Source organism: Microcella sp. (assembly GCF_025808395.1).
GTDB lineage: Bacteria > Actinomycetota > Actinomycetes > Actinomycetales > Microbacteriaceae > Microcella.
On record NZ_CP075524.1, the window covers coordinates 1479765 to 1595107 of the forward strand.

The 115343-nt window shown below is 66.3% G+C and carries 104 protein-coding genes, 2 pseudogenes and 1 riboswitch (2 of these 107 cut by a window edge); of the genes and pseudogenes, 47 read left to right on the forward strand and 59 right to left on the reverse strand.

All coding sequences use genetic code 11. The features are described from left to right. From KIT89_RS07235 to manA, 4 genes are all read right to left on the reverse strand, one after another. Positions 1-80, reverse strand: partial view of a glycosyltransferase gene (locus tag KIT89_RS07235; RefSeq protein ID WP_297599702.1) — the beginning only. It extends 2872 nt beyond the left edge of the window; only the first 80 of its 2952 coding nucleotides appear in the window; its start codon is at positions 78-80; its stop codon lies off the left edge, out of view. Between the two features lie 82 nt (positions 81-162). After that, positions 163-483, reverse strand: a complete 321-nt coding sequence (locus KIT89_RS07240; protein WP_297599705.1) for a WhiB family transcriptional regulator — start codon at positions 481-483, stop codon at positions 163-165. A 136-nt stretch (positions 484-619) separates the two neighbouring features. Continuing rightward, positions 620-1606 (reverse strand): UDP-glucose 4-epimerase GalE, encoded by a 987-nt coding sequence (gene galE, locus KIT89_RS07245; protein ID WP_297599708.1) that lies wholly within the window; start codon positions 1604-1606, stop codon positions 620-622. Continuing rightward, a complete protein-coding gene (manA, locus tag KIT89_RS07250; RefSeq protein ID WP_297599710.1) occupies positions 1603-2769 on the reverse strand; it encodes a mannose-6-phosphate isomerase, class I in 1167 nt (388 codons plus the stop codon). The genes galE and manA overlap by 4 nt, the downstream gene beginning before the upstream one ends. A gap of 109 nt (positions 2770-2878) precedes the next feature. Here manA and KIT89_RS07255 point away from each other — a divergent pair, with 109 nt between their 5' ends. Then, a complete protein-coding gene (locus KIT89_RS07255) occupies positions 2879-5572 on the forward strand; it encodes a S8 family serine peptidase (protein ID WP_297599713.1) in 2694 nt (897 codons plus the stop codon). Positions 5573-5737: 165 nt separating this feature from the next. Further along, the gene (locus KIT89_RS07260; RefSeq protein WP_297599716.1) at positions 5738-6916 is read left to right on the forward strand and encodes an acyl-CoA dehydrogenase family protein; all 1179 of its coding nucleotides are present in this window, start codon (positions 5738-5740) and stop codon (positions 6914-6916) included. 12 nt (positions 6917-6928) lie between these two features. Here KIT89_RS07260 and KIT89_RS07265 read toward each other — a convergent pair whose 3' ends face one another. Next, complete coding sequence (locus KIT89_RS07265; RefSeq protein WP_297599718.1) at positions 6929-7447, reverse strand: hypothetical protein; 519 nt, start codon at positions 7445-7447, stop codon at positions 6929-6931. 101 nt (positions 7448-7548) lie between these two features. On the opposite strand from KIT89_RS07265, the gene KIT89_RS07270 reads away from it, so the two are divergent. Beyond that, positions 7549-8862: an O-antigen ligase gene (locus tag KIT89_RS07270; protein WP_297599721.1), complete on the forward strand. Its 1314-nt coding sequence runs from the start codon at positions 7549-7551 to the stop codon at positions 8860-8862. Beyond that, the gene (locus KIT89_RS07275) at positions 8859-10109 is read left to right on the forward strand and encodes an O-antigen ligase (RefSeq protein ID WP_297599724.1); all 1251 of its coding nucleotides are present in this window, start codon (positions 8859-8861) and stop codon (positions 10107-10109) included. Before KIT89_RS07270 ends, KIT89_RS07275 begins: the two co-directional genes overlap by 4 nt. A 24-nt stretch (positions 10110-10133) precedes the next feature. Here the strand turns inward: KIT89_RS07275 and KIT89_RS07280 are convergent, their stop codons facing one another. Together KIT89_RS07280 and KIT89_RS07285 are read right to left on the reverse strand one after the other, a co-directional pair. After that, entirely contained in the window at positions 10134-10724 is a 591-nt protein-coding gene (locus tag KIT89_RS07280) for a hypothetical protein (RefSeq protein ID WP_297599727.1), read from the reverse strand. Between the two features lie 56 nt (positions 10725-10780). Beyond that, positions 10781-11980: a polysaccharide biosynthesis protein gene (locus KIT89_RS07285; RefSeq protein ID WP_297599729.1), complete on the reverse strand. Its 1200-nt coding sequence runs from the start codon at positions 11978-11980 to the stop codon at positions 10781-10783. Positions 11981-12177: 197 nt separating this feature from the next. On the opposite strand from KIT89_RS07285, the gene KIT89_RS07290 reads away from it, so the two are divergent. Genes KIT89_RS07290 through KIT89_RS07300 form a run of 3 tightly spaced genes read left to right on the forward strand, consistent with a single transcriptional unit; the run spans position 12178 to position 14846 of the window. Then, positions 12178-12789, forward strand: coding sequence for an acyltransferase (locus tag KIT89_RS07290; RefSeq protein WP_297599732.1), 612 nt, complete (start codon positions 12178-12180; stop codon positions 12787-12789). Further along, positions 12790-13866 (forward strand): DegT/DnrJ/EryC1/StrS aminotransferase family protein, encoded by a 1077-nt coding sequence (locus tag KIT89_RS07295; protein WP_297599734.1) that lies wholly within the window; start codon positions 12790-12792, stop codon positions 13864-13866. It begins immediately after the preceding gene. Continuing rightward, the gene (locus KIT89_RS07300) at positions 13863-14846 is read left to right on the forward strand and encodes a Gfo/Idh/MocA family oxidoreductase (protein ID WP_297599736.1); all 984 of its coding nucleotides are present in this window, start codon (positions 13863-13865) and stop codon (positions 14844-14846) included. The genes KIT89_RS07295 and KIT89_RS07300 overlap by 4 nt, the downstream gene beginning before the upstream one ends. A 5-nt stretch (positions 14847-14851) precedes the next feature. On the opposite strand, the gene KIT89_RS07305 is transcribed toward KIT89_RS07300, so the two are convergent. Together KIT89_RS07305 and KIT89_RS07310 are read right to left on the reverse strand one after the other, a co-directional pair. Further along, entirely contained in the window at positions 14852-15973 is a 1122-nt protein-coding gene (locus KIT89_RS07305) for a TDP-N-acetylfucosamine:lipid II N-acetylfucosaminyltransferase (RefSeq protein ID WP_297599739.1), read from the reverse strand. Positions 15974-16012: 39 nt separating this feature from the next. Further along, positions 16013-17155 (reverse strand): DegT/DnrJ/EryC1/StrS aminotransferase family protein, encoded by a 1143-nt coding sequence (locus tag KIT89_RS07310; protein WP_297599742.1) that lies wholly within the window; start codon positions 17153-17155, stop codon positions 16013-16015. Between the two features lie 79 nt (positions 17156-17234). Between KIT89_RS07310 and KIT89_RS07315 the strand changes: the two genes are divergently transcribed. After that, positions 17235-17756, forward strand: a complete 522-nt coding sequence (locus KIT89_RS07315) for a DapH/DapD/GlmU-related protein (RefSeq protein ID WP_297599744.1) — start codon at positions 17235-17237, stop codon at positions 17754-17756. A 109-nt stretch (positions 17757-17865) separates the two neighbouring features. Here KIT89_RS07315 and KIT89_RS07320 read toward each other — a convergent pair whose 3' ends face one another. From KIT89_RS07320 to KIT89_RS07355, 8 genes are all read right to left on the reverse strand, one after another. Beyond that, positions 17866-20382, reverse strand: a complete 2517-nt coding sequence (locus tag KIT89_RS07320; protein WP_297599746.1) for a hypothetical protein — start codon at positions 20380-20382, stop codon at positions 17866-17868. Positions 20383-20790: 408 nt separating this feature from the next. Further along, positions 20791-22557: an ABC transporter ATP-binding protein gene (locus tag KIT89_RS07325; protein WP_297599748.1), complete on the reverse strand. Its 1767-nt coding sequence runs from the start codon at positions 22555-22557 to the stop codon at positions 20791-20793. Between the two features lie 117 nt (positions 22558-22674). Further along, the gene (locus KIT89_RS07330; protein ID WP_297599751.1) at positions 22675-23871 is read right to left on the reverse strand and encodes a glycosyltransferase; all 1197 of its coding nucleotides are present in this window, start codon (positions 23869-23871) and stop codon (positions 22675-22677) included. A gap of 34 nt (positions 23872-23905) precedes the next feature. Further along, positions 23906-24676, reverse strand: a complete 771-nt coding sequence (locus KIT89_RS07335; RefSeq protein WP_297599754.1) for an AglZ/HisF2 family acetamidino modification protein — start codon at positions 24674-24676, stop codon at positions 23906-23908. Continuing rightward, positions 24673-25281, reverse strand: a complete 609-nt coding sequence (gene hisH / locus KIT89_RS07340) for an imidazole glycerol phosphate synthase subunit HisH (RefSeq protein ID WP_297599757.1) — start codon at positions 25279-25281, stop codon at positions 24673-24675. Before hisH ends, KIT89_RS07335 begins: the two co-directional genes overlap by 4 nt. Continuing rightward, entirely contained in the window at positions 25278-26483 is a 1206-nt protein-coding gene (locus KIT89_RS07345) for an N-acetyl sugar amidotransferase (protein WP_297599760.1), read from the reverse strand. Before KIT89_RS07345 ends, hisH begins: the two co-directional genes overlap by 4 nt. Positions 26484-26635: 152 nt before the next feature. Continuing rightward, on the reverse strand, positions 26636-27730 hold the full coding sequence (locus KIT89_RS07350; protein ID WP_297599763.1) for a glycosyltransferase: 1095 nt from the start codon (positions 27728-27730) through the stop codon (positions 26636-26638). A 59-nt stretch (positions 27731-27789) separates the two neighbouring features. After that, positions 27790-28944: an N-acetyl sugar amidotransferase gene (locus tag KIT89_RS07355; RefSeq protein ID WP_367275860.1), complete on the reverse strand. Its 1155-nt coding sequence runs from the start codon at positions 28942-28944 to the stop codon at positions 27790-27792. Positions 28945-29354: 410 nt separating this feature from the next. On the opposite strand from KIT89_RS07355, the gene KIT89_RS07360 reads away from it, so the two are divergent. Genes KIT89_RS07360 through KIT89_RS07370 form a run of 3 tightly spaced genes read left to right on the forward strand, consistent with a single transcriptional unit; the run spans position 29355 to position 32927 of the window. Beyond that, positions 29355-30440: a hypothetical protein gene (locus KIT89_RS07360; protein ID WP_297599766.1), complete on the forward strand. Its 1086-nt coding sequence runs from the start codon at positions 29355-29357 to the stop codon at positions 30438-30440. Further along, complete coding sequence (locus tag KIT89_RS07365; RefSeq protein WP_297599768.1) at positions 30440-31594, forward strand: glycosyltransferase; 1155 nt, start codon at positions 30440-30442, stop codon at positions 31592-31594. Before KIT89_RS07360 ends, KIT89_RS07365 begins: the two co-directional genes overlap by 1 nt. 34 nt (positions 31595-31628) lie before the next feature. Continuing rightward, positions 31629-32927 (forward strand): nucleotide sugar dehydrogenase, encoded by a 1299-nt coding sequence (locus KIT89_RS07370; protein ID WP_297599771.1) that lies wholly within the window; start codon positions 31629-31631, stop codon positions 32925-32927. Here the strand turns inward: KIT89_RS07370 and KIT89_RS07375 are convergent. Next, positions 32924-34069: a glycosyltransferase gene (locus KIT89_RS07375; RefSeq protein ID WP_297599774.1), complete on the reverse strand. Its 1146-nt coding sequence runs from the start codon at positions 34067-34069 to the stop codon at positions 32924-32926. The two genes, KIT89_RS07370 and KIT89_RS07375, sit on opposite strands and share 4 nt — an antisense overlap. Positions 34070-34221: 152 nt before the next feature. On the opposite strand from KIT89_RS07375, the gene KIT89_RS07380 reads away from it, so the two are divergent. Continuing rightward, a complete protein-coding gene (locus KIT89_RS07380) occupies positions 34222-36045 on the forward strand; it encodes a hypothetical protein (RefSeq protein WP_297599776.1) in 1824 nt (607 codons plus the stop codon). Positions 36046-36076: 31 nt separating this feature from the next. Here the strand turns inward: KIT89_RS07380 and KIT89_RS07385 are convergent, their stop codons facing one another. The 7 genes from KIT89_RS07385 to KIT89_RS07415 all read right to left on the reverse strand — a co-directional run bounded on the left by KIT89_RS07385 (position 36077) and on the right by KIT89_RS07415 (position 43375). Then, positions 36077-37639 (reverse strand): DUF2142 domain-containing protein, encoded by a 1563-nt coding sequence (locus KIT89_RS07385; protein ID WP_297599779.1) that lies wholly within the window; start codon positions 37637-37639, stop codon positions 36077-36079. Beyond that, on the reverse strand, positions 37629-37973 hold the full coding sequence (locus KIT89_RS07390; RefSeq protein WP_297599782.1) for a DUF2304 domain-containing protein: 345 nt from the start codon (positions 37971-37973) through the stop codon (positions 37629-37631). The genes KIT89_RS07385 and KIT89_RS07390 overlap by 11 nt, the downstream gene beginning before the upstream one ends. Continuing rightward, positions 37970-38701, reverse strand: coding sequence for a glycosyltransferase family 2 protein (locus tag KIT89_RS07395; protein WP_297599784.1), 732 nt, complete (start codon positions 38699-38701; stop codon positions 37970-37972). Before KIT89_RS07395 ends, KIT89_RS07390 begins: the two co-directional genes overlap by 4 nt. A 175-nt stretch (positions 38702-38876) precedes the next feature. Continuing rightward, positions 38877-39227, reverse strand: a complete 351-nt coding sequence (locus KIT89_RS07400; protein WP_297599786.1) for a DUF2200 domain-containing protein — start codon at positions 39225-39227, stop codon at positions 38877-38879. Between the two features lie 31 nt (positions 39228-39258). Then, positions 39259-40791 (reverse strand): DUF2142 domain-containing protein, encoded by a 1533-nt coding sequence (locus KIT89_RS07405; RefSeq protein WP_297599788.1) that lies wholly within the window; start codon positions 40789-40791, stop codon positions 39259-39261. Between the two features lie 173 nt (positions 40792-40964). Then, entirely contained in the window at positions 40965-42323 is a 1359-nt protein-coding gene (locus KIT89_RS07410; RefSeq protein ID WP_297599790.1) for a glycosyltransferase family 4 protein, read from the reverse strand. Next, positions 42320-43375: a glycosyltransferase family 2 protein gene (locus KIT89_RS07415; protein WP_297599793.1), complete on the reverse strand. Its 1056-nt coding sequence runs from the start codon at positions 43373-43375 to the stop codon at positions 42320-42322. Before KIT89_RS07415 ends, KIT89_RS07410 begins: the two co-directional genes overlap by 4 nt. Before the next feature lie 74 nt (positions 43376-43449). Here KIT89_RS07415 and KIT89_RS07420 point away from each other — a divergent pair, with 74 nt between their 5' ends. Genes KIT89_RS07420 through KIT89_RS07430 form a run of 3 tightly spaced genes read left to right on the forward strand, consistent with a single transcriptional unit; the run spans position 43450 to position 46148 of the window. After that, the gene (locus KIT89_RS07420; RefSeq protein ID WP_297599796.1) at positions 43450-44337 is read left to right on the forward strand and encodes a glycosyltransferase family 2 protein; all 888 of its coding nucleotides are present in this window, start codon (positions 43450-43452) and stop codon (positions 44335-44337) included. Positions 44338-44379: 42 nt separating this feature from the next. After that, the gene (locus KIT89_RS07425) at positions 44380-44916 is read left to right on the forward strand and encodes a dTDP-4-dehydrorhamnose 3,5-epimerase family protein (RefSeq protein WP_297599798.1); all 537 of its coding nucleotides are present in this window, start codon (positions 44380-44382) and stop codon (positions 44914-44916) included. An 8-nt stretch (positions 44917-44924) separates the two neighbouring features. Next, positions 44925-46148 (forward strand): glycosyltransferase, encoded by a 1224-nt coding sequence (locus tag KIT89_RS07430; protein ID WP_297599801.1) that lies wholly within the window; start codon positions 44925-44927, stop codon positions 46146-46148. Here KIT89_RS07430 and KIT89_RS07435 read toward each other — a convergent pair. The 11 genes and pseudogenes from KIT89_RS07435 to KIT89_RS07485 all read right to left on the reverse strand — a co-directional run bounded on the left by KIT89_RS07435 (position 46087) and on the right by KIT89_RS07485 (position 57935). Beyond that, a complete protein-coding gene (locus KIT89_RS07435; protein WP_297599803.1) occupies positions 46087-46917 on the reverse strand; it encodes a hypothetical protein in 831 nt (276 codons plus the stop codon). The genes KIT89_RS07430 and KIT89_RS07435 overlap by 62 nt on opposite strands. Further along, positions 46898-49228: a glycosyltransferase gene (locus KIT89_RS07440; RefSeq protein WP_297599806.1), complete on the reverse strand. Its 2331-nt coding sequence runs from the start codon at positions 49226-49228 to the stop codon at positions 46898-46900. Before KIT89_RS07440 ends, KIT89_RS07435 begins: the two co-directional genes overlap by 20 nt. Position 49229: 1 nt before the next feature. Continuing rightward, positions 49230-49493: a hypothetical protein gene (locus tag KIT89_RS07445; RefSeq protein ID WP_297599809.1), complete on the reverse strand. Its 264-nt coding sequence runs from the start codon at positions 49491-49493 to the stop codon at positions 49230-49232. Between the two features lie 85 nt (positions 49494-49578). After that, positions 49579-50268, reverse strand: a pseudogene (locus KIT89_RS07450) (ABC transporter ATP-binding protein); the annotation flags it as partial. Further along, positions 50268-51188: an ABC transporter permease gene (locus KIT89_RS07455; protein WP_297599811.1), complete on the reverse strand. Its 921-nt coding sequence runs from the start codon at positions 51186-51188 to the stop codon at positions 50268-50270. The pseudogene KIT89_RS07450 and the gene KIT89_RS07455, both read right to left, overlap by 1 nt. A gap of 26 nt (positions 51189-51214) precedes the next feature. Beyond that, on the reverse strand, positions 51215-52609 hold the full coding sequence (locus KIT89_RS07460) for a glycosyltransferase family 1 protein (RefSeq protein WP_297599814.1): 1395 nt from the start codon (positions 52607-52609) through the stop codon (positions 51215-51217). Beyond that, on the reverse strand, positions 52606-54381 hold the full coding sequence (locus KIT89_RS07465; RefSeq protein ID WP_297599816.1) for a glycosyltransferase: 1776 nt from the start codon (positions 54379-54381) through the stop codon (positions 52606-52608). Before KIT89_RS07465 ends, KIT89_RS07460 begins: the two co-directional genes overlap by 4 nt. Then, positions 54378-55358, reverse strand: coding sequence for a GDP-mannose 4,6-dehydratase (locus KIT89_RS07470; RefSeq protein ID WP_297599819.1), 981 nt, complete (start codon positions 55356-55358; stop codon positions 54378-54380). The genes KIT89_RS07465 and KIT89_RS07470 overlap by 4 nt, the downstream gene beginning before the upstream one ends. Then, entirely contained in the window at positions 55358-56347 is a 990-nt protein-coding gene (locus KIT89_RS07475) for a GDP-mannose 4,6-dehydratase (protein ID WP_297599822.1), read from the reverse strand. The genes KIT89_RS07470 and KIT89_RS07475 overlap by 1 nt, the downstream gene beginning before the upstream one ends. 110 nt (positions 56348-56457) lie before the next feature. Continuing rightward, on the reverse strand, positions 56458-57321 hold the full coding sequence (rfbA, locus tag KIT89_RS07480; protein ID WP_297603933.1) for a glucose-1-phosphate thymidylyltransferase RfbA: 864 nt from the start codon (positions 57319-57321) through the stop codon (positions 56458-56460). Beyond that, positions 57318-57935: a dTDP-4-dehydrorhamnose 3,5-epimerase family protein gene (locus KIT89_RS07485; RefSeq protein WP_297599825.1), complete on the reverse strand. Its 618-nt coding sequence runs from the start codon at positions 57933-57935 to the stop codon at positions 57318-57320. The genes rfbA and KIT89_RS07485 overlap by 4 nt, the downstream gene beginning before the upstream one ends. 71 nt (positions 57936-58006) lie before the next feature. On the opposite strand from KIT89_RS07485, the gene KIT89_RS07490 reads away from it, so the two are divergent. The 4 genes from KIT89_RS07490 to KIT89_RS07505 are packed head-to-tail and all read left to right on the forward strand — an operon-like array spanning position 58007 to position 62267. Continuing rightward, positions 58007-59230 carry a glycosyltransferase family 1 protein gene (locus KIT89_RS07490; RefSeq protein ID WP_297599827.1) on the forward strand — a complete coding sequence of 408 codons (1224 nt, stop codon included), beginning with the start codon at positions 58007-58009 and terminating at the stop codon, positions 59228-59230. A gap of 9 nt (positions 59231-59239) precedes the next feature. After that, on the forward strand, positions 59240-60235 hold the full coding sequence (gene rfbB / locus KIT89_RS07495) for a dTDP-glucose 4,6-dehydratase (RefSeq protein ID WP_297599830.1): 996 nt from the start codon (positions 59240-59242) through the stop codon (positions 60233-60235). Positions 60236-60261: 26 nt separating this feature from the next. After that, complete coding sequence (gene rfbD / locus KIT89_RS07500; protein WP_297599833.1) at positions 60262-61125, forward strand: dTDP-4-dehydrorhamnose reductase; 864 nt, start codon at positions 60262-60264, stop codon at positions 61123-61125. After that, positions 61122-62267 carry a glycosyltransferase family 1 protein gene (locus KIT89_RS07505; protein WP_297599836.1) on the forward strand — a complete coding sequence of 382 codons (1146 nt, stop codon included), beginning with the start codon at positions 61122-61124 and terminating at the stop codon, positions 62265-62267. The genes rfbD and KIT89_RS07505 overlap by 4 nt, the downstream gene beginning before the upstream one ends. Positions 62268-62542: 275 nt before the next feature. Here KIT89_RS07505 and KIT89_RS07510 read toward each other — a convergent pair whose 3' ends face one another. Together KIT89_RS07510 and purE are read right to left on the reverse strand one after the other, a co-directional pair. After that, positions 62543-63919: an LCP family protein gene (locus tag KIT89_RS07510; protein WP_297599839.1), complete on the reverse strand. Its 1377-nt coding sequence runs from the start codon at positions 63917-63919 to the stop codon at positions 62543-62545. Then, a complete protein-coding gene (gene purE / locus KIT89_RS07515) occupies positions 63916-64455 on the reverse strand; it encodes a 5-(carboxyamino)imidazole ribonucleotide mutase (RefSeq protein ID WP_297599842.1) in 540 nt (179 codons plus the stop codon). The genes KIT89_RS07510 and purE overlap by 4 nt, the downstream gene beginning before the upstream one ends. Positions 64456-64630: 175 nt before the next feature. On the opposite strand from purE, the gene KIT89_RS07520 reads away from it, so the two are divergent. After that, positions 64631-66046: an HNH endonuclease signature motif containing protein gene (locus KIT89_RS07520; RefSeq protein WP_297599845.1), complete on the forward strand. Its 1416-nt coding sequence runs from the start codon at positions 64631-64633 to the stop codon at positions 66044-66046. Positions 66047-66079: 33 nt separating this feature from the next. On the opposite strand, the gene KIT89_RS07525 is transcribed toward KIT89_RS07520, so the two are convergent. Further along, on the reverse strand, positions 66080-67189 hold the full coding sequence (locus tag KIT89_RS07525; RefSeq protein ID WP_297603934.1) for a 5-(carboxyamino)imidazole ribonucleotide synthase: 1110 nt from the start codon (positions 67187-67189) through the stop codon (positions 66080-66082). A gap of 45 nt (positions 67190-67234) precedes the next feature. Here KIT89_RS07525 and KIT89_RS07530 point away from each other — a divergent pair. Then, positions 67235-67585, forward strand: a pseudogene (locus KIT89_RS07530) (GtrA family protein); the annotation flags it as partial. Here the strand turns inward: KIT89_RS07530 and KIT89_RS07535 are convergent. The 3 genes from KIT89_RS07535 to KIT89_RS07545 form a co-directional block, all read right to left on the reverse strand. Beyond that, positions 67580-68950 carry a UDP-glucose/GDP-mannose dehydrogenase family protein gene (locus KIT89_RS07535; RefSeq protein WP_297599848.1) on the reverse strand — a complete coding sequence of 457 codons (1371 nt, stop codon included), beginning with the start codon at positions 68948-68950 and terminating at the stop codon, positions 67580-67582. The pseudogene KIT89_RS07530 and the gene KIT89_RS07535 sit on opposite strands and share 6 nt — an antisense overlap. 181 nt (positions 68951-69131) lie before the next feature. Further along, on the reverse strand, positions 69132-69668 hold the full coding sequence (locus KIT89_RS07540; protein ID WP_297599850.1) for a PH domain-containing protein: 537 nt from the start codon (positions 69666-69668) through the stop codon (positions 69132-69134). A 3-nt stretch (positions 69669-69671) separates the two neighbouring features. Next, positions 69672-70505, reverse strand: coding sequence for a biotin--[acetyl-CoA-carboxylase] ligase (locus KIT89_RS07545; protein ID WP_297599853.1), 834 nt, complete (start codon positions 70503-70505; stop codon positions 69672-69674). A 312-nt stretch (positions 70506-70817) separates the two neighbouring features. On the opposite strand from KIT89_RS07545, the gene KIT89_RS07550 reads away from it, so the two are divergent. The 8 genes from KIT89_RS07550 to KIT89_RS07585 all read left to right on the forward strand — a co-directional run bounded on the left by KIT89_RS07550 (position 70818) and on the right by KIT89_RS07585 (position 78151). Continuing rightward, positions 70818-71882, forward strand: coding sequence for a nucleoside hydrolase (locus tag KIT89_RS07550; RefSeq protein ID WP_297599856.1), 1065 nt, complete (start codon positions 70818-70820; stop codon positions 71880-71882). A 68-nt stretch (positions 71883-71950) separates the two neighbouring features. Then, on the forward strand, positions 71951-72781 hold the full coding sequence (locus KIT89_RS07555; RefSeq protein WP_297599858.1) for an ECF transporter S component: 831 nt from the start codon (positions 71951-71953) through the stop codon (positions 72779-72781). Between the two features lie 19 nt (positions 72782-72800). Continuing rightward, complete coding sequence (locus KIT89_RS07560; protein ID WP_297599860.1) at positions 72801-73577, forward strand: energy-coupling factor transporter transmembrane protein EcfT; 777 nt, start codon at positions 72801-72803, stop codon at positions 73575-73577. Continuing rightward, positions 73574-74425: an energy-coupling factor ABC transporter ATP-binding protein gene (locus tag KIT89_RS07565; protein ID WP_297599862.1), complete on the forward strand. Its 852-nt coding sequence runs from the start codon at positions 73574-73576 to the stop codon at positions 74423-74425. Before KIT89_RS07560 ends, KIT89_RS07565 begins: the two co-directional genes overlap by 4 nt. Continuing rightward, the gene (locus tag KIT89_RS07570) at positions 74422-75249 is read left to right on the forward strand and encodes an energy-coupling factor ABC transporter ATP-binding protein (RefSeq protein WP_297599864.1); all 828 of its coding nucleotides are present in this window, start codon (positions 74422-74424) and stop codon (positions 75247-75249) included. The genes KIT89_RS07565 and KIT89_RS07570 overlap by 4 nt, the downstream gene beginning before the upstream one ends. Beyond that, on the forward strand, positions 75249-76172 hold the full coding sequence (locus KIT89_RS07575; protein ID WP_297599867.1) for a hypothetical protein: 924 nt from the start codon (positions 75249-75251) through the stop codon (positions 76170-76172). Before KIT89_RS07570 ends, KIT89_RS07575 begins: the two co-directional genes overlap by 1 nt. An 87-nt stretch (positions 76173-76259) precedes the next feature. After that, on the forward strand, positions 76260-77873 hold the full coding sequence (locus tag KIT89_RS07580) for an acyl-CoA carboxylase subunit beta (protein ID WP_297599870.1): 1614 nt from the start codon (positions 76260-76262) through the stop codon (positions 77871-77873). Further along, a complete protein-coding gene (locus tag KIT89_RS07585) occupies positions 77870-78151 on the forward strand; it encodes an acyl-CoA carboxylase subunit epsilon (protein ID WP_297599873.1) in 282 nt (93 codons plus the stop codon). Before KIT89_RS07580 ends, KIT89_RS07585 begins: the two co-directional genes overlap by 4 nt. Before the next feature lie 346 nt (positions 78152-78497). On the opposite strand, the gene KIT89_RS07590 is transcribed toward KIT89_RS07585, so the two are convergent. The 4 genes from KIT89_RS07590 to KIT89_RS07605 form a co-directional block, all read right to left on the reverse strand. Next, a complete protein-coding gene (locus KIT89_RS07590; RefSeq protein ID WP_297599875.1) occupies positions 78498-79538 on the reverse strand; it encodes a hypothetical protein in 1041 nt (346 codons plus the stop codon). Beyond that, the gene (locus tag KIT89_RS07595; protein WP_297599877.1) at positions 79535-80800 is read right to left on the reverse strand and encodes an ATP-binding protein; all 1266 of its coding nucleotides are present in this window, start codon (positions 80798-80800) and stop codon (positions 79535-79537) included. The genes KIT89_RS07590 and KIT89_RS07595 overlap by 4 nt, the downstream gene beginning before the upstream one ends. Then, positions 80787-81491 carry a response regulator transcription factor gene (locus tag KIT89_RS07600; protein ID WP_297603935.1) on the reverse strand — a complete coding sequence of 235 codons (705 nt, stop codon included), beginning with the start codon at positions 81489-81491 and terminating at the stop codon, positions 80787-80789. The genes KIT89_RS07595 and KIT89_RS07600 overlap by 14 nt, the downstream gene beginning before the upstream one ends. A 114-nt stretch (positions 81492-81605) precedes the next feature. After that, complete coding sequence (locus KIT89_RS07605; protein WP_297599878.1) at positions 81606-82838, reverse strand: class I SAM-dependent RNA methyltransferase; 1233 nt, start codon at positions 82836-82838, stop codon at positions 81606-81608. Positions 82839-82958: 120 nt separating this feature from the next. Between KIT89_RS07605 and KIT89_RS07610 the strand changes: the two genes are divergently transcribed. Further along, entirely contained in the window at positions 82959-83621 is a 663-nt protein-coding gene (locus tag KIT89_RS07610; protein WP_297599880.1) for a nucleoside triphosphate pyrophosphatase, read from the forward strand. 69 nt (positions 83622-83690) lie between these two features. Continuing rightward, the gene (locus tag KIT89_RS07615) at positions 83691-85466 is read left to right on the forward strand and encodes a biotin carboxylase N-terminal domain-containing protein (protein WP_297599882.1); all 1776 of its coding nucleotides are present in this window, start codon (positions 83691-83693) and stop codon (positions 85464-85466) included. Between the two features lie 10 nt (positions 85467-85476). Here KIT89_RS07615 and KIT89_RS07620 read toward each other — a convergent pair whose 3' ends face one another. Continuing rightward, a complete protein-coding gene (locus KIT89_RS07620) occupies positions 85477-86916 on the reverse strand; it encodes an NAD(P)H-quinone dehydrogenase (RefSeq protein WP_297599884.1) in 1440 nt (479 codons plus the stop codon). 80 nt (positions 86917-86996) lie between these two features. Here KIT89_RS07620 and KIT89_RS07625 point away from each other — a divergent pair, with 80 nt between their 5' ends. The 4 genes from KIT89_RS07625 to KIT89_RS07640 all read left to right on the forward strand — a co-directional run bounded on the left by KIT89_RS07625 (position 86997) and on the right by KIT89_RS07640 (position 91567). After that, positions 86997-87830, forward strand: a complete 834-nt coding sequence (locus KIT89_RS07625; RefSeq protein ID WP_297599885.1) for a purine-nucleoside phosphorylase — start codon at positions 86997-86999, stop codon at positions 87828-87830. Between the two features lie 9 nt (positions 87831-87839). Next, positions 87840-89513 (forward strand): phospho-sugar mutase, encoded by a 1674-nt coding sequence (locus KIT89_RS07630; RefSeq protein WP_297599886.1) that lies wholly within the window; start codon positions 87840-87842, stop codon positions 89511-89513. A 108-nt stretch (positions 89514-89621) separates the two neighbouring features. Then, positions 89622-90941 (forward strand): hypothetical protein, encoded by a 1320-nt coding sequence (locus KIT89_RS07635; RefSeq protein WP_297599888.1) that lies wholly within the window; start codon positions 89622-89624, stop codon positions 90939-90941. Further along, positions 90938-91567 carry a hypothetical protein gene (locus KIT89_RS07640; protein WP_297599890.1) on the forward strand — a complete coding sequence of 210 codons (630 nt, stop codon included), beginning with the start codon at positions 90938-90940 and terminating at the stop codon, positions 91565-91567. The genes KIT89_RS07635 and KIT89_RS07640 overlap by 4 nt, the downstream gene beginning before the upstream one ends. A gap of 42 nt (positions 91568-91609) precedes the next feature. Here the strand turns inward: KIT89_RS07640 and KIT89_RS07645 are convergent, their stop codons facing one another. The 3 genes from KIT89_RS07645 to KIT89_RS07655 are packed head-to-tail and all read right to left on the reverse strand — an operon-like array spanning position 91610 to position 93446. After that, the gene (locus tag KIT89_RS07645) at positions 91610-91882 is read right to left on the reverse strand and encodes a PTS sugar transporter subunit IIB (protein WP_297599892.1); all 273 of its coding nucleotides are present in this window, start codon (positions 91880-91882) and stop codon (positions 91610-91612) included. After that, the gene (locus KIT89_RS07650; RefSeq protein ID WP_297599894.1) at positions 91879-92331 is read right to left on the reverse strand and encodes a PTS sugar transporter subunit IIA; all 453 of its coding nucleotides are present in this window, start codon (positions 92329-92331) and stop codon (positions 91879-91881) included. The genes KIT89_RS07645 and KIT89_RS07650 overlap by 4 nt, the downstream gene beginning before the upstream one ends. Next, entirely contained in the window at positions 92328-93446 is a 1119-nt protein-coding gene (locus KIT89_RS07655) for an adenosine deaminase (RefSeq protein ID WP_297599896.1), read from the reverse strand. Before KIT89_RS07655 ends, KIT89_RS07650 begins: the two co-directional genes overlap by 4 nt. Positions 93447-93573: 127 nt before the next feature. Between KIT89_RS07655 and KIT89_RS07660 the strand changes: the two genes are divergently transcribed. Then, complete coding sequence (locus KIT89_RS07660; RefSeq protein WP_297599898.1) at positions 93574-94521, forward strand: nucleoside hydrolase; 948 nt, start codon at positions 93574-93576, stop codon at positions 94519-94521. Here the strand turns inward: KIT89_RS07660 and KIT89_RS07665 are convergent, their stop codons facing one another. The 7 genes from KIT89_RS07665 to KIT89_RS07695 form a co-directional block, all read right to left on the reverse strand. Further along, complete coding sequence (locus KIT89_RS07665) at positions 94522-95820, reverse strand: thymidine phosphorylase (RefSeq protein ID WP_297599900.1); 1299 nt, start codon at positions 95818-95820, stop codon at positions 94522-94524. It abuts the gene before it with no gap. A gap of 12 nt (positions 95821-95832) precedes the next feature. Beyond that, a complete protein-coding gene (locus tag KIT89_RS07670; protein WP_297599903.1) occupies positions 95833-96243 on the reverse strand; it encodes a cytidine deaminase in 411 nt (136 codons plus the stop codon). Positions 96244-96253: 10 nt separating this feature from the next. Further along, positions 96254-97531: an ABC transporter permease gene (locus KIT89_RS07675; RefSeq protein WP_297603936.1), complete on the reverse strand. Its 1278-nt coding sequence runs from the start codon at positions 97529-97531 to the stop codon at positions 96254-96256. A 5-nt stretch (positions 97532-97536) separates the two neighbouring features. After that, positions 97537-98820 (reverse strand): ABC transporter permease, encoded by a 1284-nt coding sequence (locus KIT89_RS07680; RefSeq protein ID WP_297599905.1) that lies wholly within the window; start codon positions 98818-98820, stop codon positions 97537-97539. Continuing rightward, positions 98817-100331, reverse strand: a complete 1515-nt coding sequence (locus tag KIT89_RS07685) for an ABC transporter ATP-binding protein (RefSeq protein ID WP_297599907.1) — start codon at positions 100329-100331, stop codon at positions 98817-98819. The genes KIT89_RS07680 and KIT89_RS07685 overlap by 4 nt, the downstream gene beginning before the upstream one ends. 233 nt (positions 100332-100564) lie before the next feature. Beyond that, positions 100565-101641 carry a BMP family ABC transporter substrate-binding protein gene (locus KIT89_RS07690; RefSeq protein ID WP_297599910.1) on the reverse strand — a complete coding sequence of 359 codons (1077 nt, stop codon included), beginning with the start codon at positions 101639-101641 and terminating at the stop codon, positions 100565-100567. Positions 101642-101875: 234 nt separating this feature from the next. After that, positions 101876-102997, reverse strand: a complete 1122-nt coding sequence (locus KIT89_RS07695; protein ID WP_297599913.1) for a mannose-1-phosphate guanylyltransferase — start codon at positions 102995-102997, stop codon at positions 101876-101878. Between the two features lie 91 nt (positions 102998-103088). Between KIT89_RS07695 and KIT89_RS07700 the strand changes: the two genes are divergently transcribed. From KIT89_RS07700 to KIT89_RS07745, 10 genes are all read left to right on the forward strand, one after another. After that, positions 103089-104270 (forward strand): glycosyltransferase family 1 protein, encoded by a 1182-nt coding sequence (locus tag KIT89_RS07700; protein ID WP_297599916.1) that lies wholly within the window; start codon positions 103089-103091, stop codon positions 104268-104270. Positions 104271-104442: 172 nt separating this feature from the next. Then, positions 104443-104841, forward strand: a complete 399-nt coding sequence (gene sdhC / locus KIT89_RS07705; protein ID WP_297603937.1) for a succinate dehydrogenase, cytochrome b556 subunit — start codon at positions 104443-104445, stop codon at positions 104839-104841. Positions 104842-104843: 2 nt separating this feature from the next. Further along, the gene (locus KIT89_RS07710) at positions 104844-105302 is read left to right on the forward strand and encodes a succinate dehydrogenase hydrophobic membrane anchor subunit (RefSeq protein ID WP_297599918.1); all 459 of its coding nucleotides are present in this window, start codon (positions 104844-104846) and stop codon (positions 105300-105302) included. 12 nt (positions 105303-105314) lie between these two features. Then, the gene (sdhA, locus tag KIT89_RS07715) at positions 105315-107105 is read left to right on the forward strand and encodes a succinate dehydrogenase flavoprotein subunit (RefSeq protein WP_297599920.1); all 1791 of its coding nucleotides are present in this window, start codon (positions 105315-105317) and stop codon (positions 107103-107105) included. After that, positions 107105-107854, forward strand: a complete 750-nt coding sequence (locus tag KIT89_RS07720; protein WP_297599922.1) for a succinate dehydrogenase iron-sulfur subunit — start codon at positions 107105-107107, stop codon at positions 107852-107854. The genes sdhA and KIT89_RS07720 overlap by 1 nt, the downstream gene beginning before the upstream one ends. Positions 107855-107926: 72 nt before the next feature. Beyond that, positions 107927-108967: a YihY/virulence factor BrkB family protein gene (locus KIT89_RS07725; RefSeq protein ID WP_297599924.1), complete on the forward strand. Its 1041-nt coding sequence runs from the start codon at positions 107927-107929 to the stop codon at positions 108965-108967. A 19-nt stretch (positions 108968-108986) separates the two neighbouring features. Then, complete coding sequence (locus KIT89_RS07730) at positions 108987-109835, forward strand: exodeoxyribonuclease III (RefSeq protein WP_297599926.1); 849 nt, start codon at positions 108987-108989, stop codon at positions 109833-109835. Positions 109836-109870: 35 nt separating this feature from the next. Continuing rightward, positions 109871-110875 carry a tryptophan--tRNA ligase gene (gene trpS / locus KIT89_RS07735; RefSeq protein ID WP_297599927.1) on the forward strand — a complete coding sequence of 335 codons (1005 nt, stop codon included), beginning with the start codon at positions 109871-109873 and terminating at the stop codon, positions 110873-110875. Then, positions 110875-111438 carry a GNAT family N-acetyltransferase gene (locus tag KIT89_RS07740; protein WP_297599928.1) on the forward strand — a complete coding sequence of 188 codons (564 nt, stop codon included), beginning with the start codon at positions 110875-110877 and terminating at the stop codon, positions 111436-111438. Before trpS ends, KIT89_RS07740 begins: the two co-directional genes overlap by 1 nt. After that, positions 111435-112256: an HAD family hydrolase gene (locus tag KIT89_RS07745; protein ID WP_297599930.1), complete on the forward strand. Its 822-nt coding sequence runs from the start codon at positions 111435-111437 to the stop codon at positions 112254-112256. The genes KIT89_RS07740 and KIT89_RS07745 overlap by 4 nt, the downstream gene beginning before the upstream one ends. Before the next feature lie 117 nt (positions 112257-112373). On the opposite strand, the gene KIT89_RS07750 is transcribed toward KIT89_RS07745, so the two are convergent. Beyond that, a complete protein-coding gene (locus KIT89_RS07750) occupies positions 112374-113186 on the reverse strand; it encodes a type IV toxin-antitoxin system AbiEi family antitoxin domain-containing protein (protein ID WP_297599932.1) in 813 nt (270 codons plus the stop codon). A 201-nt stretch (positions 113187-113387) separates the two neighbouring features. Beyond that, entirely contained in the window at positions 113388-114902 is a 1515-nt protein-coding gene (glpK, locus tag KIT89_RS07755) for a glycerol kinase GlpK (protein ID WP_297599934.1), read from the reverse strand. A 144-nt stretch (positions 114903-115046) separates the two neighbouring features. Beyond that, positions 115047-115179: riboswitch (FMN riboswitch) on the forward strand. Between the two features lie 62 nt (positions 115180-115241). Here glpK and ribD point away from each other — a divergent pair. Continuing rightward, a protein-coding gene (gene ribD / locus KIT89_RS07760; RefSeq protein ID WP_297599936.1) for a bifunctional diaminohydroxyphosphoribosylaminopyrimidine deaminase/5-amino-6-(5-phosphoribosylamino)uracil reductase RibD crosses the window boundary here: on the forward strand, positions 115242-115343 show its start. Its footprint extends 939 nt past the window's final position; 102 of the gene's 1041 nt are visible here — the first part of the coding sequence; it begins with the start codon at positions 115242-115244; its stop codon lies beyond the right edge, outside the window.

The window sequence follows — 115343 nt, forward strand, 5'->3', positions numbered from 1 at the left end:
TGGGTGAGGGCATCCAGCGTCTGCTGCAGCACGTCGCCGCCGCGGCGGGCGACGACGATCGCGATGACTCGAGGCTGCACGACTACGACCCTACGGTGAGCGGTGCGCGGCGGCAGTCGCGCGCGCCGAGGCTGACACGATGCGAGCGTTGCGCGAGATCACTCAGGCGCGTCGACGCAGCTTGCGGCGCTCGCGTTCGCTCAGGCCACCCCAGATGCCGAAGCGCTCGTCGTTCTGCAGGGCGTATTCGAGACACTCGGTCTTGACTTCGCACGAGGTGCAGATCTTCTTGGCGTCTCGCGTCGAGCCGCCCTTCTCAGGAAAGAAGGCTTCGGGGTCGGTTTGCGCACACAGCGCGTCGGCCTGCCAAGCGAGAGCGTTGTCGTCGTCGTCGAGGGCCGACCGGCGCCGCACCCCCGGCACGCCCAGGCGCACCGGGTCGACGAACCAATCACCCGGCACACTGTTGCGATATTCGCTCATGGCCCCAACTCCCTCCCCCGCGTGACCCCCGCCCAACGGGATGCCCTAATTACACTCGTGTCATTCGCTCGCGTCAAGTCGCGGATAGTAAAAGGTTCGACCCACTATTCAGAGTTGCGACGCGCCGACAAAACCGCTATCGCGGCGAGGGATTCTCAGCATCGCGAGACTGCGTGCGCGCTCGCCACGCTGACTCCACCATCTCGGCGAGCGTGTGGCGCATCTGCCATCCGAGGTCGCGCGCGGCGAGTTCGCCGCTCGCCACGATGCGCGGCGGGTCGCCCAGCCGCCGTTCGGCAAGCTCGGGCTCGACGCTCACGCCAGTGACCTCGGCAACGGCATCCATGATCTGCCGCACCGAGACGCCGTCGCCCGAGCCGAGGTTGTATGCGGGCTCGATCGGCTCGCCCGCTTCGAGTCGACGTGCAGCTTCGACGTGGGCGAAGGCGAGGTCGGCCACGTGAATGTAGTCGCGCACGCACGTGCCGTCAGGCGTCGGGTAGTCGGTGCCATAGATGCGCGGCTGTCGACCCTCGACGAGTGCGTCGAACACGAGCGGAAACAGATTGTGCGGGCTCGTGTCGCGCACGGCCGCATCGCCCGAGCCGACCACGTTGAAGTAGCGCAGGCTCGTGTGGCGCAGCCCCGCGGCGACACCTTGATCGCGCAACAGCCACTCGCCGATGAGTTTCGACTCGCCGTAGGGCGAGGTGGGGCTCTTCGGTGTGTCTTCGACGACGAGGTCGACGTCGACGGCTCCGTAGACGGCGGCCGACGACGAGAACACGCACTGGCCGACGCCGTGCCGCTGCATCGACTCGAGCAGTGTGATCATGCCCGTCACGTTCTGCTCGTAGGTGTGCAGTGGACGCTGCACGCTGACTCCGGCGTACTTGAAACCTGCGACATGAATGACCCCGGTGACGGCGTGGTTGCTGAGCGCAGCATCCACCGCATGGTTGTCGAGAATTGATGCGCGCACGAACGGCACGCCCTCAGGAACGAAGGCGGCGTGCCCGCTCGAGAGGTCGTCAATGACGACGGGGCTCATGCCCGCCGCGGTGAGAGCGCGCACAACGTGCGCCCCGATGTAACCGGCTCCGCCGGTGACCAGCCACGTCATGCATTCACCGTTGTCGGGTGCTCGCCCGTCGCGATTACGACTCGGCCACCGCCGCGCACGGTGAGAACCGCGTCATCGCAGAACACTGCCTGGCCGCATTCAAGAGCGAGCGAGTCTTGCAGGGTGATGGACCCCTCGAAGCACAGCACAATCGCGCAGCCGCCCGCGTCGACCGTAGCCCGCCCGCCCACGGCAGCCCCATCAACAACGGTGAGTGCAAAGTCGACCACGTCGGGCTCGAAGCGCAGCACTCCTGGCGACAGCACCGTAGGTTCGATGCGCGGCTCAGGCAGCGGTCGTACGTCGAGCACGCTCATGAGTTCGGCGACGTCTACGTGCTTGGGGGTGAGACCCCCGCGCAACACGTTGTCGCTCGCGGCCATCACTTCGATGGCGAGGCCGTGCTGATACGAGTGGATGTTGCCGGTCGGCAGGTAGAGCGCCTCACCCCTGCGCAGCACGACCGTGTGCATGAGCAACGAGAGCGCCACACCAGGGTCGCCGGGGTAGTACCGCGCGAGGCGCCGCACGGTCTCCCAACTCTCAGAGTCTGCGTCGAGCGTCTCGATGCGGTGGGCGAGGTCGACGACAGCATCCACCACGGTGTCAACGCCGTCTCCGCGCTCGATCAGCCATCGCACCACGTCGGGCAATGCCGCAGCGTCGGTCAGACGCTCGAGGAAAGGGGCGAGCTTGGTCGAGCCGGTAGCGTCGCCCGCGCGCTGCAGTTCTTCGCGTGCCGTACCGACCGAGCGGAACCCGGCGAGCGCGATGAACGGGTCGCTCAGGGCGTAGATGAGTTCTGGCTTGTGCAGCTGATCTTTGTAGTTGCGCGTGGGGTCGTCGAGGGCGATGCCGGCGGCGTTCTCGCGAGCGAACCCGTCGCGAGCCTGAGCGATGGTGGGGTGCGCCTGCAGCGAGAGCGGTTCAGCGGCGGCCAGCACTTTGAGCAAGTACGGCAGCTTCTGCCCCCGCGCCGTCAGATAGCTGGCGAGATCGGGTTCGCTGGCTCCCGCCACAATCGATGCCGGTGATGCGGGGTGGTCACCAAACCACAACTCTGCTTCAGGGCCTCCCGACGGCGTCGCACCACGTAGCTCGGCGATCGCGGTCGTCGAACCCCAGGCGTAGGGGCGCGGAGTGTTCTCTATGCGCAGCAACACGGCACGTGCTTTCAGTAGGCGAAGGGTGTGGCGCCACCGTATCAATAGTCGATTGTCGAACACTCGCTCTCGCGCTCGTGACACTGTTTCGGCTACCGTGCATATACACATGAGAATCGGGGGATTCGTGCTGAACTTGCGTGCAATTGGGGTGTCGACCGTGCTCGCCGTTGTGGTGACGGGTCTCGCGGGCGTGCCCGCGGCGGGTACTGCCGAGTCTGAGTCGTCGTACATCGTCGAGTTGGCGCCCGGCGAGACGCCGTTCGCCGTCAGCTCAGATGTCGTCGATGAGAGTGCGATCACCGAGACTTTCGACTCGGTGTTGACTGGGTTCGCGGCAGAATTAACGTCGAGCGAGGTCGAAGACCTGCGGTCAAGCCCCGGCGTCGTCGCGGTGTATGAAGACCAACCGGTGTCGATCAGCGCGACGCAAGCTGATGCTCCGTGGAACCTCTCGCGGCTCGATCAGAGCACTCCCCCTGCAGACAACTTCTATACGTACCCCGACACGGCGGGCAGCGGCACGCGCATCTATGTGGTCGACACCGGAATCTCGCCCAATGCATCGCAATTTGGTTCTCGGCTGTTGCCAGGCATGACGGCCATTCTTGATGGACGGGGCACCGCCGATTGCAACAGCCACGGCACACACGTCGCGGGTATCGCCGCCAGTACCACCTACGGCGTCGCCAAGCTTGCAAACGTGGTTCCGGTGCGCGTCTTCGGCTGTTCAGGCGAGACCTACACCTCAACAGTTCTTACCGGCCTCGATTGGATCTTGGCCAACCACCCCTCCGGCGTTCCGGGTATTGTCAACATGAGCTTGGTGTCGGTAGACCCCGTTGCCCCTGGCACGCCCGACCCCCTCACCAACGCGGTCAACACCATGTCGAACCAGGGCTTCGTCATGGTCGTGGCGGCGGGCAACAGCAATGCTGACGCATGCAACTACACTCCATCGCGTGCCGCAGACGCGCTGACGGTCGCAGCGACAACCTCGACGGATGCCCGCGCGAGCTACTCGAACTTCGGCACGTGCGTCGACCTCTTTGCTCCCGGCTCATCGATCTCGTCACTGCAGTGGAACAACCCGGGCGGCTCGAGTGTCAAGTCGGGCACGTCGATGGCAGCACCGCACGTTGCCGGCATTGTGGCTGTGGGGTGGGGCATGGCACCGTCATCGACAGCCTCCGCCATCGTGACGCAAGTCATCGGCCAGGCGCTGCCCAACCAGGTCACGAGTCAAGGCCCGGGCTCGACTCGCCTGCTTTCCTCGCTCACTGCGCTCAACGGCGGGTCGATCACCTACCCCTCGACCACTGGCGCACTCGCAATACTGAAGGCCTATTTCGCAGGCGGAGGCACTTCTGGACCACTAGGTGCGCCGAGCACCGATTTGCAAACCCTCAGCTGCCCGCAGGGCGCCTCGAACTGTCTGGCGCAATTCGCTGGCGGCCTCATCGTGTGGAGCTCGCAGTTTGGTGCGTTCTCAATGAACGCTCTCGGGGCGGACTACTACCTAAGTTCAGGGGGAGTTGCCGGTTCTCTTGGATTCCCGACTTCGCATTGGGAACCCTTCTCAGCCGGTGGGGTGAGCGGGACGCTGCAGTACTTCCAGAACGGAATGGTGCTGTCATCATCCACGACAGGAACTTTCGCCGTTCTCAACGGCGCCATCCGCAACGCCTGGGGCACTACCGGAGGATCCGGCGGAACCCTGGGATGGCCCACCGGCGACCGCATGCCGAGTGGAACCGGGTTTCAGCAGGCCTTCCAGCGCGGAACAATCTATGAGACCGCGTCAGGCACCGCTGGCGTGCTTTCCGGGGCAATCGCGACGTATTGGACCACGGGGTCCAACGGTCAACGCCTCGGATCCCCCACCTCCCAGCCAGGGCCGTGGTCAGCCGGTGGGGTGAGCGGGACGCTGCAGTACTTCCAGAACGGAATGGTGCTGTCATCATCCACGACAGGAACTTTCGCCGTTCTCAACGGCGCCATCCGCAACGCCTGGGGCACTACCGGAGGATCCGGCGGAACCCTGGGATGGCCCACCGGCGACCGCATGCCGAGTGGAACCGGGTTTCAGCAGGCCTTCCAGCGCGGAACAATCTATGAGACCGCGTCAGGCACCGCTGGCGTGCTTTCCGGGGCAATCGCGACGTATTGGACCACGGGGTCCAACGGTCAACGCCTCGGATCCCCCACCTCCCAGCCAGGGCCGTGGTCAGCCGGTGGGGTGAGCGGGACGCTGCAGTACTTCCAGAACGGAATGGTGCTGTCATCATCCACGACAGGAACTTTCGCCGTTCTCAACGGCGCCATCCGCAACGCCTGGGGCACTACCGGAGGATCCGGCGGAACCCTGGGATGGCCCACCGGCGACCGCATGCCGAGTGGAACCGGGTTTCAGCAGGCCTTCCAGCGCGGAACAATCTATGAGACCGCGTCAGGCACCGCTGGCGTGCTTTCCGGGGCAATCGCGACGTATTGGACCACGGGGTCCAACGGTCAACGCCTCGGATCCCCCACCTCCCAGCCAGGGCCGTGGTCAGCCGGTGGGGTGAGCGGGACGCTGCAGTACTTCCAGAACGGAATGGTGCTGTCATCATCCACGACAGGAACTTTCGCCGTTCTCAACGGCGCCATCCGCAACGCCTGGGGCACTACCGGAGGATCCGGCGGAACCCTGGGATGGCCCACCGGCGACCAAGAATCACGGGCAGACGGGCTGATGCAGCAATTCCAAAGAGGATTCGTATTGCTCCCGTCCGGCGGAGGAACCGCAATAATCGGATCCTGACGAGTGCTCGTGCGCGATAGCCAGGGCGCCATCTGTCAGCTGCGAGTGTACGATCGCAGGACTTGTGGAGTTTGTCACCAAGTCCCCCGCGGCTTGATGGACCTCAGTCGGTTCCTCTATAACAAGTACGTGCAAGCGCAGGGGAAGCTCAAGTAGCCTCACGTCATGACCTTCTCTGCGCTCGCCAGCGACTTCTACGGCTTCGAAGCGCTGCTCGCCGACCATGAGCAAGAGGCACTCGTGCGCTTGCGCACCTTTCTCGAGGCAGACGTCAAGCCGGTGGTGAACGACTACTGGGAGCGCGCAGAGTTTCCGCGCGAGATTCTGCCCGGCCTGCACCAGCAGCAGGTGTTCGGCAACCTGTGGGAAGAAACCAAAGCGGGTGACTACAGCGCCGTCTACGGCGGCTGGACGGCGCTCGAGATGGCCAGGGTCGACGCGAGCGTCGCCACCTACGTGGGGGTTCAGAACGGCCTGGCCATGGGGTCGATCGGCGTCGCAGGCTCGCCCGAGCAGCGCGCCGAATGGCTGCCGAAGTTGAAGAGCGGCGAGATCATCGGCGCCTTCGGGCTCACCGAGCCGCTCTCGGGCAGCGACTCGGCGCAGGGTCTGCGCACCACCGCCACCCGCGACGGCGACGAGTGGGTGCTCAACGGCAGCAAGCGCTGGATCGGCAACGCCACCTTCAGCGACATCACGATCATCTGGGCGAAGAGCACCGAAGACGGTCAGGTGAAGGGCTTCATCGTTCCGACGAGCACGCCCGGCTACAGCGCCACCAAGATCGAGCGCAAGCAGGCGCTGCGCATCGTGCAGAACGCCGACATCACGCTCGAGAACGTGCGCGTGCCCGAATCGCTCCGGCTGCAGAACGCGAACTCGTTTCGCGACACCGCGGCCGTGCTGCGCCTGACGCGTGCCGAAGTGGCTTGGGCAGCCGTCGGCACCTCGATCGGCGCCTACGAGGCCGCCGTCGAGTATGCGAAGACTCGCGAGCAGTTCGGCAAGCCCATCGCGAGCCACCAGCTCGTGCAAGACCTGCTCAGCCGCAGCCTCGGCAACATCACCGCGAGCATCGCCCTGTGCACTCGCGTGTCGCAGATGCTCGACGACGGCGTGCAGCGCGACGAGCACGCCTCACTCGCGAAAGCCTTCGCCACGACGGCCATGCGCGAGACGGTGAGCCTGTGCCGCGAAGCGCTCGGCGGCAACGGCATCGTGCTCGACTACGACGTGGCGCGTTTTCACGCCGACGCCGAAGCGCTCTACAGCTATGAGGGCACGCGCGAGATGAACAGCCTCATCGTCGGCCGGGCCATCACCGGCGTCGGCGCGTTCGTCTAGAGGCGGGCGTGGTCAGGCGTCGTCCCAGCTGAAGTCGACGCGCTCGTTGGGCATCGGCATGCGGAACTTGTCGGGGTTCTCTCGGTCGTAGCCGGGAGTCTTGGCGTTGAGCAGAAACATGCGGTCGGCCGTGATGCGAAACGAGTGCCACACCCCGGCCGGTATCAGCAGCCCGGCCCAACCTTCGCGAATCGACACCAGGTCGTGCAGTTCGAGAACGCCCGATGTGGGGCTGTCGGGCCGACCGTCGAACAGTGCGACGCGCGCTGCGCCTTCCAGCAGCACATAGCGGTCGGTCGTCTGCCGGTGCTCGTACCATTCTTCGCGCTTGCTCGGGTCGTCGTTCGCCACCACGTAGAGGTGCTCGATCGGTTCAGTGAACATGCCCGACCACCGCTCATTGTGCAGTTCGGTGAGGCCGCCATAGGTGTAGCCGACGGTCGGAAACCTCGACACGATCACCCCATCGATGGTGGTCGTGCGATTCTCAGGCCCGTGATCGGGGCCTGGAGCATCCCGCGTCGCGTCCACAGAGCCCCGTTCTCCTGAGCGCACCGTGCGCCCCCGAGCTCTACGGTACAAGCCGCGAGGCCGGGAGGCTCGACGAAGCACGCGCGACTAGGCTGAAAGCTATGTCTTGGCTTCGCGATCCGCGCGTCGCGCTCGCGGCCCTGACCCTCTTCACGCTGCTGGCGGGCGACGCCTGGCGCAACCTGATCAGCTGGTACGGGTGGGGTGCGCTCGTGGTGCTGCTGCTCATCGGCTGGGTGGTGGTCGCTGTGCGTCACCGCATCGACCTGCGCCGCGTGCCCATCGCGCTCGCCACGTTCGTCGCGATCGTGACTCTGTCGATCGGCTGGTCGGCGTACCCGCTCTCGACCGCCTTGGGCGTGGCCGCCACCGTCGCCACGGTCTTCGTCGCGATCGTCATGGCGCACACCGTCGAGCTGTCGCAGCTGGTGCGGGCCCTCGGCGTCGCCCTGCGCTGGATTCTGGGCCTGTCGCTCGTGTTCGAGTTCGTGGTCGCCGCGTTCATCGGCCGACCGGTGCTGCCCCTGTGGGTCGAGTATGACGGCGAGGTGCCGCGCGCCTTCTACTGGTCTCGCGCTCTGCTGTTCGAGGGCGGGCGCATTCAGGGCATTCCTGGCAATGCCAATCTGCTGGCGTTCGCGGCCCTGCTGGGCGTCATCGTGTTCGGCATCCAGTTGGCCGACCGCCGCATCGGCAGGGCGGCCGGCTGGGGCTGGATCACGGTGTCGGTGCTCACGCTCGTGCTCACCGCGTCGGCGACGGTCGTGCTGTGCGCGGTGGGTGCAGCGCTCGCGTGGGCACTCATCATGCTCGCCCGCCGCATGCGGCCCACCCGCCGCTGGATTCTCTATGTGGGCACGACGATCACGACGACGGCTCTGCTGACGGCAGCCTGGCTGCTGCGGTATGACCTGCTCGAGTTGCTGGGGCGCAGCGACGATCTGACGGGTCGCCTCGGCATCTGGGATGCGGTCGAAGGGCTCATCCGTGAACGCCCCGTGTTCGGCTGGGGCTGGGTGGGCTACTGGCCGCCCTGGGAAGAGCCGTTCACCGATCTCGCGATCATCGACGACGTCACCTACCTGCAGGCGCACAACGCCTGGCTCGACGTGATGCTGCAGGTGGGGCTGGTCGGCGTGGTCGTCTTCGCGATTCTGGTCGTCACGACGGGGCTGCGGGCGCTGTCGTGGTCGGTGGATGCTCCGCTCGGCGACTTCGCCCCCACTCCCGCGCTGCGCTTGTTCTCGGGGTTGCTCTTCGTGGTGCTGCTCGTGCACAGCCTGGCCGAGTCGCGACTGCTCATCGAGGCAGGCCTGCTGCTGCTGTGCTTCTTGGCGGTGACGACGCGCTTGCGCGGCGTGACCGTGTCGACCCTCACGAGCCCGCGCGAGGCTGCGTCGGCGGAGTCACGATGATCGCGGCGTCGAGAGCGATTCTCGGCTCGCCCCGCTTCACCAACGCCCTCACCGAGGCGATTATCGGGGTCGCGCTGGCGGCGTTCGCGGTGCGGGCGATGCTCGGCTGGCCGGGCAGCATCGCCGTGCTGTCTGGCCTCGTCGTGCTGGCCGCGCTGAGCCTGGCCGCGCAGCCCGAGCGGGTCGAGTGGCGCGGCGTGCTGCCGATCTCGCTCATCGCGCTCTTCTCGCTCATGACGGTGAGCCTCATCTGGAGCCAGTACACCCTGGCGACGGTGGGGGGCGTCGCCTACGCCCTCGCCTACGGCTTTCTCGGCGTGTACATCGCGCTCGTGCGCGACCTCATTCAGCTGGTGCGCGCCGTCGGCAACGCTCTGCGGGTGATTCTGTCGGTGTCGTTCGTGCTCGAGATTCTCAGCGGGCTCATCTTCGACACCTCGTTCTTGTGGATCGGCATCACGGGCGATCTCGGCGTCGGCGGCCCCGTGCAAGGTCTGGCCGGTTCACGCAACGCCTTCGCCTTTCTCGGCGCCCTCGCCGTGCTGAGCTTCTGGATCGAATACCGCACGCGCTCTGTCTCGCGCGGCGTGACGGCCTTCTCGCTCACGCTCGCGGGGGCCACCATCGTGTTCGCGCAGTCGCCCGTCTCGCTGCTCGTGCTCGCTGCCGTGCTCGTCGTGGGTCTCGCCCTCGTCGTCATCCGTCGGCAAAAGCCGATCGCGCGTCGCGCCACGCAGAGCGTCATGCTCGTGTCGGTGCTGGTACTGGGAGTGCTGTCGTGGCTGTTCCGCGGCCCCATCGTCGGGTTCGTCGGAGCCGCTGCCGACGTCGAGGCTCGCACGAGCGTGTGGTCTGAAGTGGGCGACCTGGTGGCGCAGCAACCTGTGCTCGGCTGGGGTTGGGTGGGCATCTGGCCGACGCGAGTGTTTCCGTTCTCGAGCGTCGACTCGATCAGCGGGCGGGACGCCGCATCGGCCCTCAACGCCTACGCCGACATCTGGTTGCAGTTGGGGCTTGTGGGTCTCATCATGCTGCTCGCGTCGCTGGGGCTTGCCTTCATGCGGGCCTGGCTCGTGGCGACCGACCGCCGTAGCACCGTGTATGTGTGGCCGGCGCTGACGCTCGTGCTGCTTGCGACGGTGAGCATGACCGAGAGCTACCTTCTCTTCGAAGCCGGGCTGTTGCTCTTTGTGACGTCTGCTTTCGCGGCTGCACGCAATCGCTCGTGGCGCGGGCGTTTCGACTGAAAACCACCGCGCTCGACGCGGCTGTCAGCCGAGCGACTGTTCAAGCGAGCTGATGATCTCGAGCACGTCGCTCTCTACGGAGCCCGTGGGGAACTCGATGATCACCCAGCGTTCGCCAAGAAAGATATCGAAAACCACTCTGCCCGCGCCTTCCGTCGCATAGCCGTCCGCCCTCTCCAACGCTTGAGCACCTTGTTTGGCGGCGGATGCTGCGCGAATCTGTTCGACGACGCCGCTGTGCAGTTGAGCGACAGAGACAGAGAACCTGACGGAACTCGTCTGGTTGATCCACCCGCAGGACACACCGGCAAGATCCAGCACCTGTGCCGCAAGTGGCGAAGGCGCGTAATCGGGGTCGGCGCCGACATTGGGGTTGTAGTTGTATAGCGCTTCGAGAGAAAGAACTTGACTGCACTCGAGAGAGAGCGGAATACCAACGACGGACGCTTCGAGAGGCACCGGCGCAGGACCATCCAGGAGTGAGTACACGCTCTCTGTCGACCGGGGTACAGGCGTCGGCACGGCTCTCGATGGGCCTTCAGGTGCGCAGCCCGACACCACAACAACCAGCGCCAGGACCACGGTGAATGAGAGAGTAATCGACGCGCGAACCATGGGCCCATTCTGCCTGGACTTGAGCCCAGTACGAACGAAGAGTCCGCGCGCGGCGGCTAGTCGTGGTTGACCTCCCGGGGCCACCGCATCGCAACGTAACAGGCCTGACAGATAACCGAGACCACTTCGCCGATCGCGAGGCCCCAAGCGCCACCTGCAGCACCTATGACGGCAGATAGAGCGAGAATGGAAGGGATGCCGATCGATGCACCGATTAGCACGCTCGTCATGAACTCGCGCCGGGCACCGAGTCCCACGAGAATCACTCGGCCGAGCGCGGTGCCCAACGCGATTCCGAGAGTGGCGACGCCCAACCCCCATGCTGTTGCCAGATCGATGGCGACAGACGCCCCGAACAGCACTTCCGACAACCACGGCCCGAGCGCAGCGAAACAGGCAAGGCCCAACATGCCGAGAAGCAAGTGCAGAACCAGCGCTACCCTGGCCCGCCGTGCGAACTGTCCCGGGCCATCCTCTACGGCCCATCCCTGAAGCGCATTGCCCAGCGCTGATGCCGAATACTGTCCGATCCTGTAGAGCTTGTCGCCCGAGACGAATTCGGCTGCTTGGTTCACCGGGGCCGCAATACTCACGAAGGTAACTGCAAGAGAGTTATATGTGCCGCCAGCGATTTCTGTCGTCAGTGCAGTGCGGTGTTCCCTGAACACTCGGCGCACGCTTCCTGGCGACGCCGCCAATAGAGAACGGAGGCCGACCGTGCGCAAAGCAAACACTCCGGTCCCGACCAGCGCCGCGACCGTAAGCAAAGTGGGGTACCAGGTCACCTGGCCAAGAGTCACCAAAGCTACTGCTGCGATTGCAGTTGCGACTACGCGTGGCAGGAGCTCATACACAACGATGAGGGTCGCGCGCCCCAAGCCAACCATGTACCACGACGACGATAACCCGCTCAGGGTGAGTGCCAATGCCATCAGTGCCGCGTCGATACGATGAGGCGCGGGAGCAAGTAAGGCGGCAACGGTGCATGCCAGAAGCGCGGCTGGCATGAACAGCAGCAATCGTGGCCGAATGCTGCGCTCGAGCACGAGTGGTCGCGCTGGTCCTTTTTCTAGCGCAACGGCGGTTGGGCCGACTGTGTTGTAACCGAGCGCGACAAATAGAGCAGCGAACGCGCCGACCGACTGCCCGATGGCTATGGCAAGCCACGCGTCAGGACCAGCGATTCGAGCAAGTATCGGCAGGAAGAGAAAGGGTGTGAGCAAGGAGAGTAGTGGCAAACCTGCGAATGCAAGCACGCGCCGACCCAGCTTCACGGCTTGGCCCGCCCACGCATACGGTCGTGAAGATTCTGAGACGATTCGCCATCAGCGGTTCCACATGCACTGATGTTGCTCACGTTCTCAGCCTAACGTTGTGGAGCCCTGCGCGAGTCTCCCCGATTCAAGAGCGATACGATGAAACGCCCACGCCGAACTCCACAATGGGAGCCAGAATGACCGCGTCGCTCGGTTCGATACACGCAACCGCCGATGTCGCTGACAGCGCTTCGATCGCCGGTGGTTCGAAGATCTGGCACTTCGCACAAGTGCGAGAAGACGCGGTGATCGGTGAGAACTGCATCGTAGGCCGCGGTGCCTATGTGGGCACGGGTGTCACGGTAGGCGACAACTGCAAGATTCAGAACTACGCGCTTGTCTACGAGCCCGCGACGCTCGCCAATGGTGTGTTCATCGGGCCGGCTGTGGTGCTCACGAACGACCACTTTCCGCGAGCCATCAATGCCGACGGCACCCCGAAATCTGCCGACGACTGGCACCCCGTCGGCGTTGACATACGTGAAGGTGCATCGATCGGGGCCAGTGCGACGTGCGTCGCGCCGATCGTGATCGGTCGATGGGCGATGGTCGGGTCGGGTGCCGTCGTCGTGAAAGACGTGCCTGACTTCGCCCTCGTGGTGGGTAGCCCTGCCCGACGAATCGGCTGGGTCGGAAAGTCTGGTCAGCCCCTCATGATCGATGCGGATGACCGCAACCTCTACATCTGCCCCGCAACGGGTGAGCGCTACCGACAGACCCACGAGAACCTACTGATTGAGGATGACTAGATGATCCCCGCCGCCAAGCCTGAGATCGGCTATCGCGAACGACGGGCGGTCGATCGCGTCATGCGCTCTGGCATGCTCGCTCAAGGCCCCGAAGTAGCCGCGTTCGAAAAGGAGTTCTCGGCGCACGTCGCCGGTCGCGAGTCGGTGGCGCTCAACTCGGGCACCTCAGCGCTTCATCTCTCGTTGCTCGCCGCCGGCATCGGCGCCGGTGACGAGGTGATCGTGCCCTCGTTCAGTTTCGCCGCCACGGCCAATTCCGTCGCCTTAACGGGTGCAACCCCCGTGTTCGTCGACATCGAGCTCGACCACTTCAACATCGACCCCGCCGCGGTCGAGGCGGCGGTCACGCCTCGCACCGCAGCGATCATGCCGGTTCACCTCTACGGGCACCCCGCGAACCTCAGTTCTCTTGCATCGATCGCCGAGAAGCACAGCGTCTTGCTCTTTGAAGACGCTGCTCAGGCCCACCTTGCGTCGCTCGACGGAGTACCGGTCGGCGCGTGGGGTGTCGCAGCCTCTTTCTCGTTCTACCCCACGAAGAACATGACCTCGGGCGAGGGCGGCATGGTCACGACACCGTCGACCGAGATTGCGCGTGCGGTTCGTGTTCTGCGCAACCAGGGCATGGAGAAGCGATACGAGAACGAGGTCATTGGCTTCAACACTCGCATGACCGACATTCACGCCGCGATCGGCCGCGTGCAGCTCACTCGCCTTCCGTCGTGGACCGCGAAGAGGCAGCAGAATGCTGCATTTCTCTCTGCCCATCTTCGCGGTGTCGTCGCACCAACGGTCGCTGCAGGAGCGACGCACGTCTTTCACCAATACACCATTCGGGTCGTCGACCACGACCGCGATGCTTTCGCGGCTGAACTCGCGAAGCGGGGCGTGGGTAGCGGTGTCTACTACCCGACACCTATCCATCGACTCCCCTCCTTCGCGCAGACACTCGATCTGCCGACCACCGAGGTCGCAGCGAAGCAGGTGCTGTCGTTGCCGGTCTACCCCTCGCTCAAGAGGCGTGAGCTCGAGGCGATCGTCGAGGCCGTCAATGCTGTCGCCCAGGCAGGTTCGTGATGTCGCTTCGTGCCGGTCTTCTCGGCCTCGGAGTCATGGGCAGCAACCATGCGCGCGTGCTCGCCAGCCTGGAGGGAGTTGAGTTCGTCGGCGTGTTCGACCCGGCCGAAAGTGTTCCTGATCGGGTGCACGGTAAACCGGTCGTGCGCGACCTTGACGAGTTTCTCCAACTGGGTCTCGACTACGTCGTGGTCGCAGCACCGACCGTCTTTCACCTCGAAATGGGCACTCGACTCGCCGAGGCGGGGGTGCATGCCCTGATCGAGAAGCCTGTCGCCTCAACATCGCACGATTCACGAATCCTTCGCGATCTGTTCGCCGATAAGGGCCTCATCGGAGGGGTGGGGCACATCGAGCGCTACAACCCCGCCTTGCAGGCGGCTAGGCAGCGGATCGAAGACGGCATGCTCGGTGAGATCTACCAGATCGCCACTCGCCGCCAAGGACCCTTCCCGGGGCGCATCGCAGACGTCGGAGTGATCAAAGATCTCGCGACCCACGACATCGACTTGACCGCGTGGGTGGCGCAGCAACCGTACCTGTCAGTCAACGCCCGTACGACGCACCGCAGCGGTCGTCCACACGAAGACATGGTTCTCGCCGTTGGCACTATGTCGGGCGGCACCATCACGTCTCACATCGTCAACTGGCTCACACCCTTTAAAGAGAGAGTGACGATCATCACCGGAGAGAACGGCGTGCTCGTTGCCGACACGTTGACCGCCAACTTGACCTACTACGACAACGGCAAGATTCAGGTCGACTGGGACCCAGGAGAATTTAGAGGCGTGTCCGAAGGCGACGTGACCCGTTTCGCGCTCGATCGAAAGGAGCCTCTGCTTGCGGAACATGAGGCTTTCCGCGACTCCGTGTTGGCCGGTGAAGCCCGCGGTATTGTGACGTTCTCAGAAGGCGCGGCTGTCGTCGAGATTGCCGAACAGATGCTCTCAGACAGTTTGTCTTGGCGCCTGACTGATTGAATGATCTATCGCGAGTCGATGAGTGTGCGAATGTTGGACTGCACAACGTGGCGGCCCCAGATGTTACTTGCGATGAGCCGATCATGAGATACCTCGGCTGAGCTTCGCCGAGTCTCGGGTAGCCCCGAGCGACGCAACTCATCAAGCGTAGAGAACGGAAGGTCTTTCGACCGGAAATACTCGCCAATCGGATTCCTCCTGTCCAGGTAGACGTGCGCGCCCTGCCAGATAGCGCGTGCGACGTTGCCCAACGCTTGCTGGCGTCGATGCCCCATCACGACAACACTGCACTGCGACACGAGCGCACTGTAGTCGGCGAGCGTCATGAACTCGCGGATCGGAACGAACCGCTCCCCTAACAGTTCACGACCGCCTGCCTCAACGTCGTCGCCATAGCGGGCGTCCCCGTAGCTCAGTGGAACCAGGATCTTGCGACCTTCGCCCTTGACTGCGGCGAGCAACTCAAGGGTCTCCAGATGGTTGTTCTCTGGGCTAGCGGAATTGCCCAGCAGAATCGAGTCGCCGGCAATGTCCGCGGGCGGTAGCCCGTATGTGGATTCCACACTGGCGTAGTTGAGTTGATGGTAACGACCGCGGAACTGTGGGAACCGCCTCTTGAACACCTCGAAGTCGGTGGGAACAGGTGCGGAGAAGACGTCAGCAGCCTCGGCTGCCCCGCGGTATAGACGGCGCAGCCACGGCGTCGCGTAAGCGCGCTCCGCCAGCTGTCGCCAGTCCTTGCTCTTTCGCATCAACCGCGCCGTCCTGGGGCCGAGAAGGCCTGCGGTCGTGTTGAAAGCGTTTCCGTAGTATTCACCGCCCCATCCACTCCACACCCTGAGCGACGAGGAGGGCGCGGAAATCATTGCTTCGGCGGCAAAGGTGCTCATCGAATGAGATATGAAGATACTGCTGTTCGCGATCGTGCGTTCAACGCGAAGGAGATCGTCGGGTTGGCTCCCGATAGCCTGAACGCGAACTCCCGAGGGAAGCCGGTGCCGTTCAAGGTCGAGCCCTGAGCCGTATACGAAGTAGTCGTTTCCCTCTGGCAGGACATCCTCAAACGAGTCAACGACGAACCGCAGGAAAGTTGAGTCGGGAATGAGGTGCGTAATCGTCGTACTCATCAGTTCACGCTCAGGACTCCCGGCGCCAGGCTAACGCGATCACTTCGTTGCCACAGTGCGTCGAATGACTTCCACGACCTTGTCGATGTCATGGAGATCGACCGCAGTGCCGGTCGGAAGTACGATCACCTGTTCGGCAACAGTTTCCGTGTTGGGCAGTGACGAAGAGATGTTTGGCGTCAAGCTCCGATAGGGCTCCATTCGATGGGCCGCCGGCCAGAAATACCTCCGTGCAAGAACGTTGTTTCGACGAAGCTCGTCGAGTACCTCGTTGCGCCCAGGGCCGGCAACACGGTCGACGAGCACGACAACGTACTGATAGTTGCTCTCCTCTTCCTCATCGATCGGCAGCAGGGTGACGCCCGGAATGCTCGCGATTCCGGCCGCGTACCGCTCGTAATTCGCACGGTTGACGTCGATCACTTCGTCCAGTCGCTCGAGATTCGTGATGCCCATCGCGGCGCAGATCTCGTTCATCTTGCCGTTCGTGCCAACCGACACCACGTTGTCCTCACCAGAAAACCCGAAGTTGCGCATCAGCCGAAGACGAGCAGCTAACTCATCGTCGTTCGTAACGACGGCACCACCCTCGAGAGTGTTGAAGAACTTCGTCGCATGAAAGCTAAACACCTCTGCGTTACCGTAGTTGCCAACCATACGACCCTCGGCCGATACACCAAAGGCATGAGCGGCGTCGAACAGTAGAGTGAGCGAGTGCTCAGCGGCGATTGCTTCGAGTTCTCGCACGGGTGCTGCACGCCCCCAAAGATGTACCGCGAGTATTCCTGTGGTTCGTGGTGTGATCTTTGAGCGAACCGACTCGGGATCCAGGCACTGCGTGTCTACGTCAATGTCTGCAAAGACCGGCGTCAAGCCGAGCCACTGCAGAGCATGAACCGTGGCGACAAAAGTCCAAGAAGGCACGATGACTTCGCCCTTCAGTTCGAGCGCCCGGACAGCGATCTCTAGCGCGATCGTGCCGTTCGTCACTGCAATGCAGTGTCGCGCGCCGATTCTGTGGGCAATGCGTTCCTCGAACTCTCGAACGAGGGGTCCATCGTTCGAGAGCCAGCGTCGCTCAAAAGCCTCCGCAACGAGCGCGTTGAATCGCTCCAGTGAACCGATGTTCGGGCGCCCAACATGAAGTGGCTCCGGGAATGCAGGGGCGTCGGGTTCAGGCATAGACGTCATTCTCGCATCTCGCATCTGGAGATGCGCACGCACTCGATCGGTGTATCGCTAGCCGATGTACGCTTCTGAGATGCCCAGCTTCCCCCTCGGTGTCAAGGTATACGAAACGGCGAAGGTGATTGGAGTCGAGAACATCATCTTCGGTTCTCCCGTCATCATCGATGACTTCACACTGATAGTGGCACGAGAGCCGATCGTTATCGGAAACTACGTGCACATCGCCTGTTTCTCCGCGATAACGGGCGGTGCAGCCGTGAACCTGGGCGACTTCTCCGCGGTGTCGCAAGGCGCGAAGCTCTTGACGGGAACCGACGACTTCGTGAGCGGAGGTTTTGGCAATTCAACTGTGCCCACGGAGTACCGGAACGCCAAGCGCGGTGCGATCGAGGTTGGGCGATTCTGCATCGTCGGGGCCAACGCGGTCGTTCTTCCTGGGGTCACCATCGGAGAAGGCGCTGTCGTGGGGGCGAACTCGGTTGTCACGCGAGACCTTGAACCTTGGGGGGTCTACATCGGCAACCGACGTCACCGTGAACGCAACCGCCATCGCGTAATGGAGCGGTTCGCAGAATTCGAGCGGAACCTGCCCTGAGGACGCTAGGCAGTCCTTTCGACTGCAGAATCGATTCTCTGGTTCGCGCTCGTTGCGTGTACGGTTTCGAATCCCATCTCGATGGCCCGATCCGTGTGCAAGCCGATCGTCAATCAAACTCCACGAACGGCTGCCCCGAGATGGGAACAAACACCGTTCCCCTTTGGAACTGTTGGCGAGTCACCTCCCCATCGACCACCCGATCGCCGATCGGCCACCCCAGGGAACCACCAGAGCCACCAAGGGCGCCCCATGTGTCTCGGAAAGGGCCGTCGAGCACGGCAAAGGTGCCGGTCTCGACTGACGACATCACCAATCCTTTCTCGAACACTTGATAGGAACCCGATACTGCCCCTGCGGTCCACAGCACCTCGGGCGCGATGGGAATGCCGAGGATGGCCGCGTTGGAATCCGTTGCCGAGTATGCGTAGATCTGCCCCGTGACGACAACGGGCGCAACGCCTGGAAGTGTGAAAAGGGATCCTTTATGGAAGGACTGGCGAAGCCCATCGCGGACACCCACTTGCTCGCCGATAGGCCAACCGAGCGCACCTGAGATGCCGCCATTCGCAGTCCATGCCGAGCGAATGGCGCCGTTCAAGACTGCGTAAGTTCCTGTGCTCGTGGACGACAGTACGATCCCACGCTCGAACAACTGTGAGCTGCCGGAGATGTCGTCAGAGGATGCTGTGACCGCCGACGAGGTCGGCAAGCCCAGTAGGGACCTGTTCGCTCCCGCCGCCCAGTAGTGTCCGATCTCGCCGTTGACGGCGAATCCGGATCCACCGCCTGACACCACGAGGAGTCCTCCTTGGAACTGTTGACGGATTTCTCCCGAGACCGACTGCTGATCACCCGTCGGCCACCCGAGTGGCCCACCCGAACCTCCCCGAGCGCCCCACGCACTTCTCATGGCTCCATCCAAAACCGAATAGGTCCCCGTCGTCGACGACGACAGAACCATTCCCCGCTGGAAGTACTGCAATGTTCCCGACACCCCGCCGGCAGACCATGCCGACGGGGGACCGGTGGGCGACCCCAACCGCGTCGCGTTCGAACCAGAACCCCAATACGTCCCGATTTCTCCAGACAACGCTGCAGCCGTTCCACCGGTCGGAGCGATGATGAATCCCCGCTCGAACTGCTGACGAATCCCCCCGGACACTGTCTCCTGGTCGCCAGTCGGCCATCCGAGAGACCCCCCAGAACCCCCTGAGTTGCCCCACGCGTTCCGGATCGGGCCATCGAGGACGGCAAAGGTACCCGTTGTCGATGACGAAAGAACCATCCCTCGCTGGAAGTACTGCAGAGAGCCCGACACCCCGCCAGCTGACCACGACACGGGGCCCCCAGTCGGAGAACCAAGCGAAGCTGAGTGAGTGCCCGCTGACCAGTACTCCCCGATGGGCCCCGAAACAACGATGGCGGCTTGACCGTGTGGAACAACGATGGTGCCGTTCTCGAACCGTTGACTCACCCCTATCGCAATCGACTCTTGGTCTCCCCTAGGCCAACCGAGCACACCACCTGATCCTCCGCGATCGCCCCACGCATTCCGAATCGGGCCATGAAGCACCGCAAATGCGTCAGTCGAACTCGACGACAGCATGATTCCGCGCGAGAACTCTTGAAGGTAGCCATCGATCCCGCGAGCGGAGAACGCGACGCGAGCTCGAATAGGCAAGCCAAGAGCGCTCGTGGACCCTCCCAACTCGACGTACTTATCGCGAGCAGCATTGAGCACTGCTATAGCTCCTACGCCGGGGGTGCAGTAGATGTTGCCGTTGGCGTAGAAGCCGACCAACGCTCCGCCCCCACCGTTGGCGATGCCCGGAGCGACGGAAGCGCCAAGGGGTCCTCCAGTGCCGCCCTCCGCCTCCCATTGCCGGAAAATTTCCGATTGCGCACTCACTGTGCAAGGTACATCGATGGTCGAGCCGAACCACTGGTTATAGAAGCGCCAGAAGTTTCGATTCCCATAGCTCGAGCAACTGTCGCCGGTGCCCGCCAGGTTCGCGAGGGCAGCCGTGTTTGGTTGATAGGGTGTGTAGTTATACAAAGCTGCGGTGGCAAAATTCCGAATATTCACTGTTGTACCGCCGCATGAGCTGTTCGGGTGCCATCCGATGAAGTGATTGCCAGGTTGGCGCGCGAAGGCGCCGGCCTTGTAGACCTTGAGTTGACGAGTGCCAGTCACGATCTGAGTACCCAGGCCCGCGAAGGCAGTGTTGCAAGGCGCAGTGTCTGGGCAAGCCATCCCCATTGCCCACCGGAGTGCGTAGTCTGTCGGTGCGTTCTTGAGCACGAGACCTTGCTCCTTCTGGAGCGTGACGAGAATGACTTTGGCAGAAATACCGCAAGCAACCTGAGCCCGATAGATCAGTTCTGACACTCGGAACGTGCCTGCCGGGATCGCCTCGCATACAAGGTTTCCAGTAGATGACGACACATCCCGGGGCCGGCCGGGGTAGGGGACTGTCGCCACGTTCAAACAGTTGCCGTTGAGGCAAGTACCGATCTTCGCGTCCAAGAACGCCTGGATCTCCGGCGCGGACATCGCCCCCGAATCGTAGAACAATGCGTCACTGATAATGAGGCCAGGTTGAAAGCTCGACGACGTGGTCACGACCTGACGCTTCGATGGACCGTGAACCTCAACGGCTTGCGCAGGTCGCGGCGAAAACACCAATGCCACATCGACACCGACGAGAAGCGATACCACCAGTGCAGAAACGGCGAATCTGTACCGTTGTCTCCGGCTGCCCTGACGTGTGCCCGAGCTGCGCGTCTCACTAGTCGCCATGTTTCGCACTCCCCCACATTGTCACTGCAAGGGTAACCCGCGAGGCAGTCCCGCCTACGCTTCCCACACCTGAGTCGAGGTAGCCGCTAGCCCGTTCAACGTCGGGCGGAAGTCCCTGGCGTCAGGGGACTCGTGTCGAATCGCCCGTACATACGCCCACCTTTCGGTGAGTGGATCAGCCCTTGACAACAGTGAGGTCGATGCGCGCGTCAAGTCAGGGCATGCGTCGGTTCAGGTGAGTCCAGCCAACTGAGCCTGCTGCGCGAAGTCAGGAAACCGCTTCACGAGGTCCACAAAGGAACCGCTCCCCAGCAGTCGCCCATCTCTCATGAAGAAAATGCAATCCGCATGTCTGATCGTTGCAAGACGATGTGCAACCACGACCTTGGTAACGTCGTCCCCGACCGAGTTGATAGCCGCGGTGACAAGAGCTTCCGTCTGCGTATCGAGCGCGCTTGTCGCTTCGTCTAGCACGAGCACCATAGGATCGGAATACAAGGCCCTGGCAATACCCAACCGTTGCCTCTGTCCCCCCGATAGCGCCAACCCTCGTTCGCCAACCTTCGCGCTGATTCCTCCTGGGCGCGAGGAGACTAGATCCCAGAGTTGCGCGCGCTCAAGTGCGTATTGAACACGTGAAGCATCAAAGTCTTCCCCCCAAGTGAGAGCTACGTTCTGCGCAATCGTTGCATCAAACAGCGCAACCTCTTGAGGGACGTATCCGACTCTGGATCTCCACGATGTACGAATCTCCGAAAGTCGCGTCTGATCAACCATTACCTCGCCGGAAGTCGGTTCCAACAGGCTGAGGAGTAGGTCGACCATAGTCGATTTTCCTGACCCGGATGCCCCTACGAACGCGACAGACGAGCCGAACGGAATCTCCAGCGAGACATCCTCAACCGCAGGGGACGCGTCGGGGCCGTACAGAAAACTGACCTTCTCGAAAACAATGCTCTTGGAGTCAGGCGGCACCTCGCGCCAGCCACGGCTGGTCTCCGCCGTGCCTCGCTCAACGTCGGCTAGCTCGAGCAGAACCTGGCGCGGGTACTCTGCTGCTGCGATCATCTGCGAAAGCACAGACTGGAAACGAATCACAGACGGAGCAACACGAAAGCCAGCCAGCGCGAAAAGCCCAATGGCCACTACCGCTTGCTCTATGCCACCGAGGGCGAAGCCCACCCCGCCGATGAGAACGAAGCCACCGACCAGCCCCGCTTCGAGCGCAAACCGCGGCAACTGACCGAGGAAGTAGATGTTGGCTCTCGCCCTCACGCTCGAGGTTCGAGCGTCGCGAACAGCGTCGGCGACTTCGCCTTCCTTGTTCCGTAGCGTGACCTCCTTCATGGAAGCGATGATCTCGAGAATTAGGCGTGAGCTCTTCATCGTGTAGTTGACGTTCACCTCTCCCGCCTTTCGGGCATGCCTAGCGATCCAGAAGAACAGAACCGCCCCGAGGAGGAGCAAGTACAACAAGGTCGCGATGGCCAGCACCGGTTGGATCACAGCTAGGGTCGCAATCACCGCGATGAGCGTGACTGCCTCGCCCAATAGCGTCGCTCCTGGCAAGAGGAAGGAGTTAATAGAGGCATCAATGCCGCTATCGGAGAACCGCATGATGTCGACTGAGTTCTTGCGAAGACGATCACGCCAGGGCGCTGCAAGATAGGAGCGGAGAAGCCGATCGCCAATCGCAACCTCGTATCGGGGTATACGCCTAGTAGCCCACCAGGTCACCAGAACTGCACAAACACTCTTCGCAATCAGAATCGCGCAAATGGCAAGGATCACCCAGACAACACCCACAGTGTCCAGCTCGCCAAGGACCGGGAGAACAACTGGGGATCCGATAGATACTGGACCAAGAACCGCCGCAAGAAGCCCAAGAGCCGCAGCATCGAACAGTGACAGTGACGCAAGAATCCAGGAGTAGGTCCAAACAAAGCGCCTTCCGCCAGACGGCAGGATCGACATCACCTGTCGGAAGAGTGACAGCACCTGTTTCACTCGTTGGCCCCAGTCTTCTTCACCCAGAAAGTCTATGTCGCGGAGTCCGGTCCGCGGTTCTTACTTGGGAGCATTGGAAAACTGCCCCTCCGCGAGGGATGACCCGACTCAACTGCCGTTGCTGACCATGGTGTCGAGCACCGACCCCCAGATCTTTCCTTGTTGCTCTCCTGACAGTTCACGAACACGATTCGCCGAAGCCGACTTCCAGCCCGCGACCTGCTCAGGAGTGAGCGCATCTAGCGCTTTGGCTAGTGACGACGGCTCAAAGTCGGCAAGCACGAGGCCGACGCCGTATTCGTTGACGATTCGGGACATCTCGGGTGACGGCCCTACTATGACCCCCAGCCTCGCTTGAATGAAGTCGAAGAACTTATTGGGTAGGCACCACGCGAGGTTGAAGGTAGTCGGCGGAAAAATGCTCAGTCCCAGGTCATACTGATTTAGCTTCGGCACGAGTTCCGCGTACGGCACGGGTTCAAGAAAACGAATCCTCGAGTCGCCTGCCGCTAGGTCCTTGAGTTCACGCATCAGGGGCGACTCGCTTCCGACCAAGTAGAGATCGAGCGTGACATCTGCCGCGGATTCTCGTACGCCTTGAATCATGATGTCGAGCCGGCGCTGCACGGCAAGACCCCCACTGTGAACCAACCGAATCGTACGGCCAACTCTCCCGACTTCGAGTTCGTGGTATGGCGTGGCGTTCACCACTAAGACCGGTTGCACTCCGAACTCGCGGCGGTACTCCTCCACAATCCCCTGGCTGACGGTGGTGACTGCGGCGGCGGTAGTCAGGTATGTCCGGCATAGCCACGTGTAATACGGCTGATGCAATAGGTTCCACCTAAGGGATGGAAGGCTCTGCCTCGGCGCGTACTCGTGCATGTCTGCCAACACTCCGTAGCGTGGCCGCAGTCGCGACGCAAGATAGAGAGTTTGGGCGTCGTGAGCTACCACGACATCCCAGGTTCCGTCCTTCAACTGATCGAACGACGCTCGATCACGGGGTTCCAATGCGGAGTAAGCGCGATGCAACCGAGACAAAAGAAGGAACGAAAACAAGCCCGGTACACGAGCCAGCCCCTTGCGCGGTGGCGGCCAAGAGAGTTCGATGTGATCGTGCACACCTTCAGGGCGCAGCCCGTAGCCCGCCGTCGTGACGTGGGACCTGCCGCTGAACTCTCGGATCTGCTTGATGATCCGAGGCTCCTGCTCCGTGCGCGTGTAAGAGAGAATGAGGATCTTGAGGGGAATACCCTCACCGCGACCACTCTCACTTGATGTTGTGCTCATCGGCTCGCCCATCGTGATCGTTGCATTGCTCGGCCGTTCTGATCCGTCACGCTGTTATGTCGCCCAGCGTGCGAACTCGCTCAGGCGTGGGGTAGGAGATTAGCACCGCTCGGTGCTTGCCGTTGAGCACGAACATGCTGCCGGCGGCCACGGCTGATGCTCCGGCCTCAAGTGCGGGGGCGAAGTCGTCGAAGCCGCCCGCCCCGCCGAGAGCGATGATCGGAACCGTCACAGCGGCGGCGACCGACTCGATGAGCTTGAGGTCGTAACCACCGAACGTGCACTCCCGGTCAATCGATGAGACCAAGATCTCGCCTGCTCCGAGTTGCTGGGCCCGAGAGGCGAACTCGGCAGGCGAGAAACCCGTTTTTCGGGTGCCGCGACGAGCGAAGGCTTCCCAGCCCCCGGTGAGCTTGCGACGCGCATCCACGCTGACGACAGTGCTCGACGCACCCAGGGCGTCTGAGATCTCGGTGATCGTCTCTGGCCGCTGCAGGGCCGCCGTATTGAGCACGACTTTCTCGATGCCGATGCTGGTGATGCGCTGAGCTTCGGCCGCAGATGACACCCCGCCGCCGTAGCCGACAGGCATGAACGCTTCGCTCGCGATCTCTTCGATGAGGGTGTAGTTGACTCCCGTGCCCTTGATCGATGCGTCGATGTCGCAAATGACGAGTTCATCGACTTGTTTCTCATTGAAGATTCTCACCGCGTTGATCGGATCACCGATGTACTTGTCGCCCTGGAACTTCACCGGCTTCACCAGGTAGCCATCGCTGACGAGCAGCACGGGAATCACCCGCGGAAACACTGTCATAGCGAGGCGAAGTTGCTCAGCACGCGCATACCGAACGCGTGGCTCTTCTCGGGGTGGTACTGGGCGCCCATGACATTCTCCGACCTGATCATCGAGGCGAACGGTACCCCGTACCGAGTAATGGCGAGAACGTCGTTCTCATCGTCGGGCACCACGCGATAGCTGTGCACGAAGTAGAAGCGGCTGTCGGCCGGCAGTTCGGCGACAAGCGGGTCAGGCCTGACGGCCTCGACGAGATTCCAGCCCATGTGCGGCACTCTGACACCGTCACCTTCAGGAATACGCAGGGTCTTGCCTCGGATGAGACCGAGACCCGATGCAGAGCCCTCTTCTGACGAATCGAGCAGTAGCTGCATTCCCAAGCAGATGCCGAGCACCGGCTTGCCTGTTGCCGCGAACGCCGTGATGGCTGGGGTGAGATCTGCGTGATCGAGCAGAGCCATACCCGTGTCGAACGCCCCGATACCGGGAAGAATCAAGCGGTCGCTCGACGCGATCTCGTCGGCAGTCTTCGCAAGTCGAGAGCTCGCGCCGACGCGCTTGAGCATGTTCATGACTGAGCCGAGGTTGCCGAGGCCGTAGTCGACGATGGAGACCGTCGTCATCGCAGGATGCGCAGCTTTCGCAGAATGGCCCCGAGTGCCGCCGTCATCGCGAAAAGTCGACCCGCTGACTCTTCGGCGTTGGGGTAGGCCGAATATGGCACCGGCGGCCGAGCATAGATCGCCTCCAACTCATCCACCCCCACCCCCAACTTCTTCGCAATGAACTCATGATCCTGCCGACGCAACTCCTCCGGATAGTTCGCCGTCTCCATCAACGCCAACGCTTCATCACGCGTCATCTGATCCGACAGAATCAACGACGAATAGTGCGCCAACCGCTTGTCGAACCCGAACTTGTGCGGCAAGTAGTAGCCCTGAAAATACCGAGTGAACACCGACTCGTAGTGCTTGCCCCCGTAGTCACGCCACCCCAGCTCCTCAGCGATCGCGCGCTTGGCATCCTTATAGACATACGGCATGTAGTTCAGCAACGCAGCCGTGCGAATACGGCGCACCTCCGGATACCACAGGTTGCGCTTCACCAACCCCATCAACGGATACGTCTTCAGCTTCACCGACCCGAACTGCTTCTGAATCGCGGCCACATGCTTCGCATCCCCCGCGTTATACCCCCACGCCGTCGGCAGAATCGACTCACTGGCAAAGTTCGCCCCCGACAAGATGTACTTGATTCCATACTTCTTCGCCTGCGAGTACGCCACCCACCCGAACGCATGATCGGTCGGCGTATCAGCATTCGCCACCGACGCCTTGAAGAACGACAACTGCAGATCTTTCATCTCACGCCAGTCGACAACATGCGTATAAAGATCAAGACCGAGCTTGGTGACGAGATTGTGAATGTTGTCGACCGCGAGCTCGCTGTTCCACCCACTGTCGAAGTGCACCGCCAACGGCCGCAACCCCAACTTCACCGCCTGCAACGCCAAATAGGAACTATCCACGCCACCAGAAATACCGATCACGCAGTCATACGGCTTGCCCTCACCGGCCTGCTTAATGCGAGCAACCAACTCATCAAGCTCACCCAACCGCTCGCCCGCCTGAGCCGCACGAACCTCCGCAGCAAGATTCGCCTCAAAACCAATCACATGCGACGAGACACCATACTCATCGAACCAAATATCCGGATCAGTCGTGTCCATAATCGTCCGAACACACCGCTGAAACGGGCGCACCTCGCTCCGCATGTTAATCGCCTCTTCCGCATAAACCTCAGACAACCCAAGCGCGGCCAGCACGATGCGAATGCTCAGCAAAGTGAGATCTCCAGACGACTCGCCTAGAGATTCCAGGCCGACGCGAGTCTACCCACCTTTGGGCAGTGCCCATCTGCGCGAGTAGACGAGGAGATGCCCGGTGAGACGCCGGAAAGACCTGAAAAGGTGTCTTGCTACAACCCGTCCTCGCGCTCGAGCAACCTCGCCATCAGGTCCTCCCAGATTGCAGATTGAGACTCACTCGATAGGGCGGTCGCGTGAGAGTGCGATGTGGCCTTCCACTGGGCGACGCCATGTGGCGTTAGCGAGTCGAGCGCCGTTGCGAGCGAGGAAGGGTCGAAATCGGGAAGGACGAGACCGATCTTGTACTGGTCGACGAACCTCGCCATCTCGGGAGACGGGCCCACGATGACCCCCAACCTGGCTTGCACAAAATCGAAAAACTTGTTGGGTAGGCACCATGCCAAATTGAACGTCGTCGGCGGAAAGATGCTCAAGCCCACGTCGTAGGTGTTGAGTGTCTTGACCAGCTTGGGGTACGGCACTGGCTCTCTGAACCGAATGCGCGGGTCGTCAGCCGCCAAAGACCTGAGCTTGTCCATCTCTGGCGACTCGTCCCCCACCAGATAGAGATCGAGAGTGACGTTGGCCGAGGAGTCTCGAACACCTTGAATCATGATGTCGAGTCGACGTTGCACAGCCACCCGACCGCTGTGCACAAGGCGAATCGGAGTCTTCACCACCCGAGGCTGTAGCTCGGCATACGGAGTAGCGTTCACGACGAGTGTGGAGTCAAACCCGAATTGGCTTCGGTACTCGTCAGCGATTCCTTGACTCACCGTGACGACCGCAGCGGCCTGAGTGGCCTTCTTGCGGCACATCCACCGGAAGTAGGGCGCGATCAAGAGACGCCACAGGGCAGAGTGTTCTTCCTGTCGCGGCGCGTACTCGTGAAGATCGACGACCACGCCGCGCTTCGGGGCGAGGGCAAGAGCGGCATCGAGCGCCTTGACGTCGTGTGCAATCACGACATCCCACTCCCGCGGTTTCAGTTGCTTCACTGTCGCTTTGTCGAGCGCGTTGATCGACGCGAGCGGTGCGTACCAGCGCATCACCAGGAAAGCGATGTTCAGCAACCGGCCGATCAAGCCCCATCGAAACAGCGGGCCTTCGGCAATCTCTTCGTGTGGTACATCAGCAAACGGCGAAGGACCGAAACCTGCGGTGACGACGTCGTGCTGCTCTTTCAAGAAGCTGACTTGCTTCAATGCGCGAGGCTCGAGCGCGAATGGCGTGTACGTCAGAACGAGTACTCGAGCCCGAGAAGTCATGTCAGTAGTCCCACCCTGCGCGCGAATCGGCCGAGGGGCGCCCCGACCTGCCTGATCTTCGACCATATCGCTTCGGCGTTGGGGTAGGCCGAATATGGCACCGGCGGCCGAGCATAGATCGCCTCCAACTCATCCACCCCCACCCCCAACTTCTTCGCAATGAACTCATGATCCTGCCGACGCAACTCCTCCGGATAGTTCGCCGTCTCCATCAACGCCAACGCTTCATCACGCGTCATCTGATCCGACAGAATCAACGACGAATAGTGCGCCAACCGCTTGTCGAACCCGAACTTGTGCGGCAAGTAGTAGCCCTGAAAATACCGAGTGAACACCGACTCGTAGTGCTTGCCCCCGTAGTCACGCCACCCCAGCTCCTCAGCGATCGCGCGCTTGGCATCCTTATAGACATACGGCATGTAGTTCAGCAACGCAGCCGTGCGAATACGGCGCACCTCCGGATACCACAGGTTGCGCTTCACCAACCCCATCAACGGATACGTCTTCAGCTTCACCGACCCGAACTGCTTCTGAATCGCGGCCACATGCTTCGCATCCCCCGCGTTATACCCCCACGCCGTCGGCAGAATCGACTCACTGGCAAAGTTCGCCCCCGACAAGATGTACTTGATTCCATACTTCTTCGCCTGCGAGTACGCCACCCACCCGAACGCATGATCGGTCGGCGTATCAGCATTCGCCACCGACGCCTTGAAGAACGACAACTGCAGATCTTTCATCTCACGCCAGTCGACAACATGCGTATAAAGATCAAGACCGAGCTTGGTGACGAGATTGTGAATGTTGTCGACCGCGAGCTCGCTGTTCCACCCACTGTCGAAGTGCACCGCCAACGGCCGCAACCCCAACTTCACCGCCTGCAACGCCAAATAGGAACTATCCACGCCACCAGAAATACCGATCACGCAGTCATACGGCTTGCCCTCACCGGCCTGCTTAATGCGAGCAACCAACTCATCAAGCTCACCCAACCGCTCGCCCGCCTGAGCCGCACGAACCTCCGCAGCAAGATTCGCCTCAAAACCAATCACATGCGACGAGACACCATACTCATCGAACCAAATATCCGGATCAGTCGTGTCCATAATCGTCCGAACACACCGCTGAAACGGGCGCACCTCTGCCGACACCCGACATCGCCTTCCTGAGACTCTGCGCGCATCACTGCGCTGGCCGCCGGTGGTCGAATCCGGGGTAGTCGGTGTCGCTGGAGGACACCACGCGAGGGCTAGTTCGCCCGCGACGTCGACCCGATAGGTCTTGTGTTTCGCATGTCGGAGTGCGTCTCGATGAAGAGGCCAGTGTAGCGTGAGAGAAACTCGAACGGCGCATTCTCGACAGCCCTTCCTGATCGAGTTCGGGGGCCCGCTCCGTGTGCGAGTGTTGTCGGGTGCACTCCATCGTCACGCGGCTTCGGCCCGTCCAATTAGACTGATATCGCCTCTCGATCACTCCTGGAAAGAATCACGTGACCCATCCTTCGGCTCCGCCGCGAAAGATACTCTGCGTCTCGTTCTCTCCAATCTACGCAGACTCGCGAGTGCTGCGACAGCTCGAGGTTCTGCAGCAGCACGGTGACGTGACCACCGTCGGCTATGGCGCGGCGCCAGCTGGGGTGATGCGCCACATCGAAGTGCCAGAGAACGCAGCCTCTTTGCCTCAGACGCCCGCCGGGGTCGTGAAGCTCGCCCTGCGACTGCACAACTCTGTCGAGCTCACCGCTCCGGGCGAGAAGGCGGTTCTCGATGAGGTCGTCGCCTCAGGCCCATACGACCTCGTCGTCGCCAACGACGCTCGCGCTCTGCCCCTCGCGTTCGCCGCGTCGGGCACGGCGCCGGTTCTCGCCGACATGCACGAATGGGCTGCTGAAGAACGGGCGACCGTCTTCGTGTGGCGGGTGCTCGTCGGCCCCTACATGCAGCATTTGTGCGAAAAGTACCTGCCGCGCACGACCGCAGTCACTAGCGTCAGCGAGGGCCTCGCGGGCCTCTACACCGAGCGCTACGGCGTCGCGACCGAGGTCGTGCGTAATGCAGCCGACTTTAGAGATGCCACGCCGTCGCCCGTCGACCCTGATTTGATTCGACTCGTGCACAGCGGCACTGCTGACGCCGAGCGCAACATTGTCGAACTCATCGAAGCCGTCGGTCGACTCGGCGAGCGGTTCAGTCTCGATCTCTATCTGCTTGAGGTGCCCGGGGGTCATCTCGACGTGATCAAGAAGCTCGCCGCCGAATCACCTCGCGTCACGGTGCACGACCCTGTGCCACCTGACACTCTTCCGAGCGTGCTGAACCAGTATGACCTCGGGGTGTTTCTTTACCCGCTCAAGACGCTCAGCCACCTCTACCACCTGCCGAACAAGTTCTTCGACTTCGTGCAGGCCCGACTCGGGCTGGTGTTCTCACCAGCGCCTGAGATCGACACTCACGTCGGGCAGTACGGTCTCGGCATCATCACGAGCGACACCACCGCCGACGCACTGGTCGACGCTCTGCACGACATCACCGCCGACGACGTGACGGGCTTCAAGCAAGCCGCCAATCGCTCGGCACGAGCGCTGTCGAGCGAGCCCGACCGAGCCGTGCAGCACGCACTCGTTGCCCGGCTTCTCGCTGCAGGCTGATGAGAGTCGTCATTGCTACCCGAATTTTCGGGCCCGAGGTCTCTGCCGCATCGGGAATTCTGCGCACCTGGGCCGAAGAGTTTCGCGATCGAGGTTTCGAGGTCGCGGTTCTCACCGCGCGACCACCGCGAGGCGCCGTGATCGACGACCCGCCGGGCATCGACATTCGTCGAGCCCCCGTCAAGCGCGACAGGCAGCAGTATGTGCGCGGCTACGTGAGCTACATGAGTTTCGACATTCCCCTCGCGTTCCGGCTGCTCTTCTCTCGCCGAGCTGACCTCTACATCGTCGAGCCGCCGCCCACCACCGTGGCCGTGGTGCGCGTCATCGCCTGGCTGCGGCGCACCCCTTACGTCGTGCGGGCCGCTGACTACTGGTCTGAAGCAGCCGAACTGGTCACGAGCAATCGATTCGTGCTCGGCACACTGCGTCGCATCGAGGCGTGGGGGCTGCAGGGCGCGAAGAGACTGTTCGCCGCGCATGACCCGCTCATCGCCCGCTTTCGAGAACTCGGCATCACAACCCCGGCCGTGCCCATCGGCTTCGGTGCCGACACCGCGCACTTTCGCTACAGCGGTCAAGAACCGGCTGACCCACCGTTGTTTATCTACGCGGGCACCCATTCTGAATGGCACGGGGCCGGCATCTTCGTCGACGCCATGCGCGCTGTTGTGAACCGGCATGCGCGCGCTCGGCTCGAGTACTACGGCAACGGTGAAGATCGTGATGACATGCAGGCTCGCGCAGCCGAGCTGGGCATCGCCGACTCGGTCGCATTCCACCCTCCGATTCCCCCCGCCGAATTGGCGACCATTCTCGCCAGAGCCACCTGTTCGGTCGCCAGCCTCGCGCCCGTGGCAGCGAACGAATACGCCCTGGCGACCAAGGTCTACTCGTCGCTCGCAGCCGGATGTCCGGTTGTCTTCACCGGCGTCGGGCCCACGATCGAGTTTCTCGACCACGCCACTTACCCAGCTGGTGTCGCCGTGACCTACGAGCCATCAGCAGTCGCAGAGGCCATGATTGCGGCGATGGATGCTCCACTGGCGCCACCCGACCGCGCCGAGCTCGCCCGCTGGTCGTCAGAGCGCTTCTCACTCGCGGCGATCGCGACGCAGGTGGTCGACGAAAGCCTCGCGATCATCCGCGCATAGCATTGACCCGCACACCTGATACTGGAGGCACTTCGTGAAAATCGCCGTCATCGCCCTCGGCAAGATCGGGCTGCCGCTCGCCGTGCAGTTCGCCAGCAAGGGCCACGACGTGGTCGGAGTCGACGTGTCTCAGCGCACCGTCGACCTCATCAACGCCGGCACTGAACCTTTTCCGGGTGAGGCGCATCTGCAAGAGAAGCTCAGTGAGCTCGTGGCCGCTGGCGCTCTGCGAGCCACCACCGACTATGCCGATGCCGTGCCCGGTGCCGACGCCGTCGTGCTCGTTGTGCCTCTCTTCGTCGACGAGCAGACCGCTGAACCCGACTTCGGGTGGATGGACGGCGCGACCCGATCGCTCGGAGCAGTGCTGACGCCTGGCACCCTCGTGTCGTACGAGACGACCCTGCCGGTCGGTACGACCAGAAACCGCTGGAAGCCGCTGCTCGAAGAAGTATCGGGCCTCACTGAGGGCGTCGACTTCGACCTCGTCTTCTCACCTGAGCGAGTTCTCACAGGCCGCGTGTTCGCCGACCTGCGCAAGTATCCGAAGCTCGTGGGCGGCCTCTCTGAACGGGGTGCCCAGCGCGCCACCGAGTTTTACGAAGCGGTGCTCGACTTCGACGACCGCCCCGACCTGCCTCGTGGCAACGGCGTCTGGGATCTCGGAAGCGCCGAGGCCGCCGAACTTGCCAAGCTCGCGGAGACCACCTACCGCGATGTCAACATTGGTCTCGCCAACCAGTTTGCGCGCTATGCGTCGACAGCAGGCATCGATGTTTACCAGGTGATCGAAGCATCGAACTCGCAGCCGTACTCACACATTCACCAACCCGGCATCGCTGTCGGCGGTCACTGCATTCCGGTCTACCCGCGCCTCTACCTTTGGACAGACCCCGAGGCGACCGTCGTCTCAGCGGCTCGAGCCGCGAACGCGGGTATGCCCGACTACACGATCGGCCTGCTCGAGGGCGCCTATGGCGACCTTGCCGGAGCCAAGGTCGCCGTACTCGGTGCTTCATACCGCGGAGGGGTGAAAGAAACTGCGTTCTCGGGCGTCTTCGGTGCTGTCGAAGCCCTGCGCAGCCGAGGGGCAACGGCGGTCGTGCACGACCCGATGTACACCGACGATGAGCTCACCGGGCTGGGCTTCACCCCGTATCACCTCGGCGAGCCGGTCGATGCGGTTGTGGTGCAGGCGGACCACGACGAATACCGCAGTCTCAGCCCTGTAGACCTGCCGGGCCTCTCGGCATTCATCGACGGTCGACGCGTGTCATCGGCCGACCAATGGCCGGGAATCGCCTACAGGGTAATCGGCAAAGCGACCGTCTAGGCGCCGACCTCAGCCAAGAATCGCGGACCCTCTCCCCGAGTCGACAACTCAACGGCGGCGCGACCCGAGGCTTGCTTCATGGCCGAGATCTGGTCGGCAGTCAGCGAGTTCAGTGCACTCGCGAGGTCGGAAGCCTCCCACCCGTCGACGACGATGCCGAGACCAAGGTCGCGCACGAATCCGACGATCTCAGGGCTTTCACCGATCACGACTCCCAGGCGGCCCTGCACAGCTTCGAAGAACTTGTTTGGCAATGCGTAGACGTTGTTGGCAAAACGCGGCGGGAAGAAAATCAGCTCGAGGTCGTACTCATTGAGCGCTTTGGCGACCTCAGTCACACCGACTGGGTCGCGAAACCGAGCCCGGCCAGCGGCGACGGCCGGATGCCGACGCAGAGGAGCGAGCGACGTTTCGTCACCCAGCACCATGAGCACCAGACTGAAGCGTGGCTCAAGCAGCATCGCCGCATCAAGCATGATGTCGATGCCGCGCTCGACGGCGGCATAGCCGTGATGCACGAGCACGATGTGGTCAGGGTCGACCGTAGACGGCTCGAGCTCTTCGTACGGTGCCACGTTGCGAATCACTCCGGGCCGCGTGATCTCGAACTCATCGCGATAGAGATTGGCAATGCCTTCGGCGACCGTCAGGTGCTTCGTGAAGACGGGATCGGTCAAGAAGGTGAGAAGCCAATCGTCGTACGGAGCGATCAGCATCCGATAGGAGAGGCTCGTGCCGTTGCCCGAGTAAACCTCGTGCAGGTCGAGCACAACCGGCCCGTGGGCAAGGGCTGGCACCACATCGATTACCCACGGCAGCAGGTGATGGTCATTGACGATCACGAGGTCGTACTGCTCGCCGTGCAGTTGAGCCGTCGGCATGTGCTTCGAGATGAGTCGCCGAAAACGCGCGCGGTGGGTCAAGAAGAGATGCATCGCCACCCTAGTGACGAAGCTCGGGTACCCGATGTGAAACTGCTTGCCGGAGGCGTTGGGGTGCTCGGGGCCGCGGCTCAGCACATCGACGGTGTAGCCCGCACCCTCGAGCCAACGGATTTGATTGGTGACTCGACCGTCGCTGGCAATCGGTGAATAGCAGATAACGAGGGCACGTTTCGAGGGCTGGATCGGCTGGCCTGACACTGCACCATCGTATCGGCCTGCACACGCGGCCCCGGGCGGGCCCGCCGCTCATTTCGGCCCGACGAGCGTGGCATGATTGTTCGCTGGGCGTGCTCGCGTCGCTTCGCCTTGCGGTGTGCACTGCGTCGGCCCCGAGAATCGGAGAAAAACCTATGTGCGGAATCTTTGGCTTCATCGGCCAGGAGAAACTCGACTCCTCGTCGGCCAAGATTCTCGTCAAGCACGCGCAGCAGCGTGGCCGCGATTCGAGCGGTATGGTCATTCACGGCACAGGCGGGTATCACGCGTATCGCGCTGACGAGCCGATCGACCGACTGCTCAAGCGCATTCCTCCGCTCGGCCACTTGTTCTTCGGGCACAGCCGCCTCGTCACCAACGGAACGGCCGACAACCAGCCGGTCTCTCGCGAACAAGTCGTGGTGCTGCACAACGGCATCATCGTCAATCACGAAGCGCTGTGGTCGGTAATCGGCAAGAGCCCCACGCTCGAGATCGACACCGAGATCATCCCGGCGATCATCGCTTCGCACCTCGACGATGGCGGCACCATCGAGACGGCCGCCGAGCGTGTGCTGAGCCTCGCTGTGGGCGTTGTCGCGTGCGCTGCTCTCGTGCCCCGACTCGGCAAACTGCTGCTCTTCTCGAACAACGGCAGCCTCTACGTCGGCGACAAGGCTGATGGAGTGGTCTTCTCGTCTGAGCGCTACCCGCTCGAGCAGATCAACGCCGAGAACATTCGCCAGGTGCGCCACGATGTCGAGATCGTTGATGTTCCAGCGCAAGATGCCGCAGTGGAGCTGACCGAGTGGAAAGACCGCTCGTTCAACCTCGTGCCGGGTCTCGGAATCTCGGCCGAAGAAGAGGCGCTGCTGATTTATCCGAAGCCCGACTTTCGCCGCTGCACGCGGTGCGTCTTGCCTGAGACGATGCCGTACATCAAGTTCGATGAGCAGGGCGTCTGCAACTACTGCCACAACTACAAGCCCCGCAACCACCCTCGGCCCAAAGAAGAGCTGTTTGAGCTCATCGAGCCGTTTCGACGCCAGTCAGGCGATGAAGTGCTGGTGCCCTTCTCGGGCGGGCGCGACAGCTCGTACGGGCTGCACCTCATCATGCACGAGCTCAAGCTCAAGCCAGTTACCTACACCTATGACTGGGGCATGGTCACCGATCTCGGCCGCCGCAACGTCAGTCGCATGTCGGCCAAGCTCGGGGTCGAGAACATCATCGTCGCGGCCGACATCACGAAGAAGCGCGAGTACATTCGCCGCAACCTGAACGCCTGGCTGAAGTCGCCCCACCTCGGCATGCTGAGCGTGCTGACCGCCGGGGACAAGCACTTCTTTCGGCATATCGAGACACTCAAGCGTCAGACGGGCGTCACCCTGAACCTCTGGGGAATCAACCCGCTCGAGGTCACGCACTTCAAGGCAGGCTTTCTCGGGGTTCCGCCGGACTTCGCCGAAGAGCGCGTCTACAGCCACGGCGGCATGAAGCAGTTGCGCTATCAGAGCCTGCGTTTCAAGGCTATGCTGCAGAGCCCGGGGTACTTCAACAGCTCGATTCCAGACACTCTCCTCGGCGAGTACTACCGCAGCTTCACGACTAAGACCGACTACTTCCACATCTTCGACTACTGGCGCTGGGATGAGAAGCTCATCGACGACACGCTCTTGAGCGAGTACGACTGGGAACGCGCGCCCGACACTCAGACGACCTGGCGCATCGGCGACGGCACGGCGGCGTTCTACAACTACGCGTACTACACGATCGCTGGCTTCACTGAGCACGATACGTTCCGCAGCAACCAGGTGCGCGAAGGTGACATGACGCGCGAAGAGGCGCTGCTCCTCGTCGAAGAAGAGAACACACCGCGATACCCGAACCTCAAGTGGTACCTCGATGTCGTCGGCGTCGATTTCACCCACGCGATCACCGCCGTAAATCAAGCTCCGCGGCTCTACAAAGAGCTCTAGAGACACAGAACCTTCGGCGGCACGCGGCCGCCTAAACGGGAACGTGATCGCGGTGTGACGGAGACCCTGCGACTGCTCGACCCAGAAGCTCCCTCCACAGGGTAGCGAGCAACCCCACGAACGCGAGCGCACCGATCACCCACAACGCAGTGGGCCCCAAGGGCGATCCCTGCCACCACCACTCCGCACCAGCGTCTAGGTTGAGCCCTTGCTGATCGACGCCGGTGACGTACCGGCGAATGTTCACCTGCAACGCCACCAGGTTGGCAACGGCGAGCGCGGTGAAGATCGTGAAGGTTTGCACGCGGGTGAAGCGAAGTCGAGAATTCGCGGGGTCGGTCACGAGAAGAAAACCGAACAGCACGATGAGCGGCAAGAGGTATCGCGGCTGCAGGTTCTCGCCCACTTGGTTGCCGCCCACTGTCAAGACGTAGACCGGCAGCGCGACGAGCACGACCAGGACCCCCCCAGTGGCAATCGCCTTCCGAATGCTGAGCCGACCGATGCCAGCGAATCCGACAGCGATGAACGCCGCCGTTGCCGCCCAGACGACGATCGCGGGCATCTGAGTATCAAGCCATCCGAGCGCCCACGACCCCCACACTCCAGTCCAGAGAAACGGCAACATCAACAGGTTGTACGCGGCAAGTGCGAAGCCCCCCTCGGGAGCATCCACCCCGATGCCAGCGATCGGGTCACCGCCCGGACCCGCTGGACCGCTCGTGAAGCCGGCACTGCCAACCCCGGCCTGACCCGCAGTAGCGAAGAAGATGAAGGCCACGACGACCCCCGCTGCCGGAAGAATCGCCCGCAACCACCAGACCTTCGTCGGTTGCATCGTGAGAATTGCAGCTGTCACGGTGGCACCCACCACGTAGACCGCCGCGTCGCCACGGGCGCCCGCCGCCATCAACACCCCGATGGCATACAGCGCGCCCAGCGCCCAGCGGCGCCGACCCGTGACCTCGAACCACCCGAGCAACGCCATAAAGGCGGTACCGACACCCGTAATGGCCCAGCCACTCGGGTTGTTCGACGCGAGAAGAAACACGCCCAACGGCACCAGAGAGATCAACCAACCCCACAGCAACGTTCCTCGACGCGCGGCTGGAAGGAGCACAGCGAGCGCGGTGGCGAGTGTGACGAAGACCGCCGCGTTGAAGACTCGCATCATGAGGGCACTCATCTGCAAGTCTGACCCAGCGAAGAGGTTCATGACGGCGTAGTAGACCGGCGGGTATTCTCCCCCGAAGTTGCCACGATCTGTCTGCCACGGATCGCCGTCCCAGGTCTTCCACGCGGTGCCTTCTTGGCATGCGGCGCTGACCTCGGCCCGCTGGGCATAGCAGACGACGTCTCGAAAAGCCGAGGGTACGACCCGACTGCTCTCTGTCGAGCCAGGCTCGCAGTGCTCGTTGAGCTCTGTGGCGCACCACGTGCTGACGAGGTGGTAGTCATCATCAGGGCTCGCTCCGACGGGCGATGCGAATGCCCAGCTCGAAAGAGTCAGAAAGGCGAGCACAGGGGCCAGGTAGACCCAGCGGAAACGCCGAACCCTCGATCGCGTTCCCTGCGCTGTCGCGTCACTTGTCACGATCACGCCTCGACCTCTCTAGCTCGAGAGCGAGCTTCTGGACTGCTCGTCGCAACTCGTCCCGAGTCCGCGCCAGCTCAAGGCTGATCTGCATGAGGAGCAACAAGATGATGAAAAAAGCACCCACGAAGAGCAAATTAATGGGCTGGGCGATACCGAAGAACGCACTCAGCGCGTCGAGCATGCCGGGCCACGCCGACAGCACGAGCGCCGCGATCGATGCCACCAGCCAGATCACGGCGTACTTCTCGGGGAGCACATACGACCTGAGCAGCAGGATCACTGCGACGAGCAAGATCACCGCCATGGCGATCGCCAAGATCTGCGGGGTCACGCGACGACCTCGCGTGCATCTGCACGCCTCATGGCTCGAAGCTGAGGGGGCGCGCTGCGAACGCTGGCAAGCCCGAGGATCAACAGGATTCTTCCCGTATAGAGCGTCGCTCTCAGAATCGACTGCGAAGGGGCGCCGCCAGCCCTCTCGTTCATCACCACTGGGATCTCGCGCACGGTCAGATTCTGACGAGCCGCCATCACGATCGACTCTACGGTGTCACCGAGCCACTCGACCGGGTAGTGCTCAGAGAACACCGCAAGCGCCCGCGGGCCCGCAATGCGAAAGCCACTCGTCGCGTCAGTGATCCGCGTGCGGGCGTAGGCAGACACCACCCACGAGATGAGACGCTGAACGCCTCTCCGCGCCGCCGAAGACTTGAATGTTCCGCCTTCGGCGAATCTGCTCCCGATCACGACATCTGCGTCGACCAGCGCAGCAACCAACTCGCTGATGTGCTCGGGGCGGTGTTGCCCGTCACCATCGAATTGAACAACCGCATCGTACTTGTGCATCACGGCGTACTTGAAGGCTGTGCCCATCGCGGCGCCAACCCCGAGATTGATGGCGTGCGACACGACACTTGCGCCGCGCGTTCGCGCGATAATCGCCGTCGCATCGCGCGAACCGTCATCGATGATGACGATGTCGCCCATGGGGTGCACCCTCGAGAGCGCATCCAGCACGCCGCCGATGGCTTCGGCCTCGTTAAGCGCCGGCACTGCCACGAGAACTCTCATAGTGCTCAGCCTATCGGCGCACCGAATACAGCACGTCGTGCATCGGTAGGGGTCGTCAGCGTCATAGCACTCAACCCTCAAGTCGCCATAGGGTCACCAGTACCGACCCGGTAGTGCCCACCTTGCTGGAACCAATTGTCACTATTCCAGACCGTGTGCTGCGTCAACCGCGCAGCAACTTCTGCATGGCCTTGCCGCGAGCGAGTTCGTCGACGAGTTTGTCGAGATAGCGAATCTCGCGCATCGTGACTTCTTCGATCTCTTCGACCCGAACCCCGCAGATGACGCCCGTGATGAGCGACCGCGCTGGGTTCATGCTCGGGGCCGCGGAGAAGAACGTTTCGAAGTCTGTGCCGTTCTCGAGCACCTCGGCGAGCTGCTCTGCGTCGTAGCCCGTCAGCCACGTGATGATCTCGTCAACTTCGGCCTTCGTGCGGCCCTTGCGTTCAGCCTTTGTCACGTAGTGCGGATACACGCTCGCGAACGACGTCGTGTAGATGCGGTGCGCGGCCATGAGTCACCCTCCCGGTTCGCTGCTGCCTCCATCATCGCGTGGGAACCGCGAGGGGTACAGCAGCGCTGGCGGGATATCGCGCGATCGACGAGATGAGAATCGACACCAGGAGGGTGTAGGCGAGCGAGCCGAGAATCCAGACGGCGGTCGGCCCGACAGGCCCGTCCCACCACCACTCAAGACCCGCATCGAGGTGGGGGCCAGAGGCATCGATTCCGGTGATGTACCGGCGCATGTTGACGTGCAACGCGACGAAATTCGCTGCCGACAGGGCGATGATCACCGTCACCCGTTGAGCGAGCGTCAACACGATCGGGCGATCAACCGGTGTGAGCATGAGCAATCCAGCGAGCAAGCCGATCAAGGGCAGCAGATACCGCGACTGCACTTGGTTGCCCACGGCGTCACCCCCCTGCTGCAGCACGTAGAGCGGCAAAGCAATGAGCGCCGCGATCACGGCCGCGATCACGATCGCCTTGCGCACTGACATGCGCGCCAAGCCCATGAACCCGATTGCGACGAACGCCGCCACCGCAGCAGCCGAAACAAACGCCGGCATTGTCGTGTCGAGCCAGCCCAACGCCCAGTCACCCAGCACGCCCGTCCAGAGCTCTGGCACATTGAGCAGGTTGTAGGCGAATAGACCGAAGCCCTCGAGGTCGGCCACACGATCGACCGTGCTCGCCGACCCCCTCAGCGGATCGACGTACGACTGCCCCGTGAACCCGCTCACCCCATTGCGCGAGAAGAACGACGTCAGAAACAGAACGAGGGCGATAAGCCCCACCACGATGGGCAGCACTGAGTCGCGCACGAAGTGCCGGTGCCTCGCCGCAGACAGCAGCATGACGAGGGCGATAGCGAAACCCGTGAAGATCGCGGCATCGGCTCTCGACCCCGCCCCGATGAGCGCTGTCACGACGAACAGTGCCGCCAGCGCGCCCTTGCGGCGCCCCTCGGTCTCGTAGTAGCCGAGTAAGGCGATCCACGTCGAGCCGACGCCCATCCAGGCCCAGACGCTGGGGTTATTGGTGCCGAAGAGAAACAGCCCCATCGGCACCGACGTGAGCAGCCACCCCCACAGCAGCGTCGGCCGGCGGTGCACGGGCAGCAGCACGAACAGAGCGGTCGTGATGCCCACGAACAGCACGATGGTCAGCATTCGCATCAGCAACGCCGACACCTGCACATCGTCCCCCGTCATGAGCCCCATGACGGCGTAGAAGAGCGGCGGATACGACCCCGAGAAGTTTCCGCGATCAGTCTCGGTCACCGCCTCGAGCGACCACGACCAGTCGTCACCCTGACACGCCGCGCTCTCGGTAGAGTCGAACGCGAAGCACGCGATCTCGGTGAGCACCACCGGCACTGCATGGGTGCCCTCCTCAGAGTTCGGCACGCACGTCTCATCTGCGGTCGGCCCGGCACACCAGGCACTCACCAAGTGAAAGTCATCGTCGGGCCCCGCCCCGACCGGCGAGGCGAACGCCCAGGCTGTCAACGTCAGCACAGCGAGAACGGGGGCCATAATCAGCAACCAGCCGCGGCGCAGCGAAACCTTCATACAGGAGTAACCTCAAGATCGTCGTCAGATGACGCGAGCTTGGTGACCATGTCACCACCGGAAAGCGCGGAATCGCCCGCAGCGAACACCCACAGGCGTCACTGCCCCCCCGACTCGCGCGATTGACAGCGTAAGTGGCCCTGCTGTGGTGAGGCTGAGCGCCAGTTCCCCGCTCAGCGCCGACGCAAGCGTCGACGAACGCGCGACGTCACACCCGAGATGCCCTCGGCTCGCAGATGGTGCAGCGTCATGCGCGCCGTGTGGCCGAATCCGGCGCTGCGTGCGGCTCGAGCGCCGACACCCATGCCGTCGCGCCCCGCCGTCGCGTCAGCCGCCCGACGAGGGCTCGCCACCGCGTCGAGCAGCGGCTGCAGCACCACCGACCACACGAATCGCTCGCGCACGCGGGCCACGTTCGCGCGCCACTGGCGCACCTCAGCAGAATCGGCGAGCACGCGCACGAGGGCGTCGGCGAGAGCATCCACGTCGTTCGCCGGCACCACGATGCCGAGACCCTCGGTGTCGACCAGCTCGGCGAAGCCGTCGCCCTCGGTGACCACCATCGGCAGCCCCGCCCACAGGTAGTCGAGAATGCGCGTGCGAAACGAGAACGTCGTCTCGACGTGCACGTGGTGCGTGCTCACCCCCGCATCGGCCTCGACCAGGTAGGCGCCTCGACGGTCGTAGGGCACCCAGGTGTCGTTGAAGACCACCTCGCGACCCTCGAGACCCAGCGACGTCGCGAGGTCGAACGACTCGCGCACGATGCCCATCTCGTCGACCCCCGGGTGACGAGTGCCGAGAAAGAAGAGACGGATGCGCGGCTCGCGCTCGCGCGCAACCCCCACCGCGCGAATCAACGTCAGCGGGTCGAACCAGCTGTACACCCCGCCGCCCCAGATGAGCACCCGCGAGTCGGCCTCGATGCCGGGCACGACGCCGCGCATGCCGTTGCCCTCGTCAGCGATCGGTGGGCTCGGCTCGAGCCCGAACGGCACCACGTCGAGCAGCGCGCGCACGTCGCCGTCGTCGGCATAGGTCGCCGGGTTGAGCCTGCCCAGCCCCGCCAGCTGGCCGAGATAGAACAGGCGCTGGCGCTCGCTCGCGCACAGCACGAGGTCGGCGCGCCGCAACTGGTCGTTGAGCGCATCGCGCGCGGTCGACACGCGCAGCGCCCACGTCGACGGCGGCAGCTCACGGCCCTGCTCGAGCATCTCGAGGTGCATGGGGTCGTAGGCGTCGGCGATGAGCATGCGGTCGGTGCGCGCGATCGTGCGAAACTGCGTGTTCGCGTAGCCCTGAAACAGCACCACCTCGGCCCAGCGCTCGTGCACGGCGATTCCGCGCTCATCGCCGGGCGCGACCAGAAACATCGGGAACGGCGGCGAGGGATGCTCCGCGCGCGTCGTCGACACCACGCGCACCTCGTGCCCGGCCTCTTGCAGCGTCAGCGCCATGTTGAACGCGCGAATGGCGGGGCCGGCCATGGCCGCAGCCAGGGGGTCGCCCGTGATGAGCAGCACCCGCGTCATGCGGCGTCGCCCTGGTCGGAGTCGGCCCGGTCGGTGTCGGCGAGCGTCATCACCGGCAGCGGCCCGGCGGGGGTCGCGAGATCGCGCAGCACGTCGACCGCTCCGCGGCTGTAGCGCGAGTAGCGGCCAGTCAGCGCACCGACGAGCACGGCGGGAACACGTGCGATGCGCGCTCGCGGCAGCCGTGCGCGGCGAGCCTCGTGCTCGGCCTTCGCGTCGAGCCTGCGCTGCACCTCAGAGCCGAGCCCGAGCGCGCGACCCCGCTCGGCGAGCAGCGCGGCGCGGCGCGCCAGCCGGGCAGCGCGCGCGGCCTGCGGCTCACGCAGCTTCGCCAGTCGGTCGGCCATCGTGGGCCGACGGGCACCGATCTGATTGGTCTCGTGCTGCCGGTAGTCGATGAGCGCCTCGGGCACGAGCCGCACCCGGCCCACCGCCGCCGCGATCGCCGCGAGCCACTCGTCGTGCACCCACTCGCGCGGAATCGGCGCCGCGCTCTCGAGCAGCGAACGACGCAGCATGACCGTCGCGCCCGTCACCAGGTTGCGCCGCAGCAGCACCGGCAGCGCATCACCCGTGGCGAGCGCGGCACGCTCGGCACGCGTCACCTCGAGGGCGTCGAGCAGGGTCAGCCCCAGCGGGGCGCCGCCGGCGTCGACGAGACGGGCGTCGCTGTGGGCGAGCAGCAGCTCGGGGTCGGCCGCGAAGGCTGTGGCGAGCGCGGCGAGCTTGCCGGGCATCCAGACATCATCGTGATCGCTCAGTGCGATCAACTCGCCAGAGCACTCGGCCAGCGTCGCGGCGAAGTTGGCGGTGACCCCGAGCGGCGGGTCACGGCGAATGATCGTGAGGCGAGTGGGCAGGCCAGCATCGTCGGCCTTGGCTGCGTCGAACTCGCGCTCGATGACGGCGAGCGTGTCATCGGTGGACGCGTCATCGCCGACGATGAGCTCGATCGGCGCCGGAATCTGACGCAGGATGCTCTGCACCTGCCGCGCGACGAACTGCGCACCGTCGCGCGTGCACAGCGCCACAGAGATGCTCAGCTCGACCACGTGTCCAGCCTAGAGGCGCGCGGCAGATCGCGGGGAGCCGTCACCAGGGCAACCGCCGCTAAGCTTCAAGCACCATGACCGGCGGCGACCAGCAGAACGGCGCGGTCGCGGCAGCAGTCGCGGTCGTGACAGTGGCCTACCGCTCGAATGACGTGCTCGCCGACTTTCTCGAATCGGTCTCGGCGGCGAGCGCCGAGCCCGTCAGCATCGTCGTCGTCGACAACAAGCCAGATGACGACTCTCGGGCGGCCGCCCTCGCCGAGAGCGTTGGCGCCCAGTATTTGCCGCTCCCCGCCAACCCCGGCTATGGCGGGGCGATCAACGCCGGCGTCGCCACCCTGCCGCCCACCGTGCACTGGGTGCTCATCAGCAACCCCGACGTCGTGCTCGAGCCGGGGCTCATCGACGCCCTCATCGCCGTCGCTGAACCCGACGAGACCATCGGCGCGGTCGGGCCGGCCGTGCTCAACCCCGACGGCTCAGTGTACCCCTCAGCGCGCCGAGTGCCGTCGCTGCGCACCGGCGTAGGGCACGCCCTCTTCGTCAACCTGTGGCACGACAACCCGTGGAGCAAGCGCTACCGCCACGACGACGTCGACTCGGTCACCGCTCGCGACGCAGGCTGGCTCTCGGGCGCGTGCCTGCTCGTGCGCCGCAGTGTATTCGACGAGATCGGCGGCTTCGACGAGGGCTACTTCATGTACTTCGAAGACGTCGACCTGGGCTACCGCATCGGCAGAGCCGGGTATCGCAACCGCTATGAGCCCGCAGTGTCGGTCATGCACGTCGGCGGGCACACCACCACCAACGAGTCAGCCGCCATGATTCGTGCGCACCACGACTCTGCGCGGCGCTTCATCGGCCGCAAGTACGCCGGGTGGCACTTGTGGCCCGTGCGTGCGGCGCTCTCGGTCGGGCTCTCACTACGATCTGCCTGGTTGAGTCGGCGGGCTATATCGTAGGCTCAAACCGGATCGTTCTGATCATGATTGGAAGGCACCACGGTGGATCCCAGCGTCGCAGCGGGCAGGCGTGACGAGCAGACCGTCACTGAAGAGGGCAAGTCGATCGCCAAGCTCATCGACGGTGTTCGCACCCGTTCGACGCCCCACCACGTAGACCATCGCGGCTCCGTCTTCGAGATCTATGAAGGACTCAACGACTACTGGGACGAGCCGGTCGTCTATGCATACCAATTCTCAGTGCGGCCCGGACAGGTCAAGGGCTGGGGGCTGCACGAGCACAAGCGCGACCGCTACACGATCATCTCGGGCGAAGTGTTGCTGTTTCTCTACGATTCGCGCCCAGACTCGCCCACCCACGGCGCATCGATGAAGCTCGTGCTTTCAGATCGCGGTGTGCGGCAAGTGACGATCCCCCAGTTCGTGTGGCACCTCTCGGTCAACGTCGGCTCGACCGAGGCCTATCTCGTCAACTTTCCGACCGAGGTCTACCACCACGCTGCACCCGACCGACTGCTGCTGCCGTACGACTCCCCCGAGATACCGGTCGACATTCGCGCTCACCTGCCGATCGTGTAGCGCCCGCAATGATCGTCAGCACGGCAGAGAGGCCAGACGTCGTCGCTATCGTGCCGACGCTCGGCACCAAGGTCGAGCGGTTGCTGAGTGCACTCGGCTCACTGCAGGCCCAGCAAACGGATGCTCGCCTCGCCGTCGTCGTCGTCGTCAACTCTGATGATAACGAGGTCGCCGCCAGGCTGCCCGACTGGGTTCGGGTCGAAGTCGTCGGCCTCAACCTGGGTTGGGCGGGCGGGCTCGCCTTCGGTCGCTCGCTCGTCGAGACCGACCACATTTGGCTCGTGCAAGACGATATGGTGCTCGAGCCCGGGTGCCTCGAGGGCCTGCTCAGCGCTCTCGCCGACGACGACGGGCTCGGCATGGTTGCACCTCTCGTACTCGACGAGAACGGGCTCGTAGTGGCACGAAGCGGTGGAGCGTATCGCACCCCTGAAGGAGAGTACGTCGACTGGCAGCCGCCTGTGGCAGTGCCGATCGACGAGTTCACGACCCTCGAGGGGTACGCCTACATCGGCAGTCGCGGCATGCTCGTTCGCTCGGCGGTGTGGGACGAAGTGGGGGGCATGGACGCTCAGTACTACCCCGTCGTGTGGGCCGACGGAGACTTCTGCGCAGCACTCGCTCATCACCAGCATCGGTTCCGCCTCGTCGCCGAGGCTCGATGCGCACACGAGCAAGCGGGCTCGACGCCCAGCCGATTCGGGGCTCTGCTGTGGCACCGACACCGCGCGCGACTCGAGCGCAAGTGGTTGAAGGGTGCTGACGAGGGGGTCGCGGCGCGTGCAGTGGCTCTGGTGCATCCCGAACTCGACCTACAACTTCTCACGTCGATTGCTGTCGCCTCCACATCTCTCGTGCGTGAACTCGCGGCGCGCTACGAAGAAGCAGACAGCAAGCTGGCTGAGACGTGGGAGCGCCTGGGCGAGACCAACAGCTATGCTCTCGCGGTCGAGGACGAGCGAGACGAGGCCCGACGCCTGCTCGAGCTGGCCCGCCATGATGTTGCTGCACTGCAGAAGCAACTCGACGACGAGCATGCCGCGCGTGCCGACGAGACCGCCACCATCGTCTATCTCGACGACCTCGAGAGCAAGCTACGCCACACTGAACGAGAACGAGCGCAGATTGAAGGCGCACTCAAAGATGTGCTGAACTCACGGTCGTGGCGGCTCAGTGCTCCACTTCGTCGATTGTCGTCGATCGTGCGACGTCGCGCGCGACGTTCAGCCTGACTGAGCCCGAGAGTCGGGCAATCTGCGTCGCCACCCCCCACAAGATGATGATGGCTCCCAGCATCTCGAGCAACTCTTCGAGACCGGTGCCGATGAAACCTATGCGTCTCCAGAGCAGGCGAAGCTCTTCGCCCATGAGGCGCATGGCGACCGCCAACACCTCGATGGCAACCGCACCCGTCAAGAAGACGACGCCGCCGCCGATGATGAGCCGTCGCACCGGACCATCGAGAGTGAGAAGAAACCGCGACAGCAGCAGCACGACGGCGACGACAACGAGCAATGCCGGAAAGATCCAGACCAGAGTGAACCGAGCATCATCGATTCCCAGCAGCACCCACAGTGGGCCTACGAGCATCTCGTGAAACCCCACGCCCTCGTCGATCGACGCGAACAAGAAGATGATCGCGAGAAAACCCCAGGCACGAGAGTGCATCGGGTTGACATCGCCCTGCAGCTTCGCCGCAATGACGCTGAAGACGGCAACGAGCAGAAGCAGCATCTGAGAGAACCAGGTGGGGATACTGAGCTCTTCGTCGACATCGAAGAAGCGGAAGATTGTGGTCAACCACTCGGGCAGAGGAAAGAACCGGATGGCCGACTCTTGCGTGAGCAGGTAGACACCAGCGAGGACGAGCGACGTGATGACAAGCCCCCGAACCGCGCGGGGAACGCTCAGTTGAAGCTCGCTTCGGTCGCTCTGAGTCGGCCCCCTGCCAGACCCTCCCGGGGTTTCGTTTACCGAGAGTTCACCTGAGGAGTCGCGCATGTCGACCTACGATATCGGTGGCCGCGCTCGCGAATGACCTCTGGTCGGCCATGCGCTGACCAGCCGCGCTCATCGCGCTGAGTCGAGCCGGGTCATTCAGCAGGTCGGTGACACGATCGGCGACCTCATGAGCATCTGCCCGAACGTCAACTAATGAGGCGACCTCGTGCGGCAGTTCTCGCGCAGAACCAAGATCGCTCACGATCACCGGAACCCCGTGAGTGAAACAGTCGGCGATCGCCGCCGAGGTCTCTCCGCGAGAGACAGAGCGCAATTGGACGGCGAGCTGCGCACGTGCAAGCCAAGACTCATACTCGGCTTCATCGACTCGGCCCGTGAAGATCACACGGTCGTCGACGCCCTCGGCTCGAGCCCGATCAATAAGCCTCGTCATCGTGACGTCATCGAGGTGGTTCTCGCCCACCACTGCGAAGACAGTGCTCGGGTGAGAGGCCGCCACTTCGATGAAAGCTTCGATGACCGTGGCCGACTGCTTCGTCGAAGCAGCAATGCCCATCGACACCACCGCATCACGCTTCACGCTCAGCGTATGAGCGATCGCCGGCCTGTGACCGAACGTGACCTCACTCACCTTCTCGCGTTCGTGCGCGTCGATGTCGAGGCGCGCCACGGCGCCGGCATAACGCGAATGGACAAGAACTCGGTCGACGCTCCGCGCGATCGAGTTCACGAGCGGATGGTTCATGTCGAAGTAGCGACTTGTATGGTGAGCCGGATAGCCGGCATGCACAGACGGCATGGTGCCGGCATCAATCGCATGCAGCACCTCGACATCACGCGGGTCGACGATGTCGGGGCGCGCCAGGCGGGCCACCCGCATGACCGACTGCAGGTTGACGTCGTGCATGAGCGCGGCACCTCCCAGCCATCGGCGCATGAGGGCGAAGACGTCGTAGTGGTATTCGCTGTTGCCGATGCAGTAGATCACGTCGTCAAACCCGTGATCGGCATGCCGCACCGACGCGAAAGCCGAATAGTGAAACCAGCGCACGCCAGGTAGCTGCTGTCGCGTCGCATTTGCCTGGCAGAACACATCGACATCGACGTGGTCTGCCAAGTGCGGTAGCAGTCTGGCCGAGTAGTCGGCGACGCCGCTCGCGAGGGGAGGCATGGGGCCAACGAGGGCGATGCGCGGTCGTTCTCGTCTTCCGTGGGGGTGCGCCCGACGACGCGCCACGTCGTCGTAGGCCTCAAGGGTCGCCGCCGCGACGTCGTCCCAGCTATACCTCGACGACCCCGCGAGTTCGAACAGCGAATCTCGCAGCGCACCAGGGCGCGACGCCTGCATGATGCAGCGAGCGATGTCGTCTGCGTCGCTCGGATCGAAACGGGCAGCGGGGTCGGTGACGATGTCGGCGAGCGACGAGTTGTCACCGACAATGCAAGGGGCTCCGCATGCCAAGGCCTCGGCGACCGGTAGACCGAATCCCTCGTAGTAGGAAGGGAACACCAGAAGTTGCGTGGTCTGGTACAGCTGGATCAGCAGGTGATCCTCGACGTAGCCGGTCAGCAGCACGTCGTGCTCGATGCCGAGAGAGCGCGCGAGCGCGACCAGATGCTCACGTTCGCTCGGCCGCAATTGGCATACGACGACGAGCTGATGCTCTCGACGGAACGCGCGGGGCAGCTGCGCGAAGGCCGCGAACAGCCCGTCGAGATTCTTGCGGAAGTCGATTCCGCCCGTATAGAGCAGAAATCCGGCACGTAACGCGAGTAGCGACTGCTGGGCATCAATGAGAGTCTTCTGGCGGTCTCGTGATGGCACGAAGGCGTCAGAGACTCCTGCGCCGATCGTGATGACACGACGAGGGTCGACACCGAGCATCGCAATCGCGTCTCGCGTCGTGGCCTGAGAAATGCTCACGATTGCATCAGCGTGGCGGGCACGATCGAGTCGAGCCTGGTACTGCGCGCGCGCAGTGCTGGTCGGCAAGTAGTGCTTCGGATACCTCAGCGGGATCAGGTCGTACAAGGTCACCACCGACGCCCCGTACGGTGCGTCGAGAGGGCGATAGGCGGCAGGCAGGCCGAAGAAGGGCGATGTCGTGTGCAGCACCTGGGCGCCACCTCGCACGCTCGGATCATCTTCGCGCGTGAGACGACCCGAGTGCAGCAGCCCTTCGACAGAGTTCGGCACGGGGCCGGAGGCACTCAGCACCCACGACAGGTCTCGAGTGCCTCGGGCGCGTTCGCACGCCAGAGCGAGCTGGCTCGTGTATGTCGGAATGCCGCGTTCAGGATGCGTGGGGTCTTGCAGGCATCGCAGGTCGACATGAACCGAAGCACTCACGTCAGCGGTCACTCGCCTCGGGCAGACGCGCAGTGATCGCGTGCACCTCATCGCGCAGCTTCGAGACGGACTCCGTCAGTATGTGCACCGAGTCGAGCAGTGCCTGATTCACTTCGCGCAACTCGGTGAGCTCGCGCTCGGCGACGTCGACCGCCCCTTGGTCGAACCGCCTCTCGATACGGCTCAAGTGCTCGTGCAGCGCCGCGAGTCGTCGATTGACGTAGTTGCGAAACGGTGTGGTGAGCCACCGTGCGAACGCCTTCATGCGTGTAGTCCTCCTCGTATCGGCGCCGGACGACGCCCCTGACTCATTCCCATCTGCGCAGAACTTCGATGCCCTCGTCGATGCCACCATCGTGAACGACCGCCCCGTGCGCCAAGACGATGGCACGAGAACAGATGCTCGACACAAGGGCCGGAGAATGGCTCACGAGAAAGATCGTTCGGCCCTCTGACTGAAACTGTCGGATGCGCTCAAGGCACTTCGCCTGGAAACGCTCGTCGCCGACTGCGAGCACTTCGTCGACAAGCAGCAGGTCGGGGTCAGCGTGCACGGCGATGGCGAAGGCTAGCCGCACGTACATGCCCGACGAATAGAACTTGACCTGGGTGTCGATAAACTCGCCGATCTCGGCGAAGTCCATGATCGACTCGAAACTCGCGGCCGTCTCATGGCGGCTCAGCCCCAGTATGGCTGCGTTGAGAAAGACATTCTCGCGACCGCTGAGATCGGGGTGAAAGCCTGCACCCAGCTCGAGCAGCGCGGCGATACGGCCTCGTCGCTGCACGACCCCGCCGGTCGGCTCGATGATGCCGCCGACGACTTTGAGCAGCGTGCTCTTGCCCGAGCCATTCGCGCCGAGCAGCCCCACGGTCTCGCCTGCGCGCACCTCGAGCGAGACGTCTCGCAGCGCCCAGAACTCGTCTCTGTGCCGTTGCGAACGCGAAAAATTGACGACGCGCTCCTTGAGCGACTTGTCCTTGCGAATCATGAACCGCTTCGACACCTGGTCGACAGAGAGGATCACTGGCTGCGGCATCAGATCTCCTGCGCGAAATTGCCCTGCATGCGTGCAAACACGCGCTGCGCGATGACGAGAAGCACGAGCCCTACACCGAACACGATCGCCAACCTCAGGTCGAGGTCGACCGGCCACGGCTGAGCGGCGACCACTGTGCCGTCATCCATGACTCGCTCTTCCGACCCCGCGAGCCAGATGCCCCGCTGAAACGCGATGATCGTCACCGACACCGGGTTTGCGAGGTAGAGAGCTTCGAGCCACGGCATGCTCAGGCGTTCTGCCGTCGCCACGACGAACGACCACGAGTAGACGATGGGCGACGCCCAGAACAGCACGAGAGTGGCAACTTCGACGAGGTACTGGATATCGCGCAGATAGACGTTGAGTGCCGAGAGGATGATCGCGATCGCGATCGCGTAGGTGGAGGCGACGATGACCGCGACAGGAATGTAGAGCAGGTTCCAAGAGAGCGGGAACTGGCCAAGAACCACGACAGCGCCGAGCAGAATTCCGAATTGGATGGCGAAGTTGACGAACGCCGACCCGCTAGCCGCGAGAGGAAAGATCTCGCGCGGCAGGTAGACCTTCTTGATGAGACCCGCGTTGGTGACGATTGAACTCGTGCCTCCGACGATGATCTCGCTGAAGAGGCCCCACAGGGTCAACCCCGCAAAGATGAAGATTGCGAAATCAGGAATCACTCGGGCTGCGCCGAGAAACTGACCGATAGCGATGAAGTAGATCAAGAGCAGAGTGAATGGTTTGATCAGGCTCCAGGCGAAGCCGAGTGAGCTGTCTTTGTAGCGAGCCTTGAGTTCGCGCCGCACGAGCAATGAGAGCAACTCACGCTGATGGAAGAGATCAATGACGGTGCGCACGAAACCGCGCACGAGCGGCACACGTTCAGCGCTCGTTGTCTGGAAGGGTGTCTCTGCCAAACGAGCGGCTCTCGCTTCTGCCGGTGTCACGATCTCGCCTCCACCACGTAGTTCCAGAGCTCATCGCTGTAATCGGCCCAGGTGCGCGGCGACCGACCTTCGGCGGCCCGCACGAGTCTCTCACGATGTGCCTCGTCAGTGAGAATGCGCACGAGTGCTTCGGCGATCGACCGGTCGTCGCGAGGGTCAACGAACTCAGCGCCCGGGTCGCCCGACGCGAGCATGCTGCCGTAGTTCGACGTGATGACCGGGGTGCCCACCGAGAGCGACTCAACCACCGGAAGCCCGAATCCCTCGTGTAGGGAGGGGAATAGCGTTACCTCGGCGGCTCGATAGAGCGCGGCGACCTGCTCATCTGAGAGGCGCTCATGGTTCGAGATCGCGCGCCCAGCATCCTGCAGCTCAGCGACGCGATGACGAAACCGATCAGAGCTCCACGCATTGCCGCCGACGAAGACCAACTGAAAGACCACGCCCCGCCGCCATGCGAGCTCTGCGGCGTGCAGAACGGCCAAGTGATTCTTGCGCGGCTCGCTACTACCCACGCAGAGCACGATGGGCTCGTCACTCAAGTTGAGTTCCGACCGCGCATCGAGTTCTGACACGAGGGCGAGTTCGTCGTGCGCAAGAGCGACCGCGCGAATGCTCGGCCCTGTGATTCCTGCCGCGGCGAGCATGCGCCGCCAACCCCTGTACTCCACCGCAGCCGCATCGGAGATCGCCGCAATGCGATCGAAGCGTGCGACGGTGGCGAGGTAGCGAGCGAACGCTCCCCGCATGCCGCGAGCCGCCGTCTCGGGCACCGTCAACGGCACGCAATCGAACCCGATCGCGCAGGTCGTGTTTGCACTGAACTCTGCCAGTGCGTGCAGCCGGTCGAGACGGTCAGGCTCGACCGAAAGCTCCGCGAGCACATACGTCGAGTTCCACGGCACAACGAGGTCGTGCCGATGCCGTCCTCCCATGGCTGTGAGTGCGCGATAGCCTTTGCGCCAGCGAACGATGTCGACTGAGCGTGATCGCTGCCACTGGTCGAGCACCGACCGCGTCACCCGCTGGATGCCCGTCGCGAGATCGGTTCGCGAGGTGTGGTGCGCATCGACGAGCACCCCCCCGACCACGACCTCAACCGATCGTCGCGCGTCAAGCGCTGCCGGGCGCAGCGCCAAGAGTGCAGATGGGCCCTCGAGAGCCACCCGTCGACGCCAAGCGATCACCTCATCATGACGCGGAAGCTGGTTCGTCATCACAGCGAGCGCGAGCCACAGCTCGGCATCGATTGCAACCCCGAGTCTCTCGATCAGTCGTGCGAGCACCGCGCGATCATCGAGCGTACGAGTCTGCGCTTTGTTCTCATAGAGCACAGCGTCGAGCAGCCGCCAGCGCGACGACGTCGATCGAGCCCGAATCCTTGTCGTCATGCCGTGTTCACAGGGCCGTCGATCGATAGTCGCAACTCTTCTGCGTAGTCTGCCCACGTGCGTATCGGGCGACTCCGAGCCTCTTCGCTCAAGCGCAAGCGCAAGCGCAGGCCAGGCTCGGTGAGCACTCGGCGCAGGGCATCGACCAGCGCTCGATCGTCGCGCGGGTCGATCAGCACACAACCGCCGCCCATTGCCACCTCGCGGGTGCTGCCATAGTCGGTGGTGATCACCGGAGTGCCGCACGCAAGAGACTCGACGATCGGTAGTCCGAAGCCCTCATGCAACGACGTGAAGACCGTGACGAATGCGTCTCGGTATGACCTCTCGAGGTCATGGTCGTCAACCTCTCGACGAGTCAGCACAGGGCGCCCCTCGACCTGAAGCCGTCGCACCATGCGGTCGAATTGAGCGATGAACTCAGAGCTTCCGCGCCCGATCAACTCAACCTCAAATTCGAGCCCTTCCCTCCACAGCACCTCGGCCGCGAAGAGCAGTGCTGTGTGATTCTTGCGCGGTTCATGACTGCCCACCGCGAGCACCAGCGGCGGCGAGCGGTCGGGCTGACCTACCGAAGCCGGACCCCGTGACACCAGTGTCGGCAACACCACGGTCGTGACCCTCGGCCCCTCGAGGTTCTGAGCGGCGAGCGCAGCGGCGAAACCGCGAAACTCTTCGGCCGCCGTCTCGCTGATGGCTGCGACCGAGGCAGCATGGGTGATCATGCCCAGATAGCTGGCGAACTTCTCTGCCTCGTATGGCGGCAGCAAGTGCGCACTGACGATCGGAATAGTGTCGTAGCCGATGGCGTGCAGCGTGACCGCACCGTGTCGCGCAGCCGCACCGAGGCGTTCGCTCGCATCCATCGCGGGTACCTCGGCCACGACCACAGCGCAGTCGAATGGCACGACGATGGGCAACGACGCTGCCGCTGAGTCGCCTACCGCGGCTTCAGTGTCGCCACCCCAGTGCAGCAACCGGTGCCGCTCACTCTCGCTGACGTGGCGCAGAATCGCATCGCCGTCGTCCCAGACCACGAAATCGACAGCCTGCTCTGTGTTCCACTGTTTGCTGAGGGCGCGAACCACTCTCTGGATACCGGTGTTGTGGTCGGTTCGCGCGCTCAGCGTCACGTCGACGAGTGTTCTGCTGGTGGCGATGCGCATCTCGCGTGTGAAGGCAACCGTGCTCCACCGTAGCGAGCCGAGCACCGCGAGGGCGGCCCGCGCGGCACCGCTCGTCGATGCTTCCAGCTCTATCGCCCGTTGCACCTCGACGACGTCATCGTGTCGGGGCATCGCGCCCGTGACCGCGATGATGAGAAGCCAGGCAGCAGACGATCGAGGCTCCGCGCGAGCCGATTGCACGAGAGTGGCGAGCAGGTCAGATGTCGACTCTGATGTGCTCGGGCGTAGGCCGAGAGCCGAGGCTGCAACGGAGAGTCGGTCAGACACGACGGCCATCGGGTCGACGTGCCCCGCGACCAGCCCCGAGATCTCGCGCTGCTCGGCATCGTGGGCACGAGCACGTTCGCCTACGAATCGAGCGCTCACCCGCACAGCCTCGACCAGACCGACATCGGCCGCCTTGTGGCGAAATCGGGTAGCGAGGCCCCGGCCACCCGCGATCGCCCGGCGACCTGCTACGAGAACGAAGCTCGAACGGCGTGCGACGGTGGCGCGTCGGCGCTCGTCGATGAAGTTCTGCAGCTCTGCGTCATCGAAGGGCCGGTCTCTCCAACTGGCGACCCCGGCCTCTTGACGGCGGCTCACGACTCGGCCATTTCGCCATCAATGACCGCGAGGTCTGCCTCGACCATTCTGCGCACGAGTTCGTCGAATGTGACGCTCGGAGACCAGCCGAGCAGTTCGTGGGCGCGACGGGCATCACCCAGCAACTCGGGGGCGTCGGAGGGGCGCATGAATCGCTCGTCTTGTTCGACGAAGGCAAGGCCGTCGTCGATCCCGACGGCGCGAAACGCGGCAGTAACGAAATCGCGCACGGAGTGTTCCACCCCCGTCGCGATTACGAGGTCATCGGCCACGGTTGATGCGCGCAGAATCGCCTCGGCGTAGTCGGGCGCCCAACCCCAGTCGCGACGAGCGTCGAGGTTGCCGAGCACGATCTTCGACTCGAGCCCGCGCGCGATCCGCGCGACGCCGCGGGTGATCTTTCGCGTGACAAACGTTGTCGGGCGGCGCGGCGACTCGTGGTTATACAGAATGCAGTTGCTAGCTGTGAGGCCCGAACGGCGGTATGCCCGCACGAGCATGTGCCCGTAGGCCTTCGCGGCACCATAGGGCGAGACCGGAGCGATCGGTGTCGACTCCGTCTGCGGCGAGGTCTGGGGCACCCCGAAGATCTCAGCACTTGACGCGTGCACGAACGCGACACGTTCACCCCGAGCCTCCTGCAGAGCTGCAGACGCTGCCAGCAAGGTCGCCGTGGGCATGGCGGTCGTGAGGGCGAAGTCGACCGGACGCTCCCACGACTCGGCGACTGATGTCAGCCCGCCGAGGTGAAAAACGGCGTCCGGGGCGACGTCGCGCAAGATCTCATCGAGGCGCGGGGCGTCGACGAGATCACCGATGTGCTCGACCACCGGGCCATCGCCTGCCCCGATAAGAGAGTCGGGCAACTCGTCACCGGCTCTGACGAGCCCGTGAACCTGCCACCCTCGTGCCACAAGCAGCTCGGCCAAGTAGCTGCCCGTTTGACCCGTGATGCCCGTGACGAGTGCGCGCGCCATCAGTGTTCGACCGCTGTGCCATTCACTCGTGCCACGTCAGAATCGACCATCATGTGCACCAATTGCTCGAAGGAGATAGTCGGTTTCCACCCCAATCGCTCGCGAGCCTTCGTCGAATCGCCAATGAGCAGGTCGACCTCTGCCGGACGCATGAACTGCGGGTCTTGCTCCACGTAGGGGCTCCAGTCGTCGATGCCGACGCGTGCGAAAGCGAGGTCGAGGTACTCGCGCACCGAATGTGTCTCGTCTGTCGAAATCACATAGTCGTCCGGCTCGTCTTGCTGCAGCATGCGCCACATCGCGTCGACGTAGTCGCCTGCAAAACCCCAGTCGCGCTGAGCATCAAGGTTGCCGAGGGTGAGAGTCGTTTGCAGGTCAGCCGCGATGCGGGCCACTGCCGAGCTAATCTTGCGTGTGACGAATTCGGGGCCGCGCAATGGCGACTCGTGATTGAACAAGATTCCGCTCGAGGCATGCATGCCGTATGACTCGCGGTAGTTGATGGTCATGTAGTGCCCGAACACCTTGGCGACGCCGTACGGCGATCGGGGCCACAGTAAAGTCGACTCGCTCTGCGGCACTTCTTGCACCTTGCCGTACATCTCTGAGCTCGAGGCCTGGTAGAAACGGATGCGGCCGACGTCGCCGTTCGAATGCAACCGGAGCGCCTCGAGCATGTTGAGCACGCCCTTAGCCGTCACATCGGTCGTCAGCATCGCGTTTTCCCACGAGTACGCGACATAAGAGATCGCGCCGAGGTTGTAGACCTCATCGGGGTCTGACGCCGCGAAGGCCCGCAACAGGCTCGACAGGTCGAGCAGATCGCCGTTGAGCACGGTCACAAACGGAAGCTCTCGGTGCAGAATGTCGATCTTCGGGTTGTTCTGACCCCGCACGAGACCGAACACCTCGTAGCCCTTGCCATGCAGCAAGCGGGCGAGGTATCGACCATCTTGCCCCGTGACTCCCGTAATGAGCGCTCGAGCCATGTGTTCGGCGTTCCAATCTTCTGTCTATCGCCCGACAGACCGGCCCACCGCGCGCTACACCAGACTACAGCGGATTTTGTGAGCAATTTTCACCCACCGGATCAATAGGGCTATCGCTTCAAGAGCCGTTGCAGGTAGGTGCCGTAGCCACTCTTGGCAAGCGGTGCGGCCAGCGCGGCGAGCTCATCGTCGGTGATCCACCCCGCACGCCACGCGATCTCTTCGATGCACCCGATCTTGTAGCCCTGCCGGTCTTCGATGACCCGCACATACTCTGAGGCCTGCATCATCGACTCGAAGGTTCCGGTATCGAGCCAGGCAGTGCCGCGGTCGAGCACGTGCACCTGCAGCCGGCCCTCACGCAAATAGTGCTCGTTGACGCTCGAGATCTCGAGCTCACCGCGCGCGCTCGGCGTGATCGACTTGGCCACGTCGATGACACTGTTGTCATAGAAGTAGAGGCCCGGCACCGCGTAGTCGCTCTTCGGCACCTCGGGCTTCTCGTCGATCGAGACCGCCCGGCCCTGCGCATCGAACTCGACGACACCGTATGCCGTGGGGTTCGCCACCTGGTAGGCGAAGATCAGCCCGCCCTCGATGTCGCCATACTGACGCAGCGCCGACCCCAGCCCCGCACCGTGAAAGATGTTGTCGCCGAGCACGAGCGCAACACTGTCATCCCCCAAGAACTCTTCGCCGATGAGAAAAGCCTGCGCGAGACCATCGGGCGAGGGCTGCTCGGCGTAGGTCAGCTGAATGCCGAGATCGCCGCCATCGCCGAGCAGCGCCTCGAACTGCGCGCGGTACTCGGGAGTCGTGATGACCAGAATCTCGCGAATGCCGGCCATCATGAGCGTCGACAGCGGGTAGTAGACCATCGGCTTGTCGAAGATGGGCATCAACTGCTTCGAGATGCCCTTCGTGATCGGCCACAGTCGCGTGCCAGAACCGCCCGCGAGAATGATGCCCTTCATCGAGTCGACCACCGTTCATCGAGCGTCGCCGTGAAGTCGGCCGCGGCCGCGAACGACGGCAGCAGACCCTGCTGCTGAGCACTCGCCAGCGTCGGCGCCTCGAGGTCTTTCGGCGACAGCAGCAGCTCATCGCGCGCGAAGGGATACTCGAGGCCGATCGACTCATCGAGCGGCGTGATGCCGTGCTCGCGCTCAGGCGCGAACACCTCACTCACCAGATACGACACCACCGTGTCGTCGTCGAGCGCCACGAAGCAGTGCCCGAGGCCCTCAGCGATGTAGAGGGCGCGGCGATCGATCGAGTCGAGGCGCACAGCCTCAGACTGCCCGAACGTCGGCGAACCGACCCTGATATCGACGACGTAGTCAATGATCGCTCCGTGCATCACCGTGACGTACTTGGCCTGGCTGGGAGGAACGTCGGCGAAATGGATGCCCCGCACGACGCCGCGATGCGACACCGACAGATTGCCCTGCCGCAGCTCGAGAGGGTGCCCGACCGTCTCACTGAGCGCCTCGAAGCGGTACCACTCGGCGAAGAGACCCCGATCGTCGCTGAACTGCCGAGGGGTGAACTCGACCGCCCCCGAGATGCCCAGTTCACGGATCTGCACGGCCCCACCCTAGCAACGCGTGCACGGCGGCCGAGTGTGCGAGAACGGCCGCTCTGCGTAGAGTGGCGGCTGTGAGCAGCACGAAAGCGAGCGCAGAGACCAGAGCCCGCGGCTCTCGCGTGCGCGTGCTGCTCGACGCGACCGCCATGCCCATCGACCGCGGCGGAGTCGCCCGCTACGTCGACGAGCTCGTGCACGCCCTCGACGCCGACCTCGTCATCGTCTGCCAGCCGCGCGACGAGCAGCGGTATCGAGACCTCTCCCCCGACGCGACCATCGTGCCCGGGCCGCGCGCGCTCGGCTGGCGAGGATTCCGCCTCACCTGGGAGCAGCTTGCGCTGCCGCGCATCGCCAGACGGCACGACGTCGACGTCGTGCACTCGCCGCACTACACCACCCCGGTCTTCATGGCTCGACCCCGCGTCGTCACCATCCACGACGTCACCTTCTTCACCGACCCCACCATGCACCGGCCGATGAAGCGGTGGTTCTTCACCACCTGGATACGCCTCTCAGTGCGCCTGGCCGACGAGATCATCGCCCCCAGTCGAGCCACCGCGCGCGAGCTCGAACGCGCCACCGGATACTCGGCCGACCACGTGCTCGTCGCCCACCACGGCGTCGACCACTCGCGCTTCACCCCGCCCAGCGCCGAGCACGTCACCGCCGTGCTCGACCACCACGACCTGCGGGTGCCGTACGTGCTCTTTCTCGGAACGATTGAGCCGCGCAAGAACGTGCCCGCGCTGATCCGGGCCCACGCGCAGCTCGCCGCCGAACGAGACGATGCGCCCCTGCTCGTGCTCGCCGGGGCGCGCGGATGGGAGACCGGGGTTGAGCGAGCGCTGGCAGAGCATCCCCACCCCGATCTTGTGCGCCGGCTGGGATACGTCGCCACCGACGACGTCGTCGCGCTACTCGGCGGCGCCGCCGTCGTCGCCTACCCGAGCATGGGTGAAGGCTTCGGGTTGCCCGTGCTCGAAGCCATGTCGTGCGGTGCCGTCGTGCTCACCACCCGGCGCCTCGCCATACCCGAAGTGGCCGACGACGGCGCCGTCTACAGCGAGCCAGAAGCCGACGACATCGCCCGGGTGCTCGGCCGGCTGCTCGACGACGACCGCGAACGCGAGCGCGTACGCACGCGAGCCCTCGCCCGCGCCGCCCAATTCTCGTGGCGCGACAGTGCAGCGCGGCACCTCGTGGCCTACCGCTCGGCGGCATCGCTGGTGCCGTCGACGACCGGGCCAGTGCAGCTGCCCGAGCACGACGACACCCCGACCGAGACGGCTCAGTAGACTTCACGGGTGAAACTGCTCGTCACCGGCGGAGCCGGATTCATCGGCTCGAACTTCGTGCACCACGTGGCGGGGCACACCGACCACCATGTGACGGTGCTCGACAAGCTCACCTACGCCGGTAATCGCGCCTCGCTCGACGGCATCGCAGAAGCCCGCCTCGACTTCGTGCACGGCGACATCTGCGACGCCCCGCTCGTCGACGGGCTCGTCGCCGCCGCCGACGCCGTCGTGCACTTCGCCGCCGAGAGCCACAACGACAACTCGCTCGACGACCCCCGCCCCTTCGTCGACACCAACATCATCGGCACCTACACGCTGCTCGAAGCGGTGCGGCGCCACGACAAGCGCTACCACCACATCTCGACCGACGAGGTCTACGGCGACCTCGAGCTCGACGACCCGGGGCGCTTCACCGAGACGACGCCATACAACCCCTCGAGCCCCTACTCGTCGACGAAAGCGGGCAGCGACCTGCTCGTGCGCGCCTGGGTGCGCTCGTTCGGCGTGCAGGCGACCATCTCGAACTGCTCGAACAACTACGGGCCGTACCAGCACGTCGAGAAGTTCATTCCCCGCCAGATCACCAACGTGCTGCGCGGTGAGCGCCCCAAGCTCTACGGCTCGGGCGACAACGTGCGCGACTGGATTCACGCCGACGACCACTCGGCAGCCGTGCTCATCATTCTCGACCGCGGACGCCTCGGCGAGACCTACCTCATCGGCGCCGACGGCGAACAGAGCAACCGCGCCGTCGTCGAGCACATCCTCACCGCCCTCGGGCAGCCTGCCGACGCCTACGACCATGTCGTCGACCGACCCGGTCACGACCTGCGCTATGCGATCGACTCGACCAAGCTGCGCAGCGAACTCGGCTGGCAGCCGCAGTTTCACGACTTCGCCGCCGGCCTCGCCGCCACCATCGACTGGTATCGCGAGCACGAAGCATGGTGGGCCCCGCAGAAAGACGCCACCGAAGCGCGCTATCGAGCGCAAGGGCAGTGAACGCGTCAGCGGTTGACGGGCACGCCATGAGTCGTCCGCGGCGCGTGCTCATCACCGGCGCACGCGGCATGCTCGGCACCGACCTGCGGCTCGCCGCAGAACGAGCCGGCCACCACGTCACCGCTCTCGACCGCGGAGCACTCGACATTCTCGACGCCGCCGCGTGCCGCGACGCCGTCGCCGGGCACGACGTCGTGCTCAACGCCGCCGCCTACACGCGCGTCGACGACGCCGAGACGCACGAAGCAGAGGCCATGGCCGTCAATGCTGAGGGTGCCGAGAACCTCGCGCGAGCATCCCGAACCGCGGGCGCAGTGCTCGTGCAGTACTCCACCGACTACGTCTTCGCCGGCGACGCGACTGAACCGTACGCCGAAGACGCACCGCTCGCCCCCGTCAGCGCCTACGGCCGCACGAAAGCCGAAGGCGAACGGCGCGTGCGCGCCGCCCACCCCGACGGCAGCATCGTGCTGCGCACCGCATGGCTCTACGGCGAGCACGGCCCCAACTTCGTGCGCACCATGGTGCGCCTCTACCGCGAGTACGGCACCCTTACCGTGGTCGACGATCAGCACGGACAACCCACCTGGACTCGCGACCTCGCCGAGCAGACCGTGCGGATGCTCTCCGCAGGCGTGCGCTCAGGCACGCTGCACGGCACCGCGTCAGGAGCCACCACGTGGCACGGCTTCGCATGCGCCATCGTCGAGAACCTCGGCGGCGACACTGCTACAGTCGAGCCGACTGACAGCGCTCGCTTTCAGCGACCGGCACAGCGACCCGCGCACTCGGTGCTCGGCCACGACGGCTGGCGCCGCATCGGCCTCGAGCCGATGCGACCGTGGCGCGAAGCGCTCTACGAAGCAATGGCCGAAGGGGTGTTCGGGTGAGTTCTACCACGCTGCGCGTCGTGCTCGACCAGGCCGTCGCGCCGATACCCGGCGGCATCGGGCGCTATGCCATCGAGCTGACGCGCGAACTCATCGCCACGGCGCCGCGCGGCTGCGACGTGACCGGCATCGTTCCCTCATCGCCCGAAGCCGACTACCAGCGCATCGAAGCGGCGCTGCCAGGGCTCGGCGGCCTCTACAAGAGTGCCCTCGACCGCCGGCAGCTCGCCGCCGCCTGGCAGCACGGCTTCACCCGGCTGCCCGGCAGCGGCATGATTCACGCCCCCAGCCTCTTCGCCCCGCTCTACCGGCACGACCGGGTCAACAACCCCGGCGAGCAGATCATCGTCACCATTCACGACACCGTGCCCTGGAGCCACCCCGAAACCCTCACCCCGCGCGGAGTCGCCTGGCACATCGCCATGGCCAAGCGCGCTGAGCGCTACGCCGACGCGATCGTCGTGCCCACGCACACCGTCGCCGACCAGCTGGCAGAGCTGCTCGACTTCGGCGATCGCGTGCGCGTCATCGGCGGCGCAGCCAGCACCACCCTCGACCCAGGGCCGAGCGCCGACAGCAGAGCCGCCGAGCTCGAGCTGCCCGAGCGGTACATCATCTGCGTGGGCACCATCGAGCCCCGCAAAGGCATCGCCGAACTCATCACAGCACTCGCGCTGGACGACGCCCCCGACCTGCCCCTCATGCTCGTCGGCCGCCAGGGCTGGGGCGACATCGACGTCGACGCACTCGCCGCCGAAGCCGGGCTCGACGAAGGCCGGGTGCGCGTGCTCGGAGCCCTCGACGACACCGCCCTCGCCGTCGCCCTGTCGCGCGCCACCGTGGCCGTCGTGCCGAGCATCGCCGAAGGGTTCGGGCTGCCGCTGCTCGAAGCGATGCAGCTCGGCGTGCCGACCGTGCACTCGAGTGCGCCCGCCCTCGTCGAAGTTGCCGCCGGCGCCGGTCTCGTCGTCGACCTCGACCCGCGCGACGAATACCCCCAGCGCCTCGCCGAAGCGCTGCGGCGAGTCGTCGACGACCCCGCACTGGCCGACGAGCTGCGCGTGCGCGGGCGCGATCGTGCCGCCGCCTACAGCTGGCACGACTCGGCCGAGAAGACCTGGCAGCTGCACGCCGACCTGTAGGCGAGCATCCGGGGCCTGGTGCGCACGGCGGCGCCCGCCTGCCGCCCCCCTGCCGCCCCGCACCGCACCCCGCCGCGAAAGCAGCCGTTTGTGGCAAGAGTGCTGAAAAGTTTCGGCTCACATGCCACAAATGGGCACCCACGGCGGAGGAGCACGGAGCGCGGCACCCACGGCGGCGGGGCACGGGCGCGGCACCCACGGCAGAGGGGCAGGGGCGCGGCACCCACGGCAGAGGGGCAGGGGCGCGGCACCCGCGCGGCCGGGCGGCGGCCGCGCTACGGTGCCGGCGAGTCGGTGGGCGCCGGGCGCGGCGCGACCGCCACGCGCACCAACTCGTGGGCGAGCGCGTAGTCGGGGTGCACGTTGTCGATCGTCGGCGGCACCAGCTCGACGCGGATCACCTCGTGCTCGCGCGACTTCACGGCGAGATCGGCGAAGAGTCCGAGCATCGCCTGCGGAATCGTCGTGCGGGCCAGTTCGTTCGACGCCTCGGCGATCGCCTCGAACCGCGTGATCACCGTGGCCGGGTCGAGCTGCTGCAGCATCGCCTCTTGAATGTCGCGCTGATGCCGCATGCGATCGAAGTCGGTGAGGTTGCAGCGGCTGCGCGCGTACCACAGCGCCGTGTCTCCAGACATGAGCTGCTGGCCGGCCGCGATCACGCCGACCACCGGCTCGCCGTTCGCGCAGATCTGCACCGGCTCGTCGACGGTCACCTCGACGCCTCCCATGGCGTCGATGAGGTTCGCGAATCCGGCCATGTCGATGAGCACCGCGTACTGCACGGTCACCCCCGTGACGCCGCCGACCGCGTCTTTCATCGCCTCGAGCGCGGGGGTGCTGCCGTTGCGCTCGGCATCGGGATACAGCTCAGGATGCTCCTCGACCCAAGGGTAGAGGTAGGCGAGCAGGCAGTCGTCTCCGCAGTCGAAACCGTTCGGCCACACCTGCCAGAGCGGTGAGCCCTCGACGAACGGCGCGTCATACAGATTGCGCGGGATGCCCACCATCGTCACCGCGCCCGAACCAGCATCGACGCTCATGAGCGTCATGCTGTCTGGCCTCAAGCCGATGCGGTCATCGCCGGCGTCTCCGCCCAGCAGCAAGATCGTGTAGCGCCCGTCGATGGGGGCGTCGATGCCGCCGCCCGCGAAGACGCCGCTGAGAGCATCCCGCCCCACACCCGTCATGTAGGCGGCCCAGCCTGCAGAACCGGTGCCCAGCGCGATGCTCACGATCACGAACAGCGCCAGCGGTGCGCGCGCCGACGGGCGCGTCTTCACCAGCCGCACGAGCGTGAACGCGTTGAGCGTCGTCACGAGCCACAGCACCGCATAGAACAGCAGCCCGAACTGCGCCACCCACAGCACGATCGGGTTCGTCGCGATCGTCAGCGCGGCCGGGCGCCACAGCCAGAGCAGCAGCAGGGCGGCGGCCACGATCGCCCACAGTGTGAGCGTCGCGCCCACCGCGAAGCGCCCCCACCGACGGCTGCCGGCGAGCAGCTGCGCGCTGCCCGGAACCAGCAGATTCAGCCCCAGCAGCCACCAGCCGCGCCGCGCCATCACGTCGGGGTCGCGCACGTCGGGGTTGCGCAGCGGAGACGTGTGCCGCAGGTCGTGAGCGTGCGTGGTCACAGTGTGGGAGGTCACTGCGCGGGTGCGGCGCCGGAATCCGGTGCCGCGGGGCCTCGGCCGATCGAGGCCTTCAGCGCGGCGTTCTTCTCGGCCACGGCCTGCTCGAGTTCTGCGGCGAAGGCGGTGAGGCGGTCGGCGACGGCCGCATCCGTCGAGCCGATGATGCGCGCCGCCAGAATGCCCGCATTGCGCGCCCCGCCGATCGACACCGTCGCCACCGGGATGCCGGCCGGCATCTGCACGATGCTGAGCAGGCTGTCGAGGCCGTCGAGGGTCTTCAGCGGAACGGGTACACCGATGACCGGCAGCGTCGTCACGCTCGCGATCATGCCGGGAAGGTGGGCGGCGCCGCCTGCGCCCGCGATGATGACCCGGATGCCCCTGCCGGCGGCCGCGCGGCCGAACGAGATCATCGCGTCAGGAGTGCGGTGGGCGCTCAGCACCTCGACCTCGTGCGGGATGCCCAGCTCGTCGAGCGCGACGGCGGCAGCCTGCATCACCGACCAGTCAGAGTCAGAGCCCATGACGACGGCGACGAGCGGAGAGTTCATGGGTCAAGCGTAGGCGCGGCGGGCGCGGCGGGCGGGTGCGGCGCGCTGGGCGGGGGTTGGTGTGGCGTGAGCGTGGGCTGGCCGCCGCTCCTCCACAGGCCGCGAGTCAGACTTCTTCTCCCAAGATTGCCGCACCCCTCTAGAACACACGTTCGAATATTGAGAGAATCGACCCATGACCGCTTCCCTGCTCGCCGCACTCGAGATCGCGCATCGCGCGCTGCTCGACTGCGCCGACGCGGGCTCGATGCACGAGTGCTCAGACGAGGCGCTGCTCGAGACGCTGCACCGGGCAGCCGAGGTGCGCCGGCTGGTCGACGCACGATCGGCGGTGCTCGCCGGTGAGGTGGCCAGACGCTCGACTGCGCAGTTGTCGCACGATGGGCTCGCGCAGCGGCACGGGCACCGCACTGCTGAAGAGCTGGTGCGTGTCACCACCGGCTCGTCGAAGCGCGACGCTCGAGTGGCTGTGCGCGCCGGAACCCTGCTGGCCGAGTCGCTCGGCGAGGGCGACGAGGGCGACGCTCGACCATCGCTCCCCGAGTGGGCGCATGCACTCGTCGAGCCCGTCACCCAGGGCAGACTGTCGACGGCGGCCCTCGAGTCGATTCGGTCGGGGCTCGGCGATGTCAGCGAGACAGTCAACGCCGACGCGCTGAAATCTGCGGTTCGTGCGCTCATCATCGACGCCGAGTCGCTCGACGTCGATCGGCTCTTTCGACGCGCCCGCCAGGTTCGCGATGAGATCGACACTGCAGGCATCGCCGACCGCGAACGCGCCCGTCGAGACGCTCGGTCGTTGCGCGTCTTCCGCGGCAGCGATGGCATGACTCGCGCCACGTGGGTGCTCGACCCAGAATCGGCCGCCGTCGTCACCGATCTGTACGACCGCGCGACGTCGCCACGCCGCGGCGGGCCCACCTTCCTCTCGCCGCGCGATGTCGAGCTCATCGAGCGCATGAACGCCGACGAGCGCACGCCCGAGCAGTACGCCTCGGATGCTTTTCTCGATCTGCTGCGCGCAGGCGCCGACGCCGACTCGAGCGCACTGCTGTCGAGCGGCGCGCCCTCGGTGCGCATCGTCGTCACCGCGCGCGACCTGCTTGAGGGCTCAGGCAGCGCGCACATCGAAGGGCAGACCGACCCCGTGTCGCTGCCGACCGCGCGCCGCATGCTCTGCGACGGAACCCAGGCGCCCATCCTCATCGCCACGACCGGTCAGCCGCTCGATGTCGGCCGAACGCAGCGCTTCTTCACGCCGCGTCAACGCGTCGCGCTCGCCGCTCGCGACGGCGGGTGCCGATGGTCAGGCTGCGACAGGCCTCCGAGCTGGTGCGAAGCACATCACATTCAGCCGTGGGAGGCCGAGAACGGGCGCACCGATGTCGCCGACGGAGTGCTCTTGTGCAGGCACCATCACTTGCTCGTGCACAACAACGGCTGGCGCATCGAGAGACATCGCGGGCCAGACGGGCTCGATGAGTATCGCGCCATACCGCCCGCTCGCGGGGCGGGCACCACCGAGCCACTCGCACTTCGCGCGCACGACCAGACACTTCGACGAGCCCTGCCGGCGCGCCCCGCCGCCTAGGTGGCGGGCGCTGGGTGGTCAGAGAGATTCGCGCTAGTCGAAGTGCGCTGCCGCCGCCCGAGCGCGATACACCGTCTCGTCGAGCTCATCACCCGTGGCCGTCACGTGCCCGGCCTTGCGACCAGCACGCGGTCCCTTGCCGTAGGCGTGCACCTTGACCGCCGGCTGATGACCGAGCGCGGCCATGATCGCGGGCTGCGGCAGCTCGCCGAACACGTTGATCATCACCGACCATGGCGCCCGAGCCGACGTATCGCCGAGCGGCCAATCGAGCACCGCCCTCAGGTGCTGCTCGAACTGGCTCGTCACCGACCCGTCGATCGTCACGTGCCCGCTGTTGTGCGGGCGCATCGCGAGCTCGTTGACCAGCACACGACCATCGCTCGACTCGAACAGCTCGACCGCGAGCACACCCGTCACATCGAGACCGTTCGCCACCGACGTCGCGATCTCGGCCGCGGCACGCTCGACGGCGTCGCTCGCGTGCGCGGCCGGCGCGATCACCTCAGCGCACACCCCGCCCTTCTGCACCGTCTCGACCAACGGCCACGGCCGCGACTCGCCGCTCGGCCGACGGGCGATCAGCTGCGCCAGCTCGCGCCTGAACGACACCAGCTCTTCGACCAGCACGGCCCCGCCCTCGAGCCAGTCGGCAACCTCAGCAGCGCTCGACACGACGCGCACACCCTTGCCGTCGTATCCGCCGCGCGGCGTCTTCACCACAGCGCGCCCGCCATGATCGGCGAGAAAGCCCTCAACCTCAGAGGCCGACTCGGCTCGAACCCAGTCGGGCTGCGGCACGCCCAGTCTCGACAAGCGCTCGCGCATCATGAGCTTGTCTTGCGCGTAGAGCAGAGCATCCGGCCCAGGGCGCACCGCAGCGCCCGCCGCCTGCAGCGCCTGCAAGACCGGCTGCGGCACGTGCTCATGATCGAACGTGATGACATCGCAACCGCGCGCGAACTCGAGCACCGTCGCCTCATCGCGATAGTCGCCGACGGCCGTCGCGGCGAGACGCGCCGACGAGTCGGCCGCCTCGGCGAGCACCCGAATCTCGACGCCGAGCGCCACCGCGGCCGGAATCATCATGCGCGCGAGCTGGCCTCCCCCAATGACACCGACGACGGGCATGAGCCTCCTTATAGAATTCGACTTCCTGTGCCCATTCTGGCCGACAACCGAGGTGAGATGCCCGCCATCGTTTCGCAGCTCGCACGATTCGGTGCGGTCGGGCTCGTCGGACTCGTCGTCGACATCGCCCTGTTCAACCTGCTGCGCGTCACCGTGTTCGACCCAGACGTCATCGACGAAGGCCCGCTGCTCGCCAAGACGGTGTCAGTGTCGGTCGCGATCGTCATCAACTGGATCGGCAGCCGGTACTGGACATTCCGCCTCGAACGGCGACGCCCCGCGGGGCGCGAAGTGCTCGAGTTCGCGCTCGTCAGCATCGGCGGGCTGCTCATCGCCGTCGCCTGCCTCGCCGTCTCGCGCTACGCCCTCGGCTTCACGAGCCTGCTGGCCGACAACATCGCCTCAAACGTGGTCGGGCTGGCGCTCGGCAGCGCGTTTCGCTTCGCTCTCTACCGCTCGTGGGTCTTCGACGCTCGGCGCATGCGCCCGACCCAGCCCGCGCACGATCCAGCCGGCAGCACGCCAAGCGTCGACATCGAGCACGTTGCGGGCGTCGACGACGAGACGATTCGCCACCCCTGACCCCGCGGCTGCCGGATCGAGCTGCCGATACTCGGCCCACTCCGTCGCGAGCACCACCGCTTCGGCACCGGCGAGCGCCTGCTCGACCGTGTCGACATAGATCGGCAGCGGGTCACGACGGCGGGCGGTCTCGATCGCCACCGGGTCGGTCGCCACCACGACAGCTCCGCGCTCGCGCAAGAGCTGCACCACGGCGAGCGCCGGAGAATCGCGCACGTCGTCAGAGTCTGGCTTGAAGGCGAGGCCGAGCACCGCGATGCGGCGGCCGATGAGCGGCCCCAGCTCGCGCTCGAGCACGTCGACCACGCGCGTGCGGCGACGCAGGTTGATCGCGTCGACCTCGCCGAGAAACGCGAGTGCGTCGCCCACACCCAACTCGTCGGCCCGCGCGCGAAACGCCCTGATGTCTTTGGGCAGGCACCCGCCGCCGAAACCGAGGCCCGCGCCCAAGAACGCCCGCCCGATGCGCGCGTCGAGGCCGATCGCGTCGGCGAGCTGACTCACGTCGGCACCCGACGCCTCGGCCACCTCAGCCATGGCGTTGATGAACGAGATCTTCGTGGCGAGAAACGCATTCGCCGCCGACTTCACCAGCTGGGCGGTCGCGAGATCGGTCACGAGACGCGGGGTTCCCGCAGTGAGTGGATGCTCGTAGACGGCATCGAGCAGGGCCACGCTCTCGTTGTCACCGGCTTCGATTCCGTAGACCAGTCTGTCAGGGTGCAGCGTGTCGTCGACCGCTCGGCCCTCGCGAAGAAACTCAGGGTTCCAGACCAGTCGGGCGCCGGTCGTGCGCACTCGGGCCGCGAGGCGTTCGGCAGTGCCGACGGGCACCGTCGACTTGCCCACCACCAGGTGGCCCGGGGCGAGGTGCGGCAGCAGCGCCTCGACGGCGGCATCGACGAACCGGGTGTCGGCAGCGGGCGAGTCTGAGCGCTGCGGTGTGCCGACGGCGATGAAGTGCACGCGTGCGTCTCGCACCGCCGAAGCGTCGGTCGTGAACAGCAAGCGCGAACGATGCGCTCGTAGCAGCTCGGGCAGCCCCGGCTCGTGAAACGGAGCCTCAGCGCGGGCCAGCGCCGCGATCTTCTCCGCATCGACGTCGACACCGATGACGTCGTGGCCGAGCTCGGCCATCCCCGCGGCGTGCACCGCGCCCAAGTAGCCGCACCCGATCACCGAGATTCGCATGAGGCGAGGCTACGAGCGGCCGGCGAGGGGCAGGTGAGCGGGGCGCGAGCGGCAGTCGACGATCGGGTGAACGGGCGGGGCGGGTCGGCGGGGCAGGGTGGAGCGGGTCGGTGGGGTGGGGTGGTTCGGCGGGGTGGGGTGCGTCGGCGCGGCAGGGTGGAGCGGGTCGGCGGGGTGGGGCTCAGCGGTCGGAGCGTGAGCGGCGCGACTCAGGGGCCGCGTCGTCGAGCGGACGACGCACGGTGGCGATCGACGTGGTGCTCGCCTCCATGAGGTCGCTCACCGCATCAGCGACGAGATCGGCTCGGGGAACATCCCGCATCAGAATCGGCCGATCGAGCCCCGTGTTCACGAGCACGTCTCCCGACCCGAACAGCGACTGCAGCCCCGAACGCCGCACCGTCACGTCGTGACCTCGGCTCAGCAGCACCTCTTTGCGGGTGCGGACGAGCAGCCCGCGCCGCAGCACGAGTCTGCGCGTCGTGATGAGGTACTGCGTGCTGAGCCAGCTCAGCAGCGGGAGCATCCAGAACACCCCGATCGCGACGACCGCGCCGAGCAGCGAGGCGAGCCGCTGCCACAGCTCGTCGAACGCGAAGGCCCCATACGAGCCGGCGCCGCTCGCCGCGACGAGCGCGAACGACGGAAAGACGAGTGCGCGCGCGTGAGGCCGCAAGCGCGCGATCGCACGCTCTGGCGGCCGAGCCTCCCCCGTCATGCCCTATTCATACCGCAGATGCGTGACGTCTCCTGCTGCCACGGCGATGCGAGTCGAACTCGGGTCAGTCGGCTGCACCACCAGGCAGCCGTCGTCGTCGAGCTCGACCGCTGTTCCGAGCAGCACTGGCAAGGCCGGGCGGTCGACGCGCACGGCGAGACCGAGCGTGTGCAGGTGAGGCTGCACGATGCCGCGCAGCTCGGCGGGGTCGTGCGCCGACCGCCACATCGCGATCAGGGGCAGCAGCTCGCTGAGGTAGGCGTCGAGGGCGCGATCGGTGAGCGAGTCGTCGACCGAGGCCCCTTCGAGGGCGAGCGAGGTGGCGGTCGGCACCGGCAGCTCGTCGCGCTGCATCGTCAGGTTGAGGCCGGCCCCGATGACGACGCCGTGGGGGGTGAGCTCGGTGAGGATTCCGCTGAGCTTCCGGCCATCGACCAGCACATCGTTGGGCCATTTGACGGATGCCCGAGGCACGCCCAGCGCGTGCGCGGCCCTGCACATGGCGACGCCCGCGACGAGGGGCAGCCAGCCGAGCCGACGCGGGTCGGGCGGGGTGGCGGGCGCCTCGGGCGAGGCGGAGGATGCGCGAGGCGGGGTGGCGAGCGCAGCGGACGACCTCGACGCCTGGCGCACGAAGACCGAGACGGCGAGCGCCGAGCCCGCCGGAGCCGACCAGGTGCGACCCAGCCGACCCTTGCCCGCGGTCTGCGTATCGGTCGCGAGCACGGTGAGATCGTCGAGCTGCGCAGCGCGGGCGACGAGCTCGCTGTTCGTCGACGGGCAGCTCTCTCGCCACTCGAGCGACTGCGCGACGGCTCGACTCTGGGGTACCTGCATGCTGCCAGCCTAGAAGCGCACGGTGGCGTGTGACGGCCGATGGGGTGCTCGAGGGGTGCACACAGCACGACACGCCCGCCACAGGGCGAGACTGTGGACACGGCTCGCGACCGCCAGTATGGTTACCGGCACCGGGCGTTCGCGACCGGCACCGGGCATCCGCCGACGTCGACGTGATCGCCCCCACTGAAACGGAGCCCTTGCTTTGACTGGATAGGTCGACGCCGCCACCGCCGCGCTCGACCCCCCTCATGACCACCTGGTCGTCGCTGTTCCGCATCGTCGCGGGTCAGCGCTGTGAGAGAAGGAACCATGTCAGAGACCCACTCCCGCACCCCCCTCATCGTCGACGTCGACACCGGCATCGATGACTCGCTCGCACTGCTGTACCTCATGGCGAGCCCCGAGGCCGAGATTCTGGCCATCACGTGCACGGCCGGCAACGTTCCGGCGCGGCAGGTGGCCACCAACAACCTGGCCTGGCTCGAGCTGTGCGGGGTCGACGGCATCGAGGTGGCGCTCGGCAGCGAAGTGCCGGTGCTCGCCCCGCTCATGACCACCGAAGAGACGCACGGCCCGCAGGGCATCGGCTATGCCGAGCTGCCCGCACCGACCACCACGATCAGCGAGCGGCACGCGACGCAGGTCTGGATCGATGCCGTGCGCAGCCGCCCCGGCGAGGTGGTCGGGCTCGTCACCGGCCCGCTCACGAACCTCGCGCTCGCGCTGCGCATCGACCCCGAGCTGCCGCAGCTGCTGAAGCGGCTCGTCATCATGGGCGGCAGCTTTCACCACTCGGGCAACACCACCCCGGTGAGCGAGTGGAACATCGCCGTCGACCCCGAGAGCGCCAAGATGGTGTTCGATGCGTTCAGCGGCCTGCCGCCCGAGCGCGCTCCGATCGTCTGCGCGCTCGACGTGACCGAGCGCATCGAGATGCGGCCCGAGCACCTGCAGCGCATCGCCGCCGCCATCGGAGATTCGGGGGCTGCGCTGAGCCCCGACACCCCCTTCGGCTCACGATCGCAGGCCAGCAACCCCGTGCTGCGGCACCTCACCGACGCGGTGCGGTTCTACTTCGAGTTTCACGTGACGCACGACCAGGGCTGGCTCGCGCACATGCACGACCCGTTCGCGGCGGCCGTCGCGCTGCACCCCGAGATGGCCACGCTCAAGCCGGCGACCGTCGACGTCGAGCTCGGCGGAACCCTCAGCCGAGGGCAGACGATCGCCGACTATGCGGGGCTGTGGGGCCGCGAGCCGAATGCCGCCATCGTCGTCGACACCGACCCCGCAGCGTTCTTCGACCACCTCATCGACCGCGTCGCCGCCCTGGCGTCGCGCGTCGGCGAGGCCGCGGGAGGTGCCGCGCGCTGACCCGCGCGCCCTGCCGTACACCCCAGCGGCCACGTGCCGCACACACAAACGAGTGCAAGGAGGCATTCATGAGTGGATCCACCCCGACCGTCGATGCGAATCGAACACGCAATCGCATCTTCGTGGCACTGGGCGCCGCCGTCATCGTGGCGACCTACCTCTATCTGATCCTGGTGCAGCCTGAAGAGCTCGCCGAGGGCGGGCTCGGCACGTCAGCCCTCATCGCCCTCGCCGGGTACCTCATCGGTGCGGCCCTCATCGCGGTCGGTGCCATCCACCGCCTGCCGACGGCCACGCTGAGCCTCATCCCGATCGCGATCGTGCTCAATATCGCGGTCGGCCAGCTGACCGCGGTGCTGGGCCTGCCGCTCTACCTCGACTCGATCGGCACCGTGCTGGTCGGAGTTCTGGCGGGGCCTGCGGCCGGTGCGGTGACGGGTGCCCTGACGAACGTCATCTGGGGCCTCACGATCGGCCCGATCGCGCTGCCGTTCGCGGTGACCGCGGTCGTGATCGGTGTGATGGCCGGCTACGCCGCCCGCCTGGGCATGTTCCGGCGCTTCTACCTCGCGCCCGTCGCCGGTTTCATCACCGGCATCGTCGCCGCCGTGGTCTCGGCCCCGATCGCCGCGTTCATCTTCGGTGGCGCGACGGGTGCGGGCACGGGTGCGCTCGTGGCGGCGTTCCAGGCGTGGGGCAATTCGCTGCTCGCGTCGACGACCCTGCAGGGCCTGCTGAGCGACCCGCTCGACAAGGTCATCACCTTCACGGTGGTCGTGATCATCTTGTTCGCGCTGCCGAGTCGATTGCGCGGCAGGTTCCCGTTCGTGCGCCAGTACAACGTGTTCGGCAAGGTGACCCCGGTCGCCCCCGCCGAACCTGAGGCGCCGAAGGCGTAGCCGACAGAAGAGACAAGCCGTGACGACCCTCTATCTCGAGCGCACCTCTGCGGTGCATCGCCTCAACCCGGTGACGAAGTTGGTGGCGCTGCTCGCCATCATCGCCATCGTGTTCGCGGTGCCGCAGTGGTGGGTTCCGCTCGCGATCGTGGTGCTCGTCGTGGTGCCTGCCGCCGCACTCGCCCGAGTCGGCGGCAGGCTCTTCCGGCTGTTCCTGATTCTGCTGCTGCCCCTGCTCGTGGTGCTGTTCATCGTGCAGGGCTTCTTCTTCCCAGACGCGACGACGGTGCTGTGGCAGTGGGGGCCGGCCCGGCTCTCGGTCGAGGGCCTCGTGTTCTCGCTCACGATCGGCTCCAGGCTGAGTGCGCTCGTGCTCGGCGCGCTCGTCTTCGTGCTGACCACGCACCCTGCCCGACTGATGACCGCGCTCACGCAGGCGGGCATGAGCCCCAAGATCGCCTACGTCATCAGCGCGAGCCTGCAGATCATTCCGGCGTTTCAAGAGCGTGCGCGCAGCATCCTGCTCGCCCAGCAGGCCAGGGGCCTTGAGATCGTCGGCGGACCGATTCGCCGTGCCCGCGCCCTGCTGCCGCTCATCGGCCCGCTCGTGCTGGGCATGATCACCGACGTCGACGAGAGGTCGACCGCGATGGAGGCTCGCGCGTTCGGCGCCACGCCGCGGCCCACGAGCCTGACCGTCGTCGACGACCCGATCGCCGAGCGCATCGGCCGGTGGCTGCTCGCCGCGACCGCTGCCGCCGTCATCGTACTCGTGGTGCTGGGGGTGATCGCGTGATCGAACTGCGCGGCGTCGCCTACGCCTACGAAGACGCGCCGGCGTTCACGCTCGCGCACCTCGACCTCGACGTCGCCGCCGGCTCGATCACTGGCATCGTCGGAGCCTCGGGCAGCGGCAAGACGACGCTCGCGAAGATCATCGCCGGGTTCATTCCCGCGACCGAGGGCGGCACCTACCGGGGCACCGCGAGCGTCGCGGGCCGCGTGCTTGCCGATGGCACGCTGAGCGAAGCGGTCGACGTCGTCGGGCTCGTCACCCAGAACCCCTTCAACCAGATCTCGGGCGCCCGCTTCACGGTGCGCGAAGAGATCGCGTTCGGCCTCGAGAACCGCTCGGTCGAGCGCGCAGAGATGATCGAGAGAGTGGATGCTGTGGCCGACACCCTCGGGCTCGGCCCGCTGCTCGACCGCTCGCCCTACGCGCTCTCGGGCGGGCAGATGCAGCTCGTGGCGATCGCGTCGATGGTCGTCATGGCTCCGACCGTGCTCGTCATGGACGAACCCACCTCGCAGCTCGACCCCGCCGGCACCCGCATGGTCTACGACGTGCTCGAGCGGCTGAGCGAGGCCGGAACGACCGTGGTGATCATCGAGCACAAGACCGAGCTGCTGCACGAGCACTGCGACGCCATCGCCGTGCTCGCGGGCGGGCGCATCGTGCTCACGGGCAGCCCCGGCACCGTCTTCGCCGACGACAGGCTGAGCTCGTGGGGGGTCGGGCAGACGCGCATCACGCGAGCGGCGCGCGAGGCGCGCGACCGCGGGCTGCTCGCGCCGGCAACGGCACTGCCCGTGAGCGTGAGCGACGCGGTCGCGGTGTTCGGCGACGAAGGGTCGGGGCGATGAGCGAGCGGCACGATCTGACCGTGCAGATCTCGGGGCTGCGCCACACCTACGAGAGCGGAGTCGAAGCGGTCGCCGGCGTCGACCTGACCATCGCGCCCGCTGAGCGACTGGCCATCGTCGGCCAGAACGGCGCGGGCAAGACCACGCTGGTTCGGCACCTCAACGGCATGGTGCGCCCCACCGAGGGCACCGTGCAGATCGGCGACTGGAACACCGCAGACAAGTCGATCGCCGAACTGTCACACCGCGTCGGCTACGTCTTTCAGAACCCCGACGAGCAGATCTTCGCTCGCACGGTCAGCGCCGACGTGGCCTTCGGGCCGAAGAACCTGGGGGTCGACGACGACGAGGTCACCGCCCGAGTCGCCGACGCCCTCGACGCGGTCGGCCTGGCCCACGAGGCAGACGCGCACCCGCACCACTTGTCGCTGAGCGAGCGCAAGCGCGTCGCCATCGCCGCCGTGCTCGCCATGCAGGCGCCGATCGTCGTGCTCGACGAGCCCACGACGGGGCAAGACGAGGCCGGCGTGCACCTGATCTCGCGCATCATCGACGACCTCGCCGCGCGCGGGCGCACCGTCGTGGCGATCACGCACGACATGGATTTCTGCGTCGAGAACTTCGACCGCGTCGTCGTTATGGCCCGCGGCACGGTGCGCGCCGACGGTCGTGCCGCCGAGGTGTTCGCGGGCCGTGAGGCGCTCGAGGCCGCCGCCGTCGAACCGCCGCAGCTCGCGAGGCTCGCACGCGCACTCGGCTGGCGCGAAGCACCCGTCGACCCCGTGCAGTTCGTCGACGCGCTCGAGCGGCGCAGGAGAGCCTGATGCCGGGGCTCACGTGGCTCGCGCTCGTCGCGAGCGGGCTGCTCGGCGTCACCGACTTTCTCGGCGGAGTGCTGTCGCGGCGCATTCCGCTCATCATCGTGCTGCTGGGCTCGCAAGCGGTCGCCGCCCTCGCCGTGTCGACTCGGCTCATCGTCGAGCCGCTCGACCTCGCCGACGCCAACGCCGTGCAGTGGGGCGTCATCGGCGGGCTCGGAACCGCCGTGGGGGTGTCGGCACTCTTCCGCGCTCTGGCGATCGGCACGATGGGGGTCGTAGCTCCGATCACCTCGCTGTCGGTCGTCGTGCCCGTCATGGTGGGGGTCGGTTCGGGCGACGCGGTGACGGGCATCCTGGCCCTCGGTCTCGTCGTCGCCATCATCGGCACCGTGCTCGCGAGCGGGCCAGAAGTGCGCTCGCGCGAGGGCGGCGACGAAGTGCACCGGCACCGCGTGCAGTCGATCATGCTCGCCTTCACCGCAGCTGCCGGGTTCGGTCTCGCGAACGTCTCGGTGGCCCTCGGCAGCGCCACGAGCATCACGACGACGCTCATCGTGAACACGGGCGTGGTGCTCGCGCTCTATGTGCTGGCGCTGTCGGTGTGGGTGCACGTGCGCCTGCGCGGTGCCGCCGCGCGGCTGCACGCCGGCCGGCCGGTGAGCCCCGCGCTGCTGCCGCACCCGGTGCGCGGGCGCGACCTGCTCGGCATCGCCGCGATCGGGCTGCTCGGCTACCTGGCCAACGTCTGCTTCGCCCTCGCGAGCCAGGCAGGAGCCCTCAGCGTCGTCGGCGTGCTCGCCTCGCTCTACCCCGTGGTCACCGCGCTGCTCGGCTGGCGCGTGCTCGGCGAGCGGCTGCTGCGCGTGCAGGTGGTCGGCGTGATCGCGGTCTTCATCGGCGTCGCCACGATCGCCGCGACTGCCTGACCAGCATCGCGCGCACACAAGGCCGGGCCGTGTTTTGTGGATGATCGCCAACGATGCCCGGCACTCTTCGGTCGATAGGCTGACACGGTGACCGACGACACCAGCTCTGCCACTCCTTCGGCCCCCGACCTCTCGACCACGGCCGGCAAGATCGCCGACCTGAAGGTGCGCTACCACGAGGCGGTCACCGCCAGTGGTGAGGCCGCCATCGAGAAGCAGCACGCCAAGGGCAAGATGACGGCGCGCGAGCGCATCGACACGCTGCTCGACCACGGCAGCTTCGTCGAGCTCGACGAGTTCGTGCGCCACCGCACGCACGCCTTCGGCATGGAGGCGAAGCGGCCGTACGGCGACGCCGTCGTCACGGGCACCGGCACCGTGCACGGCCGCCAGGTGGCCGTCTACAGCCAAGACTTCACGATCTTCGGCGGCTCGCTCGGCGAGGTCGCCGGCGAGAAGATCATCAAGGTCATGGAGCTCGCGCTCAAGACCGGCGTGCCGATCATCGGCATTCTCGACTCGGGCGGCGCGCGCATTCAAGAGGGAGTCGTGGCGCTCGGCAAGTATGGCGAGATCTTTCGGCGCAACACCGCGGCGAGCGGCGTGATTCCGCAGATCTCGATCATCTGCGGCCCCGCGGCCGGCGGCGCCGTCTACTCGCCCGCGCTCACCGACTTCGTCATCATGGTCGACAAAACCAGCCAGATGTTCGTCACCGGCCCCGACGTGATCAAGACCGTCACGGGCGAAGACGTCGGCATGGAAGAACTCGGCGGCGCCCTCACCCACAACCGCGTCTCGGGCGTCTCGCACTACCTCGCGAGCGACGAGCACGACGCCTTCGACTACGCGCGGGCCCTGCTGAGCTACCTGCCAGACAACAACCTCGCCGAGCTGCCGCAGTACGAAGCCTCGGCAGAGCTCGAGATCACAGACGCCGATCGCAAGCTCAACACGATCATTCCCGACAGCCCGAATCAGCCGTACGACGTCATCGACATCATCGACCACGTCGTCGACGAGGGCTCGTTTCTCGAGGTGCAGCCGCTCTTCGCCCCCAACATCGTCATCGGCTTCGCCCGGGTCGAGGGGCGCAGCGTGGGCGTCATCGCCAACCAGCCCAACGCCATGGCGGGCACGCTCAACATCGACGCCGGCGAGAAGGCCAGTCGCTTCGTGCGCTTCTGCGACGCCTTCTCGATCCCCATCCTCACCCTCGTCGACGTGCCCGGGTATCTGCCGGGCACCGATCAGGAGTGGACGGGCGTCATCAGGCGCGGTGCGAAGCTGCTCTACGCCTACGCCGAGGCGACCGTGCCGCTCGTGACCGTCATCACGCGCAAGGCCTACGGCGGCGCCTACATCGTGATGGGCTCGAAGCAGCTCGGGGCCGACATGAACCTGGCGTGGCCGACGGCCGAGATCGCCGTCATGGGCGGGCAGGGTGCGGTGAACATCCTGTACCGCGACCAGATCAAGGCGGCAGAAGCGGCAGGCGACGACGTCGCGGCCGTGCGCACCCGGCTGGCGAACGAGTACACCTACAACGTGGCGAGCCCGTTTCTGGCCGCTGAGCGGGGCGAGCTCGACGGCATCATCGAGCCCGCCGCGACGCGCGGCGCCATCATCAAGGCGCTGCGCGCGCTCAAGGGCAAGCGGGCGAGCCTGCCGCCCAAGAAGCATGGGAACATTCCGCTGTGAGCGCGCGGGCTGAGTCGCCAGGCGACGGGGTGGATGCCGCGCTCACGCCGCACGAGGCCGCACCGGTCATGCGCGTCATCACCGGCAGCCCCACCGCCGACGAGCTCGCGGCGACCCACGCCGTCATCACCGCCGTGCTCGCCGCTCAGGCGAGCGAGGGCGCGAGCCGTGTCGCGCCGCGCACCGACGAGTGGACTCGGGGCGCCCGGCAGATGCGCGGGCTGCTCTCGCCCGGCCCCGGAGCGTGGGGCGCCAGCCGGGGCGCTCGCGGCTGCTAGCACGCCGACACGCTCGGTTCGGGGCTCGGATGTACCCCCATTTCGGGGGATATGTACCCCGGTCTGCGTCACATTCGTGTCTCACAGCCTCGTATTTCCGGCATTATGAGCGCTGCTCAAAGCTAACTTGTCCCCCACGTGTCCCCCAAAATGACGACTAGGCGCGAGACGGCAGCTTCGACACCATAGTCATGTCAGGTGATGCTCTTTGAGCTCACCCACCCATCACCACAGCCGCACGGGTAGCGGACAGTGATTGGGGGGCGAGGTAGGGCCGCATTCGGGTTGCTGCTCTACCTCGATATGTTGCGAAGGGCCGGAGTTGGGTACTCCGGCCCTTCGATCATTAACCCGTAGTCCTTGGTATCTCGAGCCAGAGATCGACCGAGTCGTCTTCGTCGTCGTCGCGCGACTGCCCCAGATCACGCGCGTGACTGTCATCGATCAGCGTCAGTCCCACCACCGTGACGGCGACGTCGGAGTCGGCCGGCGCCGTGCGGGCGATCACGCGCGACGCCTGCGTCGAGCGGATGGCATCGGCGAGCGTCGACAGCACTCGCTCGCGGTTGACGTCGTCGAGATCGTCGAGCCCGCCCTCGTCGAGCAGGTTGACCGTGACCCCTCGACGCCGCGCCGCCATCACCTCGGTGCGCACGGCGTCGTTGAGCAAGAGCCGCCCACGGATCTCGTCGCGGATCGCCCCCTCAAGGTGCAGGCACTCGCGCCGCTGATCGTCGGTCAGGTCGCCACCAGACTGCTCGATGATCTGCAGCATGGGCACCGCCGTGGTGCCGGTCTGGCCGAGCCTGAACTGCCGCTCGTAGAGGTGCGCCTCTTGCGCCGCCTGCCAGTCGGTGGCCTCGCGCTCGGCGCGCGCGAAACGAGCCGCATCGCTCGAGGCCTTCAGCAGCGCGCGAGACAGGATGTGCGACACGGCCACCCAGGCCGCGCTGCCGATCACTCCGATGCCGAGCAGCAGCCCGGGCCCGCCCCAGACGATCGTCTGCACGACGAGCGCGGCGATGCCGATCCAGGCGTAGAGGTGACGCCGTCGAGTCGACGTGATCGTCATGAGGGTTCCGACCGCCGCCACATACCAGGTGGCGTAGCCGAGCCCTCCCTCGCGCGCAGTGTCAAGCTGCGGCGTGATGAGCAGCGTCATCGCGATGCACACGAGCACGTTCGCGATCGCCATCGCCGTGGGCATGCGCTCGGGCTGCCCCGGCAGCAGACTGATCGCCGTCGCCATGGCGTAGAGGGCCATCGCGGCGACGACGGGCAGCGGATTCGCGGGCACATCGATCGTGTAGAGCCCGAGCACGATGTGGTAGGCCGAGAAGATGGCCGCCATCGTGACGATGAGCGAGCGAGGCACCCCGATTCTCATGCGTCGCCCTCACCCTCGAGGTCGGCTCTGTCGCCCTCTGGCGAGAAGTGCGGCCAGACCAGCGTCACCACGGCGCCCTTGCCGACAGACGACTCGATGGTGGCATGCCCTCCAGCACTGGCCGTGCGCTCGATGATCGACCGGCGCACCCCGAGCCGAGCATCCGGAATCTGATCGAGCTCGAAACCGCGCCCGTTGTCGCCGACCTCGATCTCGATCGCGCCGCCGTGCACGCCAGACACCTTGAGCCACCGGCGCACCTCGGGCCCGCCAGCGTGCTGCACGCTGTTCACCATCGCCTGCACGGCAGCCGAATAGAGCGCTTCGGCCTGCGCAGACGGAATCACCCGGGTGTCGAGCGAGCGAACGCGAATGGCGAAGACCGCCTGCAGCTCGCGGGCCGTGCCCACGATGCGGTCGGCGAGCTGACGCAGCCGCACCGTCGTGCCGTCGTCTGGCGACACGAGGGCGGCCTCGCGCAAGTGCTGCATCGCATTCGTCGCCATCTGCGCCGACAGGGCCTTCTGCTCGGGCGACTCGGCGCGAGCGGCCGTCAGCAGCGTCGTCAGCACGCTGTCGTGCACGATCGAGTCGACGTGCACGCGCTCGACCTCGGTGGCGTGCTGGCGCACCGCGCGGGCGTAGCGGTCGATCGCCGCCCCCTGCGCCTCATCGACCGAGCTCGCGGCGACACGCGTCATCGTGACGATCACCAGCACGGCGCCACCGAGAATGATCGCGTAGACGGCGTCGAACAGCCCGAGCTCCCAGGGGGCGCCGCCCCCCGCGGGCGTCACACGGATCACCCCGTAGATGAGCGGCACCACGATGAGGTAGATGAGCGCACGCCGCACCGTGAACCCGATGGCCGCCGTCGCCGTGGCGACCGTCGTCAACTGATAGAGCCAGTGGTTGCCGACCTGCGTGACGGCAGGGTCGGCGAGAAAGAACGGCCAGGTCAGGAGCGCGGCGACGTAGACGAACGACACGAGCAGGTGCGAACCCCGAACCCACCGCTTGATGCTCGAGCAGAACAGGGCGACGACGAGCGAGCCGAACACCGCACCGACCGTGATCGCCGACCACAGCGGCTGGCCGAGCTCATACTGCCCGAGCAGCAGCGGAACAGCCTGCAGGCCGAAGACGATGCCGAACCAGGCGACCGAGCGCGAGATGACCGTGTCGACCCTCTTGCGACTGATCGGGCTGCGAGGGGCCTTGGTCGCGCTCACCGCAGTGGCGACCGGGCTAGGCCGACTCATCACCGTCAGCGTCGAGGCCGGGAAGGATGCCGTCTTCGACGGCGCGGCGCAGCAGGTCGACCTTCGTCGGCGCGGGGCGACCGACCTCGACATACTTCGCGCGGATGCGATCGAGATACTCTCGCGCCGTCGAATAGCCGATGCCGAGCTGCTGCGCGGCGAGCTTCAACGGCAGCCCGCTCGCATAGAGGTGCAGAATCTCGCGCTCGCGCCGCCCCAGCTGCGCTTTCGCGAAGTCGCGGTCGGCGTCGATCGCGCTCGCCCACTCGAGGTTGTTGAGCACTTCGCCGCGCGCGACCGTCTCGGCAGCCGCGATGACCGTGCTCGTCGCCGACGACTTCGGAATCACGCCGGCGGCCCCGGCCGCGAGAGCCTCGCGCACGCTCGCCACGCGATCGGCGATCGAGTGCACGAGCACCGCCGAGCCGGTGGCCTGCACCGCCTTGACGTTCTCGGTCACGCTCGACCCGTCGCCGAGCGACAGATCGAGCACCACGACGTCGGCTTCACGCCCATCGAGCAGCTCGACGAACTCTGGCACGCTCGCCGCCGTCAGCAGCACGTCGAAACCAGCGTGGGTGAACGCGGCCTCGAGACCGAGTCGAACCGACTCGTGGTCGTCGACGACCGCGACGCGCACCTGCTTGCTGCTGGAAGCCACCACGAGAGCTGAACCGTACCCTTTGCCGATCGTGGTGCCGATGCCGAGGGGGTTCGGCCGCACCCGTGCCCCCTATGTTAGTGGCGCAGCGACCTTCTCGGCGGGATGCGGCGCGCGGCAATTTCTTCGCAGCCGAGGGCCCGCTCAGGCCCGAACGAGCGTCGCGACCGCCTCGACGTGGTGGGTGTGCGGGAAGAGATCGAATGCCCGGATGCGCGACAGCGAATAGCCGGCCTGCGCCGCGAGGGCGACATCGCGTGCCAGCGCCACCGGATCGCAGGCGACATAGACCAGTTGCGCGGGTTCGAGCGACGTCAGCAGGCCCATCACCTCGGTGCCCGCTCCTGACCGCGGGGGGTCGAGCACGACGGTCGCCGACCGCAGCCGCCCCCGATCACCCGCTGACGCCGACGAGGCGAGCGACCGCAGCCAGCGGTCGACGCGACCGCTCTCTGCCGAGGCCCCCAGCCACTCGGCGAGATTCTCGCTCGCGTGATCGGTGGCGCGCTCGTCAGACTCGACGCTCGTGATGCGCGTGCTGGCGCCGAAACGGTCGGCGACCGCGGCGGCCAGCAGACCGACACCGCCGTAGAGGTCGAGGTTGTCGGCGCGCGGGTCGAACAGCGACTCATCGATGGCCTGTTGCACAGCATCGGTCAGGGCAACCGCCGCCGAACGGTGCACCTGCCAGAAGCCGGTGTCGTCGAGCCTGAACACTCGCTCGCCGACGCGCTCGGTGATCACCGTGGGCTTCTGATCGCCGAGCACCAGCCGAGCGTCGCCCCCGCTCGGCGCGAGCACGTCGACGGTGTCATAGCCGAGAAACCGCTCGGCGAACGGAGCCGCGGCCTGCACGGCGGGGGTCGCGAGGGGAGCATCCGTCACCGGAATCACCGAATGCGAGCGCGACGCCATCGGGCCCAGGCGGCCCTGATCGTCGACGTGCAGGCGAATGCGCGTGCGCCAGCCGAGGCCGTTCACGGCGTCGTCGCCCGGCAGCGCCTCGACGACGACATCAGACTCGAGACCCGCCATGCGCTGCAGCGCCTCGGCGAGCACCTGCCGCTTGAGCTCGCGCTGGTGTTCGAGCGCGATGTGGCCGAACTCGGCACCACCGGCCCGGCCACGAGGGTCGCGGTCGATCGCCGCCGCGCCCCAGATGTGGTCGCGGCGGTGCTCGCTCGGCGAGAGCACCTCGATGGCGTCGGCGCGCCAGAAGCTCTTCTTGCGATCGTCGCTCACGCGGGCGCGCACCGTCTCGCCCGGAATCGCGTCGCTCACGAAGACCACTCGGCCGTCGAGTCGACCCACGGCGATGCCGCCGTGCGCGATCTTGTCGACGGTCAACTCGATCTCAGTGCCGATGTGCTCACCCATGTCTCAACCCTAGGTGCCCGCTCCATTCGCAACTCAGGCTGGCGGGCCGGTCGTGCCCGAGCAACCGGGCACATCGGGCCGCTGAGCCTGAGTTGCGAACACCACACGTAGCATCGAGGCGTGCACCTGTACCTCGCCTCGACCTCGCCCGCCCGCCTCGCGACCCTGCGGGCGGTCGGCATCGAGCCGATCGCCATCGCACCCGGTGTCGACGAAGAGGCCGCCGTCGAGGCGGCCGCCGCCGACGTGCCGGGCGGCGTGCTGCCCGCCCCCGACATGGTGCAGCTGCTCGCGCGGCTCAAAGCCGAAGCCGTGCTCGACGCGGCGGTGCTCAGCGAGGCTGGCCTCTCGGCCGACGAGCTCGACGGCTTGATTCTCGGCGGCGACTCGGCCTTCGAGCTCGACGGCGTCGTCTACGGCAAGCCCCACGAACCCGCCGTGGCTCGCGCCCGCTGGCTGGCCCAACGCGGGCGCAGCGGTGTGCTGCACTCGGGCCACTGGCTCATCGATCACCGGGGTGGTCGCGTCAACGGAGCCATCGGGCGGGCATCCCGCGCCACCGTGCACTTCGCCGACGACATCGAGACCGCCGAGATCGACGCGTACATCGCCACCGGCGAGCCCCTGCGCGTGGCGGGAGCCTTCACGATCGACTCGAAGGGCGCAGGGTTCATCGACCGCATCGAGGGCGACCCGCACACGGTCGTCGGCCTCTCGGTGCCGCTGCTGCGCAAACTCGTGCATGAGCTCGGCGGGCGCTGGACCGATCTCTGGAACCGCTAAGGCTTTCGCCCGCCTTTTGTGGGGCACCGCCAAACGTCGCGGTCGAGCGCGCCCCTAGGCTGGGTAACCATGGCCCGCATCAGCAAGGTACTCATCGCCAACCGAGGTGAGATCGCCGTGCGCGTGATCCGCGCCGCCCGCGACTCGAAGTTCGCCACCGTCGCCGTCTACGCCGACCAAGATCGGGATGCCCGCCACGTGCGCCTCGCCGACGAGGCGTATGCACTGCACGGCACGACGAGCGCCGAGACCTACCTCGTCATCGACAAGCTGCTCAGCATCGCCCGCCGCTCAGGAGCCGACGCAGTGCACCCCGGCTACGGCTTTCTCGCCGAGAACGCCGACTTCGCTCGCGCCGTCATCGATGCAGGGCTCATCTGGATCGGCCCCTCGCCCGAGGCGATCGAGAAGCTCGGCGACAAGGTGAGCGCCCGGCACATCGCCGAGAAGGTGGGGGCGCCGCTCGCGCCCGGCACGCTCAACCCCGTGAGCGGCGCCGACGAGGTGCTCGCGTTCGTCGACGAGCACGGGCTGCCCGTGGCGATCAAGGCCGCCTTCGGCGGCGGCGGGCGCGGCCTCAAGGTCGCCCGCACGCGCGACGAGGTGCCCGAGCTGTTCGAGTCGGCGACGCGCGAGGCGATCGCCGCTTTCGGTCGCGGCGAGTGCTTCGTCGAGAAGTATCTCGACAAGCCGCGCCACGTCGAGACCCAGTGCCTCGCCGACGCGCACGGCAATGTCGTGGTCATCTCGACGCGCGACTGCTCGCTGCAGCGCCGGCACCAGAAGCTCGTCGAAGAGGCCCCAGCACCGTTCCTCACCGCCGAGCAGACCGACCTGCTCTACTCGTCGTCGAAGGCGATTCTGCGCGAGGTCGGCTACCTCGGCGCCGGCACCTGCGAGTTTCTCATCGGTGCAGACGGCACCGTCTCGTTTCTCGAAGTCAACACCCGCCTGCAGGTCGAGCACCCCGTCTCTGAAGAGGTCACGGGCATCGACCTCGTGCGCGAGCAGTTCAGGCTCGCAGAGGGCGAAGCGATCGGCTACGACGACCCCGTGGCGCACGGGCACTCGATCGAGTTCCGCATCAACGGCGAAGATCCCGGGCTCAACTTCATGCCGATGCCGGGGCCCGTGCACGCACTGCGCTTTCCGGGAGGGCCCGGCGTGCGCGTCGACTCGGGCGTCACCACGGGCGACGTCATCTCGGGCGCCTTCGACTCGCTGCTCGCCAAGCTCATCGTCACCGGCAAGACGCGCGAGGATGCGCTCGAACGCTCACGCCGCGCGCTCGCCGAGTTCGAAGTCGCCGGCCTGCCGACCGTGCTGCCCTTTCACCGCGCGATCGTCGACGACCCGGCGTTCGCGCCCGCCGACGGTGCGCCGTTCACCATCTTCACGCGCTGGATCGAGACCGAGTTCGACAATCAGCTCGAGCCGTGGAGCGGCTCGCTCGCCGAGCCGACCGCTGCGCCCACCCCGCGCCACACCGTGATCGTCGAAGTCGGCGGCAAGCGGCTCGAAGTGTCACTGCCCGAGACGCTCATGCCGAGCTCAGCATCCCGAACTCAGACAGCGCTCGCGGCACCGCCCAAGCGACGCACGGGCTCGGCGGTCTCGGCCGCGGCCTCGGGCGACGCGGTGAAGAGCCCCATGCAGGCGACCGTCATCAAGCTCGCCGTCGCCGAGGGCGACACGGTGGTGGCGGGCGACCTCGTCGTCGTGCTCGAAGCCATGAAGATGGAGCAGCCGATGACCGCCCACAAAGACGGCACCGTCACCGGCATCAACGCCTCGGTCGGCGAGACCGTCGCCTCGGGGCACGTGCTGCTCAGCATCACCGACTGAGCTGCGCCGCTCAGTCGCGGCTGACGTGCATCGCCCGTGCGGCGTCGGTGATGCCCCCCGAGAGCGAGGGGTAGACGCTGTAGGCGCGCGCCAGCTGGTCGACCGTGAGACGGTGCTCGATGGCGAGCGCGATCGGCAGGATGAGTTCTGAGGCGCGCGGCGCCACGACGACTCCGCCGATGACCGTGCCCGAAGTGCGCGCGACCATGAGCTTGATGAAGCCGTCGGTGACGCCCTGCATCTTGGCGCGCGCGTTGGTCTCGAGCATGAGCTTGTAGACGCTGCCGCGGGTCTCGCCCTCTTCGACCTGCTTCTGCGAGAAGCCCACCGTGGCGATCTCAGGGGCCGTGAAGATGTTCGACGTCACGTTGCGCAGCTGAATCGGCGTGACGGCGTCGCCCATCGCGTGGAACACCGCCGTGCGCCCCTGCATCGACGCCACCGAGGCGAGCGGCAGCGAGTCGCTGCAGTCGCCCACCGCGTAGACGCTCGGCATCGAGGTGCGCGCCACCCGGTTGACGGCGATGTGGCCAGAACCGGTCAACTGCACGCCGGCCTCGTCGAGCCCGATGTCGGCGGTGTTCGGAATCGAGCCGACCGCCATGAGGCAGTGCGACCCCTCGATGACGGTGCCGTCGCTCAGGGTCACCTGCACGCCCTCGCCGGTGTTCACCACTGAGTCGGCGCGACTCTTGGCCATGAGCGTCATACCGTTGCGCAAGAAGACCTCTTCGATGAGGTGCGCCGCGTCGGCGTCTTCGCCTGGCAGCACCTGGTCGCGGCTCGAGATGAGCGTCACCTCGGCGCCGAGTGCGCGGTAGGCCGAGGCGAACTCGGCGCCCGTCACACCCGAGCCGACCACGATGAGGTGCTCGGGAACCGTGTCGAGCGCGTAGAGCTGCGTCCAGGTGAGAATGCGCGAACCGTCGGGCTTCGCGCTCGGCAGCTCGCGCGGCGAGGCGCCGACCGCCACGATCACGGTGTCGGCGTCGCACTGGTCGAAGTCGGTGCGCTTCTTGCCGTTCCCGGTCGAGACCACCAGTCGGTTCGGGCCATCGAGCCGCCCGTGCCCGACGATGATGCGCACGCCGGCCTGCAGCAGCTGCTCGCGCATGTCGTCGCTCTGCTCTTGCGCGAGCCGCAGCACGCGCTTGTTGACCTGCGCCAGGTTGACGGCCACCTCGGGCTTGACCGCTCGCCCGCTCTCACCGCGCGCGAAGAACTGCACGCCCAGGTCGCCGGCGTCACGAATGGCGCCCGCCGCCTCGGCTGTCGCGATGAGGGTCTTCGACGGCACGACGTCGGTGAGCACGGCAGACCCGCCGACCCCGACGCGCTCGATGAGGGTGACGTCGGCGCCGAGCTGGGCGCCGGCGAGCGCGGCCTCGTAGCCTCCGGGCCCGCCGCCGAGCACGGCGATGCGGTGTCTGCGGTCGAAAGTCTCTGGCATGCGACTATCCTCCCGCATTCGCGCGAGTGCGCGCTCGCTTCCTGAACGGCGAACGCGCCCGCCTCACTAGGCTGGCAGTCATGTCGCACACCGCCGTGAATCCGCTCGACGACGAGCACGCCGACCCCTTCGCCATCGCCCGCCAGGCCGCCGAGCAGCTCGCCGACGCCACCGGGGTCGAGCGCCACGACATCGCGCTGACGCTCGGCTCGGGCTGGGCCAAGGCCGCCGACCTCATTGGCGAGACCACGCACACGATCGCCGCCCCCGACATCGTCGGCTTCAGCAAGCCGGCGCTCGAAGGGCACGTCGGCACGCTGCGCTCGGTGCTGCTGCCGAGCGGCAAGCGCGCGCTCGTCATCGGCGCGCGCACCCACTACTACGAGAACCACGGAGTGCGGCGGGTGGTGCACTCGGTGCGCACGGCCGCGGCGGCCGGCGCGCGCGTCATGATTCTCACCAACGGCGCCGGCGGCATCAAGCCCAGCTGGTCGCCCGGCACGCCCGTGCTCATCAGCGACCACATCAACTTGACGGCAGACTCGCCCCTCGAAGGCGCCACCTTCATCGACCTCACCGACCTCTACTCTGCGCGCCTGCGCGGCCTCGCGCGCGAGGTCGACCCGAGCCTCGACGAGGGCGTCTACGTGCAGAACCGGGGCCCGCACTACGAGACTCCGGCCGAAGTGCAGATGGCGAAAGCCATGGGCGGCCACATCGTCGGCATGTCGACGGCGCTCGAAGCCATCGCGGCCCGCCAGTCCGGCATGGAGATTCTGGGGCTGTCGCTCATCACCAATCTCGCGGCGGGAATCTCGCCCGAACCGCTCAGTCATGCGGAGGTCATCCAGGCCGGCAAAGACGCCGAGCCGGTGATCAGCGCACTGCTCGCCCGCATTGTCGCGACGCTCTAGGAGGCACCGATGACCACTCTCGATCGCGCCAAGGCCTGGTTCGAGCAAGACCCAGACGAGGTGACGCGCGCCGAGCTGGCGGCGCTGATTCCGGCCGCTGAGGCGGGCGACGCCGCGGCGATGGATGCCCTCCGCGACCGCTTCGACACCCGCCTCACCTTCGGCACCGCAGGGTTGCGGGGCGAGCTCGGCGCCGGGTCGAACCGCATGAACCGGGTGCTCGTCTCGCAGGCCGCCGCCGGTTTCGCCCGCTGGCTGCTCGACCGCGACGAGAACGCCTCGGTCGTCATCGGCTACGACGGCCGCGTCAACAGCGACGTCTTCGCGCGCGACTCGGCCGAGCTCATGGCCGGGGCAGGCGTGCGCGTCGTGCTGCTGCCGCGCCCACTGCCGACCCCCGTGCTCGCCTTCGCCGTACGGCACCTCGGAATGAGCGCGGGCATCATGGTCACCGCGAGCCACAACCCGCCCCGCGACAACGGCTACAAGGTCTACCTGGGCGGCCGCGACGGCGGCTCGCAGATCGTGGCGCCCGCCGACGAGCAGATCCACGCGGCGATTCTGGCCGTGGCCGACACCGCCGTCGTCGGCGAGCTGCCGCGCGCGAGCTCGTTCGACGTCGCCGACGAGAGCATCGTCGATGCCTACGTCGAGGCGACGGCGGCCCTCGTGCCCGACGACGGCACGGCGCGCGAGGCCGTGCCCTTCGTCTACACGGCGCTGCACGGCGTGGGCTGGGAGGTCTCGAAGCGCGTGTTCGCCGCTGCGGGCCTCGGCGAGCCGACCGTCGTCGCCGAGCAGGTGGAGCCCGACGGAGCGTTTCCGACCGTGGCGTTTCCGAACCCCGAAGAGCCAGGTGCCATGGATCTCGCGTTCGAGACCGCGAACCGTGCGGGCGCCGCGCTCATCATCGCGCACGACCCAGACGCCGACCGGCTCGCGGTGGCGGTGCCCGACGCCGGCGAGCCTTCGGGCTGGCGTCGGCTGAGCGGCAACGAGGTGGGCGGCCTGCTCGGCTGGCGCGCCGCCGAGCGGCTGCACCGGTCTGAGACGCACGCGAAGCTCGCGGCCTCGCTCGTCTCGTCGCCTGCACTGTCGGCGGTCGCCGCCGCCTACGGCCTCAGCTACAGCGACACCCTCACGGGCTTCAAGTGGATCTCGCGCGTCGGCGGCCTCGCCTACGGCTTCGAAGAGGCACTCGGCTATCTCGTGAACCCCGGTACCGTGCGCGACAAAGACGGCATCTCGGCCTCGGTCGACTTCTTGGCCCTCGTCGGCGAGCTCACCGCCGCCGGCCGCACGCTCGACGACCACCAGCGCGACTTCGACGAGCGCTTCGGCGCCTTCGCGAGCGCCCAGGTGTCGCTGCGGGTCACCGACCTCTCGCGCATCGGGGCGATCATGGCCGCGCTGCGCGATGCTCCTCCGGCCGAGATCGGGGGCGTTCGCGTCAGCCAGGTCGACGACTTCATCGGCGGCTTCGGCGTCTTCCCGCCCGGTGACATTCTGCGGTTCTGGATGCTCGACGGCAGCCGCGTCATCGTGCGGCCGAGCGGCACCGAGCCGAAGGTCAAGGTCTATATCGACGCCTCGAGCGACGAAGGCTCGGTCGACGAGCGCCGGGCGGTAGCGGCGGCTCGCGTCGCCGCCCTCGAGTCGGGCATGCGCGCCCTCATCGTCTGAGCCTGCGCGCTGGAGCTCAACGCGACGGCCATGTCTGGCCGTCGCCGCGACGCCAGCGCCGACGGCCGTCCCGGCCGTCGGGTTGCGAAACCCACATAGGGTGGAAGGGTGACCGCCCAGCCGCCGACGAGCAACCCCGCTCGCCCGCTGCTGCCGACCCCCGTCGCGCTGCTGTGGTTCGCGGCCGTGCTCAGCTGGGCCACCGGCCGACTGGCCGGCCAGTTCGGGGCCTTCGCGCTGCCCGACCCCTGGGCGGGGCCCGGCGGAGTCTCGACGAGCACTCCTGATCCGGTGCTGCTCGCCGAGCTGCAGCGCCTCAGTGCCCTGCAGACGCTGCCCACGACGCTCGCCGTCGTGCTCGGTGCGGTGGGCCTCGCCGTGCTCTGGATGCGCCGCGAGCCCGACCCGCTCTCTCGCGTCGCCGCGGTGTCGGCGAGCATCATCGCCGTAGCAGGGGCGCTCTCGGCCGTGGCCGTGCTCGCTCTCGTCGCCGCCGGGCCCGACCGGCCGATCGGGCTCGTCGACGTGCCCGTCGGCACAACGGCGGCGCTCGCGACGGCTGCGGCGGGAGCATCCACCGCTGTGCTCATCAGGCCGTACGTCGACGTCATGGCCGCCCACATCTGGGCCGGCATCGGTGGGGCGGGCCTCGCGCTTCCGCTCATGGTCGCGGGGGTCTCGCCCGCCATCGTCATGGCCGGCGCCGCCCTGCTCGCCACGCTCGACCGCGTGCACGGGCTGAGGGTCGAACGCGATCTCGCCTTCCGCCACGCGCTCGAGGCTGAGCGCATCGCCGCGGAAGGCGACTCGGGACGTGGCATCGGCGTCTCGGGGCTGCCCGGTCGTCCACCGACTCCGCGCGCTCCGCGCCCGCACCTGCCGTGGTCGAGCGACCAGCGCCGAGCGTCGATCTGGCTCGGCGTCGTCGCGATCGTCGTGGTCTCACTGGCCTGGACGGTGGGCTCGACCCTCGGCAGCTTGGGGCTCGTCGTCGTGCTCGGCGCCGTCGCCCCCGGCTTCGCGGTGGCGGCCCTCGGCATGCTGCCGCTGCTGTGGCAGATCGCCGTGCTGCTGCGGGTCGCCTCGAGCGAGCGCTATGGGCTGACGGTCGCGAGCGGGATGCTCGCCGCGGCCTCGATCGCGATGCTCACGGTCGACGTGCCCGAGGTGTATCTCGCCGCGGTCGGCGTGCAGTCGCTCGCTGTCGGTCTCGCAGTCGCGCTGCTCGCGCGCCGCGCCCCCTCAGCCGCCACGACCCCGACGCCGGGCACCGCCACGACCCCCGTGACCCCGCTCGGCCGCGTCATGCTCGGCACGACTGCGGCGCTCGCCTGGTTGCTCATGATCGTGCCGACCGGGGCGCTGCCGCTCGCCTTCATCGCCGTCGCCACCACCCTGTTCGCCCTTCGTCGAAAGGCTCGCGCATGACCGACTCTGACGCTCGATCGGGCGGCCTGCTCAACCGGCTCGCCAACCCGCCCACGCGTCGCGCCGGAGCCGCCTGGGCTCTGCTCGCGCTCGTCATGATGCTGGTTGGCGCGGTGCTGATCCCCTCGATGTTCACCGACGACAGCGATCAGGTCTTGCTCGTGCAGTGGTACCTCGGGGGCAACGTGCTCGCCTTCCTCGGCTTTCTTCCGCTGCTGCGCGCGGTGCACGCACTCATCGCGGCGCGGGCAGTTCCGGCGTGGTCGCTCGCGGCGGCCTATGCGGTGCTGCTCATCCGCCCCCTCGCACTCGTACCCGACATCGTCGCCGCGCCGATCTCAGTGCTCGCCGATCTCGGCGTGCTGCTGCCGTACCTGCTGCTCGCCACCACGGGAGTCGCCGCGGGCTTCGCGGCCTGGGCCATGCTGCCGCTCGCGCAGAACGCGGCGAGCCCGTGGCGCCGGCTCGCCGTGGCAGCGGCCGTCGGGCTGCTCGTGGCGCTCGGGCTCTACTCGTTCGCTCCGTTCATCGCACCGCTCGCGACGCTCGGCGTCGGGGTGGGCCTGCTAATGGGCCGGGGCGCTGGCGGGCACGACCCCGCGAACGGGCCGGCCGGGCAGCACTGACGCCGCGCCCGACCGTGAGCGCAGCATCCTGCACCCGGCGATTCAGCCGATGGCGCGCTCGAGCTTCGTGCTGAGCTCGTCGGTGTCGAAGTAGTTCTCGATGACGACGACGTCGGCGCGCGTCGGGCCGATCGCCTCGACGAACTCTGCGCTCGTCAGAATGACCTGCGCGTCGGCGGCCACCCGGGCGACCGAGTCGAGGTCGGCGGCGACCACAGTGGCCGTGAGCCCGAGACGCTGCAGCACGCGCTCGGCGTTGACCTTGAGGATTCCGCTCGAGCCGATGCCAGCGCCGCAGATGGTGACGATCTTCACGCGGCCGCTCCCGCACCGAGAATCGCGCGCACCTCGTCGCGGCTCGTCGCCGCCGCGAGCGCCGGAATCGCCGCCGAATCGTTGAAGGCGTTCGCGAGCTCGGCGACCGCCTCGAGGTGAGCATCTGCCGCGACGCCCGCGAGGCCGATGACCACGCGAACCGGGTCGTTGTGCGCGTGCCCGAACTCGACCGGCTCGGCGAGCGTGACCACCGCGAGGCCGTCGCACCGCACCTCGGGGCCGGGGCGCGCGTGCGCGAGCGCCAGGCCGGGCGCGATGACGATGTACGGCCCGTGGTCATCGACCATGCGAATCATGGCCTCGGTGTATTCGGCCGTCGTGCACCCGCTGTCGACGAGGGCATCGCCGGCGAGACGCACGGCGTCGCGCCAGTCGTGGGCGCGCGCGTGCAGCACGATGGCGCGGTCGGCGAGGGCAGGAAGGCTCACTGGGCAGCCTCGAAGCCGTCGATGATGGTCTCGATGAGGGCCTCGCGGTCTTCGACGGGCAAGAACGCCGCCTGCGCCGCGTTGAGCTGCAGCGCGAGCAGGTCGTCGAGGTCGTAGCCGAACGCTTCGCTCACGAGCGAGAGCTCACGGCTGAGGGTCGTGGCGCTCATGAGCCGGTTGTCGGTGTTGACGGTGACGCAGAACCCCAGTTGGTAGAACAGGTCGAGGGGGTGATCGACGAGCTCGGTGCCCCACTCGGCGATCGCGCCCGTCTGCAGGTTCGAGCTCGGGCTGGTCTCGAGGGCGATCTGGCGGTCTTTCACCCACTCGGCGAGCCGACCGAGGCCCGCGATCGTCGTGTCGCCCTCGTGACGCAGGTGGATGTCTTCGGCGAGTCGCACCCCGTGCCCGAGGCGCAGGGCGTGCCCGTCGAGCAGGGCTCCGCGAATCGAGTCGAGCCCGTCGGCCTCGCCAGCGTGGATCGTCGCCGGGAACCATTCGGCGGCGAGCAGGTCGAACGCATCCTTCATGCGGCTGGGCGGAAACCCCGCCTCGGCCCCGGCGATGTCGAACCCGACGACGCCTGCGTCGCGGTGACGCAGGGCGAGCTCGGCGATCTCGAGGCCCCGATCGGCGTGGCGCATGGCCGTCACGAGCTGGCCCACCCGGATGCTGTGGCCCGCGTCGCGCGCCTGCTCGACCCCGGCATCCAGACCCGACTGCACAGCCTCGACTGCCTCGTCGAGGCTCAGGCCGCCCTGCAGGTGCTGCTCGGGCGCCCAGCGCACCTCGCCCCAGACGACGCCGTCGGCGGCGAGGTCGAGCACGAACTCACGGGCGACGCGCTCGAGGTTCTCGCGCGACTGCATGACCGCCACGGTGATGTCGAAGGTCTTCAGGTATTCGACGAGCGAGCCCGCCGTGCACTGGGCGAGAAACCAGTCGGCGAGCGCCTGCGACTCGGTGGCCGGCAGCTCGAGCCCGATCTCGGCGGCGAGCTCGATGATCGTCTGCGGTCGAAGACCGCCGTCGAGGTGGTCGTGCAACGACACCTTGGGCAGTTGTTCGAGCGCCAGGTCGGTGCCCGCGAGAAGGTTCGGTGTCGCCATCGTCATACCCTCAAACCTACCGGTTCGTTACCGCACTGTGACCCGAGATTGAGATGTCGACGCGGCCAGACAGCGCGCGAGTGCGCGGCCCGTTTCTGCGCGCGGCGAGCGGCGGGCATCCTAGGCTCGAAGCATGCCCGAGAAGATCATCCTCGATTGCGACCCCGGCCACGACGACGCCGTGGCGATGCTGCTCGCCCACGGTTCGCCCCACATCGACCTGCTCGCCGTGACGACCGTCATGGGCAACCAGACGATCGAGAAGGTCACGCGCAACGCGCTCGCGGTGGCGCGCGTCATCGGCATGGATGCTGTTCCGATCGCCCGCGGAGCCCACCGCCCGCTCGTGCGCACCGTCGAGACGGCACCCGACATCCACGGCGAATCGGGGCTCGACGGGCCCGTGCTGCCCGAGCCCGTCGTCGAGCTCGACCCTCGCCACGCCGTCGACCTCATCATCGACACCGTCATGGCCCACGAACCCGGCACCGTGACGCTCGTGCCCACCGGAGCCCTCACGAACATCGCCCTCGCCGTGCGCAAGGAGCCGCGCATCGCCGAGCGCGTCAAGCAAGTCGTGCTCATGGGCGGCGGCGTGCACGTGGGCAACTGGAGCGCCGTCGCCGAGTTCAACATCATCATCGACCCCGAGGCCGCGCACATCGTGTTCAACGAGTCGTGGCCGCTCACCATGATCGGGCTCGACGCCACGCACCAGGCGCTCGCGACCGACGAGGTGGCGGCGCGCATCGCCGCGGTCGGCACGGCGCCCGCGCGCTTCGTCGGCGAACTGCTCGAGTTCTTCGCACACAGCTACAAAGACGCGCAGGGCTTCGACCACCCGCCCGTGCACGACCCCTGCGCGGTCGCATTCGTCATCGACCCCTCGCTGCTGCGCGTCGTGCGCGCGCCCCTCGACGTCGAGCTGACCGGAGGGCTCACGCTCGGCATGACCGTCGCCGACCTGCGCGCTGAAGCCCCCGAGGGGTGCACGACGCAGGTCGCCCTCGACATCGACAACGACCGCTTCTGGGGCCTCGTCGTCGACGCCCTCGTCAGAATCGGCGACGTGCAGGTCTAGCTACGCGTCGATGACCTCGGCGATGAGCGGGCCACCCGTGTGCACCTCGTCGCCCGCGTCGCCGATGGCGTAGGCGCCCTCGAGCGACTCGAGAGCGCGAGCGAAGCGCGCCTCGTCGTTCGTGAGCATCGTGAAGAGCGGCTGCCCGGCCGTCACGGTGTCACCCGGCTTGACGTGCAGGTCGATGCCCGCGGCGTGCTCGACCGGGTCTTCTTTGCGGGCGCGGCCCGCTCCGAGGCGCCAGGCCGCGATGCCGAAAGGCAGGGCCTCTTGCGACACGAGCACGCCGTCACGGTCGGCCGTCACGACGTGGGTCTCACGCGCGACCGGCAGCGCAGCATCCGGGTCTCCGCCCTGAGCGCGGATCATGCCGCGCCAGGCATCCATCGCCTGGCCGTTCTGCAACGCGCCCTCGACATCGGCGTCGGTGACGCCCGCGAGCTCGAGCATGTGGCGGGCGAGCACGACCGTGAGCTCGACGACATCGGCGGGGCCGCCGCCCGCGAGCACCTCGACCGATTCGCGCACCTCGTTGGCGTTGCCGATCGCGAGGCCGAGCGGCACGTTCATGTTGGTGAGCACGGCCCGCGTCGCGACGCCAGCGTCATGGCCGAGCTGCACCATCACCTGGGCGAGCTCGCGCGACTGGGTGATGTCTTTCAGAAACGCGCCGGAGCCGAACTTCACGTCGAGCACGAGCGCTGCGGTGCCCTCGGCGATCTTCTTCGACATGATCGACGACGCGATGAGCGGAATGCACTCGACCGTGCCCGTGATGTCGCGCAGGGCGTAGAGCTTGCCGTCGGCCGGCGCGAGGCCCGAGCCTGCCGCGCACACGACGGCGCCGACAGCGTCGAGCTGCGCCATCATGTCGTCGACGGTGACGTTCGCACGCCAGCCCGGGATGCTCTCGAGCTTGTCGAGCGTTCCCCCCGTGTGACCCAGCCCGCGGCCGCTGAGCTGCGGCACCGCGACGCCGAACGAGGCCACGAGCGGCGCGAGCGGCAGCGTGATCTTGTCGCCCACCCCGCCGGTCGAGTGCTTGTCGGTGGTCTTCTTCGACAGGCCCGAGAAGTCGAGGCGCGTGCCCGAGGCGACCATGGCGAGCGTGAGGTCGCGAATCTCGTCGCGGCTCATGCCGTTCAAGAAGATCGCCATCGTCATGGCCGACATCTGCTCGTCGGCGATGTAGCCGCGCGTGTAGGCGTCGACCATCCAGTCGACCTGCGCAGTGCTCAGCACACCCTTGTCGCGCTTGGTGCGGATGAGATCGACGACATCGAACGGCTCGATGGCCATGGGGCGCTCCTGCTAGTCGTGGGTTTCGCGGAAAGTCTCGAGGGTGCGGGGGCCGAACGCGTCGGGCAGCACCTCATCGATGGTCTTGATGCCCGACACCGTCTGCAGCAGCATGCCCTCGGCCGAGTGCTCGTAGAGCAGCTGGCGGCAGCGGCCGCACGGCATGAGAGCTGCGCCGTCGCCGTCGACGCACGTGAAGGCCACGAGTTTGCCGCCGCCCGTCATGTGCAGGGTCGACACGAGCGCGCACTCCGCGCACAGCGTCAAGCCGTAAGAGGCGTTCTCGACGTTGCAGCCCGAGATCACCCGCCCGTCATCGACGATCGCCGCCACCCCGACCGGAAACCTCGAGTACGGCACGTAGGCCTTGGCGCTCGCGTCGATCGCGACCTCGCGCAGGGCATCCCAATCGATATCGGTCATGACTGCCTCACTACGCCTTGATGTACGGTTTGCCCGACGCGGCTGGCGCTCGCGACATGCCCACGAGGCCGGCGACCGCGAAGATCGTCACGAGGTAGGGCAGCATGAGCATGAACTCGCTCGGCACCGGTGAGCCCACGATCGACAGCGTCGACTGCAGGTTGGTCGCGAAGCCGAACAGCAGAGCAGCCAGAGTGGCCTTGATGGGGTTCCACTGACCGAAGATCACGGCGGCGAGAGCGATGAAGCCCGCGCCGTTCGTCATCTCTTTCGTGAACGAGCCGATCGCCGCGAGGGTGAAGAACGCGCCGCCACCGCCGACGATGGCACCGGCGAGCAGCACGTTCCAGAACCGGGTCGCGCGCACATTGATGCCGACGGTGTCTGCGGCCTTCGGGTGCTCACCGACAGAGCGCAGGCGCAGGCCCCAGCGGGTCTTGAACAGTGCGAACCAGACCGTCGGCACGAGGGCGAACATGATGTAGACGATGATCGTCTGGTTGAACAGGATCGGCCCGAGAATCGGGATATCGCTCAGCAGCGGAATCGAGATGCGCTGAAAACGGTCTGGCTTGTTGAAGAGCTCGGGGTCGGCGACCATCACGGTCGAGTAGAAGAAGCTCGTGAGCCCGATGACGAGCACATTGAGCACGACACCGACGATCACCTGGTCGACGAGGTACTTGATCGCGAACGAGGCCAAGATCACCGAGACGAGGGCACCCGCGAACATGGCAGCGAGCAGGCCGACGATGGCCGAACCGGTCAGCGTGGCGACCATCGCGGCCACGAAGGCTCCGGCCAGCAGCTGGCCCTCGATGGCGATGTTCACGACGCCGACGCGTTCAGAGATGACACCGCCGAGTGAGCCGAAGATGAGCGGCGTGCTCACCGTCAGGGCGCCAGCCAGCAGGCCCACGAGCGGCACGGTCGACCCGGCAGCGGCCCAGGTCAAGAAGCCGAGCAGGAACAAGATCGCGAAGATCGTCGTCAGCCACAGCGGCACCTTGCGCGCCGACCGCACGAGCAAGAAGGCGTAGACCGCGATGGCGACCATGAGCACCACGGTGGCGATGCCGGTCGCGTTGGCCGGCAGCACGATCGGGGCGAGCACGATGGCATCGCTGTCGTTGCTCAGCCGGTAGGTGGTGTCGCCGCCACGAGCGAGGCCGATGAACAGCACGGCACCGAGCACGGCGAAGATCGCGAACGCGATCGGCGCCTTCCAGCTGCGCACCACGATGGTCGAGGGCGCGAGCCCTGAGCCTGAGTCTCGAGTGGTCGTCACGGCGCTCACTTGTTCTCCTCCGCAACTCGCGCGATCTTCGGTGTTCGCCACCGGAAGAGCGGATCAGGGGTGGGCAATCTGAAGATCGACCTCACGAGCGGCGGCGCCGCGATGAACAGCACGATGAACGACTGCACGACGAGCACGATGTCGACCGGAATGCCCTCGGCCGCCTGCATCGTGTAGCTGCCCGCCTTCAATGCGCCGAACAGGATGCCGGCGAAGAAGACGCCCCAGGGCTTCGACCGGCCGAGCAGCGCCACGGTGATGGCGTCGAAGCCGATGCCGGCGTCGAGGCCAGCGGCGAATCCGCCCGTGAAGTTGCCGAGCACCTGGTAGACGCCCGCGAGGCCGACGAGGGCGCCCGCGATGAGCATGACCTGCACGTAGACGGCCTTGACGTTGATGCCCGCCACCTTCGCGGCGTGAGGGTTCTCACCGACGGCCCTGAACCTGAAGCCGAGCGCCGAGCGGTCGAGCAGGTACCACGTGAAGATCGTGGCGAGAATGACGAGGATGAACCCGATGTTGAGGTTGTACTGCACGCCGAGCAGGTTGTTGAGCAGCGGCGGAAACTGCGCTGTCTCGAGCATCGGCCCGCTCTTGGGGTTGTTCTGCCCCGGCGCCTGCAGAGCGCCAGGAGTGCGCAGCAGGAACGAGACCAGATAGAACGCGATGTAGTTGAGCATGATCGTCACGATCACCTCGTGCGCACCCGTGCGCGCCTTGAGCAGGCCGACGAGGCCACCCCACAGCGCACCGCCGATGAGGCCGAAGATGAGCGCGACGATGAGGTGGATCACGGGCGGCATCGGAATGTATGCCCCGATGTAGCCGGCGACCGCGGCGGCGATCAGCATCTGACCGCGGCCACCGATGTTGAACATGCCGACGCGGAACGCCAGCGCCACGCCGAGCCCGGCCGCGATGAGCGGCGTCGCGTTCGCGAGGGTCTCGGTGATCGGGCGGAACGCCGCCACGAGGTCGTCTGCTCGCAGATAGTTGAACACCGAGCCACGGAAGAGGGCGCTGTAGGCACCGGCGACGGCATCCCACATCGCGCTGAAGGTGTCAGCGGGGCGCGAGAAAAAGTAGCCGGCTGCTTCGGCGACCGCGTCGTCGGTCATGATGATGAGGATTCCGCCGACGACGAGCGCGAGAAACACGGCGAGCACCGAGATGGCGGCACTGCCGCCGAAGATCTCGCGCAGGATCTGGTTGCCGCGCGGCGGCGGCGGCACCTCGTCGGGCGCCGTCACGGGTGCGGCGGGGGTGGTCGTGTCGCTCATGCTGCAGCCTCCGTCGGTGCTTCTCCGGCCATCATGAGACCGAGTACGTCTCGGGGGGTGTCTCCTGGCACGATGCCGACGATGCGACCCCGATACATGACGGCGACGCGATCGGCGAGCGCCGCCACTTCGTCGAGCTCGGTCGAGACGACGATGACGGGAATACCGGCATCGCGCGTGGCGACGATGCGCTTGTGCACGAACTCGATCGAGCCCACGTCGAGACCTCGCGTCGGCTGCGCCGCGACGAAGAGGCTGAGGTCGCGGCTCAGCTCGCGCGCGAGCACGACCTTCTGCTGGTTGCCGCCCGAGAGGCTGCTGGCTTTCGACGTGATGCCCTGCGTGCGCACATCGAACTCGGCGATGCGATCGGTGGCGAACTGCGCGAGCACGGGCAGCTGCAGGGTGCCCCACTTGACGAAGGGCTCGCCCGTCGAGCGGTCGAGCATGAGGTTCTCGGCGATGGTGAAGGCACCCACGAGGCCGTCTTCGGTGCGGTCTTCAGGCACGAATCCGACGCCGGCGTCGAGCACCTGCCGAGGGCTCTTGCCGACGAGCTCTTCATCACCGAGAGTGATCGAGCCGAGCACTCGCTCCTGCAGACCCATGATCGCCTCGGTGAGCTCGGTCTGGCCGTTGCCCTGCACCCCGGCGATCGCCAGAATCTCTCCGCGGTGCAAAGTGAAGCTCACCGAGTCGACGAGCACCTGCCCGACATGATCGGTCACCGTGAGGTCGGTGATGACGAGCGCCGGTTCTGCCGGTTGAGCCGGGGTCTTATCGACGGTGAGCTCGACGGCGCGGCCGACCATGAGCGAGGCCATCTCGACGTTCGTCGCCGTCGGCTCGACCTCTCCGACCACCTTGCCGAGCCGGATGACGGTGATGCGATCGGCCACCTCGCGCACCTCGCGCAGCTTGTGGGTGATGAACACGATCGAGGTGCCTTCGTCGCGCAGCTGCCGCATGATGCCCATGAGCTCGTCGGTCTCTTGCGGGGTGAGCACGGCAGTGGGCTCGTCGAAGACGAGCACGTTGGCGTTGCGCGAGAGCGCCTTGATGATCTCGACGCGCTGCTGCACGCCGACGGGCAGGTCTTCGATCTTCGCGTCTGGGTCGATGTTGAAGCCGAAGCGACTCGAGATCTCGTGCACCATCGCTCGAGCTGCCTCGAGGTCGAGCCGGCCCCCCGCCTTGGTCTGCTCGTGACCGAGCATGACGTTCTCGGCGACCGTGAACACCGGAATGAGCATGAAGTGCTGGTGCACCATGCCGATTCCGGCGCTCATCGCGTCACCCGGGCCCGAGAAGCTCTGCACGACGTCGTCGAGCAGAATCTCGCCCTCGTCTGCCTGGTAGAGCCCGTAGAGCACGTTCATGAGGGTCGACTTGCCCGCCCCGTTCTCACCGAGCAGGCAGTGGATCTCGCCCGGCTCGACGACGAGGTCGATATGGTCATTGGCCACGAGCGCGCCGAAGCGCTTCGTGATGCCGCGAAGCTCGAGTTTCATGCCTGCGGGCCTTCCTGCGCCTCACGGGGTGACACGGCGCTGAGTCAGATCCAAGGGGGTGCGCACGCGGTCAAGAACGACGACCGCGGTGTGCTCGTGACACCACTGTAGGCCAGAGACGCCACCGGCATCTGAGCGAGATGGTGCGCATCTGAGCACGCCGGGCGATGTCTGAGAACGACCGAGGGAGGCCAGCAACGCTGACCTCCCTCGGCGGGTGAAACGGGTGATGCTTACGGCGATGCCGGCGAGGTGACCTCGATCTCGCCCGCGATGATCGCGGCGATGAGCGCCTCGATCTCGCCCGAGAGCTCGGCGTCGACCGACGACTCGAAGTCGTGGAACGGCGCGAGGCCGACTCCACCGTTCTCGAGGGTTCCGACGTAGGTGCTGCTGTCGAAGTTGCCACCGGCAGCGGCCGTGACGACGTCGTACACCGCGACGGCGATGTTCTTCAGCACCGAGGTGAGCAGCAGGTCGGCGATGTCGGGGTCAGACACGAACACGTCCTTGTCGACACCCATGAGGGCGATCGAGCGGCCCGAGTCGCGAATCGCCTCAGCAGCGCTGAAGTAGATCGGGCCACCGACGGGCAGCAGCACGTCAGCGTTCTGGTCGATGAGGCCCTGCGCCGTGGTCAGCGCCTCGGTGCCGGGAGCGAAGCCGCCCGTGAAGGCACCGGTCTGACCGTCGAGGTCCCACCCGAGAGCCTGCACTGACGTGCCCTTGACCTCGTTGTAGTGCGAGACGCCCTGCACGAAGCCGTCCATGAAGATGGTGACGGGCGGAATCGGGATGCCGCCGAAGGTGCCGACGACGCCGGTCTCTGAGTAGCTCGCTGCGGCGTAGCCCGCGAGGAACGCGGCCTCGACCGTGTTGAACAGGATCGGCTTGACGTTGTCGCCCTCGACGAAGTCGTCGATGATCGCGAAGTTGATGTCGGGGTTCGCCGCCGACGCCGTCGCGGTCGCCTCGTTGAGGAGGAAGCCGACGGTGACGATCAGGTCGCAGCCCTGGTCGACGAGGTTCTGCACGTTCGGGCCGTAGGCGTTCTCGTCGGCCGACTCGACCGCGATGAAGTCGACGCCCAGGTCGCCTGCCGCCTCTTCGATGCCGTCGTACGCGGCCTCGTTGAACGACTTGTCGTCCCATCCGCCTGCGTCAGAAACGATGCAGGGAAGGAAGTCGAGAGCCTCGGTCTCTTCGGGCGCCTCTGCCTCGGGGGCTGCGGCGCAGCCGGCGAGCACGAGGGCGCTCGCGCCGAGCAGGGCGAATGCGCCCATGCCGCGCTTGCGGGTGGTGTTGATCACTGTGTCCTCCAAAAAACTGCCCAGCGGGAACGCTGGAGCGAATGGCTTTACGTTAGCGAACGAGACCCCCCAGAAGCAGTGTCGAAAGGCCCGGGTGACACAAGCGTTACGAAAGCGGGACTCTGCCGTAATCCCGAAGAAACGGAGGGGAGGGCGCATCAATCGTGCACCGGCGTGCGCGAATGAGCAGAATGGATGCGCGCTCTGCGCCCCGCGCGCCGCCCCGATCTTCGGCTAGAGCAAGTCGTCGCGCCCCGCCAGCTTGATCGCATCGACGACGCTCTTCACCCGCTGAGCGTGCTCGCGCGTGGTCACGAGCAGAGCATCCGGAGTATCGACGACGACGATGTCGGTGACCCCGATGAGCGAAATGAGCCTGCTGCTCTGGCTCACCACGACGCCGCTCGACGAGTCGGCGAGCACGCGCGCACCCTCGCCGAGAATGGCGAGGTCGCCCGGGCGGTTGCCCGACAGCAGCTTGGCGAGCGACGAGAAGTCTCCGACGTCGTCCCACGCGAAGTCGCCGCGCACCACGGCGAGCCGACCCGCCGCGGCCGCAGGCTCTGCCACCGAGTAGTCGATGGCGATCTTCGGCAGCAACGGCCAGACGGCGTCGACCACATCGGCCCGCGAATCGGTGTCCCACGCGGCAGCGATCTCGAGCAGCCCCTCGTGCAGCAGCGGCTCGGTCTCACCGAGCTGCGCGAGCAGGGTGTCGGCGCGCGCGATGAACATGCCCGCGTTCCACAGGTAGTCGCCCGACTCGACGTAGGCCGTCGCCGTCGGCAGGTCGGGCTTCTCGACGAAGCAGTCGACGAGGTGCGCGTGCGGGGCGCCCTCGACCGAGAGCGCTGCACCGCGGGCGATGTAGCCGAAGCCCACCGAGGGTTCAGACGGCGAGATGCCGATCGTGGTGATGTAGCCGGCGCGCGCTACCGCGACCGCTTCTGCCACGCTCTGCCGAAACCGTTCGGAGTCGGTGATCACATGGTCGGCCGCGAACGACCCGACGATGACATCGGGGTGACGACGATGCAGGATGGCCGCCGCGAGCCCGATCGCCGCCGACGAGTCTTTCGGCTCGCTCTCGAGCACGATGTTCTCGTCGAGCAGATCGGGCAACTGGGCCTGCACGGCCGCGCGGTGGGCGCGCCCCGTGACGACCATGATGCCCGCGCTGCCGGCGAGCGGCAGCACGCGGTTCCAGGTATCGCCGAGCAGAGTGTGACCGCTGCCCGTCAGGTCGTGCAAGAACTTCGGCGCCTCGGCGCGCGAGAGCGGCCAAAGCCTCGACCCGACACCACCGGCAGGAATGATGGCGTGAAAATTGGGCAGGGCCCCCTCCAGCGCGTGCATGCGGGTCACCCTATCGGTCGACCACCGTTCACACACGGTCAACCCCCGCCGGTTAGCGTGTCGAGCAGCCGACTCGAGAGGGGCAGAGCCGATGCGCGTAGCCGTGGTGAGCGAGAGCTTTCTTCCGACCGTCAACGGCGTCACCACGAGCGTCGTGCGCGTGCTCGAGCACCTGCAGTCGCGCGGCCACGAGACCGTCGTCATCGCCCCGGCGGCGGGCGCCCCCGCCGAGTACGCCGGAGCCCGGGTGGTGCCGGTGCCCGCAGTGTCGTACCGCGAGTTTCCGGTCGGCCTGCCGACCGCGATCGTGCACCGCACCCTCGCAGAGTTCGCGCCCGACGTCGTGCACGCCGCATCGCCGTTTCTGCTCGGCGCTCACGCCATCGGGGCAGCATGGCGACTCGGCATTCCCTCGGTGGCCGTGTTCCAGACCGATGTCGCCGCCTACGCACGGCGCAATCGGCTCTCGGCGGCGACCGCCTTCGCGTGGAAGGTCGTGGCCCTCGTGCACGACAAGGCCGATCTGACCCTCGTGCCCTCGACCTCGGCACTGCGCGACCTCGAGGCGGCCGGAGTGCAGCGCCTCGACCGCTGGGGCCGCGGCGTCGACCTCGACGGCTACCACCCGCGACTGCGACGCGACCCCGCGGCGCTGGCGCTGAAGGCCGAGCTCGCCCCGCAGGGCGAGCTCGTCGTGGGCTATGTCGGCAGGCTCGCGCCCGAGAAGCAGGTAGAACGCTTCGCAGCGCTCAAGGGAGTGCCGGGCATCCGGATCGCGATCGTCGGCGACGGCCCCTCTGCACCCAGCGTGCGCGCAGCCCTGCGCGGCATGCCCGTGACCTATCTCGGCGCCCTGCACGGGCGCGACCTGGCCCTCGCCTACGCCGCCTTCGACATCTTCGCGCACACCGGGTGCGACGAGACCTTCGGGCAGACCATTCAAGAGGCGCAAGCGGCGGGCCTGCCCGTCATCGCCCCCTCTGCGGGCGGACCGATCGACCTCATCGACCACGGTCGCACCGGCCTGCACACCGACCCTGACGATGCGCGCGCGCTGCGCGGCGCCGTGCGAGCGCTCGTCGGCGATGCGGCGCTGCGGGCACGGCTCGGCGAAGCGGGGCGGCGCGCCGTGCTGGGGCGCACCTGGCAGGCGGTCGGCGACCAGCTCATCGAGCACTACGAGCGCGTGATCGACGCCCGCCGAACCCGCGTCGCCGACGAGGCCCGCACCATGCTGCGCCTGCTCGGGCCCGCCGGTGCTCGCCTGTTCTGAGCACTCAGACAGGCGACGTAGACTCTTCACTATCGGCGACCACCAGTCGAGAATCGGAATCCACACCGGAGTCCACGTGCGTGAGCGATCGCGCGCGTCGTCACTGCCCTGAGGAGGGTTTCTCGTGCCAGCGAAGGCCACGGGAGCCGGAGCGAACAGCTCGCCGGCGACCATCGAAGTACCTGAACCACGCCGATCAGTCATTCCCGGCGGCACGCTGTACCGCGGCAATGAAGGCATGTGGTCGTGGGTGCTGCACCGCATCACCGGAGTGGCGATCTACTTCTTCCTGCTCGTGCACATTCTCGACACCGCCCTCGTGCGCGTCAGCCCCGAGGCCTACAACGCGGTGATCGGCGCCTACAAGACGCCCATCATGGGGCTCGGCGAAGTGGCCCTCGTCGGCGCGATCGGTTTTCACGCGCTCAACGGCCTGCGCATCATCCTGATCGACTTCTGGGGCGTCGGCACCCGTCACCAGAAGGCGATGTTCTACATCGTGCTCGGCGTCTGGGTCGTGCTCATGATCGGGTTCACCCCCCGCCACCTGATGAACGTGTTCGGAGGCTGATCATGACCACCAACGACGTCACCCTCGATGCCCCCCGCACCCCCCACGCCCGCACGAAGCGCGGCATCAACTGGGAGATGGTGGGCTGGGTCTACATGCGCGTCTCGGGCGTGCTGCTCGTGGGGCTCATCTTCGGCCACCTGTTCGTCAACCTCATGCTGGGCGACGGCATCAGCCAGATCGACTTCGCCTTCGTCGCCGGCAAGCTCGCCGACCCGTTCTGGCAGTGGTACGACTTCTTCTTGCTCTTCTTCGCGCTCGTGCACGGCTCGAACGGCATGCGCACGATCATCAATGACTACGTGGTGACCCCCAGCGTCCGCCGCATTCTGCACGCCGCGCTGCTGTCGTCGACGGGCGTGCTGCTCGTGCTCGGCACTCTCGTGGTCTTCACCTTCGACGCCTGCCCCGCCGGTGCCGACCCCGAACTCGTCGCCTCATTCTGCGCCGACCTTCTCTAGACGGAGCCAGCAGTGACTATTGACACCCCCGCCTCAGCCGCGACTCCCGTCGTGCACGAGCACCAGTTCGACGTCGTCATCGTGGGCGCCGGCGGCGCCGGCATGCGCGCCGCGATCGAAGCCGGTCCGAACGCGAAGACCGCCGTCATCTCGAAGCTCTACCCGACGCGATCGCACACGGGCGCGGCGCAGGGCGGCATGGCCGCCGCGCTCGCGAACGTCGAAGAAGACAGCTGGGAATGGCACACCTTCGACACCGTGAAGGGTGGCGACTACCTCGTCGACCAAGACGCGGCCGAGATTCTCGCCAAAGAGGCGATCGACGCGATCATCGACCTCGAGAACATGGGCCTTCCCTTCAACCGCACCCCCGAGGGAAAGATCGACCAGCGGCGCTTCGGCGGGCACACCCGCGACCACGGCAAGGCGCCGGTGCGCCGCGCGTGCTACGCAGCCGATCGCACCGGTCACATGATTCTGCAGACGCTGTTTCAGAACTGCGTCAAGCTCGGCATCGAGTTCTACAACGAGTACTACGTGCTCGACCTCGTCATGAACGAGGGCAAGGCCGCGGGCGTCGTCGCCTACGAGCTCGCCACGGGTGACCTGCACGTCTTCCATGCCAAGAGCATCGTCTTCGCGACGGGCGGATTCGGCAAGATCTACAAGACGACCTCGAACGCGCACACCCTCACCGGTGACGGCGTCGGCATAGTCTGGCGCAAGGGCATCCCGCTCGAAGACATGGAGTTCTTCCAGTTTCACCCGACCGGACTGGCCGGCCTGGGCATCCTGCTCACCGAAGGCGCTCGCGGCGAGGGCGCCATTCTGCGCAACGCGAGCGGCGAGCGCTTCATGGAGCGCTACGCCCCCACCATCAAAGACCTCGCACCGCGCGACATCATCTCGCGCTGCATGGTGCAAGAGGTGGCAGAGGGCCGCGGGGCCGGGCCGAACAAAGACTACGTGCTGCTCGACTGCACCCACCTGGGCGCCGAAGTGCTCGAGACCAAGCTTCCCGACATCACCGAGTTCGCCCGCACCTACCTCGGCGTCGACCCCGTCGTCGAGCCTGTGCCCGTCATGCCGACGGCGCACTACGCGATGGGGGGTATTCCGACCAACATCAAGGCCGAGGTGCTGAGCGACAACGACACCGTCATTCCCGGGCTCTACGCCGCCGGCGAGTGCGCCTGCGTCTCGGTGCACGGCTCGAACCGCCTCGGCACCAACTCGTTGCTCGACATCAACGTCTTCGGCAAGCGGGCCGGGCGCTACTCGGTCGAATACGCCCAGAGCGCCGACTTCGTGCCCCTGCCGCCCGACCCGGCCCGCGAGGTGCGAGAACTCGTCGAGCGCCTGCGCACCTCGAACGGCACCGAGCGCGTCGCCGCCCTGCGCAAAGAGCTGCAAGACGAGATGGACAAGAACGCTCAGGTGTTCCGCACCGAAGAGAGTCTCGAGAGCGTGACGCGCACGATCGCGAATCTGCGCGAGCGCTACCAGAACATCGGCATTCATGACCGCGGCAAGCGCTTCAACACCGACCTGCTCGAAGCGATCGAGCTCGGCTTTCTGCTCGACATCGCCGAGGTCGTCGTGTTCTCTGCCCGCAACCGCAAAGAGAGCCGCGGCGGGCACATGCGCGACGACTACCCCGACCGCAACGACGCCGACTACATGCAGCACACGATGGCCTACCTGTCGGGCGACCCGCACTCGGGCGTCGCCGACGACCACATCCGTCTCGACTGGAAGCCCGTCGTGATCACTCACTACCAGCCCATGGAGAGGAAGTACTGATGGCGACCGCGACCGACCAGGCCGCCGAGGTGGGCGCCGTGCAAGAGTTCACCGTCACGGTCATCATCCGCCGCTTCAACCCCGAGGTCGACACCGAGCCCTACTGGCAAGACTTCGACGTGCAGATGTACTCGACAGACCGCGTGCTCGACGCCTTGCACAAGGTGAAGTGGGATCAAGACGGCACGCTCGCCTTCCGCCGCTCGTGCGCTCACGGCATCTGCGGCTCAGACGCGATGCGCATCAACGGCCGCAACCGCCTCGCGTGCAAGACGCTCATCAAAGACCTCGACATCACGAAGCCGATCTACATCGAGGCGATCAAGGGCCTGCCGCTCGAGAAAGACCTCATCGTCGACATGGAGCCGTTCTTCGAGTCGTATCGCGCGGTGCAGCCCTTTCTCGTCGCAGGCTCGAAGCCCGAGAAAGAGCGCATTCAGTCGATCGAGGAGCGTGCTCGATTCGACGACACCACCAAGTGCATCCTGTGCGCCGCGTGCACCTCGTCCTGCCCCGTGTTCTGGACGGACGGGCAGTACTTCGGCCCCGCCGCGATCGTCAACGCCCACCGCTTCATCTTCGACAGCCGCGACGAGGCCGCCCAGGTGCGCCTCGACATCCTCAATGACAAAGAGGGTGTGTGGCGCTGCCGCACCACCTTCAACTGCACCGAGGCGTGCCCGCGCGGCATCGAAGTGACGAAGGCCATCGCCGAGGTCAAGCAGGCGATGCTGCGCGGCACTCCCTAGGGGTCGTTAGCACAACGCGCACCGACACGACAGGGCCCGAAGTCTCTCGGCGGGCTTCGCTAGGGTGGCGTGGTGACCGAGTCAGACGCCGCCGAGCAGCCGGGCCTCTGGGCTCGCCTCATGGCGTGGGTGGGCCGAGTCACCGAGTGGGTCATGGCGCTCAAGCCGGTGCGGGTCTTCACCCACTACGGCGAGTCGCGCGGGCCCATTCTCGCGTCGGGCCTCGCCTTCCAGGCGATCTTCGCCGTCTTCGGCGGCCTCTGGGTGGGGTTCTCGATCGCCGGCCTCATCATCGCCAACAACATCGGCTTGCGCGCCTCGCTCATCGAGGTGCTCGCGCAGACCGTGCCGGGGCTCATCGAGAGCGACACGAGCGACGGCATCGTCGACCCGGAGACCCTGCTCACGGCCGGAGTCTTCGGCTGGACGGGCGCGATCGCGCTCGTGGTGCTGCTGCTCGCGGCGCTCAACTGGCTCGCGGCGGCGCGAGACGCCACGCGCGTCATCTTCGAGCTGCCGCCGTCGAAGACCAACTTCGTGCTGCTGAAAGCCAAAGACCTCGGGCTCGCCGTGGGCTTCGGCGCACTGCTGCTCGTGTCTGCCGGGCTCTCAGTGGTCGGAACGTTCGCCCTCGACGGCGTGCTGCAGTGGATGGGCATCCGAGACACCACCCTCAGCACCGTGCTGGGGCGCACCGTCACGCTCGCCATCATGTTCGTGCTCGATGCGTTCGTGCTCGGGATGCTCTACCGAGTGCTCGCGGGAGTCAAGATTCCGCTGCACCACCTCTGGCAGGGTGCCCTCATCGGAGCGCTCGCCCTCGGCGGCCTCAAAGTGCTCGGCAGCAGTCTGCTCGGCGGCGCCAGCAACAACCCGCTGCTCGCGTCGTTCGCCGTGCTGCTCGGGCTGCTGATCTGGTTCAACTTCGTCTGCCAGGCCATACTCATCGCCGCGTCGTGGATCGCTGTGGGCGTGCGCGACGACCAGCTGGTGCTCGACGAGAAGGTGGCCGAGCAGCGCCTCGAGCAAGCGCGGCAGCTCGTCGCGGCGCACGAGCCTGAGGCCGAGCCGGCGAAGGCTCGGTGGTTTCGCCGGCTCTTCGGGCGTCGGTAGCAACTCGTAGAATCGAGGCATGCCAACGCCCGTGCGCATCGCCTCAGTCAACGTCAACGGCATTCGCGCCGCCTACCGCAAGGGCATGGGCGACTGGCTCGCCGCGCGCGACGTCGACGTGCTCGCGATGCAAGAGGTGCGCGCGTCGACCGACGACATCACCGGCCTGCTCGGCCCCGAGTGGCAGGTGCTGCACGACGCCGCCACCGCGAAAGGCCGCGCGGGTGTCGCGATCGCCGCGCGGCGCGAGTTCGCCGCCCACCGGGTCGAGCTCGGCGCCGACGACTTCGACTCGGCCGGGCGCTGGCTCGAAGCAGACCTCGACATCGACGGCACGACGCTGACCGTCGTCAGCTGCTACGTGCACTCGGGCGAGGTCGGCACGCCCAAGCAGGTCGAGAAGTACAAATTTCTCGACGCCATGACCGAGCGGCTGCCGTTGCTCGCCGCGCACAGTCGCTACGCCCTCGTCGTCGGCGACCTGAACGTCGGCCACCGCGAGCTCGACATCAAGAACTGGAAGGGCAACCGCAAGAACGCCGGATTTTTGCTCGACGAGCGCGCGTACTTCGACCGCTTCTTCGGCGAGCTGGATGCTGACATCGAGTGCGTCGACGGCAGCACTCGACGCGGCCTCGGGTGGGTCGACGTCGGCCGCGTGCACGCCGGTGAGGTGCCCGGCCCCTACACCTGGTGGTCGCAGCGCGGGCAGGCCTTCGACACCGACACCGGGTGGCGCATCGACTATCACGTTGCCACCCCCGAGCTCGCCGCCACCGTGCAGTCGTACGCGATCGACCGCGCACCCTCGTGGGACACCCGGTGGAGCGACCACGCGCCCGTCGTCGTCGACTACGCGCTGCCCTGAACCCTGCTCGAGCATCCACCTGGAAGTATTGGCCCATGAGTCTTCCGCGCCTGTTCTCGGGCATGCAGCCCTCCGCCGCCAGCCTGCACCTCGGCAACTACGCCGGAGCCCTGCTGCAGTGGCGCGACATGCAGGCGACCCACGACGCCGTGTTCTGCGTCGTCGACCTGCACGCCATCACCGTGCCGCAAGACCCCGCCAGCCTGCGCGAGCAGACGCGACGCACCGCCGCGCAGTACATCGCCGCCGGCATCGACCCCGAGCACTCGACGCTCTTCGTGCAGTCGCACGTGCGCGCGCACGCCGAGCTCGCCTGGGTGCTCAACACCATCACCGGGTTCGGCGAGGCCAGCCGCATGACCCAGTTCAAAGACAAGTCGGCGCGCGGGGGCCTCGACGTCGCCTCGGTCGGGCTGTTCACCTACCCGATCTTGCAGGCCGCAGACATCTTGCTCTACGACGCCGTCGTGGTTCCGGTCGGCGAAGACCAGCGGCAGCACATCGAGCTCACGCGCGACCTCGCGGCACGCTTCAACCAGCGATTCGGCGACACCCTCGTCGTGCCCGAGGTGCGCATCCTGCGCGAGACCGCCAAGGTGTACGACCTGCAGAACCCGAGCGCCAAGATGTCGAAGTCGGGCGAGAGCCCCGCCGGAGTGCTCTGGATGCTCGACGACCCCGCCGTGCTCACCAAGAAGGTGAAATCTGCGGTGACCGACAGTGACGGCGTGGTGTCGTTCGACCCCGAGGCCAAACCCGGAGTCTCGAACCTGCTGTCGATTCTGTCGATTCTCAGCGGTGAGACCATGGATGCCCTCGTCGCGTCGTTCGACGGCCTGCAGTACGGCGCGCTCAAGACCGCCGTCGCCGAAGCCGTCGTCGCCGAGTTCTCGCCGATTCGCGAGCGCACCCTCGAGCTGCTCGACGACCCCGCCGAGCTCGACCGGTTGCTCGCGATCAACGCCGAGCGGGCATCCGTCATCGCCGATGCGACGCTCGCGCGCGTGTACGACGCTGTCGGATTCTTGCCCCGCGGCTGATGCAGCCGGTCACGCTGCGCACGGCGCGGTTCGTGCTGTCGATGCCGACGCTGTCGGATGTCGACGCGGTGTTCGCGGCGTGCCAAGACGCCGAGCTGCAGCGGTTCGTGCCGGTTCCCGTGCCCTATGAGCGCTCGCACGCCGAGGGCTTCGTGCTCGAGTTCGTGCCCGAGTGGTGGCGGAACGACGTCGAGTACGTCTTCGGCATTCGCCCCGCGGCCGACGCACCGCTGTGGGGCGTCGTGTCGTGGCAGCGCGAGAACCGCTCGGTCGGCTACTGGCTGGCGAAAGAGCACCGCGGCCGCAGAGTCATGACTGAAGCGCTCAGTGCTCTCGCCGACTGGGTGTTCGGGCACGAACCCACCGAACACATGCAGTGGGAGGCCGTCGAGGGCAACATTGGGTCGGCGATCGTCGCGCAGCGGTGCGGATTTCGTTGGCAAGGTCTCGGGCGCATTGAGAACGCGCGTCCGGGCCAAGAAACTCGCGGATGGCGGGCGACGCTGACCCGGCTGGACCACGAGGCAGGTGCCCGTGACGACGCCTGGCCGGTGCTTGCGTGAGCGCGCCGGTAGGGGCGATGCTGTTCGACCTCGACGACACGCTCATGGCGCACACCGCCGCGGTCGAAACGGCGATCGACCGTGCTCGCGTGCGCTCGGGAGACGCCGGGCCGTGGCACGCCGTCGCCTTTGCCGCCGCTGACCCCGAAGCCGTGCGGCAGCGCTGGCACGAGCTCGAAGACGAGCACTACCACCGCTACCTCGCCGGTGAGCTCGACTACCTCGGCCAACGGGTCGCCCGCGCGCGCGACCTCTACGCCGAGCACGGAGTGACCCTCGACGAGACGGCCGCCCTCGCCTGGTTCGACGACTACCTGCACGGGTACCGCGAGGCGTGGGCGCTCTTCGACGACGTGCTGCCGGCGCTCGATGCGATCGAGCAGGCTGTGGCGGGCATCCGGTTCGGCATCATCACCAACGGCGATCTCGCCTTTCAGACCGACAAGCTGCACCGCATTGGCCTCTGGAATCGACTCGACCTCACCCCCGTGCGTGCGGACGGTTCGATCGACGACCCCACACGAGGGGGGCTAGTCATCGCCTCGGGCGAGATCGGAGTGACAAAGCCCGACACTCGCATCTTCGCTGTGGCCGCGGCGTCGCTCGACCTGCCTCTCGAATCATGTGCATACGTCGGCGACCGCGTGCGCACCGACGCGGTCGGCGCGCACGAAGTCGGCATGCTCGGCATCTGGCTCGACCGCGGAGCTGCCCGCAACGCGGTCACCGACGCTGCTGAGGGTGCCGCGGCCGAGTTGCCTGCCGGCGTGCCCCGCATCACCTCGCTGCTCGACCTGCCGGCCCTCCTCGCGCACTGACCCCGCCCGCCGCCGAGCCCAGGTGGTCAACACGTGCACAAACGACTGCAGTTGTGCACTCTCGACGCCGACCGTCTCACAGCGATCTCGATCTGCCGACAGTTGTGCACGCCTCGCTCACACGACCGTGAGCGACCGCGGGCGGCGCAGCGCTCGACGTACGGCCGCCACGACGAGCTCGCGCTGACTAACGGCGTGCGCGTAGTCAACGCGTACGACCCCGAGACCTTCCGCGTGCGCGACGAGATCTCGCGAGTAGTCGCGAGCCTGCTGCCCCTGGTGCCACTGTCGCCCGTCGACCTCGACGATCACGCGGCCCTCGACCAGCAGGTCGACGCGACCGATGCCCGCGATGAACACCTGGCTGACGCACTCGAGCCCGGCGTCGCGCAACGCGATGCGCACGAGCGACTCGATACCCGACTCTGCCTTTCCGTCGAGAACGTCGACCGACACTCGGTGTCGAGCGGGCACCCGTCGCAGCAGTTCGCTCACCTCATGCTCGCCCACGTGCGCGGAGCGCAGAGCACTGTCGAGCACGGCCACGGCGAACTCTCGAGGTTGGCAGCGCACGACATGCACGAGGGTGTCGAGCAACGACGTGCGGGTGGGGTGACGACGTTCGACGGTCGGCCACCAGTGGCCGACGTGCAGCGCCTCTCGACGCCGAGACCGCGCACGATCGAAATGCACATGCAGTTGCGCTGCGGGCGGCCTCCAGAGCCCATACGACTCTGCCGCTGAGATGCAGCCGAGCACCCCGCCGGCGCGAATCGCTCGCTGTGCCGGCTCGGGCAGAAGCGGTGACACGTAGACACCCTGACGAAGCTGCACGATGACGCCCGAGTCGAGCAAGCGCGCCAATTGTCGGCGCGAGACGGCGGCGAGCACGTCGGCGCGAGTGTAGACGCCACGAGGGTCGAGTTGCACGTCGAGCAGTGTGCGCGACTGCCCAGCGGCCGGCTTCGCGGTTCGACGAGATGTGGGCGACCGGCGCACTCGTGAACCTTCGGGTGGAGTCGCGCGCACGAACGTCTGCAGAACCGGTCTGTGCAGAGCGACACCACGCGTCGAGACTCGTACTGCAGACGTTCGTGCACGCCGCGGTCGAGCACGTTCGTGTGACGCGGGTCAGCGGGTGTCGTCGTCGACCCAGTCGAAGGTGCGGGTCACCGCCTTGTGCCAGACGCGCAGACGTCGCGCGCGCTCGTCGTCGTCCATCGAGGGCAGCCAGCGGCGGTCTTCACCCCAGAGCTCGCGCAGCTCATCGCGCGACGACCAGAAGCCCACGGCGAGCCCCGCAGCATAGGCGGCTCCGAGCGCGGTCGTCTCGATGATGCGCGGCCGCACGACCGGAATGCCGAGAATGTCGGCCTGAAACTGCATGAGCAGGCTGTTGGCCGTCATGCCTCCGTCGACGCGCAGCTCGCTGATCGGCACAGGAATCGCCTCTTGCGCCACGTCGAACACTTCGCGCGACTGGAAGGCCGTCGACTCGAGGGCGGCGCGGGCCAGGTGCGCGCGCGTGATGAACCGGGTGAGTCCGACGATGGCGCCGCGAGCATCCGGTCGCCAGTACGGCGCGAACAGTCCGCTGAACGCCGGCACGATGACGGCGCCGCCCGAGTCGTCGACTGAGGCAGCCAGCGTCTCGACCTCGGCAGACGACGACAGCATCTGCAGGTTGTCGCGCAGCCACTGCACGAGCGACCCGGTGACGGCGACCGACCCTTCGAGGGCGAAGCGCGCGGGCTCGTCGCCCAGGCGGTAGGCGACCGTGGTGAGCAGGCCCGCCTCTGACCGCACGAGTTCTTCACCCGTGTTGACGATGAGAAAGTTGCCCGTGCCGTAGGTGTTCTTCGACTCGCCAGCATCGAAGGCTGTCTGCCCGAAGGTGGCCGCCTGCTGATCGCCCAGGATGCCCGCCACGGGCACCTCGCGCAGCAGCGAGCTCGACCGCGCGACCCCGTAGACCTCTGACGACGAGCGCACCTCGGGCAGCATCGAGCGCGGCACCCTGAACGCTGCGAGCAGCTCGTCGTCCCAGTCGAGGGTCTCGAGCGAGAGCAGCAGCGTGCGCGACGCGTTCGTGACGTCGGTGGCGTGCGCCCCGCCATCGACGCCCCCGGTGAGGTTCCACAGCAGCCAGGTGTCGATTGTTCCGAAGGCGAGCTCGCCGGCCTCGGCCCGTGCGCGAGCGCCGTCGACGTTGTCGAGAATCCACGCGATCTTGGTCGCGCTGAAGTAGGTGGCGAGCGGCAGGCCAGTGGTCTCGGCAAAACGCCGCACTCCCCCGTCGGCGGCGAGCTCGTCGACGAGCTGCTGCGTGCGCGTGTCTTGCCAGACGATCGCGTTGTAGACGGGCTTTCCGGTCGAGCGATCCCACACCACGGCGGTCTCGCGCTGGTTGGTGATGCCGATCGCCGCGACGTCGTGGCGGGTCAGGCTTGCCTTGCCGAGCGCCTGGCCGATGACCTCTTGCGTGTTGATGAGTATCTCGTGCGGGTCGTGCTCGACCCACCCGGCTTTCGGAAAGATCTGCTCGTGCGGGTGCTGCGCCACCGCGACGATCTCGCCGGCATGGTCGACGACGACCGCGCGAGTGCTCGTGGTGCCCTGGTCGATCGCGACGATGTGGGTGGTCACGACTGCCTCCTCTTCGAGTGGCGCGCATCACGTGCGCGCACTGACGACGGTACGCACTCTGACGCCCTCGCGCATCCCGCCCCTTTCCCAGCGAAACACCGGGAATACCCCAGCAACACCGCGGTTGACTACTCTGAAGAGCAGTACGTGTTCCGGGGTCGGTGAAAGTCCGAGCCGGCGGTGAGAGCCCGCGACCCGCGGTCGAAGCGATTCGGCAGCGGTTGAACCGGTGGAATTCCGGTGCCGACGGTGAGAGTCCGGATGGGAGGAGCACGCGAGCGGCAGCCTGCCGACCGCGAAGCGACCCCGGATGCGTCCCCGACTGAGTGAGGGCCCCGGATGACCAGCGACAGCGCACCGACCGACACCGCGCGTGTCGAGTCTGCGATGCGCCGCGCGCTCAGTCTCGCCACGCACGGCCCCGCCGTCGGCGCGAACCCG

Coding starts and splice junctions, on each gene's coding strand:
- KIT89_RS07405 (WP_297599788.1), bottom strand. CDS start 40,791: ATGAAGGTTTCGCTGCGCCGCGGCTGGTTGCTGATTATGGCCCCCGTT.
- KIT89_RS07470 (WP_297599819.1), bottom strand. CDS start 55,358: ATGGCGCGCGCACTCGTCACGGGCATCACGGGTCAAACGGGCAGCTAC.
- KIT89_RS07270 (WP_297599721.1), top strand. CDS start 7,549: ATGTCTTGGCTTCGCGATCCGCGCGTCGCGCTCGCGGCCCTGACCCTC.
- KIT89_RS07305 (WP_297599739.1), bottom strand. CDS start 15,973: ATGAGTACGACGATTACGCACCTCATTCCCGACTCAACTTTCCTGCGG.
- KIT89_RS07695 (WP_297599913.1), bottom strand. CDS start 102,997: ATGCACGCGCTGGAGGGGGCCCTGCCCAATTTTCACGCCATCATTCCT.
- KIT89_RS07575 (WP_297599867.1), top strand. CDS start 75,249: ATGCCGGGGCTCACGTGGCTCGCGCTCGTCGCGAGCGGGCTGCTCGGC.
- KIT89_RS07535 (WP_297599848.1), bottom strand. CDS start 68,950: ATGCGAATCTCGGTGATCGGGTGCGGCTACTTGGGCGCGGTGCACGCC.
- KIT89_RS07410 (WP_297599790.1), bottom strand. CDS start 42,323: ATGACGCGGGTGCTGCTCATCACGGGCGACCCCCTGGCTGCGGCCATG.
- KIT89_RS07570 (WP_297599864.1), top strand. CDS start 74,422: ATGAGCGAGCGGCACGATCTGACCGTGCAGATCTCGGGGCTGCGCCAC.
- KIT89_RS07740 (WP_297599928.1), top strand. CDS start 110,875: ATGCAGCCGGTCACGCTGCGCACGGCGCGGTTCGTGCTGTCGATGCCG.
- KIT89_RS07545 (WP_297599853.1), bottom strand. CDS start 70,505: ATGCAGGTACCCCAGAGTCGAGCCGTCGCGCAGTCGCTCGAGTGGCGA.
- rfbD (WP_297599833.1), top strand. CDS start 60,262: ATGAGTCGTCCGCGGCGCGTGCTCATCACCGGCGCACGCGGCATGCTC.
- galE (WP_297599708.1), bottom strand. CDS start 1,606: ATGACGTGGCTGGTCACCGGCGGAGCCGGTTACATCGGGGCGCACGTT.
- KIT89_RS07475 (WP_297599822.1), bottom strand. CDS start 56,347: ATGGCTCGAGCGCTCATTACGGGAGTCACGGGGCAAGATGGTCGATAC.
- hisH (WP_297599757.1), bottom strand. CDS start 25,281: ATGACGACGGTCTCCATCGTCGACTACGGCCTCGGCAACCTCGGCTCA.
- KIT89_RS07380 (WP_297599776.1), top strand. CDS start 34,222: ATGTGCGGAATCTTTGGCTTCATCGGCCAGGAGAAACTCGACTCCTCG.
- KIT89_RS07255 (WP_297599713.1), top strand. CDS start 2,879: ATGAGAATCGGGGGATTCGTGCTGAACTTGCGTGCAATTGGGGTGTCG.
- KIT89_RS07680 (WP_297599905.1), bottom strand. CDS start 98,820: ATGAGCGACACGACCACCCCCGCCGCACCCGTGACGGCGCCCGACGAG.
- KIT89_RS07290 (WP_297599732.1), top strand. CDS start 12,178: ATGACCGCGTCGCTCGGTTCGATACACGCAACCGCCGATGTCGCTGAC.
- KIT89_RS07540 (WP_297599850.1), bottom strand. CDS start 69,668: ATGACGGGGGAGGCTCGGCCGCCAGAGCGTGCGATCGCGCGCTTGCGG.
- KIT89_RS07685 (WP_297599907.1), bottom strand. CDS start 100,331: ATGAAACTCGAGCTTCGCGGCATCACGAAGCGCTTCGGCGCGCTCGTG.
- KIT89_RS07605 (WP_297599878.1), bottom strand. CDS start 82,838: ATGGGTGAGCACATCGGCACTGAGATCGAGTTGACCGTCGACAAGATC.
- KIT89_RS07315 (WP_297599744.1), top strand. CDS start 17,235: ATGCCCAGCTTCCCCCTCGGTGTCAAGGTATACGAAACGGCGAAGGTG.
- KIT89_RS07240 (WP_297599705.1), bottom strand. CDS start 483: ATGAGCGAATATCGCAACAGTGTGCCGGGTGATTGGTTCGTCGACCCG.
- KIT89_RS07280 (WP_297599727.1), bottom strand. CDS start 10,724: ATGGTTCGCGCGTCGATTACTCTCTCATTCACCGTGGTCCTGGCGCTG.
- KIT89_RS07330 (WP_297599751.1), bottom strand. CDS start 23,871: ATGGGCGAGCCGATGAGCACAACATCAAGTGAGAGTGGTCGCGGTGAG.
- KIT89_RS07260 (WP_297599716.1), top strand. CDS start 5,738: ATGACCTTCTCTGCGCTCGCCAGCGACTTCTACGGCTTCGAAGCGCTG.
- KIT89_RS07335 (WP_297599754.1), bottom strand. CDS start 24,676: ATGACAGTGTTTCCGCGGGTGATTCCCGTGCTGCTCGTCAGCGATGGC.
- KIT89_RS07670 (WP_297599903.1), bottom strand. CDS start 96,243: ATGACCGATATCGATTGGGATGCCCTGCGCGAGGTCGCGATCGACGCG.
- rfbA (WP_297603933.1), bottom strand. CDS start 57,321: ATGAAGGGCATCATTCTCGCGGGCGGTTCTGGCACGCGACTGTGGCCG.
- purE (WP_297599842.1), bottom strand. CDS start 64,455: ATGAACTCTCCGCTCGTCGCCGTCGTCATGGGCTCTGACTCTGACTGG.
- KIT89_RS07665 (WP_297599900.1), bottom strand. CDS start 95,820: ATGGCCATCGAGCCGTTCGATGTCGTCGATCTCATCCGCACCAAGCGC.
- KIT89_RS07700 (WP_297599916.1), top strand. CDS start 103,089: ATGCGCGTAGCCGTGGTGAGCGAGAGCTTTCTTCCGACCGTCAACGGC.
- KIT89_RS07460 (WP_297599814.1), bottom strand. CDS start 52,609: ATGACGACAAGGATTCGGGCTCGATCGACGTCGTCGCGCTGGCGGCTG.
- KIT89_RS07310 (WP_297599742.1), bottom strand. CDS start 17,155: ATGCCTGAACCCGACGCCCCTGCATTCCCGGAGCCACTTCATGTTGGG.
- KIT89_RS07630 (WP_297599886.1), top strand. CDS start 87,840: ATGACCACTCTCGATCGCGCCAAGGCCTGGTTCGAGCAAGACCCAGAC.
- KIT89_RS07555 (WP_297599858.1), top strand. CDS start 71,951: ATGAGTGGATCCACCCCGACCGTCGATGCGAATCGAACACGCAATCGC.
- KIT89_RS07730 (WP_297599926.1), top strand. CDS start 108,987: ATGCCAACGCCCGTGCGCATCGCCTCAGTCAACGTCAACGGCATTCGC.
- KIT89_RS07365 (WP_297599768.1), top strand. CDS start 30,440: ATGAGAGTCGTCATTGCTACCCGAATTTTCGGGCCCGAGGTCTCTGCC.
- KIT89_RS07400 (WP_297599786.1), bottom strand. CDS start 39,227: ATGGCCGCGCACCGCATCTACACGACGTCGTTCGCGAGCGTGTATCCG.
- KIT89_RS07595 (WP_297599877.1), bottom strand. CDS start 80,800: ATGAGTCGGCCTAGCCCGGTCGCCACTGCGGTGAGCGCGACCAAGGCC.
- KIT89_RS07720 (WP_297599922.1), top strand. CDS start 107,105: ATGGCGACCGCGACCGACCAGGCCGCCGAGGTGGGCGCCGTGCAAGAG.
- KIT89_RS07520 (WP_297599845.1), top strand. CDS start 64,631: ATGACCGCTTCCCTGCTCGCCGCACTCGAGATCGCGCATCGCGCGCTG.
- KIT89_RS07660 (WP_297599898.1), top strand. CDS start 93,574: ATGCCCGAGAAGATCATCCTCGATTGCGACCCCGGCCACGACGACGCC.
- KIT89_RS07640 (WP_297599890.1), top strand. CDS start 90,938: ATGACCGACTCTGACGCTCGATCGGGCGGCCTGCTCAACCGGCTCGCC.
- KIT89_RS07710 (WP_297599918.1), top strand. CDS start 104,844: ATGACCACCAACGACGTCACCCTCGATGCCCCCCGCACCCCCCACGCC.
- KIT89_RS07435 (WP_297599803.1), bottom strand. CDS start 46,917: ATGCGCGACTCCTCAGGTGAACTCTCGGTAAACGAAACCCCGGGAGGG.
- KIT89_RS07615 (WP_297599882.1), top strand. CDS start 83,691: ATGGCCCGCATCAGCAAGGTACTCATCGCCAACCGAGGTGAGATCGCC.
- KIT89_RS07625 (WP_297599885.1), top strand. CDS start 86,997: ATGTCGCACACCGCCGTGAATCCGCTCGACGACGAGCACGCCGACCCC.
- trpS (WP_297599927.1), top strand. CDS start 109,871: ATGAGTCTTCCGCGCCTGTTCTCGGGCATGCAGCCCTCCGCCGCCAGC.
- KIT89_RS07550 (WP_297599856.1), top strand. CDS start 70,818: ATGTCAGAGACCCACTCCCGCACCCCCCTCATCGTCGACGTCGACACC.
- KIT89_RS07275 (WP_297599724.1), top strand. CDS start 8,859: ATGATCGCGGCGTCGAGAGCGATTCTCGGCTCGCCCCGCTTCACCAAC.
- KIT89_RS07420 (WP_297599796.1), top strand. CDS start 43,450: ATGACCGGCGGCGACCAGCAGAACGGCGCGGTCGCGGCAGCAGTCGCG.
- KIT89_RS07295 (WP_297599734.1), top strand. CDS start 12,790: ATGATCCCCGCCGCCAAGCCTGAGATCGGCTATCGCGAACGACGGGCG.
- KIT89_RS07445 (WP_297599809.1), bottom strand. CDS start 49,493: ATGAAGGCGTTCGCACGGTGGCTCACCACACCGTTTCGCAACTACGTC.
- KIT89_RS07590 (WP_297599875.1), bottom strand. CDS start 79,538: ATGAGAATCGGGGTGCCTCGCTCGCTCATCGTCACGATGGCGGCCATC.
- KIT89_RS07430 (WP_297599801.1), top strand. CDS start 44,925: ATGATCGTCAGCACGGCAGAGAGGCCAGACGTCGTCGCTATCGTGCCG.
- KIT89_RS07655 (WP_297599896.1), bottom strand. CDS start 93,446: ATGACGATGGCGACACCGAACCTTCTCGCGGGCACCGACCTGGCGCTC.
- KIT89_RS07620 (WP_297599884.1), bottom strand. CDS start 86,916: ATGCCAGAGACTTTCGACCGCAGACACCGCATCGCCGTGCTCGGCGGC.